This window comes from Pseudomonas sp. Marseille-Q8238 (genome assembly GCF_965111915.1).
This window is the reverse complement of sequence record NZ_CBCOPI010000001.1, coordinates 4435629-4547217: the sequence shown is the minus strand read 5'-3', so window position 1 is coordinate 4547217 and position 111589 is coordinate 4435629. Positions and strand designations below refer to the sequence as shown.

Below are 111589 nucleotides of genomic sequence, written 5' to 3'. Positions count from 1 at the left end.
TAGCCGAAGCCACTGGCGCCCAGCGTGGGAATCGACAGGCCACCGGTGGCGATGACCAGCGACTGGCAGGTGAAGTCGCCGGCACTGGTGTGCAGGTGGTAGCCGCTGTCGGTTTTGCCGACCTGCTCGATGCGGGTATCCAGGCGCAGGTCGACACCATGCTCACGGCATTCGGCGAGCAGCATCTCGAGGATGTCGCTGGCCTTGTTGTCGCAGAACAGCTGGCCGAGTTTCTTCTCGTGATAGGGCACACCGTACTGGCCGACCAGGGCGATGAAGTCCCATTGCGTATAGCGGGCCAGGGCCGACTTGCAGAAGTGCGGGTTGTGCGAGAGGAAGTTGCCCGGCTCGGTGTACATATTGGTGAAGTTGCAGCGCCCGCCGCCGGACATGAGGATCTTCTTGCCGGCCTTGTTGGCGTGATCGAGCAGCAGCACCTGGCGCCCGCGCTTGGCGGCCTGGGCTGCGCACATCAGGCCGGCAGCGCCGGCGCCGATGATGATGACCGGAAAGAAGGACACGGCAAAAACCTCGGGTGAGTCGAAGGCGCGCATTCTAGCGGAAAGCGTGGCTTTTCTGAGTTTCAGTGCTGGCGCAGGGTGGATCGGCGCGTGTGCCTGATGCTCGCCCATTCAGCATGCGAGGTTGTGAGTCTGTGGGCGTGCGCCATGCGTGCGAATCGCGGGCATGGACACGGTCTGGTGGGGTTTCTGCATGCAACGCCTGGTCGAGGCCATTGCAGGCAATCGACTTTTTTACGTCTCATGACGCGCCGATTGGTGGGCTAAAGCGGAGCGCCGCCCGGCCCACCCTACGCGGAGTTCAGTGTCTATAGGGTGGGCCGGGGCCGTTTCAGCCCGCAAGTTGCGAGGCCCGCCAGCATCCCACTCGCTCCCAGAGTCCGCTGTTCTCAACGCGAGCGAAGCCGGGATCAGGCGGTCTTGGCCACTTCCGGCTGTTTCTGCAAGTGCGCGACCAGGGTGCGCAGCGGCGCCAACTGGCGGCAGATCAGGCTGAGCTGGACCTGCACCAGGCGATGGCCTTCGTCCATGTCCTCGGGCAGTTGTTCCAGTTCCTCGGCGAGCAATTGGTCGGTCTCGTCATAGACCTCCACCGGGCGGTTTTCGCGCAGGCTCTCGGCGATGGCGTCGAGGGTCGCACTGATGTGCGCGGCGGCGCGCTCGTGCAGGGCATCGCTGGCGTCGTCGGCGAGCGTTTCGCGATGCGCGCCGAGGCCGGAAAGGTAGCTGAGCAAGGTGTGCGACAGCACAAGGAAGCGGAAGCCGGTCTCGGCGTCCTTGCGGAAGTGGCCGGGCTCCATGAGCATGTTCGACAGGGTGGTCGACAGCGCCGCGTCGGCGTTGTGCGCGTTGCGCCGGGCCAGGCGATAGCTGAGGTCGTCGCGCTTGCCGGATTCGTACTGCTGCATGATCTGGATCAGGTAGCGGCTGTTGCACACCAGGGTATTGCTCAGCACCTGGTTGAGCTTGCGGCCCTGCCAGTCGGGCAGGATGAAGAACACCGCGAGCCCGGCGATCACCGTGCCCAGCACGGTATCCACCAACCGTGGCCAGATCAGTGCGTAGCCGTCGCTGACCTGGTTGAAGCACAGCACCACCACCAGGGTCATGGCCGTGGTGGCCAGGGTGTAGCGGTCGACCCGGTTGATGAAGAAGGCCACCCCGGCGAGCACGGCGAACAGCGATTGCAACAGCGGGTCGGGGAACAGGCTGATCAGCGCCCAACCGAGCAGCAGGCCGACCAGCGTGCCACTGACCCGCTGCACCAGGCGCAGGCGCGTGGCGCCGTAGCTTGGCCGGCAGACGAACAGCGTGGTCAGCAGAATCCAGTAACCTTGCTGCGGGTGGACCCAGTGCAGTAGGCCATAGCCCGCGGCCAGGGCGATGGACAGGCGCAGGGCATGGCGGAACACCAGCGAGGTTGGCGAGCAATGCTGGCGCAGGCGCTCGAAGGCTTCCTTGAGGCTCTGTGGCGAGCGGTCGAGCAGGGTGTTGTCCTGCTCGTCTGCCAGGGCGTCCGGGTTGCTCGCGCTGGCCAGCTTGCGCTCCAGCGTCGCCAGGTTGCCGGCCAGCGCAGCCACCGAACGCAGCAGGCGGCGCCAGGCCGGGTTGTTCTGTTCACGCAGGTAGTTGAGCGAAGCGTCGAGGTCGGCCATAGCCTGGCTGTTCTCGCCGTAGTCGAACGGCTGGCGCATGCGGATGGCGCGCCCCAGGGTCTGGCAGGCCTTGCCCTGTTCGCTGAGCAGGCGCTGGCAGCGGAACATCACGTCACTGTGGAAGAACGCTTCGGCCAGGGCGTTGTAAGGGTAGTGCGAGGAACTGGCGCGCTCGTGGATGTCCTGGGCGATGAAGTACAGCTTCAGGTAGCGATTGGTTTTCTGCCCGCTGCGCTTGCGGCTCATGCGGTTGAGGATGATTTCCTTGGCCTGGTTGAGGGCCGTCACCACTCGGCCATTCTGCTGTGCCAGGGCCAGGCGGCGTTCTTCGATATCCATCTGCCGTAGCGGCTCGAACAACGAGGCCTTGAGCCGCAGGTAGCCGCCCAGTTCGCCGAACACCCGGGCCAGCGCCTGTTGCACCGGCTGTTGGCTGAACAGGGCGCTCCAGATCACCGCGAGCAGGCCGTACCAGGCCGCACCGGAGATCAGCAGCAGCGGTTCCTGCCAGAAACTGCCGATCTGCCCACCACGATGCTCCAGGCCGATGGCCGTATAGATCGCCAGGATCAGCGTGGCCTGGGCCACCGCCGCGTAGCGTTCGCCAATGCCGCCAAGCAGGGTCATGCCGAAGGCGGACAATGACAGGCCGAGCACGAACAGCCAGGGGTAAGGGAACAGTAATTGCACCGAAATGGCGGTGGCGGCGAAGCACAGCAGGGTGACCAGCAGTGCCTGCAGGCGCCCGCGCCAGTGGTCGTCGCTTTCGGCCAGGGCGGCGGCGATGCAGCCGAGGAACAGCGGAATGACCAGGGCGATCTGGTCGAGGAACCAGCACAGGGCCATGGAGCCGGACAGGGCGATGAACACCCGGATACCGTAGGTGAACTTCTCGCGTGCCCAGAGGCGGCGCAGGGTATTGTTCAATGACGAAGACATGGGCGAAAGGCTACCCGCCGGTCGTGCTCCGCGCAGGCGTCGGAGCTGAATAAGTAATGTACTGGGAGCAGACGGTGCAAACCCGAGCCGAGGCACCATTCTATCGGCGTTGTGACCAGGGTGATCGTACACCGGGTGGTTTTCTGACTACCATCCTGCCATCAGGTACGGATGGAACCTCCGGTGCTTCTATGCTGTACGCACCACTCGCTGTGGGAGTCAGGCATGAAACGAATGTGGCGTATCACATTGCTGGTCATCGGGCTGATTGCGCTGCCGGTTGCCGCGCAGCCGTTGCGTCTGGTCGCCAACGCGTGGCCACCCTTCACCGGCAAGGAACTGCCGGAGAATGGCCTGGCGGTGGACCTGGTCAGTACCGCCTTGCAACGTGCGGGTTATCCCAGCGAGTACATCGAGGTGCCCTGGGCGCGGGTGCTGAGGGGGCTGGAGCAGGGCGACTACGATGTGATCATCAGCGCCTGGTACAGCGAGGACCGGGCGCGCTATGGGCTGTTCTCCGCCCCTTATCTGGTCAACCGGATCCGTTTCCTGCGCCACAATCGAACACCGGTCGACTTCAATGAGCTGGCTGATCTGCGCCCCTTCAGCATTGCCGTGGTGCGCGGCTACAGCTATGGCGCGGCGTTCGACCAGGATCGGACGCTGACCAAGGTGCCCGTGCTCGATTTCGGCCAGGGCGCGCGCATGCTTGCCGCAGGGCGGGTGCAATTGGCGTTGGAGGATGAGCTGGTGGCGCAGTACTACCTGCGGCGCGATCTCGGCAAGGCGGGCACGGCCCTGGTGTTCGTGCCCAAGCCGTTGCAGGAGAACGGTTTGCACATCCTGGTACGGCGCAGTCATCCGCAGTACCGCGAGATCGTCAGTGGCTTCAACCGGGCGATTATCGAGATGCGTGCCGATGGTACCTACCAGCGTATCTACGAGCGGCACGGCTTGTCGTTGAACTGATCCTGCCGCCGAGAGCGCTTCAGGCGTAGAGGGTGCGCCCGCGTCCTGCGCGCTTGGCCTGGTACAGGCGCTGATCGGCTTCGTGCAGCAGGCTTTCCAGGTCGTCCGGCGCGCCGTGGTACACCCCGGCGCTGAACGACAGCGGTGGTGCGCCGTTGGCATACTTCAGTGCAGCACAGGTATGGCGCAGTTGGTCCAGCAGCACAGCCAGGCTGGCGGCGTCGAGGTGGCTGACCAGGGCGAACTCCTCGCCACCGAGCCGGCCGAGCAGGGTGTCCGGCAGGGCCTCGCGCAGGCAGCGCGCGAAGGCGATCAGTGCGGCGTCACCGCTGGCGTGGCCATGGTCGTCGTTGATGGTCTTGAAGAAGTCCAGGTCGATCATCGCCACGCTGAGCGACTGGCCGGCGCGCTGTGCCTGGCGGAACTGCTGCACGCCCTGCTCGTAGAAGGCGCGGCGGTTGTACAGCCCGGTCAGTGAGTCGAACAGCGCCGCCTGTTTCAGCGCACGCAGCATGTCGCGGCGCTCCAGGGTCGACATGACCCGGCAGTTCAGCTCTTCCGGGCAGAACGGCTTGCGCAGGAAGTCGTCGGCGCCGTGCTTGATGAACAGGGCGCTGAGCGAGCCCTTGGCATCGGCGGACAGGCCGAGAATGATCAGGTCGTGGCGGCGCATTTTCTGCCGCAGCAGTTTGACCAGCTCGAAGCCACTCATGCCGGGCATGCTGTGGTCGACCAGGAACAGGTCGATATCCGGCTGTTCCTGAAGGATGCGCAGGGCTTCGTCGCCATCGCAGGCATCGATGATCTGATACAGGTGTGGGGTCAGCACGCGGCGGATGAAGTGCCGGGTGGCCTCGGAGTCCTCGGCGACGAGAATCTTCACGTGGCTGTTGCTTTCCAGGCGGTGCAGCAGGCGGAAGGCGTATTCGTAGGAGTGCTGGCTTTCCTTGAGCACATAGTCGACCACGCCCTTGAGCAGCAGCTCGTCGCGTCGCTGCTCGTCGTAGGAGCCAGTCAGCACGATGCACGGCAGGCTGTAGCGCATCACCAGATCGACGACTTCACCGCGTGGCGCATCGGGCAGATTGAGGTCGACGATGGCGGCGAAGAACAGCGCCGACGAGGTTTCCAGCATTACCTGGGCTTCGCTCAGGGAGGCGCAGAACACCGGCTGAAGCTGCGGCTCCTGGCGGAACAGGTGCTCGAGAATCTTCAGGACCAGCGGGCTGTCTTCGACGACCAGGATATTGCGCACGGCGCTCTCCTCGGATGCAAGCGCGAATAATTGCACAGCGCAGGGGCCGGAATCACCCCGCAATACACAGTGTTGCGCTTGTCGCGGCATTGGCGCCCTGCGTGAGCAGCGCTCTTCAGGGCGATCGAGGCCGTTTTCAACACAGTTCGACCGCTGCGCAGCAGATCCGAGACCGCTGTTCAGAGGGTACGGACGCGAATGGAGCGGCCCTTGATCTTGCCCTCGCCAAGGCGTTTCAGTGCCTGCTTGGCCACACTGCGCTCCACGGCGACATAGGCCTGATGGTCGAACAGGGCAATCTTGCCGACCTGGGTGCCGGGAATGCCCGCTTCGCCGGTCAGGGCGCCGAGGATGTCGCCAGGGCGCACCTTGTCCTTGCGTCCGGCGGCGATGCACAGGGTCACCATCGGCGGTTGCAGTGGCTCGCCGCTGCGCGCCTTGAGGCTGCTCAGCGGGTGCCAGGCGAGTGGCGCTTTCTGCAGGGTTTCGATGGCCTGTGCGCGGTGGGCTTCCGGTGGCGCGACCAGGCTCACGGCCAGGCCTTTGGCGCCTGCGCGACCGGTACGGCCGACGCGGTGGATGTGGATTTCGGCGTCACGGGCCAGCTCGACGTTGATGACCATGTCCAGGGCATCGATATCCAGGCCGCGTGCGGCGACGTCGGTGGCCACCAGCACGGACAGGCTGCGGTTGGCGAACATTGCCAGGACCTGATCGCGGTCGCGCTGTTCCAGATCACCATTGAGCGCGGCGGCGGAAATGCCGTGGGCAGTCAGGTGGTCGACCACGTCCTGGCACTGCTGTTTGGTGAAGCAGAAGGCCACGCAGGAGTCCGGGCGGAAGCTGGCGAACACGCGGAGCACGGCATCCAGGCGCTGGTCCGGGGCGATCTCGTAGAAGCGCTGCTCGATCTGCGCATCGTCGTGCAGCGCCTCGACCTTGACCTGCTGCGGGTCGCGCATGAAGGTCGCGGAGAGCTGCTTGATGCCGCTCGGGTAGGTCGCGGAGAACAACAGGGTCTGTCGCTTGGCCGGGGTGTAGCCGATGATCTCGGCGATACTGTCGTAGAAACCCATGTCGAGCATGCGGTCGGCTTCGTCGAGCACCAGGGTGTTCAGGCCGTCGAGCTTCAGGGTGCCTTTCTTCAGGTGTTCCTGTACGCGCCCCGGGGTGCCGACGATGACATGCGCGCCATGCTCCAGCGAGCCGATCTGCGGACCGAACGGCACGCCGCCGCACAGGGTCAGGACCTTGATGTTGTCGGCGGCGCGGGCCAGGCGGCGCAGTTCCTTGGCCACCTGGTCGGCCAACTCGCGGGTCGGGCACAGCACCAGCGCCTGGCAACCGAAGAAACGCGGGTTGAGCGGGGCGAGCAGGCCGATGCCGAACGCCGCCGTCTTGCCGCTCCCGGTCTTGGCCTGGGCGATCAGGTCCATGCCCTTGAGGATGACGGGCAGGCTCTGCGCCTGGATCGGCGTCATCTCGGCATAGCCGAGGGACTCCAGGTTGGCCAGCATGGCGGCAGAAAGGGGCAGCGAAGCAAACGCGGAAGTGGTCACGGGAACGGGCCTGGGCATGCGGAAATGCTGCGCAGTGTAGCAGGCGCGAGCCTTTGGCCGGCGCCCGCTTTGCGCGCGAGCATCCGGCTACGGGCGCGACGCTTTTGGTGTCTCTGATATTCGCGGGCCATGCCCGCGAAACGGTCGTTCAGGGCAAGCGCGCCCAGGTGCGTCTAACCTTCCACCTCGATCTTGTGGTCGATATCCCGGGCACTGCCGCCGTCGCCATCTTCCAGTTGCAGGAAGATGGCGGCGGCCAGCACGGTCATCAGGCCCACGCAGAGGAACGTCCACTGGAACGCGGCGAGCACCGCGCCGGGTTCGCTCTGTTCCAGGGTGAATCCCCCCAGAAGGGCAGCCGCTGTCGCCACGCCAAGGCTCATGGCCAGTTGCACCACCACCGAGAGCAGGCTGTTGCCGCTGCTGGCTTCTTCATCACGCAGGTCGATCAGGGTAACGGTGTTCATTGCGGTGAACTGCAGCGAGTTGACCGCGCCGAGCAGGCCAAGCTGGATCAGCAACACGACGGGCGCATGCTGGCCGCTGGTCAGCGCCAGGCTGGCGAGCAGGGCACCGAGCAGGAAGGTGTTGCCGGTGAGGATACGGCGGTAGCCGAGCCGGTCGATCAGCGGCTTGGCCAGCGGTTTCATGGCCATGGCGGCCAGCGCCAGCGGGATCATGCTCATGCCCGCCTCGGCAGGCGAGTAGCCCAGCGCTACTTGCAGCAGCAACGGGACCAGGAACGGCAACGCACCGCTGCCCAGGCGGGCGAACATATTGCCGAGAATGCCCACGGCGAAGGTGCGATTGCGGAACAGGCTCGGGCTGAACAGTGGTGCCACCACGCGGCCGGCGCGCAACCAGTAGGCCGCCAGGCAGGCCAGGCCGATCACCAGCAGGAGCATGACCCGCACATGGGGCAGTTGCAGTTCGCCCAGGCCTTCCAGGGCCATGGTGATCAGCACCATGGCGGCGCCGAACAGGAGAAATCCAATCGTGTCGAAGCGGGTGCGCTCGCCGCCGCGCAGGTCGGGCATGAAGCGCAACGCGGCCCAGCAACCGAGGGCACCGACCGGCAGGTTGATCAGGAAGATCCAGTGCCAGGAGGCGTACTCCACCAGCCAGCCACCCAGCGTCGGGCCGATCAGCGGGCCGAGCAGCCCCGGCAAGGTGATGAAGCTCATGATGCGCACCAGCTCCGAGCGCGGGTAGGCCCGCAACACGACCAGGCGCCCGACCGGCATCATCAGCGCCCCGCCAAGCCCCTGCAGGACCCGTGCGCCGACCAGTTGGCCGAGGTTGCTCGCCAGGGCGCAGCACAGCGAGCCCAGGCTGAACAGCAGGATGGCGGTGAAGAAGATGCGCCGGGTGCCGAAGCGGTCGGCGATCCAGCCCGAGGCGGGAATCAGCAGGGCCACGGTGAGCATGTAGGAGATGATCACCGCCTGCATGCGCAGCGGGTTCTCGGCCAGATCGCGGGCCATGGCGGGGAGGGCGGTATTGAGGATGGTGCCGTCCAGCGTCTGCATGAAGAAGGCGATGGCGACGATCCACGGTAACAGGCGAGCGGTGCGGGGCGAGAGTGACAGCATGGCGACTCTTCAATGACGAGACACGATTGAGAACAGGGTGGATTGCTCATGCGACCGCAGAACGGCGCGATTGTCTCCCCACGATGGCGGACAGGCCGCCTGGGTCATGCTCAGAACTGCTGTTTCAACTGGGCGATGCGCGCGTCCTTCTCGTGCCACAGCTGGCTGACCCAATCCTGCACCACCTGGCGGAATTCGGCGTCACGCTGGTAGTCGCCGGCCCACAGCGCCGGGTCCAGTTCGCGGGTCTGGATGTCGATGATGACCTTGGGCAACTGGCCGCTGATCAGGGCCCAGAATCCTGGCGGATGATCCCCCGGGTAGACCACGGTGACATCCAGCAGGGCATCGAGCTGCGGACCGAGCGCGGCCAGCACGAAGGCTACGCCGCCTGCCTTGGGCTTGAGCAGGTGCTGGTAAGGCGAGCCCTGCTGGGTCTGTTTGGCCGGGGTGAAGCGTGTGCCTTCCAGGTAATTGACCACGGTGACGGGGAGCGATTTGAAACGCTCGCATGCGGCCTTGGTGATTTCCAGGTCCTTGCCCTGCATGTGCGGGTTCTTGCGCAGGTAAGCCTTGGAGTAGCGCTTCATGAACGGGTAATCGAGCGCCCAGAAGGCCAGACCGAGGAACGGCACCCAGATCAGTTCCTGCTTGAGGAAGAACTTGAAGTAGGGCGTCTTGCGGTTGAAGGTCTGCACCAGCGCAGGGATATCCACCCATGACTGGTGGTTGCTCACCACCAGGTAGGAGCGGTCCTGGCGCAGGCCTTCGCCGCCGCGGATATCCCACACGGTGGGTGTGAGCAGGGCGAAGATCAGCTTGTCGATTTCCGCCCAGGTTTCCGCCACCCACATCACCCCGCGCGAACACAGGTCGCGCAGGTACTTGCCCGGCAGGATCAGTTTGAGCAGGGCGATCAGCATCATGGGGCCGATCAGAATCAGGGTGTTGAGCAGGAGCAGCACGATGATGCTGCAGGCAGTCAGCAGTCGACGCATTGGCACGTCCCGGTCGCCAGATAGGTGCGGTCATGATAAACCGCAGGGGCATGTTCGAGGGAAGCGCCGATGTGTATTGAGGCAATACCATGGGTCGCTTCGCGCGGCATCACCTATGATGGCGGAACAATAACAAGCGCTTGCGGGAAGCCCCCAGTGTGTTGAAACGTATTGCAGTGTCCGAGCTTCGCATTGGCATGTACATCCATGAGTTCTGTGGCTCGTGGATGGATCATCCGTTCTGGAAGGGACGTTTCCTGCTCAAGAGCGAGCACGACCTGCGCCGGGTACACGAGTCCGATATCCGCGAAATCTGGATCGATGCGAGCAAAGGACTGGACATCGCGCCGGGTCAGGCCAGCCATACGGTGATAGAGGTCGAGGCTGAAGTGGAGGCGCGCCTGCTTGCCGCCGAGAGCAAGCGCCTGCCGGCACGGGTTCGGCTCGATGAGGAGGTAAACCGCGCGCAGAAACTCTGTGCCCGCTCCAAGGCCGCCATCGTCGAGATGTTCAGCGATGCCCGCATGGGCCAGGCGATTGGCCTGGAACACGTTGCCGAGCTGGTCGAGGAAATTTCCGATTCGATCCTGCGCCATCCCAATGCCTTGATCAGCCTGGCCCGGCTGAAGACCTCCGACGAATACACCTATATGCATTCGGTGGCGGTGTGCGCGCTGATGATCGCCCTGGCCCGGCAACTGGGGCTGGACGATGATCAGGTGCATGAGGCGGGAATCGCCGGGCTGCTGCACGACATTGGCAAGATGGCCATACCCGATGCCATCCTCAACAAACCGGGGAAACTCACCGACGCCGAATTCGGCACCATGCGCGGTCATCCCGAGGCAGGCACCCGCATGCTGTTGGACAGCCGGCAGGTCAGCGCACTGGTGCTCGATGTCTGCCTGCATCACCACGAGAAGGTCGACGGCAGTGGCTACCCGCATCACCTGATTGGCGAGCAGATCAGCCTGTTCGCGCGGATGGGCGCGGTGTGCGATGTGTATGACGCAATCACCTCGGATCGCCCCTACAAGAAAGGCTGGGACCCGGCCGAGTCGATCCGCAAGATGGCCGAGTGGAAGGGCCACTTCGATGACAAGGTGTTCCAGGCCTTCGTCAAATCGGTGGGCATCTACCCGGTCGGCGCGCTGGTGCGCCTGGAAAGCGGGCGCCTGGGCGTGGTCATGGAACAGCACGAAAAGTCGCTGCTTACGCCACGGGTCAAGGTGTTCTTCTCGGCCCGTTCGCGGGTGCCGATCCCGCAGGAAGTCATCGATCTGGCCAAGCTGGTCGGGCGTGATCGCATCGTCGGCCGTGAGTCCGCCGAAGAGTGGGGCTTCAAGCAGGTCGATGAGCTGTGGTCGGGGCTGGAGCGGGGCACGGGTTCATTATTCTGAGCGTGCCCTGACCGGGGTGATTGACGCCTGCCCAGGCATGCTGCACCGTTGCCCGACCCTGTTCCCGTCAGCACGGACGCCATGCCGCATATCCTCATAGTCGAAGACGAAGCCGCCATTGCCGATACCCTGATCTACGCCCTGCAGGGCGAGGGGTTCACCACCACCTGGCTGAACCTGGCCGAGGCGGCGCTTGATTTCCAGCAACGCACGCCTGCCGACCTGTTGATTCTCGATGTCGGCCTGCCGGACATCAGTGGCTTCGAACTGTGCAAGCGGCTGCGGCGTTTTTCCGAGGTGCCGGTGCTGTTCCTCACCGCACGCAATGCGGAAATCGACCGAGTGGTGGGCCTGGAAATCGGCGCTGACGACTACGTGGTCAAACCGTTCAGCCCGCGTGAGGTGGCGGCACGGGTCAAGGCCATCCTCAAACGCATGGCACCGCGTGCGGAGCCGGTGGCTGTCGAAGGTGGACCGTTTCGTGTCGATGCCGAACGTGTGCAGATCCACTACCGTGGCCAGTTGCTGGTGCTGACCCGCCACGAATTTCGCCTGCTGCAAACCTTGCTGGCCCAGCCGGAGCGAGTGTTCTCCCGCGAGCAACTGCTCGACGCGCTGGGGGTGCCCGCCGAGGCGGGCTACGAGCGCAACGTCGACAGCCATATCAAGAGCCTGCGCGCCAAGCTGCGCCAGGTCGCCATGGATGCCGAGGCGATCCAGACCCATCGTGGCCTGGGCTACAGCTACAACCCCAACCTGGCTTGAACGAGGAACCTGGCCATGCCATTGGGCGTTCGCATTTTCCTCGTCTATTTCCTCTTCGTCGGGCTGGCCGGCTGGTTCGTGCTGAGCACGGTGATGGACGAGATTCGTCCCGGCGTGCGCCAGTCCACCGAGGAAACGCTGGTCGATACAGCCAACCTGCTGGCGGAGATCCTGCGTGACGAGGTCAAGGCTGGCAGCCTGTCGCAGAGCCGATTGCCGGAGCTGCTCAAGGCCTATGGCAAGCGCCAGCCGCAGGCGCAGATCTGGGACATCAAGAAGAGCTCGGTCAACCACCGCATCTACGTCACCGACGACAAGGGCATCGTCCTGCTCGATTCCACCGAGCAGGCACTGGGACGGGACTACTCGCACTGGAACGACGTCTATCTGACCCTGCGTGGCCAGTACGGCGCGCGCTCCACGCGTGAAGATCCACAGGACGACGACAGCTCGGTGATGTACGTCGCGGCGCCGATCAAGGATGGCGAACGCATCATCGGCGTGGTTTCGGTGGCCAAGCCGAACAAGACGTTGCAGCCCTATATCGAGCGCTCGCAACGGCGCCTGGCCTGGCTGGGCGCGGGGCTGATCGGCCTCGGTCTGTTGATCGGCGGGATCCTGTCCTGGTGGCTCAGCGGCTCGCTGCGCAAGCTCACTCGTTATGCCCAGGCCGTCAGCGAAGGGCGCCGTGCCGAACTGCCGGAGTTGCGCGGTGGCGAGCTGACGCAACTGGCCCAGGCGGTGCAGAAGATGCGCACCGAGCTGGAGGGAAAGGCCTATGTCGAGCAGTACGTGCATACCCTGACCCACGAACTGAAGAGCCCGCTGGCGGCGATTCGCGGTGCTGCTGAACTGCTTGAAGGCGAGATGCCGGCCGAGCAGCGCCAGCGCTTCGTCGGCAATATCGCCAGCGAGGGCGAGCGTCTGCAGCAACTGATCGAACGCCTGCTCAACCTGGCACTGGTCGAGCAGCGCCAGGGTCTGGAGGAGCATGTGGCGATCGATCTGCACGAACTGGTCGAAGGGCTGTTGCAGGGGCAGACGGCACGTATCGAATCCATTGGCCTGCGCGTAGAGAACCTGATCGCACCTGGCCTGAGCGTGACGGGCGAGCGTTTCCTGTTGCAACAGGCGCTGGCCAACCTGCTGGATAACGCCCTCGATTTCACCCCGGCGGGTGGCTTGCTGCGTTTCACTGCCGAGCCGCAGGGTGGGCACGTGCGGGTGAGCCTGTTCAATCAGGGAGAGGCGATTCCCGAGTACGCGCTGGCGCGCCTGACCGAACGCTTCTATTCGTTGCCGCGCCCTCGCAGCGGGCGCAAGAGCACCGGCCTCGGCCTCAACTTCGTGCAGGAGGTGGCCGGCCTGCATGGCGGTAGCCTGCAGCTGGCCAATGTCGATCAGGGCGTCGAGGCCAGCCTGTTGTTGCCGCGCGACTGAACACACAAAGCAATGTTACCGGGATGAAATTTGTGGTGATTCTGCTAAAACAAACAGGTCCCTGATGCAGAGCACAATAACGAATGAAAACCGTCGCCGAGATTCTCCGCAATAAACCCCATGCCTCCATTTACAGTGTCGGCCCTGATGATTCGGTGCTCGATGCGGTCAAGCTGCTGGCCGAAAAGCGCATCGGTGCGCTGGTGGTGCTGAGCAATGGACGCCTGGTCGGCATCGTCAGCGAGCGCGACTATGTGCGCAAACTGGCTCAACTGGAACGCGCTGCGTTCGACAGCCAGGTCCGCGAGATCATGACCGCGGACGTGATCACGGTGGGCCTGCGCGACACTGCCCAGCAGTGCATGCAACTGATGACCGACGGCCACTTGCGCCACCTGCCGGTATTGGCCGAGGGCGAGCTGATCGGCCTGCTGTCGATCGGTGACCTGGTCAAGGAAACCATCGCCGAACAAGCCAGCCTGATCCAGCAACTGGAGCAGTACATCCGCGGCGAATAGGTCATGTATCAGGTGGCCGTGTGCATGTCGGTGCTCACGGCCCCCTGTGGTTGGCAGACAGCCACGTTGCTCTCCACACAAACTCCACATGCTCTCCACATAGGCTCCCTGCTGTGTGCATGCACGGTGCCCAGACTCTCCTCATGTTCATCCCCTGGAGAGTCAAACCATGCACCGCAGCCTTGCCATCAAACTGGGCCTTATTGGCCTGCTGATCATCCTGTTGATGATCCCCATCCTCATGATCGACGGCATGATCGAGGAACGTCAGGGCCTGCGTGATGGCGTCCTGCAGGACATCGCGCGCAGCTCCAGCTACAGCCAGAAACTCACCGGCCCGGTGCTGGTGGTGCCGTTCCGCAAGACCGTGCGCGAGTGGAAGACCAACAGCAAGACCGGGCAGCGCTACCTGGAAGAGAACGAGCAGCGCGGGCGCCTGTACTTCCTGCCGGATCGATTCGCCCTGCGTGGTGATGTCAGTACGCACCTGCGCTCTCGTGGCATCTACCAGGCCCGGTTGTACGAGAGCAGCAACCAGATCAGCGGCCATTTCGAATTGCCGGAGCAATTGGGCATCAGTGAAGACTTCGCCGATTACCGCTTCGAGCAGGCCTTCCTGGCTGTTGGCATCAGCGATATCCGTGGCATCCGCAACGACCTCAAGTTGCAGCTCAATGGCGCCAGTTTCGGTTTCGAGCCGGGCACGGGCGACAGCCTGCTCGGTGATGGCGTGCATGCGCCCTTGCCGACGCTGGACACCGACAAGGTTCAACGCCTGGACTTCGCCTTCGATCTGCAATTGCAGGGCACCAGCCAGTTCAACGTGACGCCGGTGGGCCGTGAGAGCGTGGTCGACCTGAAGGCCAACTGGCCGCACCCGAGCTTCGTCGGCGAGTACCTGCCGGTTGACCGCGAAATCAGCTCCGAGGGCTTCACCGCCCACTGGCAGACCAGTTTCTTCGCCACCAACCTGGAAGAGGCGCTGGGCGACTGTGTGGCTCACAACAGTTGCTCCGCGTTCGAGGGCCGCAACTTCGGGGTGAGCTTCGTCGATCCGGTGGACCAGTACCTCAAGAGTGACCGGGCGATCAAATATGCGCTGCTGTTCATCGCCCTGACCTTCGCCGGCTTCTTCCTCTTCGAGGTGCTCAAGCGCCTGGCGGTGCACCCGGTGCAGTACGGGCTTGTGGGTATGTCGCTGGCGTTCTTCTACCTGCTGTTGCTGTCGCTGTCCGAGCACATGAGCTTCGAACGGGCCTATGCGCTGGCGGCCTCGGCCTGTGTGCTGCTGATCGGCTTCTACGTCAGCCACGTGCTGCACAGCTGGCTGCGTGGGGCGGGTTTCACTGCCGGCCTGGCGGCGCTCTACGCCATGCTCTATGCACTGCTCAATGCCGAGGACTATGCCCTGCTGATGGGCTCGCTGCTGGTCTTCGCCCTGCTCGCCAGCGTGATGGTCCTGACCCGCAAGCTGGATTGGTACGGCGTCACCAAGACCAGCCCTGCACCCGCCGAGTGAAGCATCCGGGCGCGGCCGGTGCCGCGCCCTTCGAGGAGTTCATCATGATTCGTATACTGATGCGTGGCTCTGCCTGTTTCGGCCTGGGCCTGGTACTGGCTGTTCTGGTGCTGGTCGGCCTGATGTTCTTCGGCCAGTTCGATGTGATCCATGGCCTCAATCTGACCGGCAAACCCTTGGCTCATCTGCTGTTGATGCTGATGCCCGAGTCGCTCTGGGGTTACCTGACCGGGGTGCCGCATGCCGGGGATAACCCGCACGTGCAGTCGTTCCTGCAGTTGTGCGTTGCGCTGGGTCAGATGGGGCTGCTGCTGGGCGCCGGTTTCTTCCGTCTGTGGTACGCACGATGAGCGGGCGCGTGGGGTTGCGCGAGGATGCGCGCGTGGGGCATCTGCTGGCGCAGCGTATCGCCGATCTGTTCCGGCAGGCGCGCAGTCCACGGCTTGCGCATGCACCGGCGGCACGTGGTAACGACGGTTGAGAACCGCGGGGCAGACACCTGGCGGCAGACGCTTCAAACTGGCAGGCCTTTTCATTCGTGGAGTTCTTCGATGCGCATCGTTCCTCGCCTGCTGCTGGCTGGCATCACCCTGTCGGCAGGTCTTGTGCAGGCTCAGGATTGCCGTGAGCAATTGCCGCAGGTGCTGCAGGCCACCTACGGCGCCGCGCATGGCGTGCAGCTGGATGATGTGCAGTGCAAGGTCTGGCCGGCGCGTCCGGAGCTGACGCTGATCGCCGTGCCTGTGCCACAGGTGAAAAACGAGGGTTATGGTGAGACCGATCTGGAGGTGCTGGTGACGGACAGCGCGAGTGGCCAGCTTCGCGCGCGGCGCCTGGAAAAGCACCTGCTCGATTGGGATGCGGTCTATGTCAGCGCCTTGATTCTGGATACCGCACCGTACCGTGTGCGCGCCGACCAGTTGGCCTTTGCCGTGCGCGTCGAGCGCCGTGTCAACTCTCGGGCCACCTTGTTCAGCGAGCGCTTCCTCATGCTCTATGCGCTTGAAGACGGCCAGTTGCGCCCGCTGCTGGAACGCATGGTCATGGAGACTTTACAGGGTGAATCCGACACCAACTGTGCCAGCCAGTGGAGCGAGGTCAAGCGCACCCTGGCGGTGGCCGAGAAGCCAGGGCGCTACGGCTACCGTGATTTGATCCTGCGCGAGCAGGTCGAGGCCAACCGCACCGAAGCCCATGGCGACGACTGCGACAAGGTGGAGCAGCGGCACAGCCAGCAAACCTATCGGCTGGTCTACGATGGCCAGCGTTACCCCGTTCCGGACGCTCTACGCGCTATACAGTGATCAATTGGTCGGCGGTGTCGCCAGCATCGACGGCCGCTGGCTGACTTGCGCATACCAGTCCGCGAGGCCGGGATGGCGCTCACGCCAGCCATGCTCGGGCTGGCGGAAGTCGAGGTAGCCAAGGGCGCAGGCCAGGCCGATGGCGGCCATGTCGAAGCGCTGGCGCAGGTCGCTGAGCGCATGCTGCTCGAAGTAGGTCAGGCTGCGCTCGATCTTGTCCTGCTGGGCGGCGAGCCAGGTTTCCCACTGGCGGTCGGCGGGGCGCAGGAATGTTTCATAGCGGATCAGCACAGCGGCATCGAGGATGGCATCGGCCAGCGACGCCAGGGTCAGGCTGCGCCAACGGGCCGCGCCTTGGCGAGCGAGCAGCGGTTCACCGTCGTGCAAGTGGTCGAGGTATTCGCAGATCACCCGGCTGTCGTGCAGCACATTGCCATCGGCCAGGCGCAGGGCCGGCAGCTTGCCAGCAGGGTTGCCGGCATTGAGTGCCAGGTTGGGCTTGGTGGGCGCGACCAGGATGCTTTGCAGATGAACCCGTTCGAGCTGCGCGGTTTCATGCAGCACCAGCATGACCTTGCGGACGAAGGGCGAGGCAGCGGCGTGGTAGAGGGTCATGGTGGCGGCAGACATGCTCGGCTCCGGCTGGCAAAAGAGGCGCTCAGCCTAGCAGCGCTTTCGGCGGCATTCCACGGGCTGCAGCCGCCACCTGGACGATGGCGGTTGGCAGGTCGAACTGGCCCTCGGGCAAGACACCGACCGTGTGACCGAGGCGGGCAGCACGCGTCAGCAGTTGCTGGCGTCGCAGCGTGAACTGCTGCGCTGGCAGGCCGAGACGCATGGCTGTGACTCGCTGGGTACCTATGTCCTAAGTGCCATCTGAGGCGAGCCTTCAGCGGCGGCGCAACAACGGCCAGCAACCAATCACGGCGGGCAGGCCCAAACCGAGCCAGGCGAGGGCATCCCACCAGCCATCACCGAGCAGGGCGGCGAACAGGCCGGCGGCGCCGAGCAGCGCCAGCACGCCGGGGATGGCGAAGGTCGACTCACGCCAGCGCCTCATGCCGCTACCTCATCGCGCAGCACGGCACGGGGCGCCCGACGGCGTACCCACCACAGGTACAGGCCGCTGCCGAGGACGATGATGGTCAGCACATCGAGCAGCGCCCAGAGAATCTGCATCGGTCGCCCGCCGTAGTCGCCGAAATGCAGCGGCTGCGACATGGCCAGCGCGTCCATGTACCAGGGGCGCTCGCCGATGGCGGTGACGGCCAGGGTGCGTGCGTCGATCAGCACCGGCGTCCACAGGTGCGAGGTGAGGTGGGTGTCGCCCTTCATGAACACCGAGTAGTGGTGCTCGCTGGAGAAGCGGGTGCCGGGGAAGGCGATGAAGTCCGCCTGCATGCCTGGTGTGGCGGTCTGGGCAATCTGCAGCAGGTCGCTGGCCGGTGCGCGCTCGGTCAGCGGTGGCGCATCGCGGTAGGGGGCGACCATGGCCGTCAGGCTGTCGTTGCGCCAGGCGGCGATCAGCAGGTCGGCGGTGGCGCTGATGACCCCGGTGATACCGACCACCAGAGCCCAGGTCAGGGTGACGATGCCGAGCAGGTTGTGCAGGTCGAGCCAGCGGGTGCGGCTGGATTTGTGCCGGCGCACTTCGCCGAAGCGCAGGCGGCGCATGAACGGCGCGTAGAGCACCACGCCGGAAATGATGGCAACCACGAACAGGATGCCCATGAAGGCCAGCAGCAACTTGCCTGGTAGCCCGGCGAACATATCCACATGCAGGCGCAGCATGAGCATCATGAAACCACCGTTGGCCGAGGGCATGGCCACGGCCTCGCCAGTGCGCGCGTCGAGCATGAAGGTGTGCGATGAGTTGGGTTCGGTGCCGGCGGTGGCGGCCATGATGGCGACCACGCCATTGGGCTCGTCGTCTTCCCAGCCGAGGTACTGCACGACGTCACCGGGGCGATGGCGCTCGGCGGCCTGCACCAGTTGCTGCAGGTCGAGGTGAGGGGTATCGGCCGGCAGTTCACGCAGCACGGGTGCATCGCCCAGCAGGTGGTCGATCTCGTGATGGAAGATCAGCGGCAACCCGGTCAGCGCCAGCAGCAGGAGAAACAGGGTACAGATCAGGCTGGTCCAGGTGTGGACGAGAGACCAGCGGCGGATGGTGGTGGCTTTCATCGATTATCCCAATGCAGAGACCGGTCGCAGGACCGGTCTCTGTTATCGCGGCAGTGGCGAGGGCTCAGAACTCCAGCTGGGCCGAGAACGTCAGGGTGCGCGGGTCGCCCAGGTAGGAGCTGTTCAGCCAGTAGGACTTGTCGGCCAGGTTGCTGACATTGGCACGCAGGGTGACGGTGTTGTCGGCAACCGGCAGGCGATAGCGCGCGCCGGCGTCGAAGGTGGTGAACGAGGGCAGGCTGTGCGCGTTGGCCTCGTCGCTGTACTGCTTGCCGGTGTAGTAGGCGCCACCGGTCAGGGCAAGCCCAGGCACGGCATTGATGTCGTACTCGGCGTACACCTTGGCCAACTGGGAGGCGACGTTGGTTGGCTTGTTGCCTTCGTTGGCGGCGATGCTGCTCTTCTTGATTTCAGGGTCGAGCAGGGTGAAGCCACCTACGATGGTCAGCTCCGGCAGCACCTTGCCGGTGATGCCGAATTCCAGGCCGTTGTTTTCTTGGCGGCCGTCCTGCACATAAATGTTGGCGCTGTTGGTGTAGGCATTGGGCTTGTCGATATTGAACAGCGCCAGAGTCAGCAGCGTTTCGCCGATGCTGGCCTTGACGCCGATTTCGTACTGTTTGCTGACTTCCGGGGACATTGCCGCTCCGGCGTTAAGCGCCGTGTTCGGCGCAATACCCCCCGCCTGCAGACCCTCGATGTAGGTGACATAAGTGGTCAGCCAGGGTTGCGGTTTGTAGATCAGCGAGATATTCGGTGAGGTTTCGCTCTCGTTGTAGGTGGTCTCCGCCAACGGTGTGCCGAAGGCCTCGTTCCAGACGAAGTTGCTGCTGTAAGTCTTGATGCGGGTGTGAGTCAGGCCGAGGATTGATGACCACTGTTCATTGAAGGTGATCACGTCACCGATCAGAACGTTGTCCGATTGGGTGCGTGACGACAGGCGCTGGTCGCCATGGCCGATGGAGTAGGCGGGCTTGTCCACCTGCGGGGTACGGCTAAACGGTGTTGCGCCGCAAACCACGTCCTGATACTGAGGGCCGGAGCCTGCCACGCCGCAGTATGTGCCGGGGGTGTAGGGGATGTAGTCGGTGTAGTCACGGCTGCGCGCGACGTTACCCTGGTAGCCGACGGTGGCCTTGTGGCGGATACCGCCGGTGGCAAAGGTCGCGTCGAGGAACAGGTTGCCCGAGGTTTCTTCGGTCTCGACCGGGGCGAAGGCGTACAGCGGCTGGGTGTAGCTGCCGGCGCTGTACACAGTCGGGCCGGTATAGGTGTATTCCTGGGTGTACTGGCTGTAGCCAAGGGCGCCACGCAGGCTGAAAACATCGTCCAGTTTCCAGTTGAAGCGGCTGCCGACGCGGTCGTGTTCGCTGTCGGAGAAGGCCCACTTCTGGCTGTACAGTTTGTCATTGTCGAGGTCATTGGCGTCCGGGCGGAAGGACTGGTTGCCGAAGTACCAGTAGCTGGTCAGGCCACGGGTCTCGCTCTTCTTGTGTGAGGCATCGAACTGGATCAGCAGGTCGTCGCTGACGTTCCAGTCCAGCGCCAGGCTGACCATCTGGCGGCGGCGCTTCTGCAGGTCGATGGCGGTCTCGCCGTCCTGGGTCAGCAGGTTGACGCGGTAGGCGAGCGTGCCTTCGCTGTCGATCGGACCGCCGAAGTCACCGTGCAGGTAGTAGTTCTCACCGCCGGCGTTGCCCAGGGTCACACTGTTGTAGCGCTCGTAGGTGGGGCGTTTGATCACGTAGTTGACCAGGCCGCCGGGGCTGGCCGGGCCGTAGAGGAAGCCGGACAGGCCGGTGAGGATTTCGATCTGCTCCATTTCCTCGATGAAGTTGCCCGCGTCATAACCCGTCGAGTAGCGCAGGCCGTCGTTGGCGATGCTCAGGTTGCCGGCACCGCTATAGCCGCGGATGGACACGGCGGAGGCATAGCCGGCGTTTTTCGGCGAATAGATCTGGGTGAACGGATTGCGCTTGAACACGTCGTCGAGGGAGGTGGACTGGGTGTTCTTCAGCAAATCCTTGGACACCACACTGATCGAGTAGGGCGTGTCCTGCAGGCTCATGCCGCCCAGGGCGCCGACGTTCCTCACGGCTTCGCTGCGATAGCCGGCTTCTGCGCTGCCGTCGGCCTGGCCGCGGGCATTGATGCTGGTACTGGGCAGGTTCACGGCGTCCTGTGCCAGCGGTGCCAGGCTGTAGGTGCCGGCGCTGCTCTGCACCAGTTGCAGGCCGCTGCCTTGCAGGGCCTTGCCGAGGGCAGTGAGGGCGTCGAAGTCGCCGCTGACCGGTTGCGCAGTCTTGCCGGCAGTCAGTGCCGGGTCGATGCTCAGCACGATGCCGGCATCGCTGGCAATGCGGTTTAGGGTGCTGGCCAGCGGTGCGGCGGGCAGTTGGTAGCCCTGGGCATTGGCGTGAGTCGCCAGGCTGGAGAGGACGATGGCGGCAGCCAGCAGGCTGGGGCGGAACCGGGGCAGGCAACGAGGCATTGCGACTATCTCCTAAGCGAAAATGTATCTCAATGACCTGTTGCCGAAGCAAAAATGAAAAGTGACAGGGCCGCGCGAAAATATTTTCAGCGACGGTCTGAGGCCCGCGAACCGGACGGTTTATGCAGAGCTAACAGAGGCGCCCAGGATGGGCGCACGTTCTCTGTGCGCATGGCTAGCGGCTACACAATCCTGTGCAGCCGAGGGCGTCAGCGTGGCGAGTCAGCGGGCAGCACGCGCACCCACCAGTCGGTGTAGCGCTCGATGCGCACTGGCAGGCTGGGTGGCAGCGCGGCCAGGGCCAGGTCGCTGTCACGCAGTGGGAAGCTGCCACTGATGCGCAGGTCGGCGATACGCGGGTCGACGCTGATATGCCCGAGGCGGTATTCGCCGATGCTGGCCAGCAGGTCTGCCAGGCGCTGGTTTTCCACCACCAGCATGCCGCGGCTCCAAGCGTCGGCCGAGGCTGGGGCGGGTTGGGTGTCGCTCAGGCTGCTGGTGCCCATCAGCGTTTGCTGGCCGGCTTCGATGATGCGTTCCTGGGCGACATCGAGCGGCCGCGCGGCCACGGCCGACTGCAGGACGATCAGGCGCGTGCGCTCGCCTTCGCGGCGAACCAGGAAGCGCGTGCCGAGTGCACGCAGGCGACCTTGCGCGGTGTCCACCACGAAGGGGCGCGTGTCGCTGCCATGGGCGGTTTCCACGAGGATTTCACCGCTGCGCAGGAACAGCCGGCGTTCGCTGCCGGAGAAGTCGATATCCAGGGCGCTGCGGCTGTTGAGTTGCACCTGGCTGTGGTCCGGCAGGGTCAGGTGGCGTTGTTCGCCAGCTCGGGTCATCTGGTCGGCCAGGTAGTCGCCCAGTGGCCGCTGGGTGCCGAGCAGGCCCAGGCTCAGGCCGGCCAGCAACAGGATGCTGAATAGCCCGGTGCCGAGCCGGCGAATACGCCGTTTGAGGGCGTGGTCGCTGCGTAGCAGGGCGCGCCGTGCCGGGGCGGCATTAACTTCACTGAGGCGCTGGTCGAGGCCGTTGAGCTGTTGCCAGACCAATGCATGCTCCGGTTGGGCCGCCAACCAGGCAGCGAAGGCCAGGTGGTCCTGGGGCCTGGCTTCACCGGAGCCGAGGCACAGTTGCCAGGCGATGGCTTCATCCAGCACGCGAGCCGATACGGCGCTCATGTCGGCTCTCCGTACAGGGCGATGTAGCACTGGCGCATGCCCTGGGCCAGGTACTGGCGCACGCGAGAAACCGACACGCCGAGGCGCTCGGCGATTTCGGCATGGCCCATGCCATCCAGGCGGTTATGCAGGAAGGCGGCGCGTGCCTTGCTGGACAGCTGGCCGAGCAGACGGTCGATTTCGCGCAGGGATTCGAGGATTAGCGCCTGCTCTTCGGGGCTTGGCTGGGCGCTTTCGGGCAGCAGGGCCAGTTCGTCGAGGTAGCTGCGCTCCAGGGCGCTGCGGCGGAAGTGATCGATCAGCAGGCCCTTGGCGATGGTGGTGAGCAGGGCGCGGGGTTCACGAGGTTGCTGCAGGTCTGGGCGCCCGAGCAGACGGACGAAGGTGTCCTGGCTGAGGTCTTCGGCACGGTGCGGGCACTGCAGGCTTTTGCGCAGCCAGCCGAGCAGCCAATCGCGGTGATCGCGATAGAGCAGGCCCACCAGTGCATGGTTCGTGGAGTCCCCAGCCGACACAACAACCTCCGCCTGACAGCAGAAAAGGCATGAAAGAAATCGAGAATTATTCGCATATGATTGCAAATAGTGCAGGTCGACTGCAATCCACCCCACGCAGCGGGGGATAAAAGGTGGTTTGCCAGGGAGGCTACGGGGGGTGACGCTAGGGGCTGTTGAGGTTCCGCTTTAACTCATTGGCTCGGATGGGAATGCATTTCCACCTCGAACGGGCGTCTTTGAGGCAGTTGCGGACGTTCGAGCTTTGCGTTTCATGACGCGCCGGTTGGTGGGCTAAAGCCCACCCTACGTAGGGTTTAGGCTCTGTAGGGTGGGCTTCAGCCCACCAGCTGCGGTGTCCGCAATTGCCTCAATCAGGCCATCCATGTCGCAACGGTCGTCAGGTCCTAGATGGACGGCACCAGCTTGCGCCGGCGCCAGCCGTGCAGACGTTGTTCGAGCATGCCCAGGCTGACCAGTTGTTGCTGGCGCGCCTTGCTGAACAGGATCAGCGCCAGTTCTGCCGTGGCCAGGGCATCGGCGCTGGCGTTGTGGCGCTCGCTGGCTTGCAGGTGGAAGTGCTCCAGCCAGTCGTCCAGGCCGTTGTGCCGTGGTTGCGCGTCGGGGCAGAGCAGGGGGGCCAGTTCGGCGACGTCGAGAAAAGGGTGGCGCAGGCGGTAGCCCAGACTTTCCTTGAGCGCGCGCGCCAGCATGTGCTGGTCGAAGGCGGCGTGGAAGGCCAGTAGCGGGCTGTCGTCGAGAAACTCCATGAAGGCCAGCAGTGCTTCTATCGGCTCGGTACCGGCAGCAATGGCACTGGGGGCGATGCCGTGGATCAGAGTGCTGGCGCTGGCCTTGTGGTTTTCACGCAGCAGGGTGCATTCGAACTGTTGGCTGAAATCAATGGCGCCGTCTTCGATCACCACCGCGCCGATGGCCAGCAACTGGTCGCGTTGCAGGTTGAGGCCGCTGGTTTCCAGGTCGAGCACGACGAGGCGCTGGCGCTGCAGTGGCGTTTCGTCGAGCACGGCCGGGGCGGCCAGGCGGGCACGACGCTGCTGCTGCAAGGGCGTCAGTTCGGGGAGGTCGCGGCGAAGCCAGTGGAACAGGTTCATAGTCTGTCGGTAACGTCAAAGTTGATAGCGTAGTGTCAGGCTGGCTTGCAGGCGTTGGGCCTGACGGAAGGATTCGCGCAGGATGCGCCGGTCCAGGTGGTTGAGGCTGTCCGGGTCGAGGCGGTTGGAGAACGGCTGGCCTTGCAGGGCCTGTTGCTGGTGCAGTTGCAGGCGGGTCTGCTGGATGAAGTGGTAAGCCTCCTCGTAGGCGGCGCCGTCCAAGGGTTCGATGACTCCGCGGGCGACCAGTTCGGCGAAGCGCTGCAAGGTGTTGCAGGGGCGTACGCCATGGGCCAGGGCCAGCAGGCGGGCACCGTCGACGAAAGGGGTGAGGCCTTCGGTCTTGAGGTCGAGGGTGTCCTTCTCCACGCCCTTGCGCGCCACCACGAAATCGCGAAAGCGCCCGACCGGTGGCCGGTGCTGCAGGGCATTGGCCGCCAGCATGCGCTGGAACAGGCTGTTGCCGGCGACATCGGCGAACAGTTGCTGGCGCACCTGCTCGCAGCCCTGTTCCGCGCCCCAGACCACGCGCAGATCGAAGTAGATGCTCGAACCCAGCAAATTCTCTGGCGTCGCCTCGCGCACGAAGGTGCTGAAACGCCGCGCCCATTCCTGGCGCGACAGGCACAGCTGCGGGTTGCCGGCCATGATGTTGCCGGGGCACAGGGTGAAGCCGCAGGCGGCCAGGTGCTGGTTGATGCGCCGGGCCAGCGGTAGCAGGCGCAGGCGGATCGCCTCGGCCTCGCTGGCGTCGCGGGCCTCGAACAGGATGCCGTTGTCCTGGTCGGTGTGCAGGGTCTGTTCGCGCCGCCCTTCGCTGCCGAAGCACAGCCAACTGAATGGCACGCCAGGATCGCCCATTTCCTCCAGGGTCAATTCGATCACCCGGCATACGGTGTGGTCGTTGAGCAGGGTGATCAACTGGGTGATCTGCGTCGAGCTGGCGCCATGGGCGAGCATGCGTTCGACCAGCAGGCTGATGTCGCTGCGCAGCGCCGTCAGGCTGTCGACCCGGGCCGCATGGCGAATGGTACGCGCCAGGTGCACCAGATCGACCCGCTGCAGGGAAAACAGATCGCGCTCGGAGACCACACCGACCAGACGGCCATGCTCGACCAGGCAGACGTGGGCGATATGCCGCTCGGTCATCGCCAGGGCGGCATCGAAGGCGCTGGCGCCGGGCGGCAGGTGGAAGGGCGTCTGGGTCATCAGTGCGCTGATCGGCTGGTCCAGCTCGCCCCCGTCGGCGACCACACGGCGCAGGTCGCGCAGGGTGAAGATGCCCAGCGGGCGTTGCTGGTCATCGACGATGACGATGCTGCCGACGTGCTGCTCGTGCATACGCTTGACCGCTTCGCGCAGTGGTGTTTCGGCGCTGCAGCCGACCGGCTGCTGCATGGCCAGTTCGCGCAGCGAGGTATCCAGCGAATACTGCGCGCCCAGGCTTTCCGCCGCGCGCAGCTGGACCTGCTGGTTGACCTGGTCGAGCAGGCTGCTCACCCCGCGCAGGGCGAAGTCGCGAAATACCGCGGACTGGGCGAACAGGCGGACGAAGGCGTCCTTGGCCAGCAGCAGGCAGAAGGTGTCCTCGGCGGCCAAGTGCTCGGTGCGCGTGGCCCGTTCACCGAGCAGGGCGGCCAGCGGGAAGCATTCGCCCGTGGTGATCTCGAAGGTGGTCTCGGTGCCCCGCTTGGCCGAATGCGGGCGCTCGCCGACCACCTGGCCCTGCTTGACGATATAGAAGTGCTGCACCGCGCCATCGGCCGGTTTGATGATGCTCTCGCCGGTGGCATAGAAACGCAGTTGGCAGTGCTCCACCAGATAGGCCAGGTGGGCGTTTTCCATCTGGTTGAACGGCGGGTGCTTGCGCAGGAACTCCATGGTGCCGTGGATGTTCTGCATCACGGCAGTTTTGCTGGCGGCGTTGCTTTCCTTGGAGTGCATGCGGGCAGTCCCTGCTGGCGGGGAGGTGCTTGCATGGTGGGCGCATTCGTCCCGCGCTGCCAATAGGACCTAGGTCGCACGGCTGGCCGTTGCGCTGCACCTGTTTGGCAGGATTCGCACGCTGCTGCCGATTGAGGACAAGCGCCGGCGGGTAGACAATCGGCCAACCTCCCTGCCGGTCGTCATCATGCCGCCGAACCAATTGCCTGCCCTGCGCTTCGCCTCTGCATGTTGGCGTGCGGAGGCGTTTTCCTCTTGTGGGAGAGGGCCATGTCCGCGGCATAGACATTGTCTGCGCCCTGGAAGATTTTCCTCATGAAGACCGTTGGCCTGCTGCTGTTTGCCGGTGTGCAATCCCTGGATGTTGCCGGCCCGCTGGATGTGTTCGCCGAGGCCAACGGTTTCCTGGCACCCGGCACGGGCTATCGCATCGTCACCATCGGCGTGGATGCCATGCCCTTGAGGGCTTCCAACGGCCAGTGGCTGGGGGCGGACCATGAGCTGGCCACGGCGCCCTGTGATTTCGATGTGCTGCTGGTGCCCGGCGGTCCGCAATTGGCGGCGGCAGCGGTGGATGAGCGCCTGTGCGCCTGGCTGCGTAGCGTGTGCCCGAAGCTGCCCCGCTTCGGCTCGATCTGCACCGGCGCCTTCCTGCTGGGACGTGCCGGCTTGCTCGATGGCAAGCAGGTCACTACTCATTGGGGGGATGCGGCACAACTGGCGATGCAGTTTCCCCAGGCTCAGGTCGAGCACGACCGTATCCATGTACGTGATGGGGCGTTGGTGACCTCGGCCGGGGTGACGGCCGGTATCGATCTGGCGTTGTCACTGGTCGCCGAAGACCACGGGCCGGCGGTTGCACTGGCGGTGGCCAAGCGCCTGCTGGTGGTGGCGCAACGGCAGGGCGGGCAGTCGCAGTTCAGCCCGTATCTGCAGGCGCTGGCCGATCCGCAATCACCGGTCGCGCGGGTGCAGGCGCATGTGATGACGCACATCGCCGAGCCGCTCTCGGTGGAACGCCTGGCTGATGTGGTGGCGATGAGCCCGCGTAATTTTGCCCGGGTCTTCGTGCGCGAGGCGGGCATCACCCCGGCGGAGTTCGTGCAACGGGCACGCATCGATGCGGCTCGGCACCTGCTCGAAGGCAGCCAGCTGGCACTCAAGGCGGTGGCCTATCGCTGCGGGTTTGGCAGTGCCGGACGCATGCGCCAGTTGTTCGTGACGCGCTTGGGCGTGACACCCAGCCAGTACCGTGAGCGGTTCCAGCGCCAAGCCTGAGTAACCGGCTGTAGGGTGGGCTTCAGCCCACGCTGCCCCTTAACAACGCCTGACAGCCAGCCATAAAAAAGCCGCCCCGGAGGGCGGCTTCTTCATTGCAGCGGCGAATTACAGACCGTTGGCGGCCTTGAACTCGCGGCGGCGGCGGTGCAGGACCGGCTCGGTGTAACCGTTGGGCTGCTTGGTGCCTTCGATCACCAGTTCGACGGCCGCCTGGAAAGCGATGTTGTCGTCGAAGTTCGGTGCCAGCGGACGGTACAGCGGGTCGTTGGCGTTCTGACGGTCAACCACCGGTGCCATGCGCTTGAGGCTGGCCAGGACCTGCTCTTCGCTGACGATGCCGTGGCGCAGCCAGTTGGCCAGCAGTTGGCTGGAGATGCGCAGGGTCGCGCGGTCTTCCATCAGGCCGACGTCGTTGATGTCCGGCACTTTGGAGCAGCCAACACCCTGGTCGATCCAGCGCACCACGTAACCGAGGATGCCCTGCGAGTTGTTGTCCAGTTCGTTCTGGATTTCCTCGGCCGACCAGTTGGTGTTCGGCGCCAGCGGGATGCTCAGGATGTCGTCGATGGAGGCGCGCTCGCGCTTGGCCAGCTCGGCCTGACGGGCGAACACGTCGACCTTGTGGTAGTGCAGCGCGTGCAGCGCGGCAGCGGTCGGCGACGGCACCCAGGCGGTGTTGGCGCCGGCCAGCGGGTGAGCGATCTTCTGCTCGAGCATGCCGGCCATCAGATCGGGCATGGCCCACATGCCTTTACCGATCTGCGCGCGGCCTTGCAGGCCAGTGGCCAAGCCGATGTCGACGTTCCAGTTCTCGTAGGCGGCGATCCACTTCTCGGCCTTCATGGCGGCCTTGCGCACGACGGCGCCGGCTTCCATGGAGGTGTGGATTTCGTCACCGGTACGGTCGAGGAAGCCGGTGTTGATGAACACCACGCGCTCGCTGGCGGCCTTGATGCACGCCTTGAGGTTGACGGTGGTGCGGCGCTCTTCGTCCATGATGCCGACTTTCAGGGTGTTGCGCGGCAGGCCGAGGATGTCTTCGACGCGACCGAACAGCTCGGTGGTGAAGGCGACTTCTTCCGGGCCGTGCATCTTCGGCTTGACGATATAGACCGAGCCGGTACGGGTGTTCTTGCGGCTGGTGTTGCCATTCAGGTTGTGGATGGCAATCAGGCTGGTGAACAGCGCGTCCTGGATGCCTTCCGGGATCTCGTTGCCCTGGGCGTCGAGAATGGCCGGGTTGGTCATCAGGTGGCCGACGTTACGCACGAATAGCAGGCTGCGGCCGTGCAGGGTCAGTTCGCTGCCGTCAGTCTTGGTGTAGACGCGGTCCGGGTTCATGGTGCGGGTGAAGGTGCTGCCGCCCTTGCTGACTTCTTCAGCGAGGTCGCCCTTCATCAGGCCCAGCCAGTTGCGGTAGATGATGACCTTGTCGTCGGCATCGACGGCGGCGACCGAGTCTTCGCAGTCCATGATGGTGGTCAGCGCCGCTTCCATCAGCACGTCTTTGACGCCTGCGGCATCGGTCTGGCCGATCGGGCTGGAGGCGTCGATCTGGATTTCGAAGTGCAGGCCGTTGTGCTTGAGCAGGACGGCGATCGGCGCGTCGGCAGCGCCCTGGAGGCCGACCAGTTGCGCATCGTCACGCAGGCCGGTGTTGCTGCCGCCCTTGAGGCCAACGACCAGCTTGCCGTCGACGATCGTGTAGCTGGTGGAGTCGACGTGGGAGCCGGCAGCCAGCGGCGCGGCTTCGTCGAGGAAGGCGCGGGCGAAGGCGATGACCTTGTCGCCACGGACCTTGTTGTAGCCCTTGCCCTTCTCGGCGCCACCTTCTTCGCTGATCGCGTCGGTGCCGTAGAGGGCGTCGTACAGTGACCCCCAGCGAGCGTTGGAGGCGTTCAGGGCGAAGCGGGCGTTCATTACCGGCACGACCAGCTGCGGACCGGCCAGACGGGCGATTTCTTCGTCGACGTTCTGGGTCGTGGCCTGGAAGTCGGCAGGTTCCGGCAGCAGGTAGCCGATTTCCTGGAGGAAGGCTTTGTAGGCGACGGCGTCATGCGCCTGGCCGGCACGAGCTTGGTGCCAGGCGTCGATCTTGGCCTGGAAGTCGTCGCGCTTGGCCAGCAGAGCGCTGTTTTTCGGGGCCAGCTCGTTGATCACGGCGGCGGCACCCACCCAGAACTTCTCGGCAGCGAGGCCGGTACCGGGGATGGCTTCGTTGTTGATGAAGTCGTAAAGGGCTTTGGCGACCTGCAGGCCACCGACTTGAACGCGCTCAGTCATTGCTTGCCTCACTTGATTCCAGGACAGCTCTAAATCCAGGCCGGACGGCCATGTAGTAGGAGCTGGCGGATACTACATGAGTCGCCGGAAAAAATCAGTGGCGGCCTGTCAGCGCGCGTCGGGCGTGGCCTGCGGCATGACTATACTGGGCACACACTCAGCGGGAGAGCGACATGCGTGTAGCACGTGCCGAAACAAGTGATCTGGACGAGTTGGTCGAGCTGTTTGCCGGTTACCTGACCTTCTACGAGGTGCCACGGGCAGCCAACGAAATTGCCTCTTTTCTCACCGAGCGTCTGCAGCGCGCCGAGTCGGTGATCTACATCGCGCGTGATACGCAGGGCCATGCTCAGGGCTTCGTGCAGCTCTATCCGTTCTTTTCCTCGCTGGCGATGGCGCCGGCTTGGCTGCTCAGTGACCTGTATGTCAGCGCCACGGCGCGGCGCCAGGGGCTCGCCGAGGCGCTGATGAATACGGCCCGTTCCCACGCCGAGCAAGCAGGTGCCTGTGGCTTGCAGCTGGAAACGGCGAAAACCAACCTGGCAGGGCAAGCGCTGTACGAAAAGTTGGGGTATGTACGCGATGAGGTGTTCTATACCTACTGGCTCGGCCTGCCCGGTCGGGCGTGAAATATCGTAGGCGCACCCTGCGACTGAGCCATTACCACGCATCGATTAGAGCAAGGGGTTATCCATGAATCATCTGGTACTCACCGTCATCGCCCCGGATCAACCCGGCTTGGTCGAACGTATCGCCCAATGCATCGCCGCCCACGGCGGCAACTGGCTGGAGAGCCGCATGTCGCGAATGGCCGGTCAGTTCGCCGGCATCCTGCGGGTCGCGGTGCCGGCCGAAGGCTACGACGAGCTGGTCGAGGGGCTGCAGGAGCTCAACAGCCAGGGCATCCGGGTGTTGTTGGCGGAAAGCGGTATCGAGCCATCCTGCACCTGGAAGCCGATTCACCTCGACCTGGTCGGCAATGACCGTCCGGGGATCGTGCGCGATATCACGCGCTTGCTCTCCGAACACGGCATCAACCTGGAGCGCCTGCATACCGATGTGCGGCCTGCTCCGATGAGCAGCGAACCGCTGTTCCATGCCGAGGCGTTGTTGGCGGTGCCGCTGACCCTGTCGCTGGACCTGCTGCGCGACAAGCTCGAAGACCTCGCCGATGACCTGATGGTGGAGCTGAACCTGCGACCCGAGGATTAGCAGGCCGGTGAAAAACTACCTACGTTGGCAATACTGCGTTTAAAACAGGCCCGGAATGCTCATTTACAGCTCGTAAACTCGCCTGCGAGTCCAATCCGCTTCCTCATTTGTTTGTTCGGGGCCGCCATCGGCCTTGTCTTGCCGGCCTCGTCTACGTTTTTCAACGGCCTGTTAAGAGGGGGCGCAGGCGCCGTGGGGGAACATCAAGCGGGCACGCCAACTATCCCCGATTAATGTGGAGCGGGCTGTGGATAAACTGGGGAGCCCCGGTGCACGCGCTAGTGCCCCGGGGCTTTTCATTGGTTGGCTAAAAAACACGCAGAATCAGTAAGTTGTGTACAGCTGGCGGGGATGCATCTGTGGATAAGGCGTGCATGCCTGGCCGCAAGCCACGGACTGCGCGGGATACCCGCCATTGCTCGCTTTTTGTCCAGTTTTCCGGGGCTTACCGACGCTGTGAGCAGGCAGCTATGGCAGAACGGGAATATCCCCGATTGATGGGGATGGCGCTGTGGATAAGCTGGGGAGGCAAGCGTTTTCCCCTAGTTGTGCGCGGTTCTTCGTTGTCTGGCTAAAAAACGAGCACGCTCAATGGCTTGTGCACAAAGCACGGGGATGCTTCTGTGGATAACACGGGGATGGCTGGCTTGGCCCCACGCACCGTGGGGCTTGCAGGGCGTTGGTTGTTTTTTGCTCAGTCGGCTGCTGTCAGCTTGCTCTGCCCCCGGCGACGCAGGCTGAGCCAGATATCCACGCTGTACACCACCAGGCCGGCCCAGATGAACACGAACGCCAGCAGCTTGCTGGCCTCCAGGGTTTCGCCATACACCAGGACCGCCAGCAGCATCACCAGGGTCGGGGCGATGTACTGCAGGAAGCCCAGCGCGGTGTAGGGCAGGTGACGTGCAGCGGCGTTGAAGCACAGCAGCGGAATCAGGGTGACCGGGCCGGCGGCGATCAGCCACAGCGCTTCGGAGGTGCCCCAGAACGCTACCTGGCTGCTCACCGCTGCCGGATGCAGGAACAGCCAGATCAGCGCCACAGGCAGCAGCAACCAGGTTTCCATCACCAGGCCGGGCAGGGCGGCTACCGGCGCCTTCTTGCGGATCAGGCCATAGAAGCCGAAGGTCAGTGCCAGGAACAGCGAGACCCAGGGCAGGCTGCCGACCTGCCACAACTGCTGCAGGACACCGACTGTCGCCAGCCCGACCGCGACCCATTGCAGGCGGCGCAGGCGCTCGCCCAGCAGGAGCATGCCGAGCAGCACATTGATCAGCGGGTTGATGTAGTAGCCCAGGCTGGCTTCGAGCATGCGCCCGCTGTTTACCGCCCAGACATAGACCAGCCAGTTGCTGGCGATCAGCAGGCCGCTGACGGTGAGGATCGCCAGGCGCTTGGGGTTGTCGCGCAGCTCGCGCCACCAGCCAGGGTGTTTCCACAACATCAGCAGGATGGTGCCGAACAGGGCGGACCAGAGCACGCGGTGGACGATGATCTCCACCGATGGCACGGCGGCCATGGCTTTGAAGTAGAGGGGGAACAGGCCCCAGACGACGTACGCGATGATGCCGAGCAGGTACCCGCGTTGCGGGTTGGCGGTGGCCATTTCGAATCCTTGGTTAGGCAGCTAACTAAACCGTGGATTCTAGAGAGGCGCGACGGACTTGTCTGGCCGTACAGCTTTTTCCGTGTGCGCTGCGCTGCGATTCCCGTCAGGCTTTCTTTACAGCGCACGGCTGATGTTGCACTCCGCGTCGGTCTGTCACGCGGGGTGACAGACCGACGCGCCACTCAAGCGCTTTTGCAGTGCGAGCCTGAGAGCTGAGGCTCAGCGAGGTTGGCGCAGACGACGCAGCGTCAGCGCCAATGCGCCGACCAGCAGCAGAATGGCAATCGCGCCCAGCGTGCTCATGGTGCCCAGTGCCGGCACCATCGGCGTATAGCCGGCGACCATTTTCGAGTACAGCCACTTGGGTACCGTGGAGTCGGCACCGGCGGTATACAGCGACAGCGGGAAGTTGCCCCACGACAACAGGAAGGCGAACAGGCCGCCCGACCAGATGCCCGGCCACAGCAGCGGCAGGGTGATCTCGCGGAAGATCTGCCAGCGGCTGGCGCCCAGGTCGGCGGCGGCATCTTCCAGGGTGGCGTCGTAGCTGTAGACCTTGATCGCGATGACCAGGGTCACCACCGGCACGATCCACACCAAGTGAGCCAGCACGGCGGTCTTCCAGCTGGGCATCAGCCCCAGGGTGTTCATCCACAGCAGGAGCGCCAGACCGAGGACCGCCTGCGGGAAAAAGATCGGCAGTAGCAACAGCTTCTGGTACAGCTTGCGACCTTTCCATTCGAAGCGGGCAAACGCCAGGGCACCAAAGAACGCCAGGGTGACCGAAATGACCGTCACCAACAGGGCGATGTTGATCGAGTTGCTGACCAGGGTGTGCACCTCCACCGAGGCCAGGGTTTTCTCCCACCACTCGGTGGAGAACGTGCGGACCGGGAACACGAAGTAGCGGCTCTTCGACAGGCTGGCCAGGGCGCTGCAGGCAATGGGCAGGTAGATGGCGAGGAGCACGAAGGCGACCCAGCAGCGGACGAAGAAGTTATTGCGGCGTTGGGCTTGATCGAGCATTTCAGCGGCCTCCCAGCATGCGGTCGAGGTCGATCTTCGACAGTGCCCAGAGGGTCAGGCTGCCGATGATCAACACCAGAATCAGGGCCAGTGCGGCGCCCATGGGCCAGTTCTGGGCGTAGGTGAAGGCAATCTCGATGTCATGCACCACGGTGATCACCGACTGGCCACCGAGGATCTTCGCTTCGGCCACCGCGCCGACCGAGAGCACGAAGGTCAGCAGCATGCCGATCAGGATGCCGGGCATGGCCAGTGGCAGCTCGACCTCGCGCCAGATCATCAGGCGTCCGGCACCGAGGTCGGCAGCGGCGTCGATCAGGTCGCGCGGCACCATCGACAGGCCCAGGGTCATGGGGAACAACATGAACGGCAGGTACACGTAGACCATGCCGAACAGGGTGATCTCCGGCGTGTAGAGCAGGTTCGGGTTGAAGTCGATGCCCAGGGCTTTCAGCAGCCCGTCGACCACGCCGCCCTTGATGAAGAACTGCACCCAGCCGTAGAGCCGCACGTTCTCCGAGATGAACAGCGGAAATACGAAGAGGATGCTGACCACCGACGACCATTTGCCGAAGACATGGTTGAGCCCGTAGGCGATCGGGTAGGCGATCAGTGCCAGCAACACGGTGCAGGCCAGTGCCAGGCCGATCGACCAGACGAACGAGGTCCATACCGTGCCGGAGGGGTCCAGTGCCGTGGCGAAGTTGGCCAGGCTGAAGGAGCTGAACACGTCGAAGCTATTGGGCGTGGCGAAGGCGTAACCGACCACCATGACCAGGGGGGCGACGAATCCCGCCAGCAGAAACAGCATCACCGGGCCGGCGCAGCGCACGCCGGCGGGTAATTTCAGCAGCGAATGGAACATGCTCAGACTCCTGCTACCAGTGCGTCGGCCCGGTTGAAACCGACGCTGACCTTGTCACCCGTCTGCAGCTTGCCGCCCCAGGTACGCGGCACCTCCACCAGCACGCTGGTGCTGCCGCAATGCACCTGGTACTGGATGCGCGAGCCAAGCGAATACTCATTGAACAGGGTGCCGCTCAATTCGTTGTCGTAGCGCTGGCCGGGTTCGACGAACTGCATGTATTCGGGACGGACCACCACCACGGCTTCGGTGGCATCGCTCAGGTGCTCGGGCAGGTCGATATGCAGGTGCTGGCCGGTCTCGGCGCAGCGCCAGCCGCTGGCGTGGGAGAAGCTGACCTTGAACTTGTTCACCTCGCCGAAGAACTCGGCCACGAAGTCATCCGCCGGCGTGGCGTAGATGGTTTCCGGGGTGCCGACCTGGACGATGCGACCGCCACGCATCACCGCGATGCGGTCACTCATCACCATCGCTTCCTCGAGCGAGTGGGTGATGTAGATAAAGGTTTTGCCGCTGCTGCGGTGCAGGTCCTTGAGTTCCTTCTCGAGCACCTTTTTCAGCTTGTAGTCCAGCGCTGACAGTGGCTCGTCGAACAGCAGCACGTCCGGGTCATAGGCAAAGGCGCGGGCCAGGGCCACGCGCTGGCGTTCGCCGCCAGAGCATTGCATGACGTTCTTGCTGTAGTAGTGCTCGGGCAGGCGCAGCATGCGCAGCAGTTCCAGAGCTCGCGCCTTGCGATCCTCGGCCGGCATGCCTTTGACCTTCAGGGGAAATTCGATGTTCTCGCCGACGCTCTTGTGCGGGAACAGCGCCAGTGACTGGAAGACCAGTGCGGTCGGCCGCTTGCGCGCCGGCACGTGGTTGATCAGCTCGCCGCGCAGGGTGATGTTGCCGCTGGAGGGGGCATCCATGCCGGCCAGCATTTTCAGCATGGTTGTCTTGCCCGAGCCGGAAGGGCCGACGATGGTCAGGAACTCCCCCTCACGAATGTCCAGGGTGATGCCGGCGACGGCGGTGAAGTCGCCAAACTGGCGATGTACATCCACCAATTGCAGCACCGGAGGACGGGTTTTGCTCGAGGTGTTCGAAGTTGCGGTGTTCATGGTCGTGCCCTACCGATTCGGATTGACTTAGCGCATGCGCTTGGCGGTGCTGATGATTTCCAGTGCTTGGTCGTATTCGGGAACGATGTCGTAGTCGACGCAGCGCGACATCTCGTCCTCCAGGCTGTCCCACTGCAGGATGTCCAGCTCTTCCTTGCTGAAGCGCTTGAAGCACTCGGGGTTGCCCATCTGACTGACCGGGTTGAAGGTGCCTTCGGCGAAGGCCACGCGGTGCGCGACTTCCGGGTCCTGCACGTATTTGAGGAAGTCGTAGGCCAGGGGCGAGATGTTGGGGTTGTTGACCACCGAGGTGACCTCCACCCAGGACACGCCACCCTTGCCGTTGACCGGGCCGCGCAGCGGGGTGATGCCGCGGATTTCGCTGTAGCCGTCGGCGCGCGCTGGCGAGGCGGTGTAGGTACCGCCGGTGAGGTACAGGTCGATTTCGCCGGCGACCATCGCCTGGTTCAGGCTGGCCACGTCGCTGACCATCTTGGCGCCCTTGAACACCTTGATCGCGGTTTGCTGGAACGTGGCCATTTCCTCGGCGGTGTGCACCACGAAGGGGTTGATGCCGGCGATCAGGAAGATGTCGAAGACGTTCCAGTCGTCCGACTCCTGGATGCCGTACTTGCCGACCAGGGCCGGGTCGTTGAACAGGTCCCAGCCGGTGTCTTCGGCGGTGGCGCGGCTGATCTTCTTGGTGTTGACTACGTAGTTGAACGGCCCGAAGCGCTGCGCCATGCCCAGCAGGTCGTTGCCGTCCTGGCTCAGTGCCCATTTATAGGGGGATTTGAACTGCGGCAGCATGGCGTCGAAGTAGGGTTCGAACTCGGCGCGGGGCAGCGGCTTGATCAGCCCGGCGGGTGCCATGATCTTGCGCGCCCAGGGATTGTTGACGTTGATGAGGTCCCAGACCTTGGTTTCGCCGCCGCGCAGGCGGTTGATCATGGTCGGGTCGTTGGTCAGGCTTTCGGCTTTGACCGTCGCCCCGGTCAGTGCGCGGAAGGGGTCCAGCACCTCGGCGGAGTTGTAGCCCTCCCAGCACAGGATATTCAGCTCCTTGCTCCGGCTGGCCGCAAAGGCGGGCATCGAACCCAGCATGGAGCTGGCGGCGATGGCGCCGGCACTGGCGCCCATGATTTTCAGCATGTTCCTGCGGGATACATTTTTCATCGTTTCTCCTGCCGTGTCGGCGAATGACTGGATGGCTGGTGCTGCAGGGTTATGTGAGGTGAGTTCAACATTATTTTGTGGTGGCAAGCCGAGCTTGTGTCGCACCAAAACAAAGCTGTATTCCCTGTTTAATCCCTGTCTTATTGGTCTTTAGCAATTAGCGTGCACATTTTGAGCTGGTCTGAAAATTGCTGTGTTCACAACATCAAAAACACAGGAGTCAGTAAAAATGTTTGAGTCGCTACAGGGTCGAGTTGCCATCGTTACAGGGGCTACCCGCGGGATCGGTCTGGGTATCGCCCAGCGTTTCGCGGCGGCAGGGATACAGGTGCTGGTGGTGTCGCGGGTGCAGGAGGATGCGGATCGCGTGGCCGCCCGGATAGGCGCCGGGGCTACCGGCTTTGCCGCCGACGTGAGTGACAAGGCGGCGTGCCAGGCGATGGCCGAGGCGGCCATGCTGCGTTATGGGCAGATCGATATTCTGGCGGCCAATGCGGGGATTTTTCCGTCGGTAGCGTTGGCCGACATGACGGTGGAACAGTTCGATTCGGTCATGGCCACCAATGTCCGCTCGACCTTTTTGTGCACCCAAGTGGTGCTGCCTTACATGAAGGCGCGCCAGTTTGGCCGGATCGTGCTGACCAGTTCGATCACCGGACCGGTCACGGGTTTTCCTGGCTGGAGTCACTACGCGGCGAGCAAGGCCGCGCAGCTGGGGTTCATGCGCACGGCGGCGCTGGAGGTGGCGCGCGATGGCATCACGGTCAATGCGGTGATGCCCGGCAATATCAGGACTGAAGGGCTGGATGGCATGGGCGCGGAGTATCAGGCGCAGATGGCGGCATCGATTCCGACCGGTGTGCTGGGGGAGGTTGCCGATATCGCCAACGCGGCGTTGTTCTTCGCCAGCCTGGAGGCGTCCTTCATCACGGGGCAGGGCCTGATCATCGATGGTGGGCAGGTATTGCCGGAGTCGGCGGCGGCCCTGGTCTGAGCCAGCCGGGAAGCAGGGCGGGATAAACCGCCCTGTCAGGATCAGATGCGCTGGAGCAGGCGTTGCAGAGTGCCGATCAGTTGATCGGCATTTTCCTGGTTGAAGCACAGCGCCGGACGTATCTTCAGCACATTGCCGTAGGCGCCGGCCGCACCGATCAGGATGCCTTCATCCTTCATGGCATTGATGATCCAGGTCGCCAGTGCGGCGTCCGGTGCCTTGTCGGCCCCTGAGAGCTCCACGCCAATGAACAGGCCGGCGCCACGCACGTCGCCGATCCGGGCATCGTTATCCCCGAGTTTGCGCAGGCCGTTGCGCAGGTATTCACCCACCGCGTTGGCATTGGCGATGAGCTGTTCCTGTTCCAGTACCTTGAGTACGGCATGTCCTGCTGCGGCCGCTACCGGGTTGGCACCGAAGGTATTGAAGTAGCCGGTTTCGCGGACGAATCCATCCAGCAGTTCCGGGCGCGTGACCACCCCGGCCATGGGATAGCCATTGCCCATGGGTTTGCCCATGGTGACCACGTCCGGGACGATGCCATGCAGGCCGAAGCACCAGTGGCCCTGGCCGGTGCGGCCGAAGCCGGGTTGCACTTCATCGGCGATAAACAGCCCGCCATTCTTGTGCGCCACTTCCAGGGCCGGCTTGAGGAAGCCTGCGGGTGCGGCGAAGACCCCGTCGCTGGAGAACACCGTATCCACCAGTACCGCGGCAAAGCGGATGCCGTTGGCGGCCAGGTCATCGATGGCGGCCTGCAGGTCGGCGGCGAACACCGCGCCCACGTCGCTGCCTGCGGGCAGGTCATAGGCGCTGGGCGCGCGGATGGTGCGTACATGCGCCGGCAGCGGCGTGCCTTTCTTGTACGACGACGGTGAAACCGCCATCACGGCGCTGGTGTTGCCGTGGTAGGCCGCTTGCGTCACCACGATGCCGGTGCCGCCCGAATGCATGGCGGCGATGCGCAGGGCGATGTCGTTGGCTTCGCTGCCGGTGCAGGTCAGCACCAGGTTGGACAGCGCCGAGGGGTAGGTGGCCAGCAGGGCTTCGGCATAGTCATTGAGGTTCTGATAGAGGTAGCGGCTGTTGGTCGCCAGCTTGCCAGCTTGCTCGGCAATGGCTTCGACCACTGCCGGGTGGCAGTGACCCACACAGGGCACGTTGTTGTAGACGTCCAGGTAGGCGCGGCCATTGCGGTCGTACATGTATGTGCCCTGGGCGCGGAGGATCTCCAGCGGCTGCTGGTAGAACAATACCGAGGATTGGCCGAACGACGTGAAGCGGCGCTGGACCATTTCGCGGGTGCGCTCATCCAGTTCGTTGCTGCTCGCATCGAAGCGGTTGAGCTGCAGGATCTGCTTGGTGTCGCTCATGCGGCCGCCTCCTGAAAACGATTGAGAAAGGCCCGGCCCATGGCGACGGTGCCCTGCACATAGGCTTCGCCCATGCTTTGCGCGGTGGGCGTCTCGGCGTGGCTGGCGATCCAGGCGGTGAGCTGCATGCGGCGCATCATCACGAAGTTGGGGATCATCGCGGTCTCCTCGTCGCTCAGCGGGCTGACACTGCGATAGCCCTCGAGCCAGGCTTCGAGAAATTGCGGGACGCGCGGGTCCTGCTCGAGAAAGCTGATGCAGGCGGCGAAATCGTAGAGGTACCAGGAGAAGCCGCAGTCATCGAAGTCGACCACGTAGAGGTTGTCGCCATCGACCAGCAGATTGGCCAGGCGCATGTCGCAGTGGACCAGGCCATAGCGTGAGGGATCATCGCCGTAGTCCGCACAGAGCGTCTGCAGTTGAGACTGGACGGTCTCCAGCAGGGCAATGTCCTGGCTGCTCAGCCCCGCTGCCTGTCGCCAATCGCCCCAGTGCGGGGTCGGGCCGATCAGGGTGTCGAAGTTCCACTGCTTGCGGGCGAAACCCTCGGGTTGCTGCCAGGTACGGCTGTGCTGGTGCAGGCGCGCATTGGTGGCGCCGAGCACCCGGTACCAGCCGGCCAGGTCTTCATCGAGCGCAGGTTCCGCACCCTGGACGAAACTGAAAGCCGTGATGCGATGGGTGATGTCGCCATCGACCACTTTGTTGATCCACTGCCCGCTTGTGGTGCGCAATGGCTCGGCGGTGTGCACCAGGCCAGAGCTGCGCAGGGCACCCACCCAGGCCAGTTCCGACTCGATTTCCGCATCGCTGTGGTACTCCGGGCGTTGCATGCGCATAACCAGGCGTGCGCCGTCGGCAGGGTTCTCGACCAGGTAGGTGGCGTTCTCGGAGATCGACAAAAGCGTGAGGGTAGCGTCGGATGGCATGTTCCAAGCAGGTAATGCGCTGCGTAGCGTGCTCTGCAGGCGGATCATGAACTCGGGCTCGTATATCATGGCGGGCACCTTTCGGGATTATTAATGTTGAAGCCTCAACATTTTTACGGTGCAACAACCATGCCTTTTTAAGTTTTTATGCCTCTCATGCCACATATGTGTGTGGGCTTTCTGGGTATTTGGCGAATTTTCAGAGTTTTTTGTTGTAACTGCCACGCCAGTGTTGCTGGCAGATGATCGGGAGGTTGCATGTCCAAAGCCAAGCGTGCCCGGCACGCCAAGATCCTTGCTGAACTCTCCAGCAGTCCCAGCCTGCGGATTGCCGATCTGGCGCGCTTGCACGAGGTGTCGGCGGAGACCATTCGCCGCGATCTCGACGAGCTGACCCGCACCGGCCACCTCAATCGCACCTACGGCGGGGCGGTCAAGGCGGCGCCGTCGGAGCCTGTGATCAGCGAGCGGCACCTGTTGCATGTGCGTGAACGCGAGCAGATTGCGGTGCGAGCGGTGGCGGAGTTGAGCGGGGCGAAAACGCTGTTCATCGGCTCAGGCGCGACCACCATGCATGTGGCGCGGCGGATCGCCACCGAGCTCAAGCAGATCACCGTGCTGACGCACTCCTTCGGCGTGGCGACCGTGCTGTCGCTCAACCCGACGATCAAGGTCATCGTTCTGCCTGGGGACTACAACGCCACCGAGGGCGCGATGGTGGGCGCGCACTGCCTGGATTTCATTCGCGGCTTCAATGTCGACTGGACGCTGCTCGGCGCCAGTGGCATAGGCGCCGAAGGGCCCAGCGAGGCGCTACTGGAATGCAGCGCGGTCTATAGCGCCATGGCCGTGCGTGCGCAGCGGGTGATGGTGGTGGCCGATCAGTCCAAGTTCGGCCTGATCTTCCCGGGGCAATATACAACCTGGTCGGGCGTGGATTGCCTGGTCAGCGATTGCCTGCCGCCAGCTGAACTGCTGGGCTGCATTGGTGCGCACAAGGTGCTCGTCTAGCCATGTTCGTGCGGGCGCAAAGCCAGGCTGTACCCTGGTACGCCCTGCGACTGGTTATCTGGCGCGCAGGCTTTCAGAACAGCTTCAGCGGTTCTTCATCCAGTGCCGCCAGTTGCTCGCGCAGCATCAGGATCTGCTCGCCCCAATAGCGCTCGGTGCCGAACCACGGGAAACTCATGGGGAAGGCCGGGTCGTCCCAGCGTCGTGCCAGCCAGGCGCTGTAGTGCATCAGGCGCAGGGCGCGCAGGCCTTCGATCAGCGGCAGCTCGCGGCTGGCGAAGTCGTGGAACTCCTGATAACCGTCGACCAGTTCGGCCAGTTGGCTGAGCCGTTCATGGCGCTCGCCGGCCAGCATCATCCACAGATCCTGCACCGCCGGGCCCATGCGGCAGTCGTCGAGATCGACGACATGGAAGGCGTCGTCGCGGTGCAGCAGGTTGCCGGGATGGCAGTCGCCGTGCAGGCGGATCGGCGTATAGCGCACGCTGGCGAACAGCGCGTCGAGGCGCTTGAGCAGGTCACGTGCCACCGACTCATAGGCAGGCAACAGGCTGCGCGGGATGAAGTTGCCGTCGAGCAGGGTGGCCAGTGATGCGTGGCCGAAGTTGGGCACTGCCAGCGCTTCGCGGTGCTCGAACGGGCGGCTGGCGCCCACTGCATGCAGGCGTCCGAGCAACTGGCCGAGGCGGTACAGCTGGTCCAGATTGCCCGGCTCCGGTGCCCGCCCGCCACGGCGGGGGAACAGGGCGAAGCGAAAGCCGGCGTGCTCGAACAGCGTCTCGCCGTCGCGCACCAAGGGTGCGACGACAGGCACGTCGCACTCCGCCAGCTCGGCGCTGAAGCTGTGTTCCTCACGGATCGCCGCGTCGCTCCAACGCGCAGGCCGGTAGAACTTGGCGATCAGCGGCGTCTCGTCCTCGATACCGACTTGGTAGACGCGGTTCTCGTAGCTGTTGAGCGCCAGCACGCGGGCGTCGCTGAGGTAGCCGAGGCTTTCCACGGCATCCAGCACCAGGTCGGGGGTGAGCGTGGCAAAGGGATGAGACATGCTGAGCTCCTTGTATAGGGCGCAGAGTGTATCCCTTGGCGTCGCTCACCATCCGATTTGATCGCAGCGCCCTGGCAGAATCAGCTGCGCAGGCGGAGCTTCAGCGAAGTGGCGCGGCGGCGCTGGTCGAGTTGCGCCGCGGGTCGCCCAGGCCGTAGACCAGCAACAGCAGCAGGAACGACAGGCCGAGCATGCAGGCGGCGAGGCGATGGGCTTCGGCATAACGCAGGGCTTCGACATGCTGGAACAGGGCGATGGACACCACCTGGGTTTCCCCGGGAATGCTGCCGCCGAGCATCATCACCACGCCAAACTCGCCCAGCGTGTGGGCAAAGCCCAGCGTTGCCGCGACCAGCAGGCCACGGCGCAGCAACGGCATGATCACCCGCAGCAGACGCTCCCAGCGGTTGGCGCCGAGGCTGGCAGCGGCTTCCAGCAGGCTGGGTGGAATCTCCCGAAACGCCACGGTCAGCGGCTGTACCACGAAGGGCAGCGAGTAGATCACCGAACCCACGATCAGCCCGTAGAAGCTGAAGGCCAGGCCGTGCCCGGTCAGCCACTGCCAGCCGGCTCCCAGCGTGGTTTGCGGAGCGAACAGCACCAACAGGTAGAAGCCGAGCACGGTCGGTGGCAACACCAGCGGCAAGGCCAGTACGGCATCCAGCACCTGGCGCAGCCGCGTCTGCTTGCGCACGCGCCAGGCCGCCAGGGGCAGGCCGATGAGCAGCAGCAGGCCGGTGGAAATCGCCGCCAGTTGCAGGGTGAGCCAGAGCGCCTGCCAGTCGCTGGCCGTCAGCCCCATCACTGTGCTGCGCAGCCCGTCTCGCCGGGCAGGGCGTAACCCGCTGCCTTCAGGGTGTCCTGCTGCTTGTCGAAGAACTCGACGAAGGCCTCGGCATCGGCCTTGCGCGCGTCCCGTGCCAGCACCACGCGCTTCTGCACCAGCGGGTCATACAGGGTGGCATCGACCTGCGCGTACTGGTCGTCCGGCACGTCGGCAGCGGTTAGTTGGCTGAGGGCGACGAAGCCGCTGGGGGCGTTGCCGGTCTTGATGAATTGGAAGGCCTGGCCGATGTCCTGGCCGAAGACGATGCGCGGTTGCAGGGCCGGCCATTGGCCGCTGCGTTCCAGCGCCTGCTGGGCTGCTTTGCCGTACGGTGCGGTGTCTGGCTGGGCGATGGCGATCTTGCCGTCTGGCAGGGCGTTCAGGGCGGGTTTGGCACGTGGCGACCATAGGGCCAGTCGGCCGCAGGCGTAGGTGGCGGCAGCCGCACCGGCGCCACTGGCGGCGAGTTTCTCCGGGCGTTCGGCATCGGCGGAATAGAACAGGTCGAAGGGCGCGCCCCGTTGGATCTGCTCGAAGAAGGCGCCGCTGGAGCCGCCGACCAGTTGCACGGTGGTGCCGCTGTGCTGTTGGTAGTGGCTGGCGATTTCCTCCATCACCGGCAACAGGTTGGCCGCCACGGCGATGCGCAACGGTTCGGCCGCCTGGGCCTGGCCGGCAGCCAGCAGGGCGAGGAGGGTAAGTGGGCGCAGCAGATGACGCATGGTGAACTCCTTGTCGATCAGGTCGGAACACCCAGCAGAACCTGGGCTGGAGAAAAACGGGCAAGCACGGGGCTGCCCAGCGCGAGGTCGAGCGCAGGGCGCGTGTCATGGGGCAGCAATGCACACAGGGTCTGGCCGGTGCGCAGGGTGATGCGGATTTCGTCAGGGCCGTCGGCGTCTTCGAGCACCTGTTCGATATGGCCTTGCAGTTGATTCAACTGGGCGTCGGGCGGACTGTCGACAGGGGCCAGATGCAGGGTGCCAGCCTTGAACAAGGCGACGACCTGGCTGCCGGGCAGCAGTTCGAGCTGCTCGGTGCTGTCCCGGGTGATCTGCGCCTGGATATGTTGCCCGTCGCCCAGGTCGATCATGATCAGGTCGTTGCGGCCCTGGGCCGTGATTGCCCGGACCTGGCCGCTCAACTGATTGCGCGCGCTGGTGCGCAGCATCAGGCGTCCCAGCAGTTGCATGTCGCCTTCCAGCTCGGCGGCGCTGAACAGCTGCGCCTGCAGCGCTTCGAGGCGCTGGTAGAGCTGTAACAGACGCTCGCCTGTGGGTGACAGGCGCGCCCCGCCGCCGCCCTTGCCGCCGACACTGCGTTCGACCAGCGCCTGCCCGGCCAGGTTGTTGAGCTCGTCGATGGCATCCCAGGCGGTCTTGTAGCTCAGGCCGGCAGCCTTGGCGGCAGCGGTGATCGAGCCCTGTTCGGCGATCTGTTGCAGCAGGGCAATGCGCTGTGGGCGGCGGGCAATGTGCTGGGCGAGGGTGGACAGCAGGCTCATGGCGAGTCGTCGTATGGTTTTTTATATAGCGCTGCACGATGCGTGATCCTGGCGCGGTGGTCAATCGTGTCAGTGCTCGCCAGGCTTTGGCGTGCGCGCCAGGCAGTAGATGTCGACGCGCTCGGCGCCGGCCTTGCGCAGCAGGCGGGCGATGGCCTCGGCTGTGGCGCCGGTGGTCAGCACGTCATCGACCAGTGCCAGGTGGCGGCCCTGAACCTGTGCCCGGCTGCTCAAGGCAAAGGCGCGACGCAGGTTGCGCTGACGGGCGATGGCGTCGAGATCCTGTTGGTGCGCAGTGTCCTGTGGGCGCAGCAGCCAGCGAGTGTCATGCGCCAGGTTCAGGCTGTGGGCCAGCCAGCCGCTGAGCATCTCGGCCTGGTTGAAGCTACGCTCGCGCAGGCGTTTGCGGCTCAGGGGCACGGGCAGCAGCAGGTCGGGCTTGGGCAGTCCTTCGCTGTAGGCATGTTGCAGGTGCTGGGCGAGCAGGTCGGCGAGCAGGCGCCCCAGTGGCCAGCGCGCCTGGTGCTTGAAACGGGTGATCAGGCCATCGACCGGGAAGCCGTAGCGCCAGGGTGCTTCCACTCGTGCGAATGCTGGTGGGCGGCGTAGGCACTGGCCGCAAACCAGGCCGCGCTCGGGCAAGGGAACCGCGCAAATCTCGCAGTGGGCGCCCAGCCAGGGCAGTTCGTTTTCACAGGCGTGGCAGATCGGCAGCGAGCCGTCGCCGGCGCCATTGCACAACAGGCAGTCAGGGATGCCGCGCAGGCGGCTGAGCAGGGCGAGCATGGAGATCCTTCTCCGTGTGGATGATCAGTGAATCAGCCAGCTCATCACGATCAACCCCAGTACGATCCAGATGATGCCGCTGATGATCCCGCGGCGCAGAAAGGCGCGGATGCCGGCGTACAGCAACAATAGACCGAGAATCAGCAGGATAAAGCTGAAGATCGACGTATCCATACCAATGGCGCCGGCCAACCCGTGAAGGAACTGGTCCATTGCGCCCCAGATGCCATCGAGCACGGTGCTCAACAGGTCGACGATGAAACGAATGGCGGTGCCCAATGCCTGGCCGAGCCAATCGAAAAAGCCTTCAGTACGCATGCGCATGTCCCAGACGAATGATGCTGTTTGGAGTTCGGGCGTAGGGGGGAGGTTCGCTCAATGTGCTGGTTAAGTGGATTGTACTAAAAATGATCAGATGTAAACCGTGGTTATTTATTGGGTTGACAGTATTGGGCGAAAATTTATGATGCAGCCATGCCTGATCCCGCCGTTCGAGCGGGCTTTTCGAACCACACGTGCGTCAAGGATGTTTCCCGATGAGTGCGACTCTTGCCCCAACCCTGCGTCACGACTGGTCACTGGCCGAGGTCAAGGCCCTCTTCGCGCAACCCTTCAACGACCTGTTGTTCCAGGCGCAGACCGTGCACCGCGCGCATTTCGACGCCAACCGCGTGCAGGTCTCCACGCTGCTGTCGATCAAGACCGGCGCCTGCCCGGAAGACTGCAAGTACTGCCCGCAGTCCGGCCACTACAACACCGGCCTGGATAAACAGAAGCTGATGGAAGTGCAGAAGGTGCTGGAGGCCGCCGCCGAGGCCAAGGCCATCGGCTCGACCCGCTTCTGCATGGGCGCGGCGTGGAAGCATCCGTCAGCCAAGGACATGCCCTATGTGCTGAAGATGGTCGAGGGTGTGAAGAAGCTCGGCCTGGAAACCTGCATGACCCTCGGCAAGCTCGACCAGGAACAGACCCGCGCCCTGGCCGAGGCCGGCCTCGACTACTACAACCACAACCTCGACACCTCGCCGGAGTTCTACGGCAACATCATCACCACCCGTACCTACAGCGAGCGCCTGCAGACGCTGGCCTACGTACGCGAGTCGGGGATGAAGATCTGCTCCGGTGGCATCCTCGGCATGGGCGAGTCGCTGGACGACCGCGCCGGCCTGCTGATCCAGCTGGCCAACCTGCCCGAGCATCCGGAGTCGGTGCCGATCAACATGCTGGTCAAGGTTGAGGGCACGCCGCTGGCGCAGGAGAAGGACGTCGACCCGTTCGACTTCATCCGCATGCTCGCCGTGGCGCGGATCATGATGCCGCAGTCCCATGTGCGCCTGTCCGCCGGCCGCGAGGCGATGAACGAGCAGATGCAGGCCCTGGCCTTCTTTGCCGGCGCCAACTCGATCTTCTACGGCGAAAAACTGCTGACTACCGCCAACCCGCAGGCCGACAAGGACATGCAGCTGTTCGCTCGTCTCGGCATCAAGCCGGAAGAGCGCGAAGAGCACGCCGACGAGGTGCACCAGGCCGCCATCGAGCAAGCGCTGGTCGAGCAGCGCGATTCCCGGCTGTTCTACAACGCCGCTTCGGCCTGAATGCCTGTCCGGTGGACGGGTACGCGCCAGCTGCGCGACCCAATCCCCCTGCGCTGAACCCAGATTTTCCGTAGGGCGGATAACCCGTTTGCGGCTATCCACCAGCTACCGGTACCTGTGCCCATGACATTCGATCTATCCGCCCGCCTCGCCGAGCGCCGTGCTGCCCACCTGTTCCGCCAGCGCCCGTTGCTGCAGAGTCCGCAAGGCCCACTGGTGCAGGTCGATGGCCGCGAGCTGCTCGCCTTCTGTTCCAACGATTACCTGGGCTTGGCCAACCATCCCGAAGTGGTTCGGGCGATGCAGCAGGGGGCGCAAGCATGGGGCGTCGGTGGTGGCGCCTCGCACCTGGTGATCGGCCACAGTGGTCCGCATCACGATCTGGAGGAGGCGCTGGCGGCATTCACCGGCCGGCCGCGCGCGCTGCTGTTCTCCACCGGCTACATGGCCAACCTGGCAGCGGTCACCGCGCTGGTCGGGCAGGGCGACACGGTGCTGGAAGACCGCATCAATCACGCCTCCCTGCTCGATGCCGGGCTGCTCTCCGGCGCGCGCTTCTCGCGCTACCTGCACAACGATGCCGACAGCCTGGCCAAGCGCCTGGAGAAAGCCGAAGGGAATACCCTGGTGGTGACCGACGGCGTGTTCAGCATGGACGGCGACCTCGCCGACCTGCCGGCGCTCTGTGCTGCAGCGCGCAGCAAGGGCGCCTGGGTAATGGTCGACGACGCCCACGGCTTCGGCCCGTTGGGTGCCACGGGTGGTGGCATTGTCGAGCACTTTGGTTTGGGCATCGACGACGTGCCGGTGCTGGTCGGTACCCTGGGCAAGGCCTTCGGCACCGCGGGTGCGTTCGTTGCCGGCAGCGAAGAGCTGATCGAGACGCTGATCCAGTTCGCCCGCCCGTACATCTACACCACCAGCCAGCCGCCGGCGGTGGCCTGCGCCACGCTGAAAAGCCTGGAGCTGCTACAAAGCGAAAGCTGGCGCCGCGAGCACCTCAATCGCCTGATCACACGATTCCGCCAGGGTGCGGCCGAGATCGGCCTGACCCTGATGGACAGTCCGACACCGATCCAACCGATTCTGGTCGGTGACAGCGAACGTGCCTTGCGCCTATCAGCCTTGCTCAAGGAGCGCGGCCTGCTGGTCGGTGCGATCCGCCCGCCTACCGTACCGGCTGGCAGTGCGCGCCTGCGCGTGACCTTCTCTGCGCTGCACAGCGAGGCGCAGCTCAAGCGCCTGCTGGATGCCCTGGCCGAGTGCTGGCCGCTGGTGGCTGCCGATGCGTGATCGCCTGATTCTGCTGCCCGGTTGGGGCCTCGGCCTGGCTCCGCTGCAGCCGCTGGTTGCCGCGTTGCAAGGCCTCGACCCGCACCTGCACGTCCAGTTGGAACCACTGCCCGACCTGGCCAGCGCAACGCCGCAGGATTGGCTCGCCGAGCTCGATACCCGTCTGCCGCAGGATTGCTGGCTCGGCGGCTGGTCGCTGGGCGGCATGCTCGCCGCCGAGTTGGCCGCGCGTCGTGGTGAGCGTTGCCGCGGATTGCTGACGCTGGCCAGCAATGCCAGTTTCGTTGCCCGTGAGGATTGGCCAGCGGCGATGCCGGCAACCACCTTCGCCGACTTCCGTGCAGGTTGCGCGGTAGATGCGCCGGCCACATTGAAGCGTTTCAGCCTGCTCTGCGCCCAGGGCGCCGCCGAGCCGCGCGTGTTGGGACGCCGGTTGTTGGCCGATGCGCCGGGGCAGGATGCGGCGCACCTATTGGCCGGACTCGACGTGCTGGCCGCGTTGGACACACGCGCGGCGCTGCTGGCATTCGGCGGAGCGCAACTGCACCTGTTCGCCGACGCCGACGCGTTGGTACCGGTCGAGGTGGCGGGCGAGGTGCAGCGCCTGCTCGGCGATGCCGAAAGCGGGATAGTCGATTCGGCCAGCCATGCCTTCGTCCTCGAGCGTCCGCATGAAGCGGCGGCCGCCATACTGGCCTTCCTGCGCGAGGTAGCCGATGTCTGACTGGCACGAACAGGGGCCGTTGCCGGATAAGCGACGGGTGGCGGCTTCCTTCTCCCGCGCCGCCGCCAGCTACGACAGTGTCGCGGCCCTGCAGCGTGCGGTCGGCGTCGAGCTACTGGCACGCCTACCGGCGCAACTGACGCCGCAGCGTTGGCTCGACCTGGGCTGCGGCACCGGACATTTTTCCCGCGTGCTGGCGACGCGCTTTCCCGGCGCCGAGGGTATTGCCCTGGACCTGGCCGAAGGCATGCTGCGCCACGCCCGACCGCTGGGTGGTGCGCAGCGTTTTATCGCCGGTGATGCCGAACATCTGCCGCTGCGCGATGGCAGTGTCGACCTGATCTATTCCAGCTTGGCGGTGCAGTGGTGCGCGGATTTCCCTGCCGTGTTGGCAGAGGCTCACCGGGTGTTGCGCCCAGGCGGCGTGTTCGCCTTCGCTAGCCTATGTGTCGGCACGCTGCAGGAGCTGCGCGACAGTTGGCAGAGCGTCGATGGCTTCACTCACGTCAATCGCTTCAGGCGTTTTGTCGAGTATCGGTCGCTGTGTGCGGAAAGTCCGCTGCTGGTGCTGATCCTGGAGCGCAAGGCCGAGCGGCTGCACTTTGCCGAAGTGCGTCACCTGACTCATGAGCTGAAGGCGCTCGGTGCGCACAACCTCAATCCCGGGCGTCCGGGTGGGCTGACCGGGCGAGCGCGGATTCGCGCGCTGGTCGAGGCCTACGAGCGTTTTCGCCAGCCACAGGGACTACCGGCCACCTACCAGGTGGTTTACGGCGTGTTGCAGAAACCGTTCTAGGGTCTGTTGACGTTCAACAGGGATTGCTGGATGGAGGCAATTGCGGACACCGCAGCTGGTGGGCTAAAGCCCACCCTACACAGCCTGAACCCTACGCAGGTTGGGCTTTAGCCCACCAATCGGTGCGTCATGACACGGAAAAGTTGAATGCCCGCAACTGCCTAAAAGAGTCCCGTTCGAGGACTTGCTGTGAAATACATTTTCATCCGATTCATTGATTTAAAGCGAAGCGTCAACAGACCCTAGGGAGTCGCGATGAGCCAGGCCTTTTTCGTCACCGGCACCGACACTGAAGTCGGCAAGACCACCATCGCCGCTGGACTGCTGCATGCCGCGCGAGCTGCCGGTCTGAGCACGGCGGCAGCCAAGCCGGTGGCTTCTGGCTGCGAGCTGACCCCGCAAGGCCTGCGCAACAGCGATGCGCTGGCGCTGCTGGGTGAATCCACGGTGGCGCTGCGTTACGAGCAGGTCAATCCATTTGCCTTCGCCCCGGCTATTGCCCCGCATCTGGCGGCGCGCGAGGCGGGCGTCGAATTGGGTGTGGCGGCGTTGGCCGAGCCGGTGCGCCAGGTGTTGGCGCTCGGTGCGGATTTCACCCTGGTCGAAGGCGCGGGCGGTTGGCGGGTGCCGCTGGCGGGCACGAGCAACTTGTCCGACCTGGCCATCGACCTGCAGTTGCCGGTGATTCTGGTGGTCGGCGTCCGCCTGGGGTGCATCAACCATGCGCTGCTCAGTGCCGAAGCTATCGAGCGTGATGGGCTGCTGCTCGCCGGGTGGGTAGCCAATATCGTCGATGCCCATACGTCGCGCCTGGAGGAAAACATCGCGACGCTCGTCGAGCGTCTGCCGGCTCCCTGTCTCGGATGCGTACCCTTCTTGCCCGAGCGCAGCCCGGCGTCGGTCGCAGCACATCTGCAGATACAACTTTTGGGGCTGAAGGTATAAGCAGTGGGTCGTCGATAGCCTTTTGCTTGTACGTTTTTTGAGCGTTATCTGCTTCAATGGTTAACTATCCGTGTTCTCCACTGGGAGCCGCTGTATGGAAATCTCCGGTAGTGCCTTCAACTCAGGTCTGAGTACCATCCAGTCCGGGCAGCGTCGCGTCGATCAGGCCGCTGCTGATATCGCCAGTAATACGGTCTCTTCGTCCGCTACGCCGCAGCCGGCTGCCCAGCCGCCGGCCACTCAACCCCAGGCTACCGAACAGGGCTATCGCCCGGACCTGGCAGAAAGCCTGGTGTCGCTCAACATCGGTAAAGTCGAAGTGCAGGCAGGGGCTCGCGTGGTGGACACCGCTGATGAAGTGCTCGGCACGCTGATCGATACCCGCGCCTGAGCGCAGGTCGATTCCCGCTCGGTGACATGAGCGAGGAGAAATCTGATGCAAATCGGCAGCGCTATTCCTTTTATCCCTCCGCAACCGGCCTCTGCGCCGGCTCGTCCGCTTACGCCTGAGGTTTCACCTGATCTGATACGGGCCGATTTACCACCTGCCACACCGACGCAATCTTCCTCATCCAGCGAACAGCGCGACCTGCGTGATGAAAACGGCCGACCCGATGGGCTTGCCAGGGAGGATCAGGCTGGGCAGGTGGCAGACCGTGAAGAGGCCGCCTTGCGCGAGCAGCAAGTGGAACTCGCCGAGTTGGCAAGCCGTGATCGCGAAGTGCGTGCCCATGAGCAGGCGCATGCGGCAGTCGGTGGTGTGCATGCCGGAGCGCCGAGCTACACCTATGACCGTGGCCCCGACGGCAAGTCCTATGCGGTCGGTGGTGAGGTGGGTATCGATGTCAGTCCTGTCTCGGGAGATCCCCAGGCAACCCTGCGCAAGATGGACATCGTGCAACGCGCGGCACTGGCGCCCGCAGAGCCTTCGGCGCAGGATCGCAGTGTTGCTGCTCAGGCCCAGTCCCGGGCGGCCATGGCTCGTGTCGAGCTGGGACAGATGCAGCGTGAAGAGGCGGCGCAGGAGGCGCAAGAACGGAACCTTCGCAATAGAGAGCAAGCGCAAGAAGGCGCGACAAGTGCCCCGCCAGGGGCTTCGGCGTCATCCATTCTGGAGGCCTATCGCAACCTGTCTGCGCTGCATGAACCAGAGGCTCGTGTCGACCTGCGTGCTTGAGGGGTTGCCGGCGAGATGCTTGACAAGAATAGGGCGTAAACGTATGTTTCAAACGCCTGTTTGATTGCTGCGCCAGCTCATGGCTGCCGGGCTATGGGAGAAATCCCACAAGCGACCGCGAATGCTCGGTCACACAAAACTAAGGAATCCACCGTAGAGGTTTACCGCTATGCCTGAGTACAAGGCCCCCTTGCGTGATATCCGCTTCGTTCGCGACGAACTGCTCGGCTACGAAGCGCACTATCAAAGCCTGCCTGGCTGCCAAGATGCGACCCCGGACATGGTTGACGCCATCCTGGAAGAAGGCGCCAAGTTCTGTGAACAGGTCATCGCCCCCCTCAACCGCGTGGGTGACCTGGAAGGCTGCACCTGGAGCGAGTCCGGCGTTAAGACCCCGACTGGTTTCAAGGAAGCCTACAAGCAATTCGTCGAAGGCGGCTGGCCGAGCCTGTCGCACAACGTCGACCATGGCGGCCAAGGCCTGCCTGAGTCCCTGGGCCTGTCCCTGAGCGAAATGCTGGGTGAAGCCAACTGGTCCTGGGGCATGTACCCCGGCCTGTCCCATGGCGCGATGAACACCATCGAAGCCCACGGCACCGACGAGCAGAAACACACCTACCTGACCAAGCTGGTATCCGGCGAGTGGACTGGCACCATGTGCCTGACCGAACCGCATTGCGGTACCGACCTGGGCATGCTGCGCACCAAGGCCGAGCCTCAGGCTGACGGCTCCTACAAAGTGTCCGGCACCAAGATCTTCATCTCCGCTGGTGAGCACGACATGGTTGATAACATCATCCATATCGTTCTTGCCCGCCTGCCCGATGCGCCGGCTGGCACCAAGGGTATTTCCCTGTTCATCGTGCCGAAGTTCAATGTGAACGCAGACGGCAGCGTCGGCTCGCGCAACGCGGTGAGCTGTGGTTCCATCGAACACAAGATGGGTATCCACGGTAACGCCACCTGCGTCATGAACTTTGACGAAGCGACCGGTTACCTGATCGGCCCGGCGAACAAAGGCCTGAACTGCATGTTCACCTTCATGAACACCGCTCGTCTGGGTACCGCACTGCAAGGTCTGGCCCACGCTGAAATCGGTTTCCAGGGTGGCCTGAAATACGCTCGCGACCGTCTGCAAATGCGTTCCCTGACTGGCCCGAAAGCGCCGGACAAGGCGGCCGACCCGATCATCGTTCACCCGGATGTGCGTCGCATGCTGCTGACCATGAAGTCCTTCGCCGAGGGCAACCGCGCGATGGTGTACTTCACGGCCAAGCAGGTCGACATCGTCAAGTACAGCCAGAACGAAGAAGAGAAGAAAGCCGCTGATGCGATGCTGGCCTTCCTCACTCCGATCGCCAAGGCGTTCATGACTGAAGTCGGCTTCGAAGCTGCCAACCATGGCGTACAGATCTATGGCGGCCACGGCTTCATCGCCGAGTGGGGCATGGAGCAGAACGTGCGTGATGCCCGTATCTCCATGCTGTACGAAGGTACCACTGGTATCCAGGCTCTTGACCTGCTGGGTCGTAAGGTCCTGATGACCCAGGGCGAAGCGCTGAAAGGCTTCACCAAGATCGTGCACAAGTTCTGCCAGAGCAACGAAGGCAACGAAGCCATCAAAGGTCTGGTCGAGCCACTGGCCAAGCTGAACAAGGAGTGGGGCGACCTGACCATGAAAGTGGGTATGGCCGCGATGAAAGACCGCGAAGAAGTGGGTGCCGCTTCGGTGGACTACCTGATGTACTCCGGTTACGCCTGCCTGGCCTACTTCTGGGCTGACATGGCTCGCCTGGCTGCCGAGAAGATCGCTGCCGGTACTGGCGACGAAGCCTTCTACAAGGCCAAGTTGCAGACCGCGCGTTTCTACTTCGCTCGTATCCTGCCGCGTACCCGTGCTCACGTCGAAGCGATGCTGTCCGGTGCCAACAACCTGATGGAAATGGACGAAGCTCACTTCGATCTGGGCTACTAAGCCCAGCTGTTTCCTCGGGTCAGAAAACGCAGCCTCCGGGCTGCGTTTTTTTTCGCCGGCTGAAAGTCGTTTGTCGCCTGGCTGAGACATTCCACGTAATTGCTGATGCTGTTACTGCACGGTGCAGGCAAAATGCCAGACTTTCGGCGCCGCATGCTGCCGGATCGGAGAATTTGCCTTGCTGCGCCTTGCCCACGTCCGTCTGAGTCACTTCCTGCTGCCGCTCGCGCTGTTGGGCGGTGGTGTGCTGATTGCTCGGCATGGCGTGCTCAATGAGTTCTTCGAGTCGCTGTTCAATGTGCTGCCGACTCTATTGCTGCTGCTCGGCGGCGCCTTCTGCGTGGTGTACAGCCGTCAGCGCGAGTTTTCCCTGCTGGTCGTGGTCTACCTGACCTATTTCCTGCTCGACACGCAGACCGACTATTTTCGCGAGCAGGGCGTAGTGCGTGAGGATGCCGCGCTGGTCTTCCATCTCAGTAGCCTGTTGTTGCCGCTGATGTATGGCTTGTTCGGCGTCTGGCGCGAGCGCAGCCACCTTCTCCAGGATCTGATCGCCCGCGCAGCCGTGCTGTTGGCCGTAGGTGCTGTGGCGCTGGCGATGGCCAGGCGTTTCCCGCAAGGCGTCCAACAATGGTTGGTAGAAATCCACTGGCCACTGCTGCACGCCAGTTGGATGAATCTGGTGCAATTGGCCTATCCGTTGTTCTTCGGTGTCTTCTTGCTGCTGGTGGTGCAGTACCTGCGCCAGCCGCGACCGTTGCATGCGGCATTGCCGTTCGGCCTGCTCGGGCTGCTGTGGATGCTGCCGAAGACCTTCATCCTGGTGCATGGGCTGCATGTGATGAGCAGCCTGGTCATGCTCATGCTGATTGCCTCCGTCGCTCATGAGGCCTACCAGATGGCCTTCCGCGATGAGTTGACCGGCTTGCCGGGGCGGCGTGCTCTGAATGATCGGCTGGACCGGCTGGGGCGCAACTATGTGATCGCCATGGCGGACGTCGATCACTTCAAGCAGTTCAATGACACCCATGGTCATGATGTGGGAGATCAGGTGCTACGCCTGGTGGCCAGCCAGTTGCGGCGTATCGGTGGTGGCGGCAAGGCCTACCGTTACGGCGGGGAAGAATTCACCCTGGTGTTTCCAGGCAAGACGCTGGATGAGTGCCGTCCTTACCTGGAGGCAGTGCGCCTCGAGGTGGAAAACTACCGCATGCAACTGCGTGACAAGAGCAGCCGACCGCAGAGCGATAAACAGGGGCGGCAGCAGCGCAGGGCGGCCGGGGCTGGCAGTGTGTCGGTCACCATCAGCATTGGCATGGCCGAGCGCGAGGCCCACCAGCGCAGCGCTGATGAAGTGATTCGTGCCGCCGACAAGGCGCTCTACAGCGCCAAGCGTGCCGGGCGCAATTGCATCATGGCGCAAGGCGAAAACCGCCGCGGGGCGGTTCGGGTGGGGGCATAGCGGTACTGGCGACCTCCCTGAAGATGGTCGCGCTCTTCGCGTCATTTGTAGAACTGATATTGTCTTATCGGTCATAACAAGACTCTATGTCCCTTTCTCGTTGTTCGGCTAAACTCGGCGGCCTATGTGATTGCGGTCTGCGGACCGTTCAGTTGGCTCTCCGAGGATCGTTTCATGGCGGATTACAAAGCTCCCCTGCGCGATATGCGCTTCGTTCTCAATGAAGTCTTCGAGGTATCGAAACTCTGGGCTCAGTTGCCAGGGTTGGCCGACGTCGTCGACGAAGAGACTGCGGCTGCCATTCTCGAAGAAGCGGGCAAGGTCACTGCCGGCACCATCGCCCCGCTGAACCGCAGCGGCGACGAAGAGGGTTGCTCGTGGACGGACGGTGTGGTGAAAACTCCGGCTGGGTTCCCCGAGGCCTACCAGACCTATGCCGAAGGCGGCTGGGTCGGCGTGGGTGGTTCCCCGGATTTCGGCGGCATGGGCATGCCGAAGGTAATCGGCGCCCAGGTCGAGGAAATGGTCAACTCGGCCAACCTGTCCTTCGGTCTGTACCCGATGCTGACGGCCGGTGCCTGCCTGTCGATCCTCAATCACGCCAGCGAAGAGCTGAAGCAGCAGTTCCTGCCGAACATGTATTCCGGCGTCTGGGCCGGCTCCATGTGCCTGACCGAGCCGCATGCCGGCACCGACCTGGGCATCATTCGCACCAAGGCCGAACCGCAGGCCGACGGCAGCTACAAGATCACCGGCACCAAGATCTTCATCACCGGTGGTGAGCACGACCTGACCGAGAACATCATCCACCTGGTGCTGGCCAAGCTGCCGGACGCGCCGGCTGGCCCGAAAGGCATCTCGCTGTTCCTGGTGCCGAAGGTCATGGTCAATGCCGACGGTTCCCTGGGCGAGAAGAACAGCCTGGGTTGTGGCTCGATCGAGCACAAGATGGGCATCAAGGCCTCGGCCACCTGTGTGATGAACTTCGACGGTGCCACCGGCTGGATCGTCGACGAGCCGAACAAGGGCCTCAACGCCATGTTCACCATGATGAACTACGAGCGTCTGGGCGTGGGTATCCAGGGCCTGTCGCTGGGCGAGCGCTCCTATCAGAACGCCATCGAATATGCGCGTGACCGCATCCAGAGCCGCGCGCCAACTGGCCCGGTGAACAAGGACAAGGTTGCCGACCCGATCATCGTGCACCCGGACGTGCGTCGCATGTTGCTGACCATGAAGGCGCTGAACGAAGGCGGTCGTGCCTTCTCCAGCTACGTCGCCATGCAGCTGGACACCGCCAAGTACAGCGAAGACGCCGCCACCCGCAAGCGCGCCGAAGAATTGGTTGCGCTGCTGACGCCGGTAGCCAAGGCCTTCCTCACCGACATGGCGCTGGAAACCACCACCCATGGCCAGCAGATCTTCGGCGGTCATGGCTACGTGCGTGAGTGGGGCCAGGAGCAACTGATCCGCGATTGCCGCATCACCCAGATCTACGAAGGCACCAACGGTATCCAGGCGCTCGATCTGGTCGGCCGTAAGGTCGTCGGCAGTGGCGGTGCGTTCTACAAGCATTTCGCCGAAGAAATCAAAGCCTTCACTGATAGCGCCGACGCTTCGCTGGCCGAGTTCATCGAGCCGCTGAAAGGCGCGATCGCCAACCTGGAACTGATGACCGCTGACTTGCTCGAGCGCGCCAAGGCTAATCCGAACGAAGTCGGCGCCGCCTCGGTCGAGTACCTGCAGGTGTTCGGTTACACCGCCTATGCCTATATGTGGGCACTGATGGCGCGTACCGCACTGGCCAAACAGGATCAGGACGACTTCTACGTGAGCAAGCTGGGCACCGCGCGGTTCTTCTTTGCGCGCCTGCTGCCGCGTATCCACTCGCTGACCGCTTCGGTCAAGGCCGGTAGCGAGTCGCTGTTCCTGTTGGATGCTGCGCAGTTCTAAGCTGTGTAGCTGGATGAAGAAGCCCCGCTAATGCGGGGCTTTTTCGTGTCTGGTACACGGGTTTGCCTGGGCCAATTGTCCAGCCTGTGCGCTGGGCAGCATTCACTCGTGTCTGCGTGTACGGGCCTGCCGATATACTCCCTACGCTGCGGGCGTTTCGCTCGGTTGTTTTTATTCGTGCAGGGATATGACGCATGCAATGGATTTTCATGCTGGTGGGTCTGCTTCTTGGTGCCTTGGCCGGTGAGTCGGTAACGGGGGCCTTGCTCGGTGGTTTGCTGGGGCTGGGCATTGGCCAGGCACTGCGGATGCAGAACCTGGCAGATGAGAACACGTCGTTGCGCAAGGAGCTGAGCGGCTTCGCTCAGCGTTTCGAACATGGCACCACCGTCATGCACGAGCGGTTGCTCAAGGTTGAGCAGGCACAGCCTGTTGAGCGTCCTGCGTCTGTCGCGGAGGCTGCCTCCACACCTATACCCGAAGACGCGCCGCCAACCACGGATACGCTTTCGACTGCTGCCGCAGCGGATGCCTTGCCGCCTCAAACCGCAGAGCCGGCGTTCGAGGCGGATCTGGTCTGGGACCTGCCTGACCAGCCCGAGCCAGCCCTCGCTGAGACCGTTGCGGATATCGTCCATGAATTGCCCGAGCCCCAGCCAGCGGTTGCACCTGAGCCGGCTTACGTACGCCCAGCCGCTGCAGTTCGCCCAACCGAGCCGTCTCTGATCGAGCGCGGCATTGCCTTGGCCAAAGACTGGCTGTTCGGTGGTAATACCGTGCTCCGCGTGGGCGTGGTGTTGCTGTTTCTCGGCCTGGCCTTTTTGCTGCGTTACGCCACCGAGGGCATGGTCATCTCGACCGAGGCGCGTTATGTCGGCGTTGCCGCCAGTGCTATTGCCTTGCTCGGTCTTGGCTGGTGGTTGCGTCTGCGCAATCCCAACTACGGCTTGATCCTGCAGGGCACTGGTATTGCTGTGCTGTATCTCACGGTGTTTGCCGCCATGCGCCTGCACCCCTTGCTCGACCCGAAGCTGGCCTTGGGGCTGCTGGTGTTCGTCACCCTGTTCTCGGCCATTCTCGCCGTCATGCAGAATGCCCTGGGACTGGCGGTAGCCGCTGCGCTAGGCGGATTCGCCGCGCCAATCCTGACGTCGACCGGCAGCGGCAATCATGTGGCCCTGTTCAGCTATTTCATTCTGCTCAACAGCGGAATCTTTGCCATTGCCTGGTTCAAGGCCTGGCGCTTGCTCAATCTGGTCGGTTTCCTCGGTACGTTCGGGATCGGCCTGGCATGGGGCATGCGTTCCTACACGCCGGAGCTGTTGTGGAGCACCGAGCCGTTTCTGATTCTGTTCTTCCTGATGTACGTGGCCATCGGCCTGCTGTTCGCCCGGCGTAAATTGCGTGAGGCAAGCGAAGCGCCACAGGAGCGTGATGCGTTGCTGCGCTGGTCGGCTGGCAAGACCGACTATGTCGACGGCACCGTATTGTTCGGTCCTCCGTTGATTGGCTTTGGTCTGCAGTACGCGGTGGTCCAGCATATCGAGTTCGCGGCTGCATTCAGCGCGCTGGGCCTGGGCCTGTTCTACCTGCTGCTGGCGCGTGTGCTCAATGGCCGCGCACCGGGACGTGCCCTGTTGCTGGTGGAGACCTGCCTGGCGCTGGGCGTGGTGTTCGGCACCCTGGCGATTCCGCTGGGGCTGGACGCACGCTGGACCTCGGCGGCCTGGGCGGTGGAGGGGGCAGGTATCTTCTGGCTGGGGCTGCGCCAGGGGCGACCGCTGGCGCGGGCCTTTGCTTTGTTGCTGCAGTTCGGTGCGGCGCTGGCATTCCTCGGCCAACTGGATGCGGGGGATGGCACGGTGCTGCAAGGTTCGCCGCTAGGCGCCCTGATGCTTGGCGTGGCCTTGCTGTTCAGCTTCTGGCAATTGCGTGAAGCGGCGGACACAGCCAGCAAGGCCTGGGAGCGCAAACTGCTGCCTGCCCTGGCGACTGCCGGCCTGGCGTTTCTGTACCTGATCGCGCCGCTGCTCTTTGCCAGCGAAGGGACGGCTATCTGCTGGGCTGCAGCCGGGTTGGCAACGTTGTTTGCCGGGTTGCGCCTGCAGTCGAGAACCTTCCTGTTCTGCGCCTTCGCCGTGCAATTGCTCGGTGGCGTGCTGTTCCTGATCCAGTTGCGGGGTAGCGGCCATGACGGTGCGCTGCTCGATGGTGGCTGGCGCGCACTGATGACCTGCTCGCTGATCGGTCTGGCGCTGGTTGCCGGCATCCTGGTTGCTCTGCGTGATGACAGGGTCAGCCAGGACCAACGTTTGATGCGCGGTCTTTCGCTGGTACTGCTGGTTGGCCTGGTGTTCATCAATCTGGCCGTGCTGTTCGTCTTGCCTTGGCAAAGCGCCAGCGCGGTGTGGGCTGGCAGTGGCCTGCTGGTGATCTGGCTCAGCCTGCGCCTGCAGCTACGGGCCAGCTTCCTCTTCGGCCTGTTTCTACAGGTCGTCGGTGGCATTGCCTTTCTCGCCGCCAGCCCGCTGTTGTTGGGGCAGTTGCCCAGCGAGGGCCTGCGGCCCCTGGGCCATGCTGGGTTCTGGACACCTCTGGTGTTGGGGCTGGCCGCGCAGATCGGTGCCTGGCGTTTGCGGCATGTGTTGTTGCATGGCCAGGCAGGTGCTCTTGGCGATGTGAACCTGCAGCGCCTGTCGCAGTTGCTGCTGGCCTGGGGCGCCGCCTGGTGGGCATTGGCATTGGCCAGTGAGATCGTGCGCTTCGCGGCGCCAGCCCTGCAGGGCAGCCTGTTGCTGTTGGCAGCCACGCTCAGCGTGTTGCTGTGGATGCTGCTGGCCGTGCGCTTGCGCTGGCAGGCAATGGCGCTGCTGTGCACCTTGCTGGTGCCGGTGGCCGGGGTAATCCTGCTGCAGCGTTTCGAGCTGACCTACCACCCGGCTGCGGCATTTGGCTGGTTGGCCTGGAGTGCCCTGTTTGTCGTGAATCTGCTGGCCTTGCGACGCCTGGCGCAACTGCTGCCGTCGGGCGCCTTGCGCGCGGCGCATGTGCTGGGTTGCTGGCTGCTGCTCGGTGTTCTGGCGCTGGAGTTGCGCTATCTGCTGATGCTGTTGTCCGAGCACTACAACGCCTGGCGCTGGTTGGGCTGGGCGGTATTGCCGAGCGCCTATCTGCTGGCGATGGCCGTGCCGCGCGCCTGGCCGTGGCCGGTGGCTGCCTACCCGCGCGAATACCGGGTGCTGGCGGCCGCGCCTCTGGCGGCGCTGATGCTGGCCTGGTTCTGGCTGGCCAATATCGCCAGCGATGGCCGCGCCGATCCGCTGCCCTATCTGCCATTGCTCAACCCGCTGGAGCTGGGGATGCTGTTCGCCCTGTTCGGCGTCTACAGCTGGCTGCGCAGCCAGTTGGGCGCGCTGGGTGTTCCCGATACGGAGCGTGTCGCGCAGCTGGTAGCCGGCAGTTCGTTGTTCGTCCTGCTCACTGCCGCGGTATTCCGCACTGCACACCATTGGGGCGGGGTAGCGTACGAGCTCGACAGCCTGCTCGGCTCGATGCTGGTGCAGGCAGGCCTGTCGATCGTCTGGACGCTGATTGCCCTGCCGCTGATGATCGTCGGTCACCTGCGGGCTCGTCGTGAGCTGTGGCTGGTCGGTGCGGCATTGATCGGCGTGGTGGTGGCCAAGCTGTTCTTCGTCGAGCTCGGCAATCGCGGTGGCCTGGAGCGCATCATCTCGTTCATTGGCGTCGGCGTGTTGCTGCTGGTCGTCGGTTATTTCGCACCCTTGCCGCCGCGCAAGGAGGCATCGGAGCCCCAGGCATGAAAACGTGTATTCGAATACTCCCACTGTTGGCTGCGCTGGCAGGCATCACAGGTGTGGTCGCTGACGAGCGCCCCGAGGATTTTGCCGTACAGGTTCCTCTCACCGTGAAGGGCGAGGGGCCGTGGTATCGGCTGGAGCTACCTCTGGCGCTGCATGTAACGGCGCGCCACGCCGATCTGCGTGACCTGCGCCTGTTCAACGCCGAAGGCGAGGCATTGGCTTATGCGCTGACACTTGGCGCAGCGCAATCCAGTGAGAAGCGTCGGGAGATGGCGGTCAAATGGTTCCCGCTCAGGGGCGAAGCGAGCACCACGGCTGCGCCCTCGATACGGGTGCAGCGCAGTACCAGTGGCACGCTGGTAGAGGTGACGCCGGATGAGCCGACCACCAGCCAACAGGTACTGCGTGGTTGGTTGCTGGATGCCAGTGCGCTGGACGCGCCGCTGCACCGGCTGCAGCTGGATTGGAGCGCGGATGGCGAAGGCTTCCAGCGTTTCTCCATCGAGGCCAGTGATGACTTGCAGCATTGGCGTAGCTGGGGCGATGGCCAGATCGCCCGCCTGAGTTTTGCCGATGAGCGTATCGACCAGCGTGATATCGAATTGCCCGGCCTCAAGGCGCGTTACCTGCGCCTGCTCTGGCTGGCGCCGCAACAGGCGCCTGCGCTGACAGCTGCCAGGCTGACCAGCATCGACAGCGAAACGACACCCGCGCCATTGGCCTGGCTGACAGCCAGGCCAACCAGCAGCAAGCCGGGCGAGTACACCTGGGAACTGCCGTTGGCATTACCGCTGGAGCGGTTGCGGATCGATCTGCCGCAGGCCAACGCGTTGGTGCCGGTGAGCTTCTCCAGCCGCCGTGAGGGCAAGCTGGAATGGCAGCCACTAACGCGCGGTCTGCTATATCGGCTGCCTCAAGATGGTAAGGAAGTGCTGCAGAACGAGGTCGAGCTGTATGGCACTCCTGTGCAGCAACTGCGCCTTCAGGTCGATCCGCGTGGTGGTGGTCTGGGCACTTCGGAGCCGCAGTTGCAGGTGGCCATGCGCAGTACGCAAGTGGTCTTCCTCGCTCGCGGCTCGGCGCCTTACCAGCTGGCGCTGGGCAAGGCCGGGCTGCAATCGGCAGCGCTACCGCTGACCACGTTGATCCCCGGTTACGAGGCGGCCCGTCTGGCCCAACTTGCCGAGGCCGTGGTGCCAACGGAAATTCCTGCGATGGCGGCGGGTGCGTCGGCAGAGGCACCGCAATCCTCAGGCGACTGGAAGCGCTTTGGCTTGTGGGCGGTGTTGCTGGCGGGCGTTGGCATGCTGGGCGCCATGGCTTGGAGTCTGTTGCGCAAACCTGTGCGGCGTGACTGAGAGCAGGGGCTGAGTGGGGAGTCCGTCTGCCGGTCAGCGCCAGGTAAGGCGCTTGCGCCGGCAAACGGGTAAACTTGGCCGAATTTTTCCGACACCCCCCGCTGGAGCCATCCCCATGTCGCGCGTCACCCTCAGCCGCTATCTGATCGAACAGACCCGCAGCCACAACACTCCAGCCGACTTACGTTTCCTTATCGAAGTCGTCGCGCGCGCGTGCAAGGAAATCAGCCATGCCGTCTCCAAGGGCGCCCTGGGCGGCGTGCTGGGCAGCATGGAAACGGAGAACGTCCAGGGCGAAGTGCAGAAGAAGCTCGACGTGCTGTCCAACGAAATCCTGCTGGAAGCCAACGAGTGGGGCGGTCACCTGGCGGGCATGGCGTCGGAAGAAATGGACAACGCCTACCAGATCCCCGGCAAGTACCCAAAAGGCGCCTACCTGCTGGTGTTCGATCCGCTGGATGGTTCCTCCAACATCGACGTCAACGTCTCGGTCGGTACCATTTTCTCGGTGCTGCGCTGTCCGAGCGATGAGATCTCGCAGAACGATGCTCTGCGCGAGAATGCCTTCCTTCAGCCGGGCACCAAGCAGGTCGCTGCCGGTTATGCCATCTATGGCCCGCAGACCATGCTGATGCTGACCCTCGGTGATGGCGTCAAAGGTTTCACCCTGGACCGCGAGCTGGGCAGCTTCGTGCTCACCCACGACAACATTCGCGTGCCGGAAAGCACTGCTGAATTCGCCATAAACATGTCCAACCAGCGTCACTGGGAGGCGCCGGTTAAGCGCTATGTAGACGAACTGCTAGCCGGCAAGGAAGGTTCGCTGGGCAAGAACTACAACATGCGCTGGATCGCTTCGATGGTGGCTGACGTGCACCGTATCCTCACCCGTGGTGGCCTGTTCATGTACCCGCGTGATTCCCGCGAGCCGGAGAAGCCGGGCAAGCTGCGCCTGATGTACGAGGCCAACCCGATGTCCTTCATCATCGAGCAGGCGGGCGGCGCGGCCACCAACGGTACCCAGCGCATCCTCGATATCCAGCCCGAATCCTTGCATCAGCGCGTGGCGGTGTTCCTTGGCTCCAAGGAAGAAGTCGAGCGCGTCACCACGTACCACAAGGCTTGATCCATGCCGGCCTGGCAACCGCTTCTCGACTGGTGGTTCGGTTCGGCGAGCAGCGCTGCCGAGGTGGCGGCGCAGCGCTCCGGCCTCTGGTTTGGCTACAGCGACAGCCAGGATGACGAGGCGCGGCGGCGTTTCGGTGATCAGATCAAGCAGGCGTTGGCGGGCGGGCTGCAAGACTGGGCTGATGATGCCCAAGGCTGGCTGGCGCTGATTCTGCTGCTGGACCAGTTGCCGCGCATGATCGGGCGCAATACGCCCAGGGCCTTTGCCGGCGATGCCCGCGCCCTGCAACTGGTACGCCAGGGGCTGGCGCGGGGCATGGACCGGAAGCTCGACTCGATTCGCCAGGTATTCGTCTACCTGGTGCTGGAACATACCGAAGACCTGCCCACGCAGAACCAGGCGGTGGAGCGCTTCCGCGCACTGCGCGATGCCCAGCCTGAGGGCGAGCGCGAGCCTTTCGACGGCTTTCTCGACTTTGCCGTGCGCCATCAGCAGGTGATTGCCCGTTTCGGGCGTTTCCCGCATCGCAATGCGATTCTGGGTCGCCCGTCCAGCGCGGCTGAGCAGGTCTATCTGGATGAACCCGGCTCGGGCTTCTGACGTCCAAGGCGCACAAGTGGCGCCCGTGTGCCAAGCTCATGTCTTCGTCCCCTGCATCAGGAGCTGTTCCATGTCGTTGCGTACCCTTGCCGTATTGTCTGTCTGTGTCCTGCTTGCCGCGTGCAGCAAGGTCAATCAGGAAAACTACTCGAAGCTCAAAGCTGGCATGCCCAAGGCCGAGGTCGAAAGCCTGCTTGGCAGTCCTGTCGAATGCTCCGGTGCAATCGGCCTGACCAGTTGCACCTGGGGCGATGAGAAGTCCTTCATCAGCGTGCAGTTCGCCGGTGACAAGGTGATGATGTTCTCCGGTCAAGGCCTCAAATAAGGAGCCAACGCATGCCGCGTCTCGCTCTGCTCACGCTGTTCCTGCTGCTCGCCGGCTGCTCGGCTTCGGGAAGCGGCAAGGCACCGCCGACCACGGTTGGCCATGTCGATCTGCAGCGCTATCAGGGCGTCTGGTACGAGCAGGCGCGACTACCGATGTTCTTCCAGCGACGCTGCGTGCAGTCGGAAGCCCATTACACGTTGCGTGAAGATGGCCGAGTCGGTGTGCTCAACCGGTGCAGCACAGCCAAGGGGGAGTGGATCGAGGCGACCGGCCAGGCCGAGCCTCAGGTCGCCGGGCAGACCGACAAGCTGTGGGTGCGTTTCGATAACGGTTTCAGCCGACTCTTCCCCAGCCTGAGCAAGGGCGATTACTGGGTGCTGTATGTGGATAAGGATTACCAGACGGCGCTGGTCGGTACCCCTGACCGTGAATACCTTTGGTTGCTGTCGCGCGATAAGGGGATTTCTGCCGAGACGCGCAACCTGCTGCTGGAGCAGGTGCACAAACAGGGCTATGACACCGGTGAGTTGATCTGGCGTGATGGCGCAGGTCGTTAACAGGGTTTGTGGTGGGCGGTCTGCCTATGTACATCGGGGATCAGTTGGGTGCGCAAAGTGCCCCGATGTTCGGCCTAATTTTTCCGCGGCTTGGCCTTGGGATTGTGCAGGCGGATGTTCAGCTCGGTATCGGCGGTGCCGTGCTCGAACAGGCATTTCAGGGGCGAGGGCTTGCCGGTGAACAGCGATGGATTACCGGAGAAGCCGATGGGCTCGAGGGGAATGCCGCGTGGGCTGAGGTCGAGCAGGCCATTGCCGTTGCTGTCCTGATAGACCTGAATCGCATAGCGACCGGGGGGAACGTCCCGCAGACGCAACACCCCTTCATCGCTGTGAGCCTCGCGCAAAAGCTGCTCGGGCCAGTGCTTCTGGTCGGCGTTCACCAGGGCCAGATGCACGGTGCCGGTGGCCTGTTTGCCTTGCAGATGGACCAGAATGTCACCTGCCCAAACGGGCTGGCCGACGAATAGTAGTGTCAGCGCACAGCCAGTGGATCGCTTGATTAAGGTTCGAAGAATTCTCTGTGGCATAATTCGCGACATTTTGCAGGGAATTGGCAAGGCATGCGTCAGGTTCTGGTGGTCCATTATTCGCAAACCGGTCAGTTGAACCGTCTGGTTCAATCGGTCTGCGCGCCACTGTTGCAGCGTGACGATATCCACGTCGATTTTCTCGCCTTGGAGCCGGCGCAACCTTACCCGTTTCCCTGGCCCTTTCTGAGTTTTTTTCGAATTTTCCCTGAAACCGTACTGATGCGCCCGCAGCCGCTGCTGCCCTTGGCTGTCGATGCTGACAAGCGCTACGACCTTGTGATCCTCGCGTATCAGGTATGGTTCCTTTCACCTTCATTGCCGGTCACCAGTTTTCTCGCCTCCGCCGAGGCAAAGCGCCTGTTGCGTGACACGCCGGTGGTGACGCTGATCGGCTGCCGCAACATGTGGCTGATGGCGCAGGAGAAGATCAAGGTTCAACTGCACGCTCTGGGCGCCCGCTTGATCGACAACATTGCCCTGACCGATGCCTGCGGTACCGCTGCAAGCTTCCTTGCGACCCCTTTGTGGTTGTTCACCGGCCGGCAGAAACCTTACAGCTGGGTACCGCGTGCCGGTATCGCCGACGCCGAGATCGCGGCAGCGAGTCGTTTTGGCGAGGCTATGGCGCATCGCCTGTCCGCTGACGATCTGCCGCTGGAACTGCCCATGCTCAGTGGTCTTGGTGCGGTACGCATCGACGAGAAGCTGATTGCCAGCGAGAAAGTCGGCAATCGCAGCTTCAAGGTGTGGAGCCGCTTGCTCACGGCCCTGGGCCCGCAGCAGAGCCGGCGCCGTGCCGCAGGGCTGGTGGTGTACATCGTTTTTCTGATTTGCCTGATCATTACTGTCGTGCCGATCAGCGCACTGTTGAAGCGGCTGCTGGCGCCTTTTTTCAAGGCGCGGATACAGCGTGAGAAGGCCTACTTTGCCGGTCCATCCGGCGAGTGAAGTGACCCGAGGAATACCCGTGGTACAACCTGTTTTCATCAATCGCATCAGCGCCTGCCTGCCGTTCGACCCAGTCGATAACGAGCAGATGGAAGAGCGCCTCGGCCTGGTCGGTGGCAAGCCGTCACGTGCGCGCAAATTAATTCTGCGGCGCAATGGCATCCAGCAGCGTCACTACGTGATCGATCCGGCCAGCGGCGAGCCGGCCATGAGCAATGCGCAGCTCAGTGCCGAAGCCATTCGTGGTCTGGAGGGACCAGGTTTCGACCTGGCCGACCTCGATTGCCTGGTGGCCGGGACTTCGTCGCCGGACCAGGTGATGCCAGGACACGCCGTGATGGTGCACGGCGAGCTGGGCAACCCTTCCTGCGAAGTGACGACCACCGCCGGAATCTGCCTGTGCGGCATGACGGCGCTGAAGTACGCGTGGATGAGCGTGGCCAGCGGCGAAAGTCGCAATGCCGTGGCCTGTGGCTCGGAGGTCGCCTCCGTGCTGATGCAGGCACGCAACTTCAACGCCGAATATGAAAGCCGCGTCGAGGAACTGGAAAGTCACCCGGAGATCGCCTTCGAGAAGGATTTCCTGCGCTGGATGCTCTCCGATGGCGCGGGCGCCGTATGGCTGCAGGGCCAGCCCAATGCCCATGGTCTGAGCCTGCGTATCGACTGGATCGACATCTATTCCTTCGCCGACCAGATGCCGCCGTGCATGTATGCCGGGGCCGAAGTGCAAGATGGACGCCTGACCGGCTGGAGCCGTTACGACAATGATGAGCGGGCGCGGCGCTCGGTGATGGCGATCAAGCAGGACGTCAAACTGCTCAACGAGAACATCGTCAAATACACCGTGGAGCACGCCCTGCAACGCATCATGCAGCGCCGCGAACTGCATGTGGCGGACATCGACTGGTTCCTGCCGCACTATTCGTCGGGTTTCTTCCGCGAGCCGTTGGCCGCCGGCCTGGCCAATGCCGACCTGCCGATTCCGCAGGATCGCTGGTTCACCAACCTGAGCAGCAAGGGCAATACGGGCGCGGCGTCGATCTTCATCATCCTCGAAGAGCTGTTCAACAACGATCGCCTGCGCAGTGGCCAGCGTTTGTTGTGCTACGTCCCGGAAAGCGGTCGCTTCTCCAGTGCCTTCATGCACCTGACGGTGGTGGGCGAACCATGAAGCTCGACGAAGTGCCGCAGGACCACAGCTCCACCTACGGCGGCCACAGCAAGCTGGTCTATGCGGTGGACGCCAGCGGTCATTATCAGGGCGCGCAGAGCGATGGCTGGGAGCCGGAGGCCTATGCCACCCAGTTGGCGGTTGCTGAGCTGGAGGAGCAGGAGGCCGACGCGCTGGCTGCCTGGCAGCGCGGCGAGCTGTCGCCGCTGAAATGCCTGATGTACCGCTACCGTCTGGATGAGCCGGCTCTGGCGCAGATCACCGGGCTGTGGCAATGGCGCATTCGCCGGCATTTTCGCCCGGCCATCTATCAGCGCCTCTCGCAGGCATTGCTGGCCCGTTATGCGGAGGCTTTCGGCCTGCCGACCGCAGACCTGGTCCGCTATCAAAAGGAAGTGAAATGAGCGAATTCCAGCACCGCCAGAGCGCCCATTGCGAAAGTGGCGTGATGGCCAGCCTGCTCAGCCATGCCGGCCTGCCGATGAGCGAGCCCATGGCCTTTGGCCTGGCATCCGGCCTGGCCTTCGCCTACCTGCCGATCGTCAAGCTCAGCGGCATGCCGCTGATCGCCTACCGCATGCCGCCGCGCTACCTGATCAAGACCTTGAGCAAGCGCCTCGGCGCTCGCCTGCACAGCCGCACCTTCGGCAATCCCGAGCAGGGTCGCCTGGCGCTGGATAGTGCGTTGGACGCTGGGCGTCTGGCCGGTCTGCAGAGTTCGGTGTTCTGGCTGCCGTACTTTCCGCCGGAGATGCGCTTCCACTTCAATGCCCACAACCTGCTGGCTTATGGCCGCGAGGGCGGCGAGTACCTGATCAGCGATCCGGTGTTCGAAGCGCCGGTACGTTGTGCGGCTGCAGACCTGCAGAAGGCCCGCTTTGCCAAGGGCGCGCTGGCAGCAAAGGGGCTGATGTACTGGCTCGATGACGTGCCGCTGGAGCAGGACTGGGAGCGCCTGATCCGCAAGAGCGTGCTGTCGACCGCGCGGATTCTCGACGGCATGCCATTGCCCTGGATCGGTATTCGCGGCATCCAGCACCTGGCCTCGCGTATCGACCGGCTCGATCCGGCGCAGACCAAATACAACCGCCTGTACCTCACCCATATCGTGCGCATGCAGGAAGAGATCGGCACCGGCGGTGCCGGTTTCCGCTTCATGTACGCCAGCTTTCTGCAGGAAGCCGGGGAGAAGATTGGCGATACCACCTTGCAGCAGGCCTCGGCGCAGTTGACCCGCATCGGCGACGATTGGCGTCAGTTCGCCTCCGCATGCGTGCGCGCCAGCCGCAACAAGGGCGAGCCGGCCAATTTCGCACCAATTGCCGAATCACTGCGCGGCATTGCGCTGCAGGAGCGCGTGCTGATGAAGGAGCTCGGCGCCTGGGCCAAGCGCAAGGGCTGATTGTCGGGAGGCAATTCTGTTCTTAAGCCAAAGCCCCTGGACAGCGTCGAATATTGTGGGAGCGGGCCCTGCTCGCGATTCATGCGCATGGCGCACTCCTACAAGAACCTGAGGTGGATGGCCACCCCAGGGATCGCGCTTTATCGATCCACCGGGGCGGGTGGCTGCCAAGGCGTTATTCGCCCGAGAGATCCAGGCGATATACGTCGACCTGTGTCGTCAGGGCGGCGAAGTCATCAGCTGACGTAACGGGCACCGTTCCTTCCAGCAGCACCGCTTGCACGCAGAAGTCCTCCACTTCGTCGACCGCCAGTAGCAAGGCTTGGCTGACTACGCCGTCGTTCAGATCGAGTGCAGCCAGCGCCTGCAGGTGCGACCAGACCCGTTCACCTGCGCCAATGAACAGATTGGGACCTTCGAGCCCCAGCTGCTGGGCGACATGGAAGCCTGCGGCGTTGCTCACGCTGTTGACGAACTCGAACGGCTTGGGCTGCTTGTGCTGCACGCAGACGGCATCGAGCAGGGCGCCCATGGTTGGTCGGGCTGGATGGCGGGCGGCCAGGTACAGGCCGCAGTCGCTGCGCACCTGTTCCTTCAGCGCAGCGGCACCGAGCAGGGCCTGGAAGATCAGGCGGTCGATGCGACGTGGCGGGCTGCTCAACCATTGGCTTAGAGCAGTTTTCAGTGCTTTGTCGCTGGTCGCGGCGTTGCCACGTATTTCACTGGCGGCGATAACCGTCATGCCGATACTCCTGTGCTGCACACCTGCAGTACCAGGCTGGCGTTGTTGCCACCGAAGCCAAAGAAGTTGGCCAGTAGTCGGGCATCGCTCGCCACGGGTTGGCGGTGTGTCGGCAGCGGTAGCAGCGCTTCGGCGGCATAGTCGAGGCCCGGCAAAGAGCCGGCTTGCAGGCTGCGCGCCAGCAGCAGGGTTTCACTCAGGCCGCAGGCGCCCAGGGTGTGGCCAAGCCAGGGTTTGAGCACGCACAGCGCGGGCAGGGCGTCGGCGTATAGGCGGCGCATGCCGTTGTGTTCGGCATGGTCGTTGGCGCTGGTGGCGGTGCCGTGCAGTTTGACCAGGTCGATCTCGCCCGCTGTGAGCCCGGCGCTGCGCAGCGCACCTTGCATGACCCAATCGATATGGCTGCCATCTTCGCGGGTGGTAGTCAGGTTGCTGGTGTCGCAGGCGCTGAACCCGCCGAGCAGGCGGGCCAGGGGTGCATTGCCGGGCTCAGGAGCGAGCAGGGCGGCGGCATAGGCCTCGCCGAGGATCAGGCCGTCGCGCTCGGGGTGGAAGGGGCGATAGCGGCCGCTCGGGCTGGTCAGGTCCAGCGCGCCGAAGCCCTGCATGGCCAGGGCATTGGGCGTTTCGAAGGCCAGCACCAGGGCGCGTCGATGCACGCCTGCGTTTAGCAGGCGTGCGGCATAGAGCAGGCCGTTGGCGGCGCTGGTGCAGGCGGTGTTGAGGGTGAACGCATCGGCGAAGTCCCAGCGCTGGCGAAGCTGGCTGGCCATCAGGTCGAGGGGCGTCGAGTGTTCGGGGCGAAAACCCTGTTCGGCGCTGACCAGGGTTTCGAGCTGGCTGATGTCCAGGCTGGTGCTGGCGATGATCAGCAGACAGTCGTCGAGCGCCTGTGATGTATCACCCAGGGTTTCTCCAATCAGGCGATCCAGGCGCTGGTCGAGGGTTTCCGATGTGGTCGCTGCCAGATACGGACGTGGCTGCTGCAACTCATGCAGGAAAAACTGTCCGGGTTGCGGCTGGCGGCCTTCGCTGAGCGCCAGGACCGCTTCATCCAGGTCGGCTCCCAGCGCGCTGTGCAGGGCGCCGCGTTGCAGGTAAACCGGTGTCACTGTTGCTGCCTGATGAACGCGGCAATGCTGGCAATGGTGCCCAGGATGCGACGGCCATCCTTGGCGCCTTCGATGCGTACGCCATAGTGCTGCTGCAGGGCGAGCGAGACTTGCAGGGCATCGAGGCTGTCCATCTGGATGCGACTTTTCTGGCCGAACAGCGGCTCGTCGTCAGTGATGCTCTGCCAGTCGATGTCGTCTTCCTTGTCGCACTCGCGAATCAGCAGTTGCTTGAGTTGTTGTTCTAGTAGTGAGTGGTCCATTGCGTTTGCTGTACTCGTTTGTGGAACAGGAGCAACCCGATGCTGCCGAGCAGGGCGGCGAACAGCAGCAGGCGCGCACAGTAGGGCACGATATCGGCGAGCGAGCCGTGGCCTACCAACAGGGTCAGGAAGGCGTCCAGCGCCCAGCTCATCGGCGAGACTTCCGCCAGTTGGCGCATGGCGTCGGGCATTACGCTCTTGGGCACCATGATGCCGCCGATGGCGGCGAGGATGATATTCAGCCCGCCGCCGAGCAACAATGCCTGTTCGCTGCTACGGGCCAGCGCCGCCAGCAACAGGCCCAGGCTGCAGGTGGCCATGGACACACTGATGGCCAGCAGCAGGTAGGCAGCAAGGCCGCCAGGCAGCTCCAATGCGGGTGGGCCAAGCAGCGGCAGGCCGTAGACGCCGAGGGCCAGCAGCAGGCCGAACTGCAGCAGGTTGATGGCCAGGTACGGCAACAGTTTGCTCAGGGTCAGGGTGCCGAGGCTCAGCCCCAGGCAGCGGAAGCGCAGCAGCGCGCCGCTCTGTTGTTCGCGCTGGAAGCTGCCAGCCATCGGCAGCATGACGAAGAACATGCCGAAGATCAGCCAGGCCGGCACGCTCATCTGGGTAGCGTTGGCGCGTCCGCTGAGGTCGCCGCTGGCCAGTTGGTCCTGTTCCTTCATGTCACTTTGCGTACGTGCCTGGGCCAGCTCCAGTCGCTCTGCGGTCGGCATTTGCGCGTCGATGACATCGCTGTCTTCGAGGTAGGCGAGCAGTCGGCTCTGGGCCAGGGCGATGCGCACGGCGCTGCGCAGGCGTTCGCGGGAGATGTTGTCGAATTGCGCGGGGAACACCAGGTCCGGGCCTTGGTGCGGGACGTCGAGCAGGGTGTCGGCGAAGTTGGGGGCCAGTTTTACCCGGGCTAGCGATTCGTCACTCCGGGTAGCGATCTCGCTATCCGGCAATTGCGCCTGCAGCGCGTCGTGAAACAGCTGGCTGGCTGCGCTCTCCTGGGAAACCTCCAGCACGATATGCAGGGGCGGCAGGCGATTTTGCAGGTAGCTGGACATGGCGAAGGCCATGAGGATCAGAAACAGCGTCGGCATGAGGAACAGCACGGCCAGGGCGTGCGGGTCGCGCAGCAGCAGGATGAGCTCCTTGCGAACCAGGGCGCGCAATCTCATAGCCGGCCTCCGTTGAGGCGCAGGTACAGCTGTTCCAGCGATGGGCGGCCGAAGCGCAGCAGGCTTGGTAGTTCCGGCTGAGCGACGACGAACTGGCTGATCTCCAGCAGGTGCTGACCCGACAAGGCGGGAATGCGGATGCCGCCAGGCAAGGTTTCCGTCGTCAGTTGCAGGCGGGCCAGCAGGGCGTCGAGGCCGGCGGGCGGGGCGCCCGACCATTCCAGGGACAGGCCGTGGTCATCGCCCAGCAGGTGGCGCTTGTCGAGGTCCAGGCGCACCTTGCCTTCATGCAGCAGCAGGATGCGCTGGGCCACGCGTTCGACTTCGTCCAGGTAATGGCTGGTGTAGATCACCGCCTTGCCGGCGGCGGTCAGGTGTTCGACTGCATCGAGCAGCAGGTGTCGGCTCTGGGCATCGACGCCCACGGTAGCCTCGTCGAACAGGTACAACTGGGCTGGTTGCAGCAGGCCGATGGCAAAGTTCAGGCGTCGCTGTTCGCCACCGGACAGGCGCTCGCTGCGGCAGTCGAGTTTGTCTTCGAGTGCCGTGCAGGTGATGCACTGCTGCAGACGCTCGCGGCGTTCCGTGCCACGCAGGCGGTAGAGGTCGGCGAACAGCTCAAGGTTTTCCCGTACCTTCAGGCCCGCATAGAAGGCCAGTTGCTGGGGCACCAGGCCGAGGCGGCGCTCGCCGTGCCAGATGATCTCGCCCTGCTGTACCGGCATCACGCCGCTGATCAGCGACAGCAGGGTGGTCTTGCCCGCGCCATTGCTGCCGAGCAGGCCCAGGCATTCGCCAGCCTTCAACTGCAGGTCGATACCTTGCAGGGCCGGGGCAGGTGAGCCCGCATAACGGAAAGTCAGGTTGTGTAGTTCAAGCATGAACCAGCACCAGCAGCAGCTTGCCGTCGAGCAGCAGTTGTTCGTCGGCGTGCACGCTGAAGGCGTACAGCGCGCCCGCCGGGCTCAGCACTTCCTGGGTCGCGGCAACCTGCAGGGCGCCCTGGCGCCGAGCGGGCTCATGATGCACCTGCAGGTGCGAGAGCTTGCCGACCAGGGCCATTTCGATGGCACTGTCGTCGCCGTATAAGGCACCATGCGCAGCACACAATTGTGCCGCAGCCTCATACAGCAGGCAGGGCGATGCATCATTGCCGAACGCGTCGAGGTGGTGCCAGGCACTGAGGCCGCGGATGTTCTGCGGATCGTGGTCGAGCAGGCCATCCAGCCAGAGCGCGGGGCCCTGATGCGGCAGCAGCGTGTGCAGTTGTGTACGGTCCATCGTGTGCGGTCAGTGCAGGTGGGTCGGCAGTGTAACAGAGGGGCTGCAGATGGCGCAGTGCCTGGGTTTGCAAGTCAGGAGGCAGGTAGATGGTGTGGTGGCAGGGATTGTTGTTCGTAGTGGGTTCGGCGGTATTTGTCGGTATTTCGTGGGAGGCTTTGCGCCGGCCACATTCCCACGGGTTTTATCGTTTCTTCGCCTGGGAACTGATGCTCGCGCTGCTGGTGCTGAATGCGCCGGTGTGGTTCGTCGACCGCTATGCGTTGCATCAGGAGGTGTCGTGGGTATTGTTATTCCTGTCGCTGCTGGTGCTGTTGCTCGGCGCTTATCAGCTGCGCCGTTATGGCCGCCCCGACGCGCAGCAGCGTGACGATGCCGAGCTCTTCACCTTCGAACGGACCTCGCAACTGGTCACCGGCGGCATCTACCGCTTCATTCGTCATCCGCTGTTCTGTTCGTTGCAGTTATTGACCTGGGGCATCGCCTGCAAACAGTTGAACCTGCTCAGCATTGTGCTGGCTGTGGGGGCCAGCGTGTTGTTGTACCTCGCCGCCAAGCGCGACGAGGCCGAATGCCTGGAGTATTTCGGTGAGGCCTATAGGGCCTACATGCGGCGCAGCCGGATGTTCGTGCCATTCATCTTCTGAGAGCCTGTTTACGATCTCCTGGCTCGCGGCCATACGGCGTTAAAAACACCCTCGAATGCGAGCCCAGTCAGAGTGCTCATTTACCACTCGTAAACCCGAGTGCGGGCCCAGTCCGCTTTCTCGGGTGTTTTCGCGGAGGCGCCTAGCCCTTGCCTGGGCTCTAATCCAGAAGATCATAAACAGGCTCTGAGTGCTGCCGGCAGGGCGCGGCTTATTCCCAGTCGAGCCGCGCCAGCTGCCACTCGCCATCTTCCAGCCACCATTCCAGCTTGACGCTGTAGTGCCCGGCGCTCTCGGGGATCAGCCCCTGGGCGCCGGTGAGGGCCACCTGGGCCTGGGTGTAGCCCTTGTTGCGGTAGGTCGGGTCGATATGGCTGTTCTTGGACAGGGCGATCACCTTGACCTGCTTGTAGCGCATGAACAGCAACGTCATGGTGCGCGCGGCCCAATCCCGGTCGTAGTGCTGCTGCGCGCCGAACTGCGCATGCAACTGCTCGATCACCGCGCTGGGACGCTTGGCTTCAAGGTTGTCTTGCAGCTGTTGCACGGCCGCTTCAAGCGCGGCCTGCGGGTCGTTGCGGCTGCAGCCGGCGAGCAAGGCAAGGCACAGCAGAAAAGGCAGGGCAAAACGCGGGGTAGACATGCTTCAACTCCACTTTCATGGTTATGATGCCCGACACACTAGAGGGCCGGCACCCATTCGCAGGTGACCAGTTAACAGACTCGGGAGCGCATCATGCAGACTTTGTATCCGGAGATTAAACCCTTCGCCCGCCATGAGCTGGCGGTGCAGGAGCCGCATGTGCTCTATGTGGACGAAAGCGGTTCACCGGAAGGCCTGCCAGTCGTGTTCATCCATGGCGGTCCCGGTGCAGGCTGCGATGCTGCCAGTCGTCGTTATTTCGACCCCAACCTCTACCGTATTGTCACCTTCGACCAGCGTGGCTGTGGGCGTTCGACTCCCCATGCCAGTCTGGAAAACAACACCACGCAGGACCTGATCGCCGACCTCGAACGCATTCGCGAGCACCTTGGCATCGACAAGTGGGTCCTGTTCGGCGGCTCCTGGGGCTCGACCCTGTCGCTGGCCTACGCCCAGGCTCACCCGGACCGCGTGCATGCGCTGATCCTGCGTGGCATCTTCCTCTGCCGCCCGCAGGACTTCGACTGGTTCTACCAGGAAGGCGCCAGCCGCCTGTTCCCTGACTACTGGGAGGATTACCTGGCACCGATCCCGCTCGATGAGCGGGACAACCTGATGCAGGCCTTCCACAAACGCCTCACGGGTACTGACCAGATTGCCCAGATGCACGCGGCCAAGGCCTGGTCGACGTGGGAAGGACGCACCGCGACCCTGCGCCCCAACCCGCTGGTGGTCGATCGTTTCAGCGAACCGCACCGCGCCTTGTCGATCGCCCGCATCGAGTGCCACTACTTCCTCAACGAGGCGTTCCTCGAACCGAACCAGTTGCTGCGGGACGTGCCGAAGATCGCCCACCTGCCAGGGGTGATCGTGCATGGTCGCTACGACGTGATCTGTCCGCTGGACAATGCCTGGGCGCTGCACCAGGCCTGGCCGAACAGTGAGCTGCAGATTATCCGCGATGCCGGCCATGCCGCCTCGGAGCCGGGCATTACCGATGCGCTGGTGCGTGCTGCCGACCAGATTGCCCGGCGCCTGCTCGATCTGCCCTTGGAAGAAGCATGAAGGCACTGATCCAGCGCGTGCGCCATGCACGTGTCGAAGTAGAAGACGAAGTGGTGGGTGCGATCGATCAGGGCCTGCTGGCTCTGGTCGGCGTCGAGCCTCAGGACACCCCGGCCAGCGTGGCCAAGCTGCTGCACAAATTACTCAACTACCGGGTGTTCGGTGATGCCGAGGGCAAGATGAATCGCTCGCTCAAGGATATCGACGGCGGCCTGCTGCTGGTGTCGCAGTTCACCCTGGCGGCCGATACGCGCAGCGGTTTGCGGCCGAGCTTTTCCAGCGCCGCCACGCCGGCATTGGGTGCGCAACGGTTCGATGAGCTGGTTGTGCTCGCTCGCCAGCAACATGGTCAGGTGGCGACCGGGCGTTTTGGTGCGGACATGCAGGTGCACCTGCTCAACGATGGGCCGGTGACCTTTCTGCTGGAAGTCTGATGCAAAGGCTCTAGACAGCGCTGATGGCGCAATAGTAGCGTCCGCTATCCTGCCGAGTATCTACGGCAAGAATGATTGCACGAGGCTAGGGCGATGGACGCTCTACCGGCAAACCCAATGAGGAAGACACGCAATGTCTAGCATTTCCGACCTGAAAGAGCGCGTTGATACCAAGACGCTGAACCTGGTACTGCTCTCTATCGCGACCGTGGGCCTGTATCCCATTCTTTGGCTGTGGCGTAACGGCGAGAAAATCAGTGAGGTGACCAAACAACGTGTCGGCAGCGACCTGTTCATCATCTGGATCGCGGTGTGTGCCGGTTGGAGTGGCGCTCTTGCTGGCAGCGGTGAGGTGTTGTTCGACGTTCTCAGCCTGGGCTTCTCCATCGCTCTGGCGGTGCTCTACATCGTCTGGGCCTTCCAGGCGCGCACAGCGCTGCAGAAGTATGCGCTCACCGAGCATGGTGTAGACCTGCGCATGAACGGCTTCTACACGTTCATCTTCACCCTGTACTACATCAACTACTGCATCAATGACCTGCCGGAAGCGAAAAAGAAGCAGGACATCCTGGCGGGCCATCGCGCGCAAACGCCAGCCGCCTGATAGCGGCTCTGCCCGGAAAAGCCGAAGCCACCTGCTTCGGCTTTTTCATTTGTGCAGCAGCCGAATGGGCCGGTGCCGGGTGCCGACCGTCCATTGGCCCCGCACTTGCTTTCTCGCTACTCGCCATCTTTGCTGATGGCGGTTAGCATGCGCCCCTATTTTCCGGTGGGCGCGGCTCACACGACGCCCATCTGCCAATCGAGGATTTGCAATGAAGAAGTTTCTCGCCACGCTCCTGCTGTCGGTTTGCGCCCTGAGCGGCGCCGCTCACGCGGGTGTCATCGACGACGCGGTCAAGCGCGGCACGCTGAAAGTCGGCATGGACCCGACCTACATGCCATTCGAAATGACCAACAAGCGCGGCGAGATCGTCGGCTTCGAAGTTGACCTGCTCAAGGCCATGACCAAGGCCATGGGCGTCAAGCTGGAGCTGGTCTCCACCTCCTACGACGGCATCATCCCGGCGCTGCTGACCGGCAAGTTCGACATGATCGGCTCCGGCATGACCCTGACCCAGGAGCGCAACCTGCGCATCAACTTCTCCGAGCCGTGGATCGTCGTTGGCCAGACCCTGCTGATCCGCAAGGAACTGCAAGGCGAGATCAAATCCTACAAAGACCTCAATAACGCCAAGTACCGGCTGACCTCGAAAGTCGGTACCACCGGTGAGCTGGTCGCCAAGAAATTGATCGCCCAGGCCAAGTACAGCGGCTTCGACAACGAGCCGGAAGCCCTGCAGGACGTGATCAACGGCAAGGCCGATGCCTTCATCTATGACGCGCCCTACAACGTGGTGGCCCTGGCCAAGGTCGGTGGCGGCAAGCTGGTGCACCTGGAAGAGCCCTTCACCTTCGAGCCCCTGGCCTTCGGTCTGAAGAAGGGCGACTACGACAGCATCAATTGGATCAATAACTGGCTGCACCAGATCCGTGAAGACGGCACCTACGATCGTATCCATGCCAAGTGGTTCAAGAACACCGCCTGGCTGAAGGATATGGAATAAATGCAGCGTCAGGCTTCAAGCACCCGTGTGCGCGTCGTTTGAAGCCTGTAGCTCGGAGCTTTGTCCGTGATTAGAAAACACCGCCGCAACTGGCCCTGGCATGTGCTGACCGGTGCGATCCTGCTCGTGGCTGCCTATGCCTTCTGGTATTCGGCCTCGCTGATCTCCTACGAGTGGCGCTGGAACCGCGTGCCGCAGTACTTCGCCTATCACGCCGAGCAGGCGCAGCGCGCGGCAGACTACGCGCACGTGGAGTCGATCGTCGAGACGGGTAGCGATGCCCGGGTGACCTTGCGCAGCGATGCTGGCGAGGAGCAGGAACTGCTGGTCGCCCGTGACAGCCTGCTGGTGTCCGAGGGCGATGACGTGGCCGAAGGCGACGTCGTCGGGGTGACTCGTCACTGGGCGGCGGGGCCGTTGCTCTGGGGCCTGTGGACCACCCTGTGGATCTCGGTCGTATCCGGGGCCATGGGCCTGGCGATTGGCCTGGCGACGGGCCTGTGCCGGTTGTCGAAAAACCCGACCTTGCGTGACCTGTCGACCATCTACGTCGAACTGGTGCGTGGCACGCCGCTGCTGGTGCAGATCTTCATCTTCTACTTCTTCATCGGCACGGTGCTCAACCTGTCTCGCGAGTTCGCCGGGGTCGCGGCGCTGGCGCTGTTCACTGGCGCCTATGTCGCCGAGATTATCCGTGCCGGGGTGCAGTCCATTGCTCGTGGCCAGGATGAAGCGGCGCGCTCGCTGGGGTTGAATGCTGCGCAATCGATGCGCCATGTGATCCTGCCGCAGGCGTTCAAGCGCGTGTTGCCGCCGCTGGCCGGGCAGTGCATCAGCCTGGTCAAGGACACCTCGCTGGTCTCGGTGATCGCCATCACCGAGTTGACCAAGAGCGGCCGTGAGGTGATCACCACCTCGTTTTCCGTCTTCGAGATCTGGTTTTGCGTCGCGGCGCTTTATCTGGTGATCAACCTGCCGCTGTCGCAGATTGCCAATCGTCTGGAACGGAGGCTTGCGCAAAGTGATTGAAGTCCGTGAGCTGGTAAAGGTATTCGACGCCCGCGGCCATGAGGTGCGCGCCGTGGATTCGGTGAGCACGCAGGTGGCGCGTGGCGAGGTGCTGGTGGTGATCGGCCCGTCGGGTTCCGGCAAGTCGACCTTCCTGCGCTGCCTCAACGGCTTGGAGGAGCTGGACAGCGGTTCGGTGAGCATCGACGGGGTCGACCTGGCCAACCCGAAGACCGACGTTAACGCTTACCGCCGTGAGGTTGGCATGGTGTTTCAGCATTTCAACCTGTTCCCGCACATGACCGTGTTGGAAAACCTCTGCCTGGCGCAGAAGGTCGTGCGCAAGCGCGGCAAGGCCGAGCGTGAAGCCAAGGCGCGGGCGTTGCTGGAGAAGGTCGGCATCGCCCAGAAGGCCAACGAGTTCCCGTCGCGTCTGTCCGGTGGCCAGCAGCAGCGCGTGGCCATTGCCCGTGCCCTGTGCATGGACCCCAAGGTCATGCTGTTCGATGAACCGACCTCGGCGCTGGACCCGGAAATGGTCGGCGAAGTGCTCGACGTGATGAAACAACTGGCCGTCGAAGGCATGACCATGGTCTGCGTGACTCACGAGATGGGCTTCGCCCGCGAAGTGGCGGACCGGGTGCTGTTTTTCGATCACGGCAAGTTGCTGGAAGACGCGCCACCGGCACAGTTCTTCGACCAGCCGCGTGATCCGCGTGCCCAGGCGTTTCTGCGGCAGGTGCTCTAAGCGCTAGCGCTTCCTTCCCATGAATACATCCGCACACCCTGCGACCATTCAGATTGGGGCAGGGGGCGCGGATTGTTGTGGGTGCCGTAAACAGGTCTTGTGCGCTACGGACATGCTCGGGTGCATCAGAACAGCCGGGCCAGTAGCGCGGTAACGGCCGTTTCCACTCGCAGAATGCGTTCACCGAGCTGTATCGGCTGTAGGCCGGCAGCCTGCAGCTTTTCCACTTCGTAAGGAATCCAGCCGCCCTCGGGGCCGATGGCCAGCGTCACCGGCTGCTCGACGGCGCGCGGGCAGGCGGGGTAGTCGCCAGGATGGCCGATCAGGCCGAGGGTGCCTGCGCCGAGCGCGGGTAAATGATCCTCGACGAAGGGCTTGAAGCGCTTCTCGATGCGCACTTCTGGCAGCACCGTATCGCGGGCCTGTTCCAGGCCGAGAATGAGCTGCTCGCGGATCGCCTCGGGCTCGAGGAAGGGGGTCTGCCAGAAGCTCTTTTCCACCCGGTAGCTGTTCAGCAGGATCAGCCGCGGTACGCCCATGGCGCTCACTGTCTGCAGCACGCGGCGCAGCATTTTCGGGCGGGGCAGGGCGAGCAGCAGGGTCAGTGGCAGCTTGGCCGGTGGCGGCTGGTCCAGGGTGATCTGCAAGAGGGCATGGGCGGCATCCAGCTCCAGCAGGGTGCCGCTGCCCATGGCGCCGCCCAGCCGGCCGACGCGCAGGGTGTCGCCAACCGTCGCGCGGTGCACGTCGTTGAGGTGTGTGAGGCGCCGCCCCTGGAGGGCGACGCGATCCGCCGCGACGAAGTCGGCGTCTTCCAGCAGTAGCAGGTTCACGGCAGCGGGGCGGGTGGCTGGTCGTCGCTGGTTGGCTCTTCCCGATCACGTCGCTCGTTCTTGCGCACCATGCTGCCGAACAGCAGGCCGACTTCGAACAGCAACCACATGGGGACGGCCAGCAGGGTCTGCGAGAAGATATCCGGCGGGGTGAGGATCATGCCGACCACGAAGCAGCCGACGATCACGTAAGGGCGGCTTTTCTTCAGGGTGGCGATGTCCACCACGCCGACCCAGACCACCAGGAAGGTCGCCACCGGGATCTCGAAGGCGACGCCGAAGGCGAAGAACAGGGTCAGGACGAAGTCCAGGTACTCGTTGATGTCCGTCATCATCGCCACGCCTTCGGGGGTGACGCTGGCGAAGAAGTGGAAGATCAGCGGAAAGACGAAAAAGTACGCGAAGGCCATGCCGGCATAGAACAGCAGAATGCTCGAGACCAGCAGCGGCACGGCAATGCGTTTCTCATGACGGTACAAGCCTGGTGCGATGAAGCCCCAGGCCTGGTGCAGGATGATCGGGATGGCCAGGAACAGGGCGCACCAGGCGGTCAGCTTGAACGGCGTGAGGAACGGCGAGGCGACGCCGGTGGCGATCATCGTCGCGCCTTCCGGGAGGTAGGCCCGCAGCGGCGCGGAGACGATGGTGTAGATGTCCTGGGCGAAGTAGAACAGGGCGAGGAACACGATGAAGATCGCGATCACACAGCGCAGCAGGCGGGCCCGCAGCTCGGTGAGATGGGCCACCAGTGGCATTTCGGCGCCTGGCTCGTTGTCGGGCTCGGAAGGATTCGGGCTCATGGTTGGCGCGGCGGCTCCGAAGGCGGTGTGGAGGGTTGCTCGGCTACAGGCAATTCGCTGCTGCCATCTGCAACGGGAGCGGCAAGCGGATCGGGCGTGCTGGTCGCGGTAGGCGTCGGGTTCTGCAGCGACTGCTTGAGCTCACGCTCCATCTGCAGGATCTGCTCATTGTGCAGCTGTCGGCGGATCTCGTCGGCGCCCAGCTCGCGCTCGACCTCGTCCTTGATCGACTGGAAGCTGCGCTTCAAGCGGCCGATCAGCAGGCCAGCGGTGCGTGCGGCACCGGGCAGGCGCTCGGGACCGAAGACGATCAGCGCCACCAGTCCGACCAGCAGCAGCTCGGAAAAACCAATACCGAACATCAGGGTTGCCTCATGGCTGCAGAGAGCGGCACGGCCTGACGGCGTGCGTGGAGCGCGCTGTCAGCCGGCATCATGTGTACGTGGGGAATGATCAACGCATTGTCCTCATTCCGGATCAGGCCTGTCGCTGCTCCATGCTGGAGCCGGTATCCGCTGGTTAGTCCTTGCGTACCGGCTCTTCGACCTTCTGCGCCTGAGCGTCGATGGTCTGCGGCTTGTGCAGGGTGTCGTTGGCCGCGGTGGTGTTCGACTCGCCAGCCTTGGGCTCGTCTTCGGTGTTCATGGCCTTGCGAAACCCCTTGATGGTTTCGCCCAGGTCGGAGCCGAGGTTCTTCAAGCGTTTGGTGCCGAATACCAGCACCACGACGATGAGAATGACGACCCAGTGTTTCCAGTCAAAAATGCCCATGTATCAATCCTCGCAAAGTGATTCAGTCAGAGGTAAGGCGCTCCGCTTTCTCGGTATGCCCGGATAGTCCAAAGCGTCGTTCCAGTTCATCCAGTACGGCTTGGGGGTGCTGGCCAAGCGCGGCCAGCATGACCATGCTGTGGAACCAGAGGTCTGCGGTTTCGTAGATCAGGTCGCTGCAGTCGCCGCTGATGGCAGCGTCCTTGGCGGCAAGAATGGTCTCGACCGATTCTTCGCCGACCTTTTCCAGAATCTTGTTCAGGCCCTTGTGATACAGGCTGGCCACGTACGATGTGTCGGCGGCGGCGCCCTTGCGCGATTCGAGAACCTCGGCCAGGCGGCTGAGGGTGTCGTTCATGCCCGTGTCACTCATGGGAATGTCCTGCGTGGTAGATGGCGTTCGGGTCTTTCAGCACGGCATCGACGGTCTTCCATCCGCCGTTCTCGAAGACGCGGTAGAAGCAACTTTCACGCCCGGTGTGGCAGGCAATCCCGCCAATCTGCTCGACCATCAGAATGACCACGTCGGCATCGCAGTCCAGGCGCAGCTCGTGCAGCTTCTGCACATGCCCGGACTCTTCGCCCTTGCGCCACAGTTTACCGCGCGAACGCGACCAGTAGATGGCGCGCTGCTCGCTGGCGGTGAGCGCCAGAGCTTCGCGGTTCATCCAGGCCATCATCAGCACACGGCCGGTCTGGTGGTCTTGGGCGATGGCCGGCACCAGGCCGTCTTCGTTCCAGTTGATCTCGTCGAGCCAGTCGTTCATTTCGTGTTCCACAACCTGAGCCGCCCAGTCAGGTGGCGGCGCGTAGGTCGGCTAGTTTGCCAGTGTGCAGGCGGAGTGGCTATCGGCGCAGCACCAGATAAAGACCGCTGACCAGTGCCAGCCAGGCTGGCCACGATTCGATCTCGGCGCTGAAACCCAAGGTCGTGGCGCCCAGGAGCAGACCTGCACCAATCAGGCGCACCAGCCATTGATCGTTACGCTCATGCCAGGGCGGCGGTGGATTGTTGGCGTGCGGCTGGCTCATGCGTTCGAGCAGGTCGCGGGTCATGTTGGCCAGGTGCGGTACTTGCTCTACCTGGGTCTGCAGGTTGCTCAGCAGGCTGCGTGGGCTGACGCGCTCCCGCATCCAGCGCTCCAGGTAAGGCTGGGCAGTAGCCCACAGGTCGAGGTCCGGGTACAGCTGGCGGCCCAGGCCTTCGATGTTGAGCAGGGTCTTTTGCAGCAGCACCAGTTGCGGTTGCACTTCCATGTTGAAGCGGCGGGCAGTCTGGAACAGGCGCAGCAGCACCTGGCCGAAGGAAATGTCTTTCAGTGGTTTCTCGAAGATCGGTTCGCACACGGTGCGGATCGCCGCTTCGAAGTCGTTGACCTGGGTGTGCGCCGGCACCCAGCCGGAGTCGATGTGCAACTGGGCGACCTTGCGGTAGTCACGCTTGAAGAACGCCAGCAGGTTGCGCGCCAGGTAGTCCTGGTCCTCGGCGGTCAGGCTGCCGACGATGCCGCAATCGATGGCAATGTATTGCGGGCTCCACGGCGTGCGTGTGCTGACGAAGATGTTGCCGGGGTGCATGTCGGCATGGAAGAAGCTGTCGCGGAACACCTGGGTGAAGAAGATCTCCACGCCGCGTTCTGCCAGCAACTTCATGTTGGTGCGCTGGTCGGCAAGCACGGCCAGGTCGGTCACCGGTACGCCGTAGATGCGCTCCATCACCAGCACCTTGGGGCGGCACCAGTCCCAGTACACCTGTGGCACGTAAAGCAGGTCGGAACCGTCGAAGTTGCGGCGCAGTTGGCTGGCGTTGGCCGCTTCGCGCAGCAGATCGAGCTCGTCGTAGATGGTCTTCTCGTAGTCGCTGACAACCTCGACGGGGCGCAGGCGCCGCGCATCGGCCGAGGCCTTCTCGGCGATGCGGGCGAGGAGGAACAGCCAGGCCAGGTCCGAGCGGATGATCGGGCGCAGGCCGGGGCGAATCACCTTGACCACCACATCTTCGCCAGTTTTCAACTGGGCGGCGTGAACCTGGGCCACCGAGGCCGAGGCCAGCGGCTCGACGTCGAAGCGTGAGAAGACTTCGCTGATGCGTGCGCCGAGCTGTTCTTCGATCAGCGCCACCGACTGTTCGGCAGGGAAGGGCGGCACCTGGTCCTGGAGAAACGCCAGTTCATCGGCGATGTCCTGGGGCAGCAGGTCGCGCCGTGTGGAAAGCAATTGGCCGAACTTGATGAAGATCGGGCCGAGGTCCTGCAGGGCCAGGCGCAGGGCCAGACCCCGGCTGAGTTTCAGCTCGCGTCGAGGCAGCCAGCGCCAGGGCAGGGCGAAGCGCAGGGCACGCAGCCAGACTGGCAACGGCAGGGCCAGCAGCAGGTCGTCGAGGCGGTAGCGAATGACCACGCGCAGGATGCGAAACAGACGGCGAACGGCAAGCAGCTTCATGCTGAGGGTTTTACCTTGCGAGCGAGGTGTTCGATGCGGGCATCGAGACGGTCGAGGGCGAGTTTGAGCTGGTCGAGTTCGGCGAAGCGGGCGTCGGCCTCGCGCTGGCCGACCAGGCTGCGGGTTTCCTCGCTCAGGTAATCGGCGAGGTTATGACGCAGGCTGCCCAGGCCGTCACCGGCCCATTGTGCGCGGCTGCGCAGATGGCCACCGAGCAACTGGCTGCCGACCGGTCCAAGCCAGCGCGACAGCTCGTACTCCCAGTCCAGCTCCAGGTCCTGGAGGATCGCTGCGAGCTCGAGCAGTACGGCGCTGTCGCCGTTCAACTCGACCTCGGGGCGATGCAGGATGGCTGTCTTGTCCTTGGCCAGCGCCAGGCGAAGCAGGCTGGAGGCCGGCGCGCGCAAGGTGCAATCAGCATCGCCCCATTGGCTGGCCAGTTGCAGGCCTTCGCCACTGGGCAGAAGGAACAGCTGTACAGCGGGCGTCTGGCAGTCGATGGCAATGACCTTGCCTTCCAGGCGTGCCAGGCGTGGCAGCGCAGTGCTGTCCATCGCCAGCACGCGATTGAGGCCGAGTTCGACGCCAGCCAGCAGCCCGGTGATTAGGGTCTGTGGTCCTTTCATTGCGAGCCGCGTTGCTGCGAAAAGTGACGCCCGGCAAGACGCGGGACGCAGGCAATGGTCGCCCCCTTACCAAGTCCTGCAACGCCGCAGGGCGTCGTTTTTCGCGCAACCCGAAGGGCCGGGCCGATTTTTGCGCGATGCGGCGTTACTCGTCGTTCATTTGGAATAACCAAATTTCTCTCCTCATGCCTTGTCTCGCGCAAAACTCGGCTCCGGCGCGGCCGCGATGAAAGGACCACAGACCCTATCATCAGGGCTTGATGCCGCGGTGCAGGGCGACGATGCCGCCGGTCATGTTGTGGAAGGTCACGCGTTCGAAGCCGGCCTCGACCATCATCGACTTGAGGGTGTCCTGGTCGGGGTGCATGCGGATCGATTCGGCCAGGTAGCGGTAGCTGTCGGCGTCGTTGGTGATCAGCTTGCCCATCAGCGGCATGAAGGCGAAGGAGTAGGTGTCATAGGCCTTCGACAGCAGCGTGCTGGACGGCTTGGAAAACTCCAGCACGAGCAGGCGGCCACCCGGCTTGAGCACGCGCAGCATGGAGCGCAGGGCGTCTTCCTTGTGGGTGACGTTGCGCAGGCCGAAGGCGATGGTGACCACGTCGAAATGGTTGTCCGGAAACGGCAGCTTCTCCGCATCGGCCTGGACGAACACCACATTGCCAGCCACGCCCTTGTCGAGCAGGCGGTCACGGCCGACCTTGAGCATCGAGTCGTTGATGTCGGCCAGCACCACTTCGCCGGTCGGGCCGACCAGGCTGGAGAACTTGCGGGTCAGGTCGCCAGTACCGCCAGCGATATCCAGCACGCGGTTACCTGGACGCACACCCGACAGTTCGATGGTGAAACGCTTCCACAGACGGTGCATGCCGCCGGACAGCAGATCGTTCATCAGGTCGTACTTGGCGGCTACCGAGTGGAATACCTCTGCGACCTTGTCTGCCTTCTGGCTTTCCGGAACGTCCTGGAAGCCGAAATGAGTGGTCGGTTCGCTGTCGTGGGCCTTGCGCGGATCGTTCATGTCGCCGTCACCGAAATCAGAGTGGCGGCCATTCTAAACCCGTGGCCTGCCTTTGTCTTGGCGTGGGGGCGGGCTGTATAGTCACGCGATATCAGCTCGCGGCTTGAGGTAAACATGGCCCGTATCAATATCGAACGCTCGCATTCCCTTGGCCGTGAGGCTGCCCGTGAGAAAGCCGAGGTGTTGGCTGAGCGCCTGGCCAGCGAGTACGACGTGAAGTACCGCTGGGCCGGTGACACGCTGCAGTTCAAGCGCAGCGGCGCCGATGGCACCATCGAGGTGAGTGACGAGCACGTGTGCGTCAAGCTCAACCTGGGTCTGCTGCTGTCCGCCTTGAGCGGCACGATCAAGCGTGAAATCGAAACCACCCTGGACAAACACCTGCAGGCGTGAGGCGACAGCCCTGCGACTTTTCGTCACTAGTATGTGAATTCTAATTTTTCTCTCTACCTTCAGCTCAAGTCCTGAGAAAGGACGAACTTTCCATCACTTTGAGCGTGAGGTTCACATGACTAAAGTCGTCGCCAAGAAAAACGCCGTTGTTGAAAGCAAAGTCACCGTCCTGACCGATGTGAAGGCCTACGCCCACAAGGTCTGGCTCGCCGGCCTGGGTGCCTACGTCAAGGCAGGCCAGGAAGGTGCTGATTACTTCAAGGAGCTGGTCAAGGCCGGCGAAAGCGTTGAGAAGCAAGGCAAGAAGCTGGTCAACGAGCAGGTCGAGGCGGCCAACAGCCAGATCAACACTCAGCTGCAGAGCGTCAAGAGCAGCGTATTCGGCGTGAAAGAGAAGGTCGAAGTGCAGCTCGACAAGGTCGAAAAAGCCTTTGATGGTCGCGTTGCCAGCGCGCTCAATCGCCTGGGTATTCCCTCCAAGCATGATGTTGAGGCACTCTCTGCTAAGCTGGACGAGTTGAATGCATTGCTTGAGCGTGTCGCGCGTACTCAATAAGGAGAAGAGCAGGATGGCTGTTAAAAAGACTACCGCAGCAAAACCCGTCGCCAAGAAAGCCCCGGCGAAGAAGGAATCCACTTCCTGGATCGGCGAGATCGAGAAGTACTCGCGTCAAATCTGGCTCGCCGGCCTCGGCGCCTACTCCAAGGTCAGCAAGGACGGCACCAAGCTGTTCGACGGTCTGGTCAAGGATGGCGAAAAAGCCGAGAAGCAAGCCAAGACTGAAGTCGACAAGCAAGTCGGCGCGGTCAAGAACAGCGTTGGCTCCACTGTCGGTTCGGCCAAGTCGAAGGTCGATGAAGTCAAAGGCAAGGCGCTGGGCAAATGGAACGAGCTGGAAGAGGCGTTCGACAAGCGTCTGAACAGTGCTATTTCGCGTCTGGGTGTACCGAGCCGTAATGAAGTCAAATCGCTGCAGGCCAAGGTTGATACCCTGACCAAGCAGATCGAGAAACTGACCGGTCAGACCGTCAAGCCTGTTGCCAAAGCCGCTGCCAAGCCAGCCGCTAAACCTGCAGCCAAACCAGCTCCGAAAGCAGCCGCCAAACCGGCTGCCAAGGCCGCTGCTAAACCTGCAGCCAAGCCTGCTGCCAAAGCCGCTGCCAAGCCAGCCGCGAAGCCTGCTGCCAAACCGGCCGCCGCCAAGCCTGCTGCTAAACCAGCTGCCAAGCCAGCCGTTGCCAAACCTGCTGCGAAGAAGCCGGCCGCCAAGCCTGCTGCCAAACCCGTAGCAGCCAAGCCGGCGACCCCGGCTGCCGCGCCCGCTGCTGCTCCGGCCCCAGCTGCTGCACCGGTAACACCTGCTACACCGTCCTGATTGCTGTTGCAGGATTGAAAACGCCCGGCCTTGTGCCGGGCGTTTTCGTTTCAGGTCTGCAGGTAGCGTAGCGCCAGGTGTTCCGCAGCACTGCGTGATTCCGTCGCCAGGTGAGGGGCGACCAGCATCATGACCTGGTACACCACCAGGCTGACCTCGCCCTCGACGCCGATGATGCGCTGGTAGTCGAGTGAGAACAGCAAGGTCAGGGTGATCTGCTCGACCAGTTGTCCCAGTGACTGCGTTTCGCTGAGTAGATGGCCCTGTGCTTTCAGGCGTGCCAGCAGATTGGAGAGGGTACGTTTGAGCTGGTTGAGCCACAGGCGGATGCCTCGGGCCAGCTTGGGCAGGCGCCCGGCCAGGTTGGACAGATCCTGGAACAGGAAGCGGTACTGCGCCAGGCGCTCGACGATGAGGTGCAGGAACAGCCAGTAGTCCTCGACATCCAGCTCCACCTCGCCCGGTGGTTCGAGCAACGCTGCCGTTTCGCCCTGAAAACGCTCGAAGAGCGCCATGATCAGGGGTTCTTTGCCGTGGAAGTGGTAATACAGGTTGCCTGGGCTGATGCCCATTTCGGTGGCGATTTCGAGGGTGGAAACGTTGGGTTCGCCCTGCTGGTTGAACAGGTCGAGGGCGCATTCGAGAATGCGGTCGCGAGTCTTCATTCCATGAGCATTCAGTGGCCGCGGGAGTGCCGACGATAACCGGCTGGCCGTCGTGCGGCCAGCGGTTTCAGTGTTCAGCGTATGTGCACGTAGGTGCCGGGTGCCGCTTCCATGGTGGGGTACTTGTTGCTACCGATGGCCAACACCGTTGGCCGGGCCTCGCCCGAGCGTTGCTGAATCCACTCCAGCCATTCCGGCCACCAACTGCCTTCTTTCTTTTCGGCGTCGTAGTACCAGGCACGATGGTCGCTGCTGAGCTTGCCGTTCTCCAGGTAATTGGCCTTCGGGTTGCCAGGTGGGTTGAGGATGCTCTGGATATGGCCGCTGTTGGACAGCACGAAGCGGCGGTTGCCGCCGAGCAGCAGTGTCGAGCGATAGACCGCATCCCAGGGCGTGATGTGGTCATTGATGCCGGCCACGCTGAAGCTGTCCAGGCCGACTTTGCTCAGGTCTATCGGCGTGCCGCAGATTTCCATGCCGCCCGCGCGTGGCAGCGGGTTGTGCTTGAACAGATCGAGCAGGTCGCCATGCAGGGCAGCAGGCAGGCGCGTGTTGTCATTGTTCCAGTAGAGGATGTCGAAGGCCGGCGGCTCTTTGCCGAGCAGGTAGTTGTTGATCCAGTAGTTCCAGACCAGGTCATTGGGGCGCATCCAGGCGAACACCCTGGCCATGTCGCGGCCATCCAGCACGCCATTCTGGTAGGAGCGGCGCTTGGCGGACTCCAGTGTCTGTTCGTCGGCGAAGAGCATGGCCGGGCTGTCCATCTGGCAATCGAGCAGGCTGACCATGTAGGTGGCGCTGCTGATCTTGCGCAGTTGGCGCTTGGCTTGCAGGTGGCCTTGCAGGGCTGCGATGGTCAGGCCGCCAGCGCAGGCGCCCAGCAGGTTGACGTCCTTGCTGCCGGTGATGGAGCGGCACACGTCGACGGCTTCCTCGACGGCCTGAACGTAGCTCGACAGCCCCCACTCGCGATGACGACCATCGGGATTGCGCCAACTGATGACGAAGGACTGCAGGCCGTTCTTCAGGCTGTATTGCAGGAAGCTCTTCTCCGGGCTGAGGTCGAAGATATAGAACTTGTTGATCTGTGGCGGCACGATCAGCAGGGGCTTGGCGTACTGCTTTTCGCTCATCGGTTTGTACTGGATCAGCTCCAGCAGTTCATTGCGGAAGACCACGGCGCCGGGTGTGGTGGCCAGGTTGCGGCCTACCTCGAAGGCGTGGGTGCTGACCTGGCGCGGCATGCCGTTGTTGTGCAGCAGATCATCGACGAGTTGCCGCGCACCGCGGATCAGGCTGGTGCCGCCGCTGTTGAACAGCTCCTTGACGGCCAGCGGATTGAGCGGGCTGTTGGAGGGCGAAACCGCATCGTTGATCAGGGAAAACAGGAAGTGGGCGCGGGTACGGTCGTCCGGCGACAGGTCGCTTTCGTCGATCCAGGCCTTTAGCTGCTTCTGCCACGCCAGGTAAGCCTGCAGGCTGCGCTGGTAGAACGGGTTGAGGCGCCAGGCCGGGTCGTTGAAGCGGCTGTCCTGTGGGTGTGGCTTGAGGGGCGTATCGCCCAGCAGGACACGGCCGAGTTGGCGGCCCAGGGCAAGTGCGTGACGGCCGCTGTGTACGGGTTGTCGCAGGCCCTGGAAAGCCAGTGTGCGCAAGGTCGAGAGCAGGTCTCGGCCACGAACGCCGACCACGGCGTTTTGCGCATTCATGAAGGTAGCGGGTACCGGCAGTGATCCCGGTGCAGTCTTTTCGCGCATGGGGCGGGCTCCCTCGTCAAACCGTCATGCACAGATGACAGCAAGGCTTGTACCAAAGCGCGCCGGAGGGCATTCCAGACTGCCGCGCAGAATGAAGCTCAGAATCCGGCAGGTTCGTCAGTGGAGCGAACCTGCCGGGGTTGCACCTTCATGGTGCGGTCAATTACTGCGTATTGGAAGGGGCTGCGGGTGCATGACTGCACGATGCCGCTCTTCTTCGAGAAACTTCATGATGATCGGCGCAACAGCTTCGGCGCGGGTCACGAGAAACAGGTGGCCATCGTCGATGATATGGAATTCCGAATTGGGAATGCGCCATGCCAGCAGACGCATGTTGATCAGCGGGATAAGCGGATCGTCATCGCCTGCCAGGACCAGCGTAGGCTGTTTGATCCGATGCAGCCAGTGGATGCTGGTCCAGCCGAGGCCGGCGAACAGTTGCCAGTAGTAGCCCATCTTGCCACCCGAGCGGACCTTGCTGGCATGTGCCAGGGCCAGCTTGGGGTCGCGGCGGAAGGCGCCGCCGTAGATGTCCGGAGCAATGTGCACGCCGTATGAGGGCTGGATGTAGCGCCGTGGGCTGGCCATGCGCCAGAGCACCTTGGGCTTGCCAGGTACCATCACCGCGCCTGCGGAGGTGGCGGCGAGCACCAACTTCTTGCAGCGCTCGGGGTAGTCGTGGGCGAACTGCTGCGCCAGCGCGCCACCCCAGGACACGCCAATGGCATTGACCTGCCCGTAGTCGAGGTAGTCGAGCATGCGCGCGGCGAGCTTGGCCAGGCCGGGAAAGCGATAAGGCGTGTTCGGCGTGGAGGAGCCGCCAACACCGGGAACGTCGAACGCGATGATTTCGAGGTCAGGGTCCAGCGCCTGCACGAATGGCATGACCAGTTCGAGGTTGGCGCCAATGCCGTTGAAGATCAGCAGCGGCGTGAGCACGCCATTGCCAGGGCGGACGGCGGTCCGAATGGTCTGGCCGTCCAGGTCGATGGTGCGAAATACGAAAGGTTGCGGCATGCGCTAGGCCCTAAGGTTTGGTCCGTGGAAAGCAGCCATCCGGCGCTGCTTTCCAGTCTCCCGCACACACGGTGCGGGCGCGGCTCAAGTCGAGAGCCGCGTGGCACGTCCTGGTGCCACTATCAGAGTTGCGCACACGAGGGTGTGTTCAACCATTAACGCTCATGCACATAGGTGCCGGGTGCTGCTTCGCCTTCGGCGTAGGTCTTGTTACCCAGGCTGGTAGGCGCTTTCTTCAACTTGCCGGAGCGCTCCGCCAGCCACTTCTGCCAGTGCAGCCACCAGGAATCGGTGTGTTTGGTCGCATTGTCCAGCCAGGCCTTGGGTGTTGCCGCCTGCTCGGGGTTGGTGGAGAAACGCGACTTGGGATTGCCTGGCGGATTGAGGATGCTCTGGATATGTCCGCTATTGGACAGCACGAACTCGACCTTGCCGCCGAACAGCAACGAGGACTTGTAGCAGGCTTCCCATGGCGTGATGTGGTCGGTGGTGCCGGCCACGCAGTAGATGTCGCTGGTGACCTGCTTGAGGTCGATCGGCGTGCCGCAGACTTCGAGGGCGCCCGCGCGGGTCAGCGGGTTGGTCTTGAACAGCTCGATCAGGTCGCCATGGAAGGCGGCAGGCAGGCGTGTGGTGTCGTTGTTCCAGTACAGGATGTCGAACACCGGCGGCTCGTTGCCCAGCAGGTAGTTGTTGACCCAGTAGTTCCAGATCAGGTCGTTGGGGCGCATCCAGGCGAACACCTTGGCCATGTCCTTGCCTTCCAGAACACCGGCTTGGTAGGAGCGGCGGCGGGCTGCTTCCAGGGTCAGTTCGTCGGCAAACAGGGCGACCTGGGTGTCCAGCTTGGTGTCCAGTACGCTGACCAGCAGGGTCAGGGCGTGGACCTTGTTCTCGCCGATCGCGGCATAGTGGCCCAGCAGGGAGGCGGTGGTGATGCCGCCGGAGCAGGCGCCCAGCATGTTGACGTCCTTGCTGCCAGTGATACTGGTGACGACGTCGATGGCTTCCTTGAGCGCTTCGATGTAGCTCGACAGGCCCCATTCGCGCTGCGCTTTGGTCGGGTTGCGCCAGCTCACCACGAAAGTCTGGATACCGTGGCGCAGGAGGAAGCGGGCCACGCTTTTTTCCTGCGACAGGTCGAACACGTAGAACTTGTTGATTTGCGGCGGCACGACCAGCAGCGGGCGCTCTTGCACCTGCTCGGTAGTGGGCTTGTACTGGATCAGTTCCAGCAGGTCGTTGCGGAAGATTACCGCGCCCTCGCTGGTGGCCAGGTTCTTGCCGACCTCGAAGGCGTCCATGTTCACCTGGCTGGGCATGCCGCCATTGTGAATCATGTCCTTGGCCAGGTGAGACAGGCCGTCGAGCAGGCTCTTGCCGCCGGTTTCGAAGAATCGTTTGACCGCCGCCGGGTTGGCCATGCTGTTGGTTGGCGCCATGGCCTCGGTCATCAGGTTGATGACGAAATGGCCGCGGCTGGTGTCCTGCTCGCTGAGGTTGCTGTTCTCGATCCAGCCGTGCAGCTCCTTGCGCCAGGCGAGGTAGGTCTGCAGGTAGCGGCGATAGAGCGGGTTCTGACTCCAGGCCGGATCGGCGAAGCGGCGGTCGCCGTCTTCGGGGGTCAGGCTGGATTGGCCAAGCAGGACGTTCTTCAGTTCGAAGGCGAAATGGGTAACGTGCTTGGCGCTGTGAAGAGGTTGTTTGATGGCTTGTGCCAATACCATGCGGGCAGAGGTCAACAGGTCCTTGCCACGAAGGCCAATCACCGGATTCAGGCCCAGTGTGTTTTCCGAGGCCTGGCGTTGCAGGTCTTCATTATTCTTTTGGGTCATCTACGACGCTCCATTGTCCAGAGACGGATACCTGTAGGCGGCTGTGTGGCTGACACAGGGCGAAGGACAAGTACTGCTCGGGTTGCCGGGGTGCGGAAAAAGCTCCGCGCTTACTTCGCATCTGGCTTAGCCAAATGCATGGAACCTGCCAGCTCCTTGGTTACCCGAGTTTGTGCGTTTGCGCAAGGTTCTGCGTGTGGGGCAAACAGCGCGCGGCAGTATGCCGAGGGCGATTAGAAAGTGCGCCCTAACCTTGTTGTATGGGGGTGAAAGGTGCGAGCTAGAGCATCAGCTTGATGATCGATTCGCTCGGGTCGCGGGACTTTCCGGCCTTGGATAGCTCATTGAGATAATCTGCCCAGAGTTGCTCGTGGCGGGTGGCGAGTTGGTACAGGTAGTCCCAGGTGAACAGGCCGCTGTCATGGCCGTCATCGAAGCACAGTTTCAGGGCGTAATTACCGGCAGGTTCCAGGCGTTCCAGACCGACACCGAGCTTGCCGGTCTGCAGGATCGGTTTGCCATGCCCCTGCACCTCGGCCGAGGGCGAATGCACGCGCAGAAATTCGGCGCTGAGGCTGTAGGCATGTTCGCCGTAGCGCAGCTCAAGGGTCTTCGAGGCCTTGTGCAGTTTGATCGACGTGGGGATGCGCATGGAGGCTCCACACCATCAGGTCGCCGGGTTCATGGGCTGAACCCGGCGCCCGTGGCGGTTAAAGGATGTAGCGAGACAGGTCTTCGTCCTGCGCCAGTTCGCCCAGGTGGCTGTTGACGTAAGCGGCGTCGATGCGAATTGGCGTGCCATTCTGCTGGCCAGCCAGGTCGCCGGCGCTGAAGGAGACTTCTTCGAGCAGGCGTTCGAGCAGGGTGTGCAGTCGACGGGCACCGATGTTCTCGGTCTTCTCGTTGACCTGCCAGGCAATCTCGGCAATGCGCTTGATACCGTCTTCGGCAAAGGCGATATCCAGCCCTTCGGTTTTCAGCAGCGCGGTGTATTGCTCGGTGAGGGCGGCGTGCGGCTCGGTGAGGATGCGCTCGAAGTCCTCTGGCGACAGGGCCTTGAGCTCGACGCGAATCGGCAGGCGACCCTGCAGCTCCGGCACCAGGTCACTTGGTTTGCTCAAGTGGAAGGCGCCCGAGGCGATGAACAGGATGTGGTCGGTCTTGACCATGCCCAGCTTGGTGTTGACCGTGCAGCCTTCGATCAGCGGCAGCAGGTCGCGCTGTACGCCTTCGCGTGAAACATCGGCGCCGCCGACGTTACCGCGCTTGGCGACCTTGTCGATCTCGTCGATGAAGACGATACCGTTCTGCTCCACGGCTTCCAGTGCGCGGGCCTTGAGCTCTTCCTCGTTGACCAGGCGTGCGGCTTCTTCGTCGCGCACCAGCTTGAAGGCTTCGCGGACCTTGAGCTTGCGGCTCTTCTTCTTGCCTTTGCCGAGGTTGGAGAACAGGTTCTGCAACTGGCTGGTCATCTCTTCCATGCCCGGTGGGGTCATGATTTCGATGCCGGCTGGCTGCTCGGCCACTTCGATCTCGATTTCCTTGTCATCAAGCTGGCCTTCGCGCAGGCGCTTGCGGAACAGCTGGCGGGTGTTGGAGTCCTGGCTTTGCGAGGCGTCTTCGTTGAAGCCGGTGCGCGCTGGCGGCAGCAGGGCGTCGAGGATGCGCTCCTCGGCGGCGTCTTCGGCGCGGTGTTGCACGCGGACGATTTCCTGCTCGCGCAGCAGCTTGATCGCGGCGTCGGCCAGGTCGCGGATGATCGACTCGACGTCACGGCCGACATAGCCGACTTCGGTGAATTTGGTTGCTTCCACCTTGATGAACGGCGCGTTGGCCAGCTTGGCCAGGCGACGGGCGATTTCGGTCTTGCCGACACCGGTCGGGCCGATCATCAGGATGTTCTTGGGGGTGACCTCTGCGCGCAGATCGAGCGGCAGTTGCATGCGCCGCCAGCGGTTGCGCAGGGCAATGGCTACGGCACGCTTGGCATCGTCCTGGCCGATGATATGGCGGTTGAGTTCGTGGACGATCTCGCGGGGCGTCATGGACATTCGGGGGCTCCAGCAGGGGCCTGCGCTCATTCGGCGCAGTCCTGCTCCTCAATGGTCAGGTTCTGGTTAGTAAAGACACAGATCGAGCCGGCAATGTTCAATGCGGTCTCGGTAATCTCGCGTGCGTTCAGGTCGGTCTTCTGCAGCAGCGCCATGGCGGCAGCTTGGGCGAAGCCGCCACCGGAACCCATGGCGATCAGGCCATGCTCGGGTTCGACCACGTCGCCGTTGCCGGTGATGATCAGCGAAGCGTCCTTGTTGGCCACGGCGAGCATGGCCTCCAGGCGGCTCAGCGAGCGGTCGGTGCGCCAGTCCTTGGCCAACTCGACGGCAGCGCGCACCAGATGCCCCTGGTGCTTCTCCAGCTGGCCTTCGAAGCGTTCGAACAGGGTGAAGGCGTCGGCGGTGGCGCCGGCGAAACCGGCCAGCACCTGGCCGTGGTAGAGGCGGCGCACTTTCTTGGCGTTGCCCTTCATGACGGTATTGCCAAGGGATACCTGGCCGTCGCCGCCCATGACGACTTTGCCATTGCGGCGCACTGAAACGATGGTGGTCAAGGGAAGAGTCTCCACACAGCGGGGCAAATCGCCCGGATGAAGACTCAGATGGGGCGCTGTTGCCGGCTTTTCAACCGGCGGCGGGCAAATTGGCCGTCAGCACGGCGTGATTCCGTGGGGGCGCCGTACGCACCAGGGGCGTGTGCGGCGTATTCCCCGGTGCGCATGGCGCCCCCTGCATGAGCGCGCGTAGCGGAGGTGGCTCAGCGGCCCTGGCGTTGTTGCAGCAGGAGATTGCTGAAGCCGCTGGCGGCCAGCTGCTTTTGCGCCGAGGCCAATTGCTCGCGGCTGGCGAAGGGGCCGACGAGCACGCGGTACCAGGTTTCCTCACGCACGGTGCCGGACTCCACTTGCACGTTCTGACCGAGCAGGATGATCTGCGCGCGGACCTTGTCGGCGTCCTGCTGCTTGCGGAACGAGCCGGCCTGGAGGAAGAACTGCGTGGTGACGGGCGCCTTTGCCAGCACGGGTGGAGCTGGAGGTGGCGTCTGGCCGTTGAGCAGGGCTTCGGCGCGTGCCGCATCGATCTTCGCCGCTTCTTCCGGGGTGACCGGTTTGCTGGGCGGTGGCTCTGGTGGTGTCTGCGGCAGGGCATCCGGCGGCACGATGACCTCGGACTCCGGCAGCAGGGTGTAGAAGTCGTATTTGGGCTTGACCGGGCCGGTAGTGGCTTGCGGCTTCTTCTGCTCTTCGCTTGATGTGCTTGTGGGGCGGCGCTCGTCCGGTTTGCTTCGTTTGACGTCGTCACGACCTGGCTCGAGGCTGAACAGGAAGACCATGAAGCCGCCAATTACCAGGCCGCAGGCCAGCCAGACCCAACCCGGCACCGGCTTTTTCGCAGGCGCCTGGTAGCGGCTGGCGCCGCGTTTGGGGGCGGGTTTCTTCTTCGCCGCCACTTACATGCGCTCCAGGGTTTCCAGGCCGAGCAGCTCGAGGCCCTGCTTGAGCGTGCGGCCGGTCAGCGCGGCCAGGCGCAGGCGGCTGTTGCGCACGGCCTCGTCCTCAGCGGAGAGGATCGGGCAATTCTCGTAGAAGCTGGAGAACAGCCCGGCCAGGTCGTACAGGTAGGCGCACAGCAGGTGCGGCGTGCCCTTGTCGGCAATGCCGTTGAGCACGTCGGCGAACTGCGCCAGCTTGCCGGCCAGAGCCTGCTCCTGCTCGGCGACCAGTTGGATTTGCCCGCCGATGTCAGCTACGTCCTTGCCCAACTTGCGGAATACGCTGGCCACGCGGGTGTAGGCATACAGCAGGTAGGGTGCGGTGTTGCCCTCGAAACTGAGCATCAGCTCGAAGTTGAAGCTGTAGTCGCTGGTGCGGTGCTTGGACAGGTCGGCGTACTTCACTGAGGCGATGCCGACCACGCGACCGATCTCGCGCAGCTCGGCTTCGTCGAATGGCGTTTCGCCGCGTTCGGCGCGCTGCTCGTTGCGCTCCTTGACCAGGTTGTAGGCGCGCTCTTCGGCTTCGTTGATCAGGTCGACCAGTTTCACCGTGCCGCCGTCGCGGGTCTTGAACGGGCGGCCGTCGGCGCCGTTCATGGTGCCGAAGCCCATGTGTTCGAGCTGCATGCTGGCAGGCACGAAACCGGCCAGGCGTGCAGCGGCGAAGACCATCTGGAAGTGCAGGGCCTGGCGCTGGTCGACGAAATACAGGGCGCGGTCGGCCTTCAGCACGTTGGCACGATAGCGCGTGGCGGCCAGGTCGGTGGTGGCGTAGAGGTAGCCGCCGCCGGCCTTCTGCACGATCAGCGGCAACGGGTTGCCTTCGGCGTTCTTGAACTCATCCATGAACACGCACTGCGCGCCATCGCTCTCGCTGAGCAAGCCCTTGGCCTTGAGGTCGGCTATCACGTTGGCCAGGTCATCGTTGTAGGCGCTTTCGCCCTTGACGTCGGCCATGGTCAGCTTGACGCCCAGGCGGTCGTACAGGGCCTGGCAATGGCTCAGGGAAATGTCATTGAAACGGTGCCACAGGCGCAGGCACTCGGCGTCGCCGGCCTGCAGCTGCACCACCAACTGGCGGGCGCGGTCGGCGAACTCGGGCGACTCGTCGAAACGTTTCTTCGCGGCGCGGTAGAAACCTTCCAGGTCGGCCAGTTCGGCGTCGTTGTCGACCGGTTGTTCCTGCATGTACGCCAGCAGCATGCCGAACTGGGTGCCCCAGTCGCCCACGTGGTTCTGCCGGATCACGTCGTCGCCGAGGAATTCCAGCACGCGTGCCACGCCGTCGCCGATGATGGTCGAGCGCAGGTGGCCGACGTGCATTTCCTTGGCCAGGTTCGGCGCCGAGAGGTCGACCGCCACGCGTTGCTGCGGGCCAGCCTTGCGCACGCCGAGTTTGGCATCGGCCAGCGCCGCTTCCAGGCGTTGTGCCAGGGCGTCGCTGTTCTGGAAGAAATTGAGGAAGCCGGGGCCAGCGATATCGACCTTGCTGATGCCCTCATCGGTGGGCAGGGCCGCGACCAGTTTCTCGGCCAGGTCACGCGGCTTCATGCCGGCCGGCTTGGCCAGCATCATGGCGATGTTGCTGGCGAAGTCGCCGTTGCTCTTGTCCTTGGTGTTCTCCACCTGGATGGCCGGGCTCAGGCCTTCGGGCAGAACGCCCTCGGCGACGAGGCGGCTCAGGGCTTGCTGGATCAGGTGGCGAATCGTGTCTTTCATGGTCTGCTCGGTCGGCCGTGGCGGGTCGAAAACTGGGCATTATCCGTGGCCGTTCCGGCCTTGCCAACCGCTGTGGCCGATTAGCCGCGCGCAATGCGCTCAAAACAGATCGATGGGGTCGACATCCAGCGACCAGCGCACGGCACGGCCGCCGGGCATCGCCTCGATGACCGGCAGCCAGTGGGTGAGCAGCTTGTGCAGCGGCGCACGGCTGCTGGCCTGCAGGAGCAGTTGTGCGCGGTGGCGTCCGGCGCGGCGCTCCATGGGGGCAGGCACTGGGCCGAGCAGCTCGATGCCGCTCAGGCGCAGGTCGCGCAGCAGGTGTTCGGCGTAAGTGCAGGCGTCGTCGAGGAAGCCTTCGGCTTGCCCCGGTTTGTGCGCCTCGGCGCGCAGCAGCGCGAGGTGGGAGAAGGGCGGCAGGCCTACGCCGCGCCGTTCGCTCAGGGCCTGCTCGGCGAAGGCCGGGTAGCCCTGTTCAGTGAGCTGGACCAGCAGCGGGTGATCGGCGAGATGAGTCTGGATGATGACCTTGCCCGGCTCTTCCGCCCGTCCGGCACGGCCGGCGACCTGAACGATCAGCTGGGCCATGCGCTCGCTGGCGCGGAAGTCGGCGGAAAACAGGCCGCCGTCGGCATCGAGGATCGCTACCAGGGTCACGCGCGGAAAATGGTGGCCTTTGGCGAGCATCTGCGTGCCGACCAGGATGCACGGCTCGCCGCGCTGGATGGTGGCGAACAGCTTGTCCATGGCGCCCTTGCGCGAGGTGCTGTCGCGGTCGACGCGCAACACCGGGAACTGGGGAAAGAGAATGCCCAGGCGCTCTTCGGCGCGCTCGGTGCCGGCGCCGACCGGGCGCAAGTCGACCTTGGCGCAGTCCGGGCATTGCCGCGGCGGGCGCTCGACATGGCCGCAGTGGTGGCAGCGCAGTTCGCCGGAGCGCTGGTGCAAGGTCATGCGGGCGTCGCAGCGCTGGCACTGGCTGATCCAGCCGCAGTCGTGACACAGCAGGGTCGGGGCGAAGCCGCGGCGGTTGAGGAATACCAGCACCTGCTGGCCGGCTTCCAGGGTCTGGCCGATGGCCTGTTGCAGCGGCCCGGATATCCCGGAGTCGAGCGGGCGGCTCTTCACGTCCAGGCGCAGGAAGCGCGGTTGCTGCGCACCACCGGCGCGCTGGGTCAGCTTGAGCAGGGCGTAACGGCCGGCGTGGGCGTTGTGCAGGCTTTCCAGCGAGGGCGTGGCCGAGCCGAGGACGATCGGCAGGTTCTCCTGGCGGGCGCGCACCAGCGCCAGGTCGCGGGCGTGGTAGCGCAGGCCTTCCTGCTGTTTATAGGAGGCGTCATGTTCCTCGTCGATGATGATCAGCCCCGGGTTCTTCAGCGGGGTGAACAGCGCCGAGCGGGTACCGATGATGATATCGGCATCGCCGTCACGCGCGGCCAGCCAGGCGTCGAGGCGCTCGCGATCGTTGACCCCGGAATGCAGCAGGGCGATGCGCGCGTTGAAGCGCCGGGCGAAGCGCTCCAGGGTCTGCGGCCCCAGGTTGATCTCGGGGATCAGCACCAGGGCCTGCTTGCCGGCCTCCAGGCAGTGGTGGATCAGTTGCAGGTAGACCTCGGTCTTGCCGCTGCCGGTTACGCCGTACAGCAGCGAGGCGTTGAAGCTGTCCATGCCCGATTGCACGGCATTGAAGGCGGCGCGCTGCTCGGCGTTCAGTGGCAGCTCCGGCTGTGCCAGCCAACTGCCGTGGCGCTGCGGCGCTGCGCTGCGGCGGATCTCCACCTGTACCAGATGCTTCTCCAGCAGCAGATCAAGGCTGTCCTTGTTCAGTTGCAACTTGCTCAGCAGCGTATGCGGCACGCCATGAGGGTGTTGGGCGAGCGTGCGCAGCGCCTCGCGCTGGCGCGGGGCGCGGGCCACGCGCGGGTCGTCGAGGCTGGCATCGGCGGCGATCGACCAGAAACGCTCCTGTCGCGCCTCTGCCGGTTCGCCCTGGCGCAGCAACACCGGCAGCGCCCAGCTCAGGGTGTCGCCGAGGCTGTGCTGATAGTACTGGGCGGTCCATAGGCATAGCTTGAACAGTGGCGCGGGCAGCGGCGAGGCGCGGTCGAGCAATTCCAGGGCGGGTTTGAGTTTGTCGGCGGGGACTTCGCTGTGCTCGACCAGTTCGATCAGCACGCCAACCATTTCCCGGCGGCCAAATGGCACGCGCAGGCGCATGCCCGGCTGCAGGGCGCTGTGCGGCACGCCGGCAGGCGCCCGGTAGTCGAACAGACGGCGCAGGGGGGAGGGCAGGGCAAGGCGCAAGATCGGGTCGGGCACGAAATACTCCACGTCGAGGCGGCGATGCTAGCATGGCCGCACGTCGCCGATATTCAGGGTTGACTTGCAAGGTCGCCGTGCTCTGGTATGATCCACGGCCTATTTCCGTGCGGTACCCGGCAAAACGCCTGGTGGCGGCACACCAACCGAGGAAAGTGCGATGAAAGCCGATATCCATCCCCAGTACGAAGAAATCACTGCTACCTGCAGCTGCGGTAACGTGATCAAGACCCGCTCCACCCTGGGCAAGCCGCTGAGCCTGGACGTGTGCTCCGAGTGCCACCCGTTCTACACCGGCAAGCAGAAAGTGCTGGATACCGGCGGCCGTATCGATCGTTTCAACCAGCGTTTCGGCGTGTTCGGTTCCAAGTAAGCCGACGAGCTGTTCAGGAAGGCCCTGTGGGGTATTCCGCGTTGATGAAAAAGGCGTCCCTTGTGGGCGCCTTTTTCGTTTTCGGCTTCTCTGCTTTTTCGGTGCAGGCGTTCTGTCCTGCGCCTGGTCCGCTACCGCCGGTCAAGGTCGCGCGGGTGGTGGATGGCGATACCCTGCGCCTGGTTGATGGGCGCAGCGTGCGCCTGATCGGGGTGAATGCGCCGGAGCGTGCGCGCAATGGGCGCCCGGCGGAGGCTTTCGCCGAGTCGGCTTATAAGCGTTTGCACGCATTGGTCAATGCCTCGAATGGCCAGATCGGCCTGCGCCTGGGTCAGCCCACGCGTGATCACTATGGTCGCACCCTGGCGCATACCTATGACGCCAAGGGGCAGAACCTTGAGGCGCAGTTGCTTGCTGAGGGGCTGGCCTATCAGGTGGCCTTCGCGCCCGACAGTGGCCTGGTCGACTGCCAGCGTGAGGCGGAGAGCCAGGCCCGTCAGGCCGGGCTGGGGGTGTGGAAGCGTTCGCCAGTGCTGGCCCCTTCAGCCATCAGGGCGAGCGGGTTTACCCTGCTGCAGGGACGAGTCACTCATGTCGAGCGTAATGCGGGCGGTCTCTGGCTGGATCTGCAGGATGGTGTGGTACTGCGGATCGAGCCAAAACGGCTGCGCTACTTTGTCATCGAGGATCTGCAGGTATTGGTTGGCCGGCGTATCGAGGTGCGCGGCTGGCTGATCGATCGGGCGCGACGAGGCGGTCTGAAACCGGGGCAGGCGCGTTGGCTGTTACCGTTGACGCATCCTGCGATGATCGAGGTTGTGCGCTGAGTTTTTCGCATTGACCTGGTGGCCTTAGCGGTAGGACTGCAATCCGTTTTTCGTCTGAAGCGTGACCCTGGTTCTGCTTGTCGGTCATATCCTGCAAGTGCCTGCAAATCGTGCGCTGATTTGTCCCTGCAGCCTGGCCCGGCCTGATCTTGTGAGCGTCTGCCATCTTGCGTATGCTCCGGTCCCTGCGTTTCACAGCAACAGCGGGAATAGCCCTCATGTCTGACCTTAAAACAGCCGCTCTCGAGTACCACGCTCACCCGCGTCCAGGGAAACTGAGCGTCGAACTGACCAAGCCCACCGCCACTGCTCGTGATCTGGCCCTGGCGTACAGCCCGGGTGTGGCTGAGCCGGTGCGTGAGATTGCGCGTGATGCCGAGTTGGCGTATCGCTACACCGGCAAAGGCAACCTGGTGGCGGTAATTTCCGATGGCACCGCGATTCTCGGTCTGGGTGACCTGGGGCCGCTGGCCTCCAAGCCGGTGATGGAGGGCAAGGGTGTCCTGTTCAAGCGCTTTGCCGGTGTCGACGTATTCGACATCGAAGTCGATGCAGAGAGCCCGCAGGCTTTCATCGATACCGTCAAGCGTATTTCCATCACCTTTGGTGGCATCAATCTGGAAGACATCAAGGCGCCCGAGTGCTTCGAGATCGAGCGTGCGCTGATCGAGCAGTGCGATATTCCGGTGTTCCATGATGATCAGCACGGTACCGCCATCGTTACCGCTGCCGGCATGCTCAATGCTCTGGAAATCGCCGGCAAGACCCTGCCGGAAGCGAAGATCGTGTGCCTGGGTGCCGGTGCTGCTGCCATCTCCTGCATGAAGCTGCTGGTGAGCATGGGTGCCAAGGTCGAGAACATCTTCATGATCGACCGCAAGGGCGTTATCCACGCCGGTCGTGACGACCTGAACCAGTACAAGTCGGTGTTCGCTCACGAGACCGAGAAGCGCACCCTGTCTGATGCGCTGGATGGTGCGGATGTGTTTGTCGGCCTGTCGGGCGCCAACTTGCTCGACCCGGAAGACCTCAAGCGCATGGCGGTGAATCCGATCGTCTTCGCTTGCTCCAACCCTGACCCGGAAATCAAGCCGGAGCTGGCCCATGCCACGCGTAACGACGTGATCATGGCCACCGGTCGTTCCGACTACCCGAACCAGGTCAACAACGTGCTGGGCTTCCCCTTCATTTTCCGCGGCGCGCTGGACGTTCGCGCTACCCGCATCAACGAAGAAATGAAGATTGCCGCCGCACTGGCGCTGCGTGACCTGGCCAAGCTGCCGGTGCCGCAGGAAGTCTGTGATGCCTACGGTGGTATCTCTCTGGCATTCGGGCGTGAGTACATCATTCCGAAGCCGATGGATGCCCGCCTTATTACGTTGATCTCCGATGCCGTGGCCAAGGCTGCCATCGAGAGTGGTGTGGCGACGCTGCCGTACCCGGCGCATTATCCGCTGCAGTCCGTGGATGACGTGTTCGGCCGCTGATCTCCAGCCAATAAAAAGCCCCGCCAGTGCGGGGCTTTTTATTGGGCGACATGTGTACCGTCAGAACAGGTCGATTGGCGCGGATTCGTCTGCCGGAAGCGGGCTGCCAGGAATGCTCATGCCGTCCAGTTCGCTCATGGGCGGTGGCGAATCTTCACTCTTGAACAGCTCGAAGTAGGCGTCTGGTGCGCCTGGGGATGCGGCACGGCCGCTGACCGGGTCGATGCGCAGGGTCAGGAGGCCGGATGGTTCGCTTGGCGCATGTTCCGGTTTGCCTTTCAGGGCGGCGCTCATGTAATCGATCCAGATGGGCAGGGCGACGGTGCCCCCGTACTCATGCCGGCCCAGGCTGACGGGCTGGTCGAACCCGGACCAGACCGTGGTGACGTAGTCGGCGTTGTAGCCGGAGAACCAACTGTCCTTGGATTCGTTGGTGGTGCCGGTCTTTCCTGCGATGTCGCCGCGCCCCATGCTCAGTGCGCGACGACCCGTACCGCGCTTGATCACATCCTGCAGCATGCTGGTGAGAATGTAGGCTGTACGTTCATCGATGATCTGCTCGCCGATAACCGGCTTCACCACGTTGGCGGCGGGATCTTGCGCCAGCAGCATCGCGTTCTGTTCTTCCAGGTTGGCGGCGCTGACTGCGGTGCGGGCTGGGTTGGCGTTGAACAGGGCGGTGCCGTCCCGACTGTCGATTCGCTCGATCAGATACGGCTGGACCTTGTAGCCGCCGTTGGCGAAAGCTGTCCAGCCGTTGGCGATTTCCAGTGGCGTCAGGTTGGCGGTGCCGAGTGCGAGCGACAGGTTGCGGGGCAGGTCCTGGCGGTTGAATCCGAAACGGCTGACATAGTTGAGGGTGTAGTCAATGCCGATGGTCTGTAGCAGACGGATCGAAACCAGGTTGCGTGATTTGTACAGGGCTTCGCGCAGGCGGATCGGGCCGAGAAAGGTGTTGGTATCGTTCTTCGGTCGCCAGGCTTCTTCCATGCCTGCTTCCTGAAACACGATGGGGGCATCGTTGACCAGGCTTGCTGCAGTGAATCCGCTGTCGAGCGCTGCGCTATAGATGAAAGGTTTGAAGCTGGAGCCGGGCTGGCGTTTGGCCTGTACAGCGCGGTTGTAGTTGCTTTGCTCGAAGGAGAAGCCGCCGACCAGGGCGCGAATGGCGCCGGTTTGTGGGTCAAGCGAGACCAGGGCGCTTTGGGCGGCCGGGGTCTGGCGGAACAGCAGGTTGTTGTTTTCAGCTTCGCGCTCGACGCGAATCAGGTCGCCAATCTTTACTACGTCGGCGGGTTGTTGCGGCCGGGGACCCATGCTGTTGGTGTTCAGGAAAGGGCGTGCCCATTTCATGCTGTCCCAGGCGACGGGAAGCTCTTCGCCATTGCGCAATATGACCATGATGCCGCTTTTCTCGACCTGGCTGACGATGGCAGGCTCAAGGCCGCCCTGGGGGCGGAATTTGCTCAGTTCTGTGAGCCAGGCTTCTCGCGTCTGGCCGGCTAGGCGTGTTTCCGGGCCTCGATAGCCGTGGCGCTGGTCGTAGCTGATCAGGCCGTTGTGCAAGGCCTGGTTGGCGGCCTGCTGCAGTTGTGCTGGCACCGTGGTGGTGACGCGGAAGCCTTCTGTATAGGCATCGCTACCATATCGGCCGACCATCTCTGCGCGTGCCATTTCTGCAATATAAGGTGCGTTAAGCTCCGGTGGCTGCACGTGGTAGTGTGCGTCAACGGGTTCGGCCAGGGCGGCTTCGTAGCGTTCCTGATTGATTGCGCCGAGCTTGAGCATGCGCCCGAGGATCCAGTCGCGACGCTGCTTGCTGCGTTCCGGGTTGACCAGAGGGTTGAAGCGAGAGGGGGCTTTGGGTAGTCCGGCGATCATGGCCATCTGGGCGAGGCTGGTGTCGCGAATCGACTTGCCGTAATAAATCTGTGCGGCAGCATCGATACCATAGGCGCGGTTGCCGAGGTAGATCTTGTTGACGTAGAGCTCGAGGATTTCGTTTTTGCTGAGTTCTCGTTCGATCTGCAGGGCAAGAAGGATTTCGCTGATTTTGCGTGAGAAGCTTCGTTCATTAGTAAGAAAGAAGTTCTTTGCTACCTGCATGGTGATCGTGCTGCCGCCGGACTGAATATGGCCGCTCGACAATAACTGAGTGGCAGCGCGCATTAGGCTGCTAAAGTCGACGCCATAATGGTTGGCGAAGTTATCGTCTTCAGCGGCCAGAAGTGCGCGAATGAAGTCTGGTGGGATGTCATCGAAGCGAATGGGAGAGCGTCGCATTTCGCCAAACTCGGCGATCAGCTTGTCGTCGCTGCTGTAGACCCGCAGCGGGATCTGCAGTTGGATGCTGCGCAGTGAGTCAACGGAGGGGAGGCCGGGACTCAGATAGAGAAAAGCCCCGCTGAAACTGAGGATTAGCCCGCAAAAAGCGGCGACGCATGACCACCAGAAGAACTTCAGCAGACGCATTGGGATTCTTGGATTTCCAGATAAAAGAAAGAGTTAAGCGTTGTGCTTAGTGAAAAGGGAAAAACTGTTCACATTATAAGCGGTTTTTTTGCCAGGTAGCCATTTGCGCTTCTGTCAAGACTGTTATTTAATGTGGAAAAACATAAATAGTCCGTAAGTCTCGGATGCAGATAGGAAATCGGTCGTGCTAGGGCTCTTCAATAAGAAAGCGAATACGCTTCTGGGGATCGACATCAGTTCGACCTCGGTCAAGCTCCTCGAATTGAGTCGCTCAGGAAGCCGCTACAAAGTAGAGGCCTACGCTGTCGAGCCGCTCCCACCTAATGCTGTTGTTGAAAAGAACATCGCCGAGATGGAGGGGGTGGGGCAGGCACTTTCTCGTGTGCTCGCCAAGGCCAAGACCGGTATCCGCTCCGTTGCAGTGGCGGTGGCGGGTTCCGCGGTCATTACCAAAACGATCGAAATGGAGTCCGGCCTTAACGATGACGAGCTGGAGACCCAGCTTAAAATCGAGGCAGATCAGTACATTCCTTACCCGTTGGAAGAAGTCGCTATCGATTTCGAAGTGCAGGGCGTGTCTGCGCGCAACTCCGAGCGTGTAGAGGTGCTTCTGGCTGCATGCCGTAAGGAAAACGTCGAGGTCCGTGAGGCGGCTCTTGCTTTGGCAGGGCTGACAGCCAAGGTCGTCGATGTCGAGGCCTATGCTCTGGAGCGCGCATACGGACTGTTGGCTGCCCAATTGGGTAGCGGACACGATGAATTGACGGTGGCGGTTGTCGATATCGGGGCAACGATGACCACATTGAGTGTGCTGAACAACGGTCGCACGATCTATACCCGTGAGCAGATGTTCGGTGGGCGCCAACTGACCGAGGAGATTCAGCGTCGTTACGGGTTGTCCGTGGAGGAGGCAGGCCTTGCCAAGAAGCAGGGTGGGCTACCGGATGACTACGAGAGTGAAGTGCTGCAGCCTTTTAAAGATGCTGTGGTTCAGCAGGTCTCACGCTCGTTGCAATTCTTCTTTGCCGCAGGGCAGTTCAATGATGTCGACTACATCCTTCTTGCAGGAGGTACGGCATCCATTCCTGATCTCGATCGTCTGATCCAGCAGAAAATCGGTACTCCAACTCAGGTCGCCAATCCGTTCGCCGATATGGCGCTGGGTAGCAAGGTGAATGCCGGGGCGCTCGCGAGCGATGCGCCGGCGTTGATGATTGCCTGTGGCCTGGCGATGAGGAGTTTCGACTGATGGCACGGATCAACCTTCTCCCGTGGCGCGAACAACTTCGCGAAGAGCGTAAGCAGCGCTTTCTGGTCGCATTGGGTGGCGTTCTGATCATATCTGCCGGCCTAATCTTCTTGGCTGGGCAGTATTTTGATAGGGCTATTGAGCAGCAGGATGCGCGTAACGATTTCGTACGTAAGGAAATTGCTGTTCTTGATGCGCGCATCAAGGAAATCAGTGAGTTGCGTACTCGACGCCAGCAGCTGCTTGAACGGATGAAAATCATTCAGGACTTGCAGGGTAATCGCCCGATCATCGGCCGTGTATTCGATCAGTTGGTTCGTACGCTACCGGACGGTGTTTATTTCTCCGAATTGAAAATGGTCGGTAAGACAATTTCGATTGCCGGTGCGGCCGAGTCTAATAATCGGGTTTCCAACCTGATGCGTAACTTGGAATCCTCCGACTGGCTTACTGCTCCCAATTTGACTGAGGTTAAAGCGATCACTGCAGGCGCTGTGGATCAGGCCAACGTATTCCTGTTGACCGTTCAGCAAACTCAGCCAGGCGCTGATGGTGGAGATAGTCCGACTACCACGTCTGGTAGCGCTGCTGGAAAGGCTCCAGAAAAAGTAGGGAGTAAGAACTAATGAGCTTTGCTGACTCTCTAGAGGCCTTGCGCAAGGTAGAGCTTTCTGAGCTCGATGTGAATAATCTTGGTGCCTGGCCTGTTGCCGTTAAGGCGATTGCATGCGCCCTCTTGTTGGTGCTGATGCTGGTGCTTGGATACAACTTCTACCTGAAAGACCTCCAGGGTCTTCTTGAAGGGCGTCAGGCTGAAGAGGTAACCCTGAAGGAGCAGTTTTCCGCTAAGGCTTTTCAGGCGGCCAATCTGGATGCATATAAGACCCAGATGAAGGAAATGGAAGAGTCTTTTGGTACGTTGCTGCGACAACTACCAAGTGATACTGAAGTGCCTGGCTTACTAGAAGATATTACACGTACTGGTTTGGGTAGTGGTTTAGAGTTCGAAGAGATCAAACTCAAACCTGAGGTTGCACAGCAATTTTATATAGAGCTGCCTATTCAGATAGCAGTTGTGGGTTCCTATCATGATTTGGCGACATTCGTTAGCGGTGTAGCAAGTCTTCCCCGAATCGTTACATTGCATGATTTTGATATAAAGCCAGCCGAAAATGGAAATATGTCGAAGTTGCGTATGAATGTTTTGGCCAAGACATACCGCTACAACGATGAGGGCTTGAAGAAATGACGATAGCCCGATGGTTTTCTATTGTGGCGACCACTCTCACATTGGTCGGCTGTGTCGGTGGTGATGATTTTTCGGATTTGCAGTCTTTTATGGATCAGGAACGGGCGCGTCCAAAGGGGTCAATTGAACCTTTGCCTAAGTTTCAGCCTTATGAGGCTTTTACATACAGTGCAGCGGCTCTGCGCAGCCCTTTTCAGCCACCGGTTAAGATAGACCTGGCCAGCCAGCAAAAGGGCTCGAAAGACGTGAAGCCTGATGAATCCCGCGTTCGGCAATTTCTAGAGGGTTTCAATATCGAAACTTTCGAAATGGTTGGCGTATTGGGTAATCAAGGCATCAATTATGCGTTGGTTCGAGGTGCCGGTGGCGTACATCGGGTCAAGGTTGGTGACTACTTGGGGCGCAATCATGGGCGGATCACTTCAATCGATGAAGCGAAAGTCGATGTGGTCGAAATCGTTCCTGATGGTGAGGGCGGCTGGCTTGAGCGTCCCCGCAGTCTCACTCTTAAGGAGCGCTCCTAATGATGGGGTCAGGCATGAACAATAACTACAGATCTGCTAAATGGAACAGGCTGATGAATAGCTCTTTGTCGCGTCTTAGTGTCTCGCTGTTTGTCGCCATGTTCGCGCCGTCCCTATTGGCGGCGAACCTGAAAAATATCGATGTGGCTTCATTACCGGGCGACAAGGTCGAGCTCAAGCTGGTATTTGACGAGCCTGTTGGCGCTCCCCGCGGATATACCATCGAGCAGCCTGCACGAATTGCCCTGGATCTGCCGGGAGTCACCAATCAGTTGGGCTCCAAGAACCGCGAGCTGGGTGTAGGTAATGCACGAAGCGTTACGGTAGTTGAGGCCAAGGATCGCACGCGTTTGATTGTAAACCTCACGACGTTGGTGCCCTACAGTACGCGTGCTGATGGCAATAATGTTTATGTGGTGGTCGGCGAGGCGGGATCTGCGCAGCCAAGTTCACAGCCGGTGGTTGCGCAACCCAAACCTGTAGCCCCCATTGCAGCGCGTGCGATCAAGAATATCGACTTCCAGCGTGGCGAGCAGGGCGAGGGCAATGTCGTTATTGAGCTTTCGGACTCGGCAATCAGTCCTGATATTCAGGAGATTGGCGGCAAGATCCGATTGGATTTTGCCAAGACCCAATTGCCAGAGGCCTTGCGTGTAAGTCTGGATGTGAAGGACTTCGCAACACCTGTTCAGTTTGTGAATTCGTCTGCGAGTGCCGATAAGGTCAGTGTTGTCATTCAGCCTACTGGTTTCTATGACTACCTCGCTTTTCAAACGGATAACAAACTGACGATCAGTGTGAAGCCGTTGACGCAAGATGATGTTGAAAAGAGAAAAGGTGAACGCTTCGCCTACACAGGTGAAAAGCTCTCGCTGAACTTCCAGGACATTGATGTACGCTCGGTACTCCAGTTGATTGCGGATTTCACGGATCTCAACTTGGTTGCAAGTGATACGGTGCAAGGCAACATTACTTTGCGCTTGCAAAACGTTCCGTGGGATCAGGCGCTGGATCTGGTGCTGAAGACGCGTGGGTTGGATAAGCGCAAGGTGGGTAATGTCCTGCTGATCGCGCCTGCAGACGAAATTGCTGCACGTGAACGTCAGGAGCTTGAGGCCAAGAACCAGATTGCCGAATTGGCACCTCTGCGGCGTGAACTGATTCAGGTTAACTATGCCAAGGCTGCGGATATTGCTGCGTTATTCCAGTCGGTTTCCGGGTTGGAAGAGGGTGAAAAAGCTGGCCGCGGCTCTGTGACAGTCGATGATCGGACTAACAGCATCATCGCTTATCAGACGCAAGACAATATTGATGAGCTGCGCCGTATTGTTGCTCAGCTCGATATTCCGGTCCGGCAGGTCATGATCGAGGCTCGGATCGTTGAGGCGACTGTTGGCTATGACAAGAGTCTAGGTGTTCGCTGGGGCGGTAATTTTTCCAGTAGCAATGGGCGCTGGATGGGGTACGGAAAAGATGGTGCGCGCACTGTGGATGAAGGACAGCTCTATTTGCCAGGCACCAGTACAGTAGGTACTTGGGAGGCTGAAACCGGTGTTGCACCAGTGCCTTTTGTAGACATGGGTGTTGTTAATAGCACATCCGGCATCGGTATCGGATTTCTCACCGATAACGTCATGCTGGATCTGCAATTGTCTGCCATGGAAAAAACCGGTAACGGCGAGGTTATTTCCCAGCCCAAAGTAGTGACATCTGATAAAGAATCGGCGCGTATTCTCAAGGGCTCGAAGATTCCATACGAAGAAGCAAGCTCCAGTGGTGCAACGACAACGGGTTTTGTTGAAGCGGTACTGTCTCTTGAGGTGACACCACAGATCACTCCAGATAACCGAATCATCATGGAGGTTAAGGTCAATAAGGATGAGCCTAACTTCGAGCGTCAGGTTCGTGGTGTCCCCTCGATCTTGACCAACGAAGTGAATGCCAAGGTTCTGGTCAATGACGGTGAGACCATCGTGTTGGGCGGAGTCTTCTCCAACGTTCAGTCCAAGGCCGTTGACAAGGTGCCTTTCCTGGGGGACCTGCCTTACTTGGGGCGGATCTTCCGCCGCGATGTGGTTCAGGACTCGAAGAGCGAGCTGTTGGTGTTCCTCACGCCGCGGATCATGAACAACCAGGCTATTGCTGTGAGTCGTTGAGACTGTGAGCAATTTGATTCTGGTTGGCCCGATGGGGGCTGGCAAAAGCACCATCGGGCGTCTGCTGGCCAAAGAATTGAGGTTGCAGTTCAAGGACTCTGACAAGGAGATTGAGCAGCGTACCGGTGCCGATATCCCTTGGATCTTCGATGTAGAGGGCGAGCAAGGATTTCGTGAGCGCGAACAAGCTGTCGTAGCTGACCTAAGTCGCTTGAATGGCGTTGTGATTGCTACGGGCGGTGGCGTGGTGCTGCGGGAGGAGAATCGCAAGGCGCTCAGTGCGGGTGGTCGTGTGGTCTATTTGCATGCCTCGGTCGAGCAGCAGTTGGATCGAACCTCTCGTGATCGAAATCGTCCTCTTCTACGTAACGCTGAGCCTGGCAAGGTGCTGGCTGGCCTTATGGAAATACGTGATCCGCTTTACCGCGAAATCGCTGATGTCATCATCGAGACGGATGAGCGGCCGCCTCGAATGGTCGTACAGGAAATCATCGAGCGTCTTGAGGCGCTTTCTTCGCGTTAAAGCGGTTGCATAACTGCGCTATCCTAGTGCCCTTTCATCTCGGGGGCTTCATGCAGACTCTCACTGTCAATCTAGGCGAGCGTAGTTATCCCATTTATATCGGTGCAGGTCTGCTCGCTCAGGCGGAGCTGTTCAAGAGGCACCTTGCCGGTCGGCAGGTCGCTATCGTCACGAACGAAACAGTCGCTCCTCTCTATCTTGATTCACTGATTGCCAGCTTGTCGGGCTGTGAGATCACTTCGGTCGTGTTG

Annotated in this window: 111 protein-coding genes (2 of these 111 only partly in view); 54 read left to right on the top strand and 57 right to left on the bottom strand. The window is 62.9% G+C overall.

All coding sequences use genetic code 11. The features are described 5' to 3' along the window. Both ACWPW0_RS20920 and yccS read right to left on the bottom strand, forming a co-directional pair. Positions 1 to 554, bottom strand: the 5' end (the start) of a protein-coding gene (locus ACWPW0_RS20920) for an NAD(P)/FAD-dependent oxidoreductase (protein ID WP_454256434.1). The gene continues 664 nt to the left of window position 1, outside the view; 554 of the gene's 1218 nt are visible here — the first part of the coding sequence; it begins with the start codon at positions 552 to 554; its stop codon lies off the left edge, out of view. A gap of 377 nt (positions 555 to 931) precedes the next feature. After that, on the bottom strand, positions 932 to 3115 hold the full coding sequence (gene yccS, locus ACWPW0_RS20915; RefSeq protein WP_454256433.1) for a YccS family putative transporter: 2184 nt from the start codon (positions 3113 to 3115) through the stop codon (positions 932 to 934). 225 nt (positions 3116 to 3340) lie between these two features. Between yccS and ACWPW0_RS20910 the strand changes: the two genes are divergently transcribed. Next, on the top strand, positions 3341 to 4084 hold the full coding sequence (locus tag ACWPW0_RS20910) for a substrate-binding periplasmic protein (protein WP_454256432.1): 744 nt from the start codon (positions 3341 to 3343) through the stop codon (positions 4082 to 4084). 19 nt (positions 4085 to 4103) lie between these two features. Here the strand turns inward: ACWPW0_RS20910 and ACWPW0_RS20905 are convergent, their stop codons facing one another. The 4 genes from ACWPW0_RS20905 to ACWPW0_RS20890 form a co-directional block, all read right to left on the bottom strand. Further along, a complete protein-coding gene (locus tag ACWPW0_RS20905) occupies positions 4104 to 5339 on the bottom strand; it encodes a diguanylate cyclase (RefSeq protein WP_454256431.1) in 1236 nt (411 codons plus the stop codon). A gap of 179 nt (positions 5340 to 5518) precedes the next feature. Next, the gene (gene dbpA, locus ACWPW0_RS20900; RefSeq protein ID WP_454256430.1) at positions 5519 to 6898 is read right to left on the bottom strand and encodes an ATP-dependent RNA helicase DbpA; all 1380 of its coding nucleotides are present in this window, start codon (positions 6896 to 6898) and stop codon (positions 5519 to 5521) included. A 173-nt stretch (positions 6899 to 7071) separates the two neighbouring features. Then, positions 7072 to 8490 carry a multidrug transporter subunit MdtD gene (gene mdtD, locus ACWPW0_RS20895; protein WP_454256429.1) on the bottom strand — a complete coding sequence of 473 codons (1419 nt, stop codon included), beginning with the start codon at positions 8488 to 8490 and terminating at the stop codon, positions 7072 to 7074. A gap of 110 nt (positions 8491 to 8600) precedes the next feature. Continuing rightward, the gene (locus tag ACWPW0_RS20890) at positions 8601 to 9488 is read right to left on the bottom strand and encodes an acyltransferase (protein ID WP_454256428.1); all 888 of its coding nucleotides are present in this window, start codon (positions 9486 to 9488) and stop codon (positions 8601 to 8603) included. Positions 9489 to 9646: 158 nt separating this feature from the next. Between ACWPW0_RS20890 and ACWPW0_RS20885 the strand changes: the two genes are divergently transcribed. From ACWPW0_RS20885 to ACWPW0_RS20850, 8 genes are all read left to right on the top strand, one after another. After that, the gene (locus ACWPW0_RS20885; RefSeq protein WP_454256427.1) at positions 9647 to 10888 is read left to right on the top strand and encodes an HD-GYP domain-containing protein; all 1242 of its coding nucleotides are present in this window, start codon (positions 9647 to 9649) and stop codon (positions 10886 to 10888) included. An 81-nt stretch (positions 10889 to 10969) separates the two neighbouring features. Continuing rightward, on the top strand, positions 10970 to 11653 hold the full coding sequence (gene creB, locus ACWPW0_RS20880) for a two-component system response regulator CreB (RefSeq protein WP_447594705.1): 684 nt from the start codon (positions 10970 to 10972) through the stop codon (positions 11651 to 11653). Positions 11654 to 11668: 15 nt separating this feature from the next. Beyond that, on the top strand, positions 11669 to 13093 hold the full coding sequence (creC, locus tag ACWPW0_RS20875) for a two-component system sensor histidine kinase CreC (RefSeq protein WP_454256426.1): 1425 nt from the start codon (positions 11669 to 11671) through the stop codon (positions 13091 to 13093). An 83-nt stretch (positions 13094 to 13176) separates the two neighbouring features. After that, entirely contained in the window at positions 13177 to 13611 is a 435-nt protein-coding gene (locus ACWPW0_RS20870) for a CBS domain-containing protein (RefSeq protein WP_447594702.1), read from the top strand. A 169-nt stretch (positions 13612 to 13780) separates the two neighbouring features. After that, on the top strand, positions 13781 to 15130 hold the full coding sequence (gene creD / locus ACWPW0_RS20865; protein ID WP_454256425.1) for a cell envelope integrity protein CreD: 1350 nt from the start codon (positions 13781 to 13783) through the stop codon (positions 15128 to 15130). A 44-nt stretch (positions 15131 to 15174) separates the two neighbouring features. Then, complete coding sequence (locus ACWPW0_RS20860; RefSeq protein WP_454256424.1) at positions 15175 to 15480, top strand: hypothetical protein; 306 nt, start codon at positions 15175 to 15177, stop codon at positions 15478 to 15480. Then, positions 15477 to 15611, top strand: coding sequence for a hypothetical protein (locus tag ACWPW0_RS20855; RefSeq protein WP_447594696.1), 135 nt, complete (start codon positions 15477 to 15479; stop codon positions 15609 to 15611). Before ACWPW0_RS20860 ends, ACWPW0_RS20855 begins: the two co-directional genes overlap by 4 nt. Before the next feature lie 70 nt (positions 15612 to 15681). Further along, the gene (locus ACWPW0_RS20850) at positions 15682 to 16434 is read left to right on the top strand and encodes a PA3715 family protein (protein WP_454256423.1); all 753 of its coding nucleotides are present in this window, start codon (positions 15682 to 15684) and stop codon (positions 16432 to 16434) included. On the opposite strand, the gene ACWPW0_RS20845 is transcribed toward ACWPW0_RS20850, so the two are convergent. The 9 genes from ACWPW0_RS20845 to ACWPW0_RS20805 all read right to left on the bottom strand — a co-directional run bounded on the left by ACWPW0_RS20845 (position 16435) and on the right by ACWPW0_RS20805 (position 25840). After that, positions 16435 to 17064 carry a glutathione S-transferase gene (locus tag ACWPW0_RS20845; protein WP_454256422.1) on the bottom strand — a complete coding sequence of 210 codons (630 nt, stop codon included), beginning with the start codon at positions 17062 to 17064 and terminating at the stop codon, positions 16435 to 16437. A 28-nt stretch (positions 17065 to 17092) separates the two neighbouring features. Next, positions 17093 to 17272, bottom strand: a complete 180-nt coding sequence (locus ACWPW0_RS20840) for a hypothetical protein (protein ID WP_454256421.1) — start codon at positions 17270 to 17272, stop codon at positions 17093 to 17095. A 51-nt stretch (positions 17273 to 17323) separates the two neighbouring features. Next, complete coding sequence (locus ACWPW0_RS20835) at positions 17324 to 17494, bottom strand: hypothetical protein (protein WP_447594691.1); 171 nt, start codon at positions 17492 to 17494, stop codon at positions 17324 to 17326. Further along, positions 17491 to 18618: a PepSY-associated TM helix domain-containing protein gene (locus ACWPW0_RS20830; protein ID WP_454256420.1), complete on the bottom strand. Its 1128-nt coding sequence runs from the start codon at positions 18616 to 18618 to the stop codon at positions 17491 to 17493. Before ACWPW0_RS20830 ends, ACWPW0_RS20835 begins: the two co-directional genes overlap by 4 nt. A 64-nt stretch (positions 18619 to 18682) precedes the next feature. Next, positions 18683 to 21109 (bottom strand): TonB-dependent siderophore receptor, encoded by a 2427-nt coding sequence (locus ACWPW0_RS20825; RefSeq protein ID WP_454256419.1) that lies wholly within the window; start codon positions 21107 to 21109, stop codon positions 18683 to 18685. Positions 21110 to 21318: 209 nt separating this feature from the next. Next, the gene (locus ACWPW0_RS20820; protein ID WP_447594687.1) at positions 21319 to 22287 is read right to left on the bottom strand and encodes a FecR domain-containing protein; all 969 of its coding nucleotides are present in this window, start codon (positions 22285 to 22287) and stop codon (positions 21319 to 21321) included. Beyond that, a complete protein-coding gene (locus ACWPW0_RS20815; RefSeq protein ID WP_447594685.1) occupies positions 22284 to 22802 on the bottom strand; it encodes an RNA polymerase sigma factor in 519 nt (172 codons plus the stop codon). Before ACWPW0_RS20815 ends, ACWPW0_RS20820 begins: the two co-directional genes overlap by 4 nt. Positions 22803 to 23188: 386 nt before the next feature. Beyond that, positions 23189 to 23896: a 3'-5' exonuclease gene (locus ACWPW0_RS20810; RefSeq protein ID WP_454256418.1), complete on the bottom strand. Its 708-nt coding sequence runs from the start codon at positions 23894 to 23896 to the stop codon at positions 23189 to 23191. Positions 23897 to 23911: 15 nt separating this feature from the next. Continuing rightward, the gene (locus ACWPW0_RS20805; protein WP_454256417.1) at positions 23912 to 25840 is read right to left on the bottom strand and encodes a DUF294 nucleotidyltransferase-like domain-containing protein; all 1929 of its coding nucleotides are present in this window, start codon (positions 25838 to 25840) and stop codon (positions 23912 to 23914) included. Positions 25841 to 26155: 315 nt separating this feature from the next. Between ACWPW0_RS20805 and ACWPW0_RS20800 the strand changes: the two genes are divergently transcribed. Further along, positions 26156 to 27118: a GlxA family transcriptional regulator gene (locus ACWPW0_RS20800; RefSeq protein ID WP_454256416.1), complete on the top strand. Its 963-nt coding sequence runs from the start codon at positions 26156 to 26158 to the stop codon at positions 27116 to 27118. Between the two features lie 108 nt (positions 27119 to 27226). On the opposite strand, the gene ACWPW0_RS20795 is transcribed toward ACWPW0_RS20800, so the two are convergent. Next, positions 27227 to 29404, bottom strand: a complete 2178-nt coding sequence (locus ACWPW0_RS20795) for a malate synthase G (RefSeq protein ID WP_454256415.1) — start codon at positions 29402 to 29404, stop codon at positions 27227 to 27229. A 173-nt stretch (positions 29405 to 29577) separates the two neighbouring features. Between ACWPW0_RS20795 and ACWPW0_RS20790 the strand changes: the two genes are divergently transcribed. Both ACWPW0_RS20790 and ACWPW0_RS20785 read left to right on the top strand, forming a co-directional pair. Beyond that, positions 29578 to 30033, top strand: coding sequence for an N-acetyltransferase family protein (locus tag ACWPW0_RS20790; protein WP_454256414.1), 456 nt, complete (start codon positions 29578 to 29580; stop codon positions 30031 to 30033). Positions 30034 to 30097: 64 nt separating this feature from the next. Continuing rightward, entirely contained in the window at positions 30098 to 30616 is a 519-nt protein-coding gene (locus ACWPW0_RS20785) for a glycine cleavage system protein R (RefSeq protein WP_279533901.1), read from the top strand. 694 nt (positions 30617 to 31310) lie between these two features. Here the strand turns inward: ACWPW0_RS20785 and rarD are convergent. From rarD to ACWPW0_RS20760, 5 genes are all read right to left on the bottom strand, one after another. Then, a complete protein-coding gene (gene rarD / locus ACWPW0_RS20780) occupies positions 31311 to 32222 on the bottom strand; it encodes an EamA family transporter RarD (RefSeq protein ID WP_454256413.1) in 912 nt (303 codons plus the stop codon). Positions 32223 to 32444: 222 nt separating this feature from the next. Beyond that, positions 32445 to 33251 carry an ABC transporter permease gene (locus tag ACWPW0_RS20775; RefSeq protein WP_454256412.1) on the bottom strand — a complete coding sequence of 269 codons (807 nt, stop codon included), beginning with the start codon at positions 33249 to 33251 and terminating at the stop codon, positions 32445 to 32447. 1 nt (position 33252) lies between these two features. Continuing rightward, complete coding sequence (locus ACWPW0_RS20770) at positions 33253 to 34116, bottom strand: ABC transporter permease (RefSeq protein WP_279533898.1); 864 nt, start codon at positions 34114 to 34116, stop codon at positions 33253 to 33255. Between the two features lie 2 nt (positions 34117 to 34118). Further along, positions 34119 to 35219: an ABC transporter ATP-binding protein gene (locus ACWPW0_RS20765; RefSeq protein WP_454256411.1), complete on the bottom strand. Its 1101-nt coding sequence runs from the start codon at positions 35217 to 35219 to the stop codon at positions 34119 to 34121. Positions 35220 to 35246: 27 nt separating this feature from the next. Then, positions 35247 to 36395, bottom strand: coding sequence for an ABC transporter substrate-binding protein (locus ACWPW0_RS20760; RefSeq protein ID WP_279533896.1), 1149 nt, complete (start codon positions 36393 to 36395; stop codon positions 35247 to 35249). Positions 36396 to 36624: 229 nt separating this feature from the next. Here ACWPW0_RS20760 and fabG point away from each other — a divergent pair, with 229 nt between their 5' ends. Continuing rightward, positions 36625 to 37389 (top strand): 3-oxoacyl-ACP reductase FabG, encoded by a 765-nt coding sequence (gene fabG / locus ACWPW0_RS20755; protein WP_454256410.1) that lies wholly within the window; start codon positions 36625 to 36627, stop codon positions 37387 to 37389. A gap of 41 nt (positions 37390 to 37430) precedes the next feature. On the opposite strand, the gene ACWPW0_RS20750 is transcribed toward fabG, so the two are convergent. Together ACWPW0_RS20750 and ACWPW0_RS20745 are read right to left on the bottom strand one after the other, a co-directional pair. Continuing rightward, on the bottom strand, positions 37431 to 38762 hold the full coding sequence (locus tag ACWPW0_RS20750; protein ID WP_454256409.1) for an aspartate aminotransferase family protein: 1332 nt from the start codon (positions 38760 to 38762) through the stop codon (positions 37431 to 37433). Continuing rightward, positions 38759 to 39760: a phosphotransferase enzyme family protein gene (locus ACWPW0_RS20745; RefSeq protein WP_454256408.1), complete on the bottom strand. Its 1002-nt coding sequence runs from the start codon at positions 39758 to 39760 to the stop codon at positions 38759 to 38761. Before ACWPW0_RS20745 ends, ACWPW0_RS20750 begins: the two co-directional genes overlap by 4 nt. 189 nt (positions 39761 to 39949) lie before the next feature. Between ACWPW0_RS20745 and ACWPW0_RS20740 the strand changes: the two genes are divergently transcribed. Further along, positions 39950 to 40702 (top strand): DeoR/GlpR family DNA-binding transcription regulator, encoded by a 753-nt coding sequence (locus ACWPW0_RS20740; RefSeq protein ID WP_279533892.1) that lies wholly within the window; start codon positions 39950 to 39952, stop codon positions 40700 to 40702. Between the two features lie 73 nt (positions 40703 to 40775). Here the strand turns inward: ACWPW0_RS20740 and ACWPW0_RS20735 are convergent, their stop codons facing one another. The 6 genes from ACWPW0_RS20735 to ACWPW0_RS20710 all read right to left on the bottom strand — a co-directional run bounded on the left by ACWPW0_RS20735 (position 40776) and on the right by ACWPW0_RS20710 (position 45184). Further along, on the bottom strand, positions 40776 to 41750 hold the full coding sequence (locus tag ACWPW0_RS20735; protein ID WP_454256407.1) for a serine/threonine protein kinase: 975 nt from the start codon (positions 41748 to 41750) through the stop codon (positions 40776 to 40778). 100 nt (positions 41751 to 41850) lie between these two features. After that, the gene (gene modB, locus ACWPW0_RS20730; protein WP_447594663.1) at positions 41851 to 42552 is read right to left on the bottom strand and encodes a molybdate ABC transporter permease subunit; all 702 of its coding nucleotides are present in this window, start codon (positions 42550 to 42552) and stop codon (positions 41851 to 41853) included. Further along, positions 42552 to 43298 (bottom strand): molybdate ABC transporter substrate-binding protein, encoded by a 747-nt coding sequence (modA, locus tag ACWPW0_RS20725; protein WP_454256406.1) that lies wholly within the window; start codon positions 43296 to 43298, stop codon positions 42552 to 42554. Before modA ends, modB begins: the two co-directional genes overlap by 1 nt. A gap of 17 nt (positions 43299 to 43315) precedes the next feature. Beyond that, entirely contained in the window at positions 43316 to 44080 is a 765-nt protein-coding gene (locus ACWPW0_RS20720; protein WP_454256405.1) for a TOBE domain-containing protein, read from the bottom strand. Positions 44081 to 44149: 69 nt separating this feature from the next. Then, positions 44150 to 44866: a phosphoribosyltransferase family protein gene (locus tag ACWPW0_RS20715; RefSeq protein WP_454256404.1), complete on the bottom strand. Its 717-nt coding sequence runs from the start codon at positions 44864 to 44866 to the stop codon at positions 44150 to 44152. Positions 44867 to 44890: 24 nt separating this feature from the next. Beyond that, positions 44891 to 45184, bottom strand: coding sequence for a hypothetical protein (locus tag ACWPW0_RS20710; RefSeq protein WP_447594656.1), 294 nt, complete (start codon positions 45182 to 45184; stop codon positions 44891 to 44893). 218 nt (positions 45185 to 45402) lie between these two features. Here ACWPW0_RS20710 and bioB point away from each other — a divergent pair, with 218 nt between their 5' ends. The 16 genes from bioB (at position 45403) to ACWPW0_RS20630 (ending at position 64579) form a co-directional block, all read left to right on the top strand. Then, a complete protein-coding gene (gene bioB, locus ACWPW0_RS20705) occupies positions 45403 to 46461 on the top strand; it encodes a biotin synthase BioB (RefSeq protein ID WP_454256403.1) in 1059 nt (352 codons plus the stop codon). A gap of 123 nt (positions 46462 to 46584) precedes the next feature. After that, positions 46585 to 47754: an 8-amino-7-oxononanoate synthase gene (bioF, locus tag ACWPW0_RS20700; RefSeq protein ID WP_454256402.1), complete on the top strand. Its 1170-nt coding sequence runs from the start codon at positions 46585 to 46587 to the stop codon at positions 47752 to 47754. Continuing rightward, positions 47747 to 48478 (top strand): alpha/beta fold hydrolase, encoded by a 732-nt coding sequence (locus ACWPW0_RS20695; RefSeq protein WP_454256401.1) that lies wholly within the window; start codon positions 47747 to 47749, stop codon positions 48476 to 48478. The genes bioF and ACWPW0_RS20695 overlap by 8 nt, the downstream gene beginning before the upstream one ends. After that, complete coding sequence (gene bioC, locus ACWPW0_RS20690; RefSeq protein ID WP_454256400.1) at positions 48471 to 49274, top strand: malonyl-ACP O-methyltransferase BioC; 804 nt, start codon at positions 48471 to 48473, stop codon at positions 49272 to 49274. Before ACWPW0_RS20695 ends, bioC begins: the two co-directional genes overlap by 8 nt. Before the next feature lie 255 nt (positions 49275 to 49529). Next, the gene (gene bioD, locus ACWPW0_RS20685; RefSeq protein WP_454256399.1) at positions 49530 to 50219 is read left to right on the top strand and encodes a dethiobiotin synthase; all 690 of its coding nucleotides are present in this window, start codon (positions 49530 to 49532) and stop codon (positions 50217 to 50219) included. 94 nt (positions 50220 to 50313) lie between these two features. Beyond that, the gene (locus tag ACWPW0_RS20680) at positions 50314 to 50610 is read left to right on the top strand and encodes a hypothetical protein (RefSeq protein ID WP_447594646.1); all 297 of its coding nucleotides are present in this window, start codon (positions 50314 to 50316) and stop codon (positions 50608 to 50610) included. A gap of 255 nt (positions 50611 to 50865) precedes the next feature. Beyond that, positions 50866 to 51396, top strand: coding sequence for a putative metalloprotease CJM1_0395 family protein (locus tag ACWPW0_RS20675; RefSeq protein ID WP_454256398.1), 531 nt, complete (start codon positions 50866 to 50868; stop codon positions 51394 to 51396). 169 nt (positions 51397 to 51565) lie between these two features. After that, on the top strand, positions 51566 to 53371 hold the full coding sequence (locus tag ACWPW0_RS20670; protein WP_454256397.1) for a phenylacyl-CoA dehydrogenase: 1806 nt from the start codon (positions 51566 to 51568) through the stop codon (positions 53369 to 53371). Between the two features lie 178 nt (positions 53372 to 53549). Beyond that, the gene (locus ACWPW0_RS20665) at positions 53550 to 54833 is read left to right on the top strand and encodes a diguanylate cyclase (RefSeq protein ID WP_454256396.1); all 1284 of its coding nucleotides are present in this window, start codon (positions 53550 to 53552) and stop codon (positions 54831 to 54833) included. 174 nt (positions 54834 to 55007) lie between these two features. Further along, positions 55008 to 56786 carry an acyl-CoA dehydrogenase C-terminal domain-containing protein gene (locus tag ACWPW0_RS20660; protein WP_447594639.1) on the top strand — a complete coding sequence of 593 codons (1779 nt, stop codon included), beginning with the start codon at positions 55008 to 55010 and terminating at the stop codon, positions 56784 to 56786. Between the two features lie 194 nt (positions 56787 to 56980). Further along, positions 56981 to 60607: a DUF2339 domain-containing protein gene (locus tag ACWPW0_RS20655; RefSeq protein ID WP_454256395.1), complete on the top strand. Its 3627-nt coding sequence runs from the start codon at positions 56981 to 56983 to the stop codon at positions 60605 to 60607. After that, on the top strand, positions 60604 to 61965 hold the full coding sequence (locus tag ACWPW0_RS20650) for a DUF3999 domain-containing protein (RefSeq protein WP_447594635.1): 1362 nt from the start codon (positions 60604 to 60606) through the stop codon (positions 61963 to 61965). Before ACWPW0_RS20655 ends, ACWPW0_RS20650 begins: the two co-directional genes overlap by 4 nt. Before the next feature lie 115 nt (positions 61966 to 62080). Beyond that, positions 62081 to 63091 (top strand): class 1 fructose-bisphosphatase, encoded by a 1011-nt coding sequence (locus ACWPW0_RS20645; protein WP_447594633.1) that lies wholly within the window; start codon positions 62081 to 62083, stop codon positions 63089 to 63091. Between the two features lie 3 nt (positions 63092 to 63094). Beyond that, positions 63095 to 63694: a DUF924 family protein gene (locus tag ACWPW0_RS20640; protein ID WP_454256394.1), complete on the top strand. Its 600-nt coding sequence runs from the start codon at positions 63095 to 63097 to the stop codon at positions 63692 to 63694. A 70-nt stretch (positions 63695 to 63764) separates the two neighbouring features. After that, positions 63765 to 64019 carry an outer membrane protein assembly factor BamE domain-containing protein gene (bamE, locus tag ACWPW0_RS20635; RefSeq protein ID WP_447594630.1) on the top strand — a complete coding sequence of 85 codons (255 nt, stop codon included), beginning with the start codon at positions 63765 to 63767 and terminating at the stop codon, positions 64017 to 64019. A gap of 11 nt (positions 64020 to 64030) precedes the next feature. Beyond that, positions 64031 to 64579 carry a lipocalin family protein gene (locus ACWPW0_RS20630; protein WP_454256393.1) on the top strand — a complete coding sequence of 183 codons (549 nt, stop codon included), beginning with the start codon at positions 64031 to 64033 and terminating at the stop codon, positions 64577 to 64579. Between the two features lie 74 nt (positions 64580 to 64653). On the opposite strand, the gene ACWPW0_RS20625 is transcribed toward ACWPW0_RS20630, so the two are convergent. Beyond that, the gene (locus tag ACWPW0_RS20625; protein WP_454256392.1) at positions 64654 to 65166 is read right to left on the bottom strand and encodes a DUF2141 domain-containing protein; all 513 of its coding nucleotides are present in this window, start codon (positions 65164 to 65166) and stop codon (positions 64654 to 64656) included. Here ACWPW0_RS20625 and ACWPW0_RS20620 point away from each other — a divergent pair. From ACWPW0_RS20620 to ACWPW0_RS20605, 4 genes are read left to right on the top strand one after another with little or no spacing between them, the layout of a single operon-like run. Further along, on the top strand, positions 65143 to 66060 hold the full coding sequence (locus ACWPW0_RS20620; protein WP_454256391.1) for a dialkylrecorsinol condensing enzyme: 918 nt from the start codon (positions 65143 to 65145) through the stop codon (positions 66058 to 66060). The two genes, ACWPW0_RS20625 and ACWPW0_RS20620, sit on opposite strands and share 24 nt — an antisense overlap. A gap of 19 nt (positions 66061 to 66079) precedes the next feature. Then, a complete protein-coding gene (locus ACWPW0_RS20615) occupies positions 66080 to 67234 on the top strand; it encodes a beta-ketoacyl-ACP synthase III (protein ID WP_454256390.1) in 1155 nt (384 codons plus the stop codon). Next, a complete protein-coding gene (locus tag ACWPW0_RS20610; protein WP_447594622.1) occupies positions 67231 to 67638 on the top strand; it encodes a hypothetical protein in 408 nt (135 codons plus the stop codon). Before ACWPW0_RS20615 ends, ACWPW0_RS20610 begins: the two co-directional genes overlap by 4 nt. Continuing rightward, positions 67635 to 68636, top strand: coding sequence for a BtrH N-terminal domain-containing protein (locus tag ACWPW0_RS20605; RefSeq protein WP_454256389.1), 1002 nt, complete (start codon positions 67635 to 67637; stop codon positions 68634 to 68636). The genes ACWPW0_RS20610 and ACWPW0_RS20605 overlap by 4 nt, the downstream gene beginning before the upstream one ends. 175 nt (positions 68637 to 68811) lie before the next feature. Here ACWPW0_RS20605 and ACWPW0_RS20600 read toward each other — a convergent pair whose 3' ends face one another. Genes ACWPW0_RS20600 through ACWPW0_RS20575 form a run of 6 tightly spaced genes read right to left on the bottom strand, consistent with a single transcriptional unit; the run spans position 68812 to position 73203 of the window. Further along, positions 68812 to 69378, bottom strand: a complete 567-nt coding sequence (locus tag ACWPW0_RS20600) for a hypothetical protein (protein WP_454256388.1) — start codon at positions 69376 to 69378, stop codon at positions 68812 to 68814. Beyond that, the gene (locus tag ACWPW0_RS20595) at positions 69375 to 70490 is read right to left on the bottom strand and encodes a beta-ketoacyl synthase N-terminal-like domain-containing protein (protein ID WP_454256387.1); all 1116 of its coding nucleotides are present in this window, start codon (positions 70488 to 70490) and stop codon (positions 69375 to 69377) included. Before ACWPW0_RS20595 ends, ACWPW0_RS20600 begins: the two co-directional genes overlap by 4 nt. Beyond that, positions 70487 to 70753: an acyl carrier protein gene (locus ACWPW0_RS20590; RefSeq protein WP_447594614.1), complete on the bottom strand. Its 267-nt coding sequence runs from the start codon at positions 70751 to 70753 to the stop codon at positions 70487 to 70489. The genes ACWPW0_RS20595 and ACWPW0_RS20590 overlap by 4 nt, the downstream gene beginning before the upstream one ends. Beyond that, on the bottom strand, positions 70735 to 71922 hold the full coding sequence (locus ACWPW0_RS20585) for an ABC transporter permease (protein WP_454256386.1): 1188 nt from the start codon (positions 71920 to 71922) through the stop codon (positions 70735 to 70737). Before ACWPW0_RS20585 ends, ACWPW0_RS20590 begins: the two co-directional genes overlap by 19 nt. Further along, on the bottom strand, positions 71919 to 72803 hold the full coding sequence (locus ACWPW0_RS20580; RefSeq protein ID WP_454256385.1) for an ABC transporter ATP-binding protein: 885 nt from the start codon (positions 72801 to 72803) through the stop codon (positions 71919 to 71921). The genes ACWPW0_RS20585 and ACWPW0_RS20580 overlap by 4 nt, the downstream gene beginning before the upstream one ends. Further along, entirely contained in the window at positions 72796 to 73203 is a 408-nt protein-coding gene (locus ACWPW0_RS20575; protein WP_447594609.1) for a beta-hydroxyacyl-ACP dehydratase, read from the bottom strand. The genes ACWPW0_RS20580 and ACWPW0_RS20575 overlap by 8 nt, the downstream gene beginning before the upstream one ends. A gap of 89 nt (positions 73204 to 73292) precedes the next feature. On the opposite strand from ACWPW0_RS20575, the gene ACWPW0_RS20570 reads away from it, so the two are divergent. After that, positions 73293 to 73850 carry a methyltransferase family protein gene (locus tag ACWPW0_RS20570; protein ID WP_454256384.1) on the top strand — a complete coding sequence of 186 codons (558 nt, stop codon included), beginning with the start codon at positions 73293 to 73295 and terminating at the stop codon, positions 73848 to 73850. 211 nt (positions 73851 to 74061) lie between these two features. Here the strand turns inward: ACWPW0_RS20570 and ACWPW0_RS20565 are convergent, their stop codons facing one another. Next, positions 74062 to 74493, bottom strand: a complete 432-nt coding sequence (locus ACWPW0_RS20565; protein WP_454256383.1) for a hypothetical protein — start codon at positions 74491 to 74493, stop codon at positions 74062 to 74064. A gap of 93 nt (positions 74494 to 74586) precedes the next feature. Between ACWPW0_RS20565 and pip the strand changes: the two genes are divergently transcribed. The 6 genes from pip to ACWPW0_RS20535 all read left to right on the top strand — a co-directional run bounded on the left by pip (position 74587) and on the right by ACWPW0_RS20535 (position 79355). Next, positions 74587 to 75558 (top strand): prolyl aminopeptidase, encoded by a 972-nt coding sequence (pip, locus tag ACWPW0_RS20560; RefSeq protein ID WP_454256382.1) that lies wholly within the window; start codon positions 74587 to 74589, stop codon positions 75556 to 75558. Then, entirely contained in the window at positions 75555 to 75992 is a 438-nt protein-coding gene (gene dtd / locus ACWPW0_RS20555) for a D-aminoacyl-tRNA deacylase (RefSeq protein WP_447594602.1), read from the top strand. Before pip ends, dtd begins: the two co-directional genes overlap by 4 nt. Positions 75993 to 76125: 133 nt before the next feature. Then, positions 76126 to 76596 carry a DUF4234 domain-containing protein gene (locus ACWPW0_RS20550; RefSeq protein ID WP_454256381.1) on the top strand — a complete coding sequence of 157 codons (471 nt, stop codon included), beginning with the start codon at positions 76126 to 76128 and terminating at the stop codon, positions 76594 to 76596. 211 nt (positions 76597 to 76807) lie between these two features. Continuing rightward, positions 76808 to 77599, top strand: coding sequence for a transporter substrate-binding domain-containing protein (locus ACWPW0_RS20545; RefSeq protein ID WP_447594598.1), 792 nt, complete (start codon positions 76808 to 76810; stop codon positions 77597 to 77599). A 66-nt stretch (positions 77600 to 77665) separates the two neighbouring features. Beyond that, positions 77666 to 78628, top strand: coding sequence for an amino acid ABC transporter permease (locus ACWPW0_RS20540; RefSeq protein ID WP_454256380.1), 963 nt, complete (start codon positions 77666 to 77668; stop codon positions 78626 to 78628). Further along, positions 78621 to 79355, top strand: a complete 735-nt coding sequence (locus tag ACWPW0_RS20535) for an amino acid ABC transporter ATP-binding protein (protein WP_447595740.1) — start codon at positions 78621 to 78623, stop codon at positions 79353 to 79355. The genes ACWPW0_RS20540 and ACWPW0_RS20535 overlap by 8 nt, the downstream gene beginning before the upstream one ends. 125 nt (positions 79356 to 79480) lie before the next feature. On the opposite strand, the gene ACWPW0_RS20530 is transcribed toward ACWPW0_RS20535, so the two are convergent. The 9 genes from ACWPW0_RS20530 to ubiE all read right to left on the bottom strand — a co-directional run bounded on the left by ACWPW0_RS20530 (position 79481) and on the right by ubiE (position 85848). Beyond that, entirely contained in the window at positions 79481 to 80188 is a 708-nt protein-coding gene (locus ACWPW0_RS20530; RefSeq protein ID WP_454256379.1) for a 16S rRNA (uracil(1498)-N(3))-methyltransferase, read from the bottom strand. Further along, on the bottom strand, positions 80185 to 80988 hold the full coding sequence (gene tatC / locus ACWPW0_RS20525) for a twin-arginine translocase subunit TatC (RefSeq protein WP_454256378.1): 804 nt from the start codon (positions 80986 to 80988) through the stop codon (positions 80185 to 80187). Before tatC ends, ACWPW0_RS20530 begins: the two co-directional genes overlap by 4 nt. After that, complete coding sequence (gene tatB, locus ACWPW0_RS20520; protein ID WP_454256377.1) at positions 80985 to 81350, bottom strand: Sec-independent protein translocase protein TatB; 366 nt, start codon at positions 81348 to 81350, stop codon at positions 80985 to 80987. The genes tatC and tatB overlap by 4 nt, the downstream gene beginning before the upstream one ends. Positions 81351 to 81507: 157 nt before the next feature. Next, complete coding sequence (locus ACWPW0_RS20515) at positions 81508 to 81759, bottom strand: twin-arginine translocase TatA/TatE family subunit (protein WP_447594589.1); 252 nt, start codon at positions 81757 to 81759, stop codon at positions 81508 to 81510. Between the two features lie 22 nt (positions 81760 to 81781). After that, positions 81782 to 82117 carry a phosphoribosyl-ATP diphosphatase gene (locus tag ACWPW0_RS20510; RefSeq protein WP_447595738.1) on the bottom strand — a complete coding sequence of 112 codons (336 nt, stop codon included), beginning with the start codon at positions 82115 to 82117 and terminating at the stop codon, positions 81782 to 81784. 7 nt (positions 82118 to 82124) lie between these two features. Beyond that, on the bottom strand, positions 82125 to 82526 hold the full coding sequence (hisI, locus tag ACWPW0_RS20505) for a phosphoribosyl-AMP cyclohydrolase (protein WP_447594587.1): 402 nt from the start codon (positions 82524 to 82526) through the stop codon (positions 82125 to 82127). Between the two features lie 79 nt (positions 82527 to 82605). Next, entirely contained in the window at positions 82606 to 84201 is a 1596-nt protein-coding gene (ubiB, locus tag ACWPW0_RS20500; protein WP_454256376.1) for a ubiquinone biosynthesis regulatory protein kinase UbiB, read from the bottom strand. Then, the gene (locus ACWPW0_RS20495; RefSeq protein ID WP_454256375.1) at positions 84198 to 84827 is read right to left on the bottom strand and encodes a ubiquinone biosynthesis accessory factor UbiJ; all 630 of its coding nucleotides are present in this window, start codon (positions 84825 to 84827) and stop codon (positions 84198 to 84200) included. Before ACWPW0_RS20495 ends, ubiB begins: the two co-directional genes overlap by 4 nt. A gap of 250 nt (positions 84828 to 85077) precedes the next feature. Then, complete coding sequence (gene ubiE, locus ACWPW0_RS20490; RefSeq protein WP_454256374.1) at positions 85078 to 85848, bottom strand: bifunctional demethylmenaquinone methyltransferase/2-methoxy-6-polyprenyl-1,4-benzoquinol methylase UbiE; 771 nt, start codon at positions 85846 to 85848, stop codon at positions 85078 to 85080. 114 nt (positions 85849 to 85962) lie between these two features. Between ubiE and ACWPW0_RS20485 the strand changes: the two genes are divergently transcribed. The 3 genes from ACWPW0_RS20485 (at position 85963) to ACWPW0_RS20475 (ending at position 87617) form a co-directional block, all read left to right on the top strand. Beyond that, positions 85963 to 86241: a polyhydroxyalkanoic acid system family protein gene (locus tag ACWPW0_RS20485; protein WP_447594580.1), complete on the top strand. Its 279-nt coding sequence runs from the start codon at positions 85963 to 85965 to the stop codon at positions 86239 to 86241. Between the two features lie 115 nt (positions 86242 to 86356). Then, on the top strand, positions 86357 to 86797 hold the full coding sequence (locus ACWPW0_RS20480; protein WP_454256373.1) for a phasin family protein: 441 nt from the start codon (positions 86357 to 86359) through the stop codon (positions 86795 to 86797). A gap of 13 nt (positions 86798 to 86810) precedes the next feature. Next, a complete protein-coding gene (locus tag ACWPW0_RS20475; protein ID WP_454256372.1) occupies positions 86811 to 87617 on the top strand; it encodes a phasin family protein in 807 nt (268 codons plus the stop codon). 50 nt (positions 87618 to 87667) lie between these two features. Here ACWPW0_RS20475 and ACWPW0_RS20470 read toward each other — a convergent pair whose 3' ends face one another. From ACWPW0_RS20470 to ACWPW0_RS20425, 10 genes are all read right to left on the bottom strand, one after another. Next, on the bottom strand, positions 87668 to 88282 hold the full coding sequence (locus ACWPW0_RS20470; protein WP_454256371.1) for a TetR/AcrR family transcriptional regulator: 615 nt from the start codon (positions 88280 to 88282) through the stop codon (positions 87668 to 87670). Positions 88283 to 88356: 74 nt separating this feature from the next. Continuing rightward, complete coding sequence (gene phaC / locus ACWPW0_RS20465) at positions 88357 to 90039, bottom strand: class II poly(R)-hydroxyalkanoic acid synthase (protein ID WP_447594574.1); 1683 nt, start codon at positions 90037 to 90039, stop codon at positions 88357 to 88359. A 159-nt stretch (positions 90040 to 90198) separates the two neighbouring features. Further along, the gene (gene phaZ, locus ACWPW0_RS20460; RefSeq protein WP_447594572.1) at positions 90199 to 91056 is read right to left on the bottom strand and encodes a poly(3-hydroxyalkanoate) depolymerase; all 858 of its coding nucleotides are present in this window, start codon (positions 91054 to 91056) and stop codon (positions 90199 to 90201) included. Between the two features lie 155 nt (positions 91057 to 91211). Further along, the gene (gene phaC, locus ACWPW0_RS20455) at positions 91212 to 92891 is read right to left on the bottom strand and encodes a class II poly(R)-hydroxyalkanoic acid synthase (RefSeq protein ID WP_447594571.1); all 1680 of its coding nucleotides are present in this window, start codon (positions 92889 to 92891) and stop codon (positions 91212 to 91214) included. Positions 92892 to 93171: 280 nt separating this feature from the next. Then, positions 93172 to 93543: a gamma-butyrobetaine hydroxylase-like domain-containing protein gene (locus tag ACWPW0_RS20450; RefSeq protein ID WP_454256370.1), complete on the bottom strand. Its 372-nt coding sequence runs from the start codon at positions 93541 to 93543 to the stop codon at positions 93172 to 93174. A gap of 58 nt (positions 93544 to 93601) precedes the next feature. Continuing rightward, a complete protein-coding gene (hslU, locus tag ACWPW0_RS20445; RefSeq protein ID WP_447594568.1) occupies positions 93602 to 94942 on the bottom strand; it encodes an HslU--HslV peptidase ATPase subunit in 1341 nt (446 codons plus the stop codon). A 26-nt stretch (positions 94943 to 94968) separates the two neighbouring features. Next, positions 94969 to 95499, bottom strand: a complete 531-nt coding sequence (gene hslV / locus ACWPW0_RS20440; protein WP_447594567.1) for an ATP-dependent protease subunit HslV — start codon at positions 95497 to 95499, stop codon at positions 94969 to 94971. 203 nt (positions 95500 to 95702) lie between these two features. Continuing rightward, positions 95703 to 96395, bottom strand: coding sequence for an SPOR domain-containing protein (locus ACWPW0_RS20435; protein ID WP_447594565.1), 693 nt, complete (start codon positions 96393 to 96395; stop codon positions 95703 to 95705). Then, positions 96396 to 98159 (bottom strand): arginine--tRNA ligase, encoded by a 1764-nt coding sequence (argS, locus tag ACWPW0_RS20430; protein WP_454256369.1) that lies wholly within the window; start codon positions 98157 to 98159, stop codon positions 96396 to 96398. A gap of 99 nt (positions 98160 to 98258) precedes the next feature. Then, entirely contained in the window at positions 98259 to 100478 is a 2220-nt protein-coding gene (locus tag ACWPW0_RS20425; RefSeq protein ID WP_454256368.1) for a primosomal protein N', read from the bottom strand. 160 nt (positions 100479 to 100638) lie between these two features. Between ACWPW0_RS20425 and rpmE the strand changes: the two genes are divergently transcribed. The 3 genes from rpmE (at position 100639) to ACWPW0_RS20410 (ending at position 103165) form a co-directional block, all read left to right on the top strand. Then, positions 100639 to 100851 carry a 50S ribosomal protein L31 gene (gene rpmE / locus ACWPW0_RS20420; RefSeq protein WP_447594560.1) on the top strand — a complete coding sequence of 71 codons (213 nt, stop codon included), beginning with the start codon at positions 100639 to 100641 and terminating at the stop codon, positions 100849 to 100851. A 44-nt stretch (positions 100852 to 100895) separates the two neighbouring features. Further along, positions 100896 to 101678 carry a thermonuclease family protein gene (locus ACWPW0_RS20415; RefSeq protein WP_454256367.1) on the top strand — a complete coding sequence of 261 codons (783 nt, stop codon included), beginning with the start codon at positions 100896 to 100898 and terminating at the stop codon, positions 101676 to 101678. Between the two features lie 218 nt (positions 101679 to 101896). After that, positions 101897 to 103165, top strand: coding sequence for a malic enzyme-like NAD(P)-binding protein (locus ACWPW0_RS20410; RefSeq protein WP_447594556.1), 1269 nt, complete (start codon positions 101897 to 101899; stop codon positions 103163 to 103165). 60 nt (positions 103166 to 103225) lie between these two features. On the opposite strand, the gene ACWPW0_RS20405 is transcribed toward ACWPW0_RS20410, so the two are convergent. After that, the gene (locus tag ACWPW0_RS20405; RefSeq protein WP_447594555.1) at positions 103226 to 105637 is read right to left on the bottom strand and encodes a penicillin-binding protein 1A; all 2412 of its coding nucleotides are present in this window, start codon (positions 105635 to 105637) and stop codon (positions 103226 to 103228) included. 184 nt (positions 105638 to 105821) lie between these two features. Here ACWPW0_RS20405 and ACWPW0_RS20400 point away from each other — a divergent pair, with 184 nt between their 5' ends. The 7 genes in view from ACWPW0_RS20400 to aroB are tightly spaced (at most 53 nt apart) and all read left to right on the top strand, a layout consistent with a single transcriptional unit that may run on beyond the window. Further along, complete coding sequence (locus ACWPW0_RS20400) at positions 105822 to 106886, top strand: pilus assembly protein PilM (RefSeq protein WP_447594553.1); 1065 nt, start codon at positions 105822 to 105824, stop codon at positions 106884 to 106886. After that, on the top strand, positions 106886 to 107512 hold the full coding sequence (pilN, locus tag ACWPW0_RS20395) for a type 4a pilus biogenesis protein PilN (protein ID WP_454256366.1): 627 nt from the start codon (positions 106886 to 106888) through the stop codon (positions 107510 to 107512). Before ACWPW0_RS20400 ends, pilN begins: the two co-directional genes overlap by 1 nt. Continuing rightward, on the top strand, positions 107512 to 108135 hold the full coding sequence (gene pilO, locus ACWPW0_RS20390) for a type 4a pilus biogenesis protein PilO (RefSeq protein ID WP_454256365.1): 624 nt from the start codon (positions 107512 to 107514) through the stop codon (positions 108133 to 108135). Before pilN ends, pilO begins: the two co-directional genes overlap by 1 nt. Before the next feature lie 23 nt (positions 108136 to 108158). Next, complete coding sequence (pilP, locus tag ACWPW0_RS20385) at positions 108159 to 108659, top strand: type 4a pilus biogenesis lipoprotein PilP (RefSeq protein ID WP_454256364.1); 501 nt, start codon at positions 108159 to 108161, stop codon at positions 108657 to 108659. A gap of 53 nt (positions 108660 to 108712) precedes the next feature. Further along, on the top strand, positions 108713 to 110815 hold the full coding sequence (gene pilQ, locus ACWPW0_RS20380) for a type IV pilus secretin PilQ (protein WP_454256779.1): 2103 nt from the start codon (positions 108713 to 108715) through the stop codon (positions 110813 to 110815). Between the two features lie 4 nt (positions 110816 to 110819). Next, positions 110820 to 111338, top strand: coding sequence for a shikimate kinase AroK (aroK, locus tag ACWPW0_RS20375; RefSeq protein WP_447594545.1), 519 nt, complete (start codon positions 110820 to 110822; stop codon positions 111336 to 111338). Positions 111339 to 111388: 50 nt separating this feature from the next. Continuing rightward, positions 111389 to 111589, top strand: the beginning of a protein-coding gene (aroB, locus tag ACWPW0_RS20370) for a 3-dehydroquinate synthase (protein ID WP_454256363.1). The gene runs 903 nt beyond the window's last position; only the first 201 of its 1104 coding nucleotides appear in the window; its start codon is at positions 111389 to 111391; its stop codon lies off the right edge, out of view.

Coding starts and splice junctions, on each gene's coding strand:
- pip (WP_454256382.1), top strand. CDS start 74,587: ATGCAGACTTTGTATCCGGAGATTAAACCCTTCGCCCGCCATGAGCTG.
- ACWPW0_RS20410 (WP_447594556.1), top strand. CDS start 101,897: ATGTCTGACCTTAAAACAGCCGCTCTCGAGTACCACGCTCACCCGCGT.
- modB (WP_447594663.1), bottom strand. CDS start 42,552: ATGGGGCTGACGGCCAGCGACTGGCAGGCGCTCTGGCTCACCCTGCAA.
- bioC (WP_454256400.1), top strand. CDS start 48,471: ATGTCTGACTGGCACGAACAGGGGCCGTTGCCGGATAAGCGACGGGTG.
- bioD (WP_454256399.1), top strand. CDS start 49,530: ATGAGCCAGGCCTTTTTCGTCACCGGCACCGACACTGAAGTCGGCAAG.
- ACWPW0_RS20680 (WP_447594646.1), top strand. CDS start 50,314: ATGGAAATCTCCGGTAGTGCCTTCAACTCAGGTCTGAGTACCATCCAG.
- ACWPW0_RS20775 (WP_454256412.1), bottom strand. CDS start 33,251: ATGCTCGATCAAGCCCAACGCCGCAATAACTTCTTCGTCCGCTGCTGG.
- rpmE (WP_447594560.1), top strand. CDS start 100,639: ATGAAAGCCGATATCCATCCCCAGTACGAAGAAATCACTGCTACCTGC.
- ACWPW0_RS20655 (WP_454256395.1), top strand. CDS start 56,981: ATGCAATGGATTTTCATGCTGGTGGGTCTGCTTCTTGGTGCCTTGGCC.
- ACWPW0_RS20475 (WP_454256372.1), top strand. CDS start 86,811: ATGGCTGTTAAAAAGACTACCGCAGCAAAACCCGTCGCCAAGAAAGCC.
- phaC (WP_447594574.1), bottom strand. CDS start 90,039: ATGCGCGAAAAGACTGCACCGGGATCACTGCCGGTACCCGCTACCTTC.
- ACWPW0_RS20570 (WP_454256384.1), top strand. CDS start 73,293: ATGGTGTGGTGGCAGGGATTGTTGTTCGTAGTGGGTTCGGCGGTATTT.
- ACWPW0_RS20870 (WP_447594702.1), top strand. CDS start 13,177: ATGAAAACCGTCGCCGAGATTCTCCGCAATAAACCCCATGCCTCCATT.
- ACWPW0_RS20845 (WP_454256422.1), bottom strand. CDS start 17,064: ATGTCTGCCGCCACCATGACCCTCTACCACGCCGCTGCCTCGCCCTTC.
- ACWPW0_RS20805 (WP_454256417.1), bottom strand. CDS start 25,840: ATGCACTCCAAGGAAAGCAACGCCGCCAGCAAAACTGCCGTGATGCAG.
- phaC (WP_447594571.1), bottom strand. CDS start 92,891: ATGACCCAAAAGAATAATGAAGACCTGCAACGCCAGGCCTCGGAAAAC.
- ACWPW0_RS20605 (WP_454256389.1), top strand. CDS start 67,635: ATGAGCGAATTCCAGCACCGCCAGAGCGCCCATTGCGAAAGTGGCGTG.
- bamE (WP_447594630.1), top strand. CDS start 63,765: ATGTCGTTGCGTACCCTTGCCGTATTGTCTGTCTGTGTCCTGCTTGCC.
- creB (WP_447594705.1), top strand. CDS start 10,970: ATGCCGCATATCCTCATAGTCGAAGACGAAGCCGCCATTGCCGATACC.
- ACWPW0_RS20470 (WP_454256371.1), bottom strand. CDS start 88,282: ATGAAGACTCGCGACCGCATTCTCGAATGCGCCCTCGACCTGTTCAAC.
- yccS (WP_454256433.1), bottom strand. CDS start 3,115: ATGTCTTCGTCATTGAACAATACCCTGCGCCGCCTCTGGGCACGCGAG.
- ACWPW0_RS20720 (WP_454256405.1), bottom strand. CDS start 44,080: ATGAGCCTGCTGTCCACCCTCGCCCAGCACATTGCCCGCCGCCCACAG.
- ubiE (WP_454256374.1), bottom strand. CDS start 85,848: ATGAACGATCCGCGCAAGGCCCACGACAGCGAACCGACCACTCATTTC.
- fabG (WP_454256410.1), top strand. CDS start 36,625: ATGTTTGAGTCGCTACAGGGTCGAGTTGCCATCGTTACAGGGGCTACC.
- dtd (WP_447594602.1), top strand. CDS start 75,555: ATGAAGGCACTGATCCAGCGCGTGCGCCATGCACGTGTCGAAGTAGAA.
- tatB (WP_454256377.1), bottom strand. CDS start 81,350: ATGTTCGGTATTGGTTTTTCCGAGCTGCTGCTGGTCGGACTGGTGGCG.
- ACWPW0_RS20795 (WP_454256415.1), bottom strand. CDS start 29,404: ATGACTGAGCGCGTTCAAGTCGGTGGCCTGCAGGTCGCCAAAGCCCTT.
- ACWPW0_RS20590 (WP_447594614.1), bottom strand. CDS start 70,753: ATGGACCACTCACTACTAGAACAACAACTCAAGCAACTGCTGATTCGC.
- ACWPW0_RS20510 (WP_447595738.1), bottom strand. CDS start 82,117: ATGAACGACACCCTCAGCCGCCTGGCCGAGGTTCTCGAATCGCGCAAG.
- ubiB (WP_454256376.1), bottom strand. CDS start 84,201: ATGAAGCTGCTTGCCGTTCGCCGTCTGTTTCGCATCCTGCGCGTGGTC.
- mdtD (WP_454256429.1), bottom strand. CDS start 8,490: ATGCTGTCACTCTCGCCCCGCACCGCTCGCCTGTTACCGTGGATCGTC.
- ACWPW0_RS20640 (WP_454256394.1), top strand. CDS start 63,095: ATGCCGGCCTGGCAACCGCTTCTCGACTGGTGGTTCGGTTCGGCGAGC.
- ACWPW0_RS20600 (WP_454256388.1), bottom strand. CDS start 69,378: ATGACGGTTATCGCCGCCAGTGAAATACGTGGCAACGCCGCGACCAGC.
- ACWPW0_RS20820 (WP_447594687.1), bottom strand. CDS start 22,287: ATGAGCGCCGTATCGGCTCGCGTGCTGGATGAAGCCATCGCCTGGCAA.
- ACWPW0_RS20735 (WP_454256407.1), bottom strand. CDS start 41,750: ATGTCTCATCCCTTTGCCACGCTCACCCCCGACCTGGTGCTGGATGCC.
- modA (WP_454256406.1), bottom strand. CDS start 43,298: ATGCGTCATCTGCTGCGCCCACTTACCCTCCTCGCCCTGCTGGCTGCC.
- ACWPW0_RS20670 (WP_454256397.1), top strand. CDS start 51,566: ATGCCTGAGTACAAGGCCCCCTTGCGTGATATCCGCTTCGTTCGCGAC.
- rarD (WP_454256413.1), bottom strand. CDS start 32,222: ATGGCCACCGCCAACCCGCAACGCGGGTACCTGCTCGGCATCATCGCG.
- ACWPW0_RS20620 (WP_454256391.1), top strand. CDS start 65,143: ATGCGTCAGGTTCTGGTGGTCCATTATTCGCAAACCGGTCAGTTGAAC.
- tatC (WP_454256378.1), bottom strand. CDS start 80,988: ATGAGCCCGAATCCTTCCGAGCCCGACAACGAGCCAGGCGCCGAAATG.
- ACWPW0_RS20495 (WP_454256375.1), bottom strand. CDS start 84,827: ATGAAAGGACCACAGACCCTAATCACCGGGCTGCTGGCTGGCGTCGAA.
- ACWPW0_RS20910 (WP_454256432.1), top strand. CDS start 3,341: ATGAAACGAATGTGGCGTATCACATTGCTGGTCATCGGGCTGATTGCG.
- ACWPW0_RS20825 (WP_454256419.1), bottom strand. CDS start 21,109: ATGCCTCGTTGCCTGCCCCGGTTCCGCCCCAGCCTGCTGGCTGCCGCC.
- phaZ (WP_447594572.1), bottom strand. CDS start 91,056: ATGCCGCAACCTTTCGTATTTCGCACCATCGACCTGGACGGCCAGACC.
- ACWPW0_RS20810 (WP_454256418.1), bottom strand. CDS start 23,896: ATGAACCTGTTCCACTGGCTTCGCCGCGACCTCCCCGAACTGACGCCC.
- ACWPW0_RS20800 (WP_454256416.1), top strand. CDS start 26,156: ATGAAGACCGTTGGCCTGCTGCTGTTTGCCGGTGTGCAATCCCTGGAT.
- ACWPW0_RS20850 (WP_454256423.1), top strand. CDS start 15,682: ATGCGCATCGTTCCTCGCCTGCTGCTGGCTGGCATCACCCTGTCGGCA.
- ACWPW0_RS20710 (WP_447594656.1), bottom strand. CDS start 45,184: ATGCGTACTGAAGGCTTTTTCGATTGGCTCGGCCAGGCATTGGGCACC.
- ACWPW0_RS20855 (WP_447594696.1), top strand. CDS start 15,477: ATGAGCGGGCGCGTGGGGTTGCGCGAGGATGCGCGCGTGGGGCATCTG.
- ACWPW0_RS20740 (WP_279533892.1), top strand. CDS start 39,950: ATGTCCAAAGCCAAGCGTGCCCGGCACGCCAAGATCCTTGCTGAACTC.
- ACWPW0_RS20785 (WP_279533901.1), top strand. CDS start 30,098: ATGAATCATCTGGTACTCACCGTCATCGCCCCGGATCAACCCGGCTTG.
- ACWPW0_RS20745 (WP_454256408.1), bottom strand. CDS start 39,760: ATGATATACGAGCCCGAGTTCATGATCCGCCTGCAGAGCACGCTACGC.
- ACWPW0_RS20415 (WP_454256367.1), top strand. CDS start 100,896: ATGAAAAAGGCGTCCCTTGTGGGCGCCTTTTTCGTTTTCGGCTTCTCT.
- ACWPW0_RS20835 (WP_447594691.1), bottom strand. CDS start 17,494: ATGAGGCGCTGGCGTGAGTCGACCTTCGCCATCCCCGGCGTGCTGGCG.
- ACWPW0_RS20550 (WP_454256381.1), top strand. CDS start 76,126: ATGTCTAGCATTTCCGACCTGAAAGAGCGCGTTGATACCAAGACGCTG.
- ACWPW0_RS20450 (WP_454256370.1), bottom strand. CDS start 93,543: ATGCGCATCCCCACGTCGATCAAACTGCACAAGGCCTCGAAGACCCTT.
- ACWPW0_RS20790 (WP_454256414.1), top strand. CDS start 29,578: ATGCGTGTAGCACGTGCCGAAACAAGTGATCTGGACGAGTTGGTCGAG.
- ACWPW0_RS20405 (WP_447594555.1), bottom strand. CDS start 105,637: ATGCGTCTGCTGAAGTTCTTCTGGTGGTCATGCGTCGCCGCTTTTTGC.
- ACWPW0_RS20715 (WP_454256404.1), bottom strand. CDS start 44,866: ATGCTCGCCCTGCTCAGCCGCCTGCGCGGCATCCCTGACTGCCTGTTG.
- argS (WP_454256369.1), bottom strand. CDS start 98,159: ATGAAAGACACGATTCGCCACCTGATCCAGCAAGCCCTGAGCCGCCTC.
- pilN (WP_454256366.1), top strand. CDS start 106,886: ATGGCACGGATCAACCTTCTCCCGTGGCGCGAACAACTTCGCGAAGAG.
- ACWPW0_RS20515 (WP_447594589.1), bottom strand. CDS start 81,759: ATGGGCATTTTTGACTGGAAACACTGGGTCGTCATTCTCATCGTCGTG.
- ACWPW0_RS20630 (WP_454256393.1), top strand. CDS start 64,031: ATGCCGCGTCTCGCTCTGCTCACGCTGTTCCTGCTGCTCGCCGGCTGC.
- ACWPW0_RS20860 (WP_454256424.1), top strand. CDS start 15,175: ATGATTCGTATACTGATGCGTGGCTCTGCCTGTTTCGGCCTGGGCCTG.
- ACWPW0_RS20565 (WP_454256383.1), bottom strand. CDS start 74,493: ATGTCTACCCCGCGTTTTGCCCTGCCTTTTCTGCTGTGCCTTGCCTTG.
- bioB (WP_454256403.1), top strand. CDS start 45,403: ATGAGTGCGACTCTTGCCCCAACCCTGCGTCACGACTGGTCACTGGCC.
- creD (WP_454256425.1), top strand. CDS start 13,781: ATGCACCGCAGCCTTGCCATCAAACTGGGCCTTATTGGCCTGCTGATC.
- ACWPW0_RS20580 (WP_454256385.1), bottom strand. CDS start 72,803: ATGCTTGAACTACACAACCTGACTTTCCGTTATGCGGGCTCACCTGCC.
- creC (WP_454256426.1), top strand. CDS start 11,669: ATGCCATTGGGCGTTCGCATTTTCCTCGTCTATTTCCTCTTCGTCGGG.
- ACWPW0_RS20650 (WP_447594635.1), top strand. CDS start 60,604: ATGAAAACGTGTATTCGAATACTCCCACTGTTGGCTGCGCTGGCAGGC.
- ACWPW0_RS20575 (WP_447594609.1), bottom strand. CDS start 73,203: ATGGACCGTACACAACTGCACACGCTGCTGCCGCATCAGGGCCCCGCG.
- ACWPW0_RS20660 (WP_447594639.1), top strand. CDS start 55,008: ATGGCGGATTACAAAGCTCCCCTGCGCGATATGCGCTTCGTTCTCAAT.
- ACWPW0_RS20840 (WP_454256421.1), bottom strand. CDS start 17,272: ATGCGTCTCGGCCTGCCAGCGCAGCAGTTCACGCTGCGACGCCAGCAA.
- ACWPW0_RS20765 (WP_454256411.1), bottom strand. CDS start 35,219: ATGAACACCGCAACTTCGAACACCTCGAGCAAAACCCGTCCTCCGGTG.
- ACWPW0_RS20645 (WP_447594633.1), top strand. CDS start 62,081: ATGTCGCGCGTCACCCTCAGCCGCTATCTGATCGAACAGACCCGCAGC.
- pilO (WP_454256365.1), top strand. CDS start 107,512: ATGAGCTTTGCTGACTCTCTAGAGGCCTTGCGCAAGGTAGAGCTTTCT.
- hisI (WP_447594587.1), bottom strand. CDS start 82,526: ATGAACGACTGGCTCGACGAGATCAACTGGAACGAAGACGGCCTGGTG.
- ACWPW0_RS20890 (WP_454256428.1), bottom strand. CDS start 9,488: ATGCGTCGACTGCTGACTGCCTGCAGCATCATCGTGCTGCTCCTGCTC.
- bioF (WP_454256402.1), top strand. CDS start 46,585: ATGACATTCGATCTATCCGCCCGCCTCGCCGAGCGCCGTGCTGCCCAC.
- ACWPW0_RS20760 (WP_279533896.1), bottom strand. CDS start 36,395: ATGAAAAATGTATCCCGCAGGAACATGCTGAAAATCATGGGCGCCAGT.
- ACWPW0_RS20625 (WP_454256392.1), bottom strand. CDS start 65,166: ATGGACCACCAGAACCTGACGCATGCCTTGCCAATTCCCTGCAAAATG.
- ACWPW0_RS20585 (WP_454256386.1), bottom strand. CDS start 71,922: ATGAGATTGCGCGCCCTGGTTCGCAAGGAGCTCATCCTGCTGCTGCGC.
- ACWPW0_RS20830 (WP_454256420.1), bottom strand. CDS start 18,618: ATGAAAGCCACCACCATCCGCCGCTGGTCTCTCGTCCACACCTGGACC.
- ACWPW0_RS20485 (WP_447594580.1), top strand. CDS start 85,963: ATGGCCCGTATCAATATCGAACGCTCGCATTCCCTTGGCCGTGAGGCT.
- ACWPW0_RS20695 (WP_454256401.1), top strand. CDS start 47,747: ATGCGTGATCGCCTGATTCTGCTGCCCGGTTGGGGCCTCGGCCTGGCT.
- ACWPW0_RS20480 (WP_454256373.1), top strand. CDS start 86,357: ATGACTAAAGTCGTCGCCAAGAAAAACGCCGTTGTTGAAAGCAAAGTC.
- ACWPW0_RS20610 (WP_447594622.1), top strand. CDS start 67,231: ATGAAGCTCGACGAAGTGCCGCAGGACCACAGCTCCACCTACGGCGGC.
- pilQ (WP_454256779.1), top strand. CDS start 108,713: ATGAATAGCTCTTTGTCGCGTCTTAGTGTCTCGCTGTTTGTCGCCATG.
- ACWPW0_RS20750 (WP_454256409.1), bottom strand. CDS start 38,762: ATGAGCGACACCAAGCAGATCCTGCAGCTCAACCGCTTCGATGCGAGC.
- ACWPW0_RS20545 (WP_447594598.1), top strand. CDS start 76,808: ATGAAGAAGTTTCTCGCCACGCTCCTGCTGTCGGTTTGCGCCCTGAGC.
- ACWPW0_RS20770 (WP_279533898.1), bottom strand. CDS start 34,116: ATGTTCCATTCGCTGCTGAAATTACCCGCCGGCGTGCGCTGCGCCGGC.
- hslU (WP_447594568.1), bottom strand. CDS start 94,942: ATGTCCATGACGCCCCGCGAGATCGTCCACGAACTCAACCGCCATATC.